Below are 112,076 nucleotides of genomic sequence, written 5' to 3' on the forward strand. Positions count from 1 at the left end.
GGGCGAGAGGCGGCGATTCTAGCCTATTTCGCGATCGGCGTCGCCGGTCGGGGCGGCCGAGGCATGCGCGTCGGCGCCGCTCATGCTGCCGTGTGCGACGAAAGTCGCCCGCTGGCGGAGGTGGCGTCTAGAGGCCCAGCAGCCGCCAGGCCAGCGGCAGGCACAGGGCGGTGAGGATGCCGGTCAGGCTCATCCCCAGCGAGGCGAAGGCACCGGCGGCGGGGCTCATCTCGAAGGCGCGCACGGTGCCGATGGCATGGCCGTTGACCCCCAGGGCGAAGCCGAGGATACGATGGTCGCGAATGCCCAGCGCCGGGGCCAGCAGGCTGACCGCCAGGGTCGCCATCACGCCGGTGAGCAGCAGCCCGCCCATCAGCAGCGGCACCGAGCCGCCGAGTTCCTCGACGATGCCGAGCGCGATCGGTGCGGTCACCGACTTGGGGGCCAGCGAGGCCAGCACCTCGGGGCTGGCGCCCAGCGCCCAGGCCAGCGCCAGCGAATAGCACGAGGCCAGGGCCGCCGCCGGCGGCAGACTCAGCGCCAGCGGTTTCCACAGCGTGCGGATGTGGGGCAGCTGCTGGTAGAGGGGCACCCCGAGCGCCACCGTGGCCGGGCCGAGCAGCAGCATCAGCCAGTCGGCGCCGCGCCGGTAGTCGGCGACGTCGATGGACAGCCCCCACAGTGTGGCGGCGACCAGCAACGCGGCCAGCAGCACCGCCGGGCACCAGCCGGGGCGCCCCAGGCGCTCGACGGCCCACAGGGCGGCGAGATAGGCGGCCAGCGTCAGGGCGATGGCCGACAGCGGAGTGGCCAGCAGCGCTTCGCGCACCGCCACCAGGGCGTCGCTCATGAGCGGGACTCCGGCGGCGCGTCCGCGTCGGGCTCGGCGGGCATGCAGCGGCGCATCAGCAGCAGGGTGGTCAGCACGCTGGCCAGGGTGCCGACCACCAGCGCCACCGCGACGGCCAGCCACTGGCCGGCGAAGTCGTCCGCGACGAAGAACACGCCCACCACGCCGGGCATGATCAGCATCGCCAGCAGGCCGATCAGCGGCTGGCCGGCGGCGGCGATGTCATCGAGCCGGCCGATGCGCAGCATCAGCAGGATAGTCATCAGCAGCATGCCCACCACCCCGGCCGAGACCGGCAGGTCGAGCAGCACCACCAGCGTCTCGCCGGCCAGCCACACCCCCGTGAGCCACAGAAACCCGCGCAGTACTGCGATCACCTCGTCCTCCCTGACGGATTGTTCCACTCAGGCGTCATCATGCCAGAGCGGCGGGGGGAAATCCGTTCGCCGTCGCTGGCCGCGCCCTGTGGGCGCCCGGAGACTGTCGCTGGCGGGAGGCGCCGACAAGTCGGGTTCGGGGGAGCGAAGACGACGCCGTTTTCGTCGCGTCGGTGGGCTGTCGACGGCCGGCGCTTGCTCTAGGCTAGGGGAACCGTCCGTCAATCATCAGGAGAGAGGGTGCGATGACCGATATAGCGCAGTTGCTCGGCAGCGAAACGGAAAGCTTGCTGACCCACCAGTGCCGGGGCATTCCGGCGGCGTCGATTCACGCGCCGGGCCCGGACTACGTCGACCGGGTGATGGCCCACAGCGACCGCCGGCCCCACGTGCTGCGCAACATGCAGGCGCTGTTCGATCACGGTCGGCTCGGCGGCACCGGCTACCTGAGTATCCTGCCGGTGGATCAGGGCATCGAGCACTCCGCCGGGGCGTCCTTCGCGCCCAATCCGCTCTACTTCGACCCGGCCAACATCGTCGAGCTGGCCATCGAAGGCGGCTGCAACGCCGTGGCCTCGACCCTGGGCGGGCTGTCCTCGGTGGCGCGGCAGTACGCGCACAAGATCCCGATGCTGCTCAAGCTCAACCACAACGAGACGCTGACCTATCCGGCGGTCTACGACCAGACGCTGTTCGCCCAGGTCGAGCAGGCCTTCGAGATGGGCTGTGCGGCGGTGGGGGCGACCATCTACTTCGGCTCGCCCGAGAGCCGCCGCCAGATCGGCGAGATCAGCCAGGCCTTCGAGCGCGCCCACGAGCTGGGCATGGTCACGGTGCTGTGGGCCTACCTGCGCAACCCGGCCTTCAAGCACGAGGGCCAGGACTACCACACCGCCGCCGACCTCACCGGCCAGGCGATCCACCTGGCGGCGACCCTCAAGGCCGATATCGTCAAGCAGAAGATGGCCGAGACCAACGCCGGCTATCGCGACATCGGCTTCGGCCACACCCACGCCAAGGTCTACGACGAGCTGACCTCCGAGCATCCCATCGACCTGGCCCGCTACCAGGTGGCCAGCAGTTACATGGGCCGCGCCGGGCTGATCAACTCCGGCGGTGCGGCGGGCGGCGAGAGCGACCTGGCCCAGGCGGTGCGCACCGCGGTGATCAACAAGCGCGCCGGGGGCATGGGGCTGATCTCCGGCCGCAAGGCCTTCCAGAAGTCGATGGCCGAGGGCGTCGAGCTGCTCCATGCCATCCAGGACGTCTACCTGGACGACGGCATCACCCTGGCTTGATCCGGGGCGCGAGAGGCACGACGAAAAAAAGGCACGGCATAAGCCGTGCCTTTTTCGTTGTCACCTCGCCGAGCGGGCGCCAGACATGCCTCAGGCGTCGATCAGCTTGCGCGCCTCGCGCAGGTTGGCAAGCGTCATGGCGCAGGAGTCGGCGGCCTCGCGGCCCTTGGTCACGAAGTGTTCGTGGTAGAAGGCCGTGTGGGTGGCGTGCTCGTGGAAGTGGTGGGGCGTGAGCACCACCGACAGCACCGGCACCTCGGTGTCCAGCTGGACGCGCATCATGCCGTCGATCACCGCGTGGGCGACGAAGTCGTGGCGGTAGATGCCGCCGTCGACCACGAAGCCGGCGCCGACGATGGCGCCATAGCGGCCGCTTTTCGCCAGCAGCTTGGCCTGCAGCGGGATCTCGTAGGCGCCGGCGACGCTGACGACGTCGATGCGGTCGGCCGCGATGCCGTGCTGCTCGGCGAGGGTGGCGGTGAAGGCCTCGCGGGCCTGGCCGACGATGTCGCTGTGCCAGCTGGCCTGGATGAAGGCGATGCGGGGGGCGTGTTCGAACTTCGACTGATTCATGGTCTTCCTCGAAAAAGCTACCAGAATCAGGGCATGCGGAACCGTCGACGGATAAACGGGGCGCGCGGCATCGACCGCGCGTCCGCGCCTTCCCGGCTGGGGTGCCGTTCTCTTCCATCCGGACTATGACCGTCGGCTTCGGGATCTCACCGAATCTGCTGACCCCGGCGGCCGTGTTGGCCGGCCGGGCGCTCGCGGGCTCGTGTCGCTGGCAGGCTCGTATCGAACGAGGCGCGCGGGACCATCACCGCCGGTGGGGACTTTCACCCCGCCCTGAGAACAGTGGCCATGGGACATGGCCGAGGCCTCATCATAGGGGCTCGCGCGGGGCGCGCCAAGGCGTGGCGTCCACAAAAAAGGCACGGCGTGAGCCGTGCCTTCTCGATGTCGCAGAGAGTGTTGCGATCAGTCGTCGTCGGCATCGTTCAGCAGCTGCTCGGCCTCGCCCACCACGTTTTCCACGGTGAAGCCGAAGTGCTTGAACAGGTCGCCGGCCGGGGCGGACTCGCCGAAGGTGCTCATGCCGACGATGCGGCCCTCGAGACCCACGTACTTGTACCAGAAGTCGCGATGACCGGCCTCGACGGCGATGCGGTTGCCCACTTCGGCCGGCAGCACGGCCTGGCGGTAGGCGGCGTCCTGGGCGTCGAAGACGTCGGTGGACGGCATCGACACCACGCGCACCGCGCGGCCCTGCTCGGCGAGCACGGCGGCGGCGTCCATGGCCAGGCCGACCTCGGAGCCGGTGGCGATCAGGATCAGCTCCGGGGTACCGTCGCAGTCCTTGAGCACGTAGCCGCCGCGCTGGATGTCGGCCAGCTGCTGGGTGTCGCGCTGCTGGTGCGGAAGGCCCTGGCGGGACAGCACCAGCGCGGTCGGGCCGGCCTGACGCTTGATGGCCGCGTTCCAGGCCGCGGCGGTCTCCACGGCGTCGCAGGGGCGCCAGGTGGAGAGATTCGGCGTGGTGCGCAGGCTGGTCAGCTGCTCGACCGGCTGGTGGGTCGGGCCGTCCTCGCCCAGGCCGATGGAGTCGTGGGTGAAGACATAGGCCGCGCGCTGGCCCATCAGCGCCGCCATGCGCACGGCATTGCGCATGTATTCCATGAAGATCAGGAAGGTGGCGCCGTAGGGCACGAAGCCGCCGTGCAGGGCCAGGCCGTTCATGATCGCGCCCATGCCGAACTCGCGCACGCCGTAGTGCAGGTAGTTGCCGCCCGGCACGTCGGTGGAGATCGCCTCGGCGCCCTTCCAGAAGGTCAGGTTGGACGGCGCCAGGTCGGCGCTGCCGCCGAGCAGTTCGGGCAGCTGCGGGCCGAGCTCGTTGAGGCAGGCCAGCGAGGCCTTGCGGCTGGCGACGGAGTCGCCCTTTTCCTGGGCCTGCTTGATCATCGCCTCGCTGGTCAGCTCGGCGGGCAGCTCGCCCTTCTGGCGGCGCAGGAACTCGCGGGCCAGCTCCGGGTGGGCCTCGGCGTAGCGGTCGAAGCGCGTCTGCCACTCGGCCTGGCGGGTGCTGCCGGCCTCGTTGGCGTCCCAGCCCTGGTAGATGTCTTCCGGCACGTGGAAGGGCGCGTGGGACCAGCCCAGCTGCTGACGGGCCGCGGCGACCTCGTCCTCGCCCAGGGCGGCGCCGTGGCACTCTTCCTTGCCCTGCTTGTTGGGCGCGCCGAAGCCGATGATGGTCTTGCAGACGATCAGGCTCGGTTTGTCGTCGTGCTGGCGGGCCAGCTCGATGGCGGCCTTGATCTCCTCGGGCTTGTGGCCATCGACGGCGGGCACCACGTGCCAGCCGTAGGCCTCGAAGCGCTTGGCGGTGTCGTCGGTGAACCAGCCCTCGACCTCGCCGTCGATGGAGATGCCGTTGTCGTCGTAGAAGGCGATCAGCTTGCCCAGCTGCTGGGTGCCGGCCAGCGAGCTGACCTCGTGGGAGACGCCTTCCATCAGGCAGCCGTCACCCAGGAAGCAGTAGGTGTAGTGGTCGACGATCTCGTGGCCCGGGCGGTTGAACTGGGCCGCCAGGGTGCGCTCGGCGAGCGCCATGCCCACGGCGTTGGCCAGGCCTTGGCCCAGCGGGCCGGTGGTGGTCTCGACGCCCGGCGCGTAGCCGTATTCCGGGTGGCCGGCGGTCTTGGCGTGCAGCTGGCGGAAGTTCTGCAGCTGTTCCAGGCCGAGCTCGTAGCCGGAGAGGTGCAGCAGGGAATAGAGCAGCATGGAGCCGTGGCCGTTGGACAGCACGAAGCGGTCGCGGTCCGGCCAGTGCGGGTCGGCCGGGTTGTGCTGGAGGTAGTCGTTCCACAGCACCTCGGCGATGTCGGCCATGCCCATGGGGGCGCCGGGGTGGCCGGAATTGGCCTTCTGGACGGCGTCCATGGACAGGGCGCGAATGGCATTGGCCAGTTCGAAACGGGACGGCATGGGGGTCAGCTCCTCGCCTGCGGCAGATAAGTAGCAATGACGCAGCCCGGTCGGGGGTGGCCGGGCATGGATCTCGGCTGGAATGTGCCGCGAAATGGGGCGGCACGCACGAATCAGGGCGAACATTGTCGCCGAATGGGCCGCGGCCTTCAAATCGCCGCGCCAGCGTGCGCGCCTGGCGGCCCCGGCGTCGGAGCGGCGCTAGGAAGCCCCGCGGCGAGCGTGTAAAATCCGCTCCCAGCCGGTCCGCCCGGGCCTCGGCGCCATGCCACCGCCCGAGCCTTGGGGCCAGATGCCTTCCTCCCATTTCCTGAGGGCCGAGGACGCCATGAGCGAATACTCCCTGTTTACCTCCGAATCCGTCTCCGAGGGGCACCCGGACAAGATCGCGGATCAGATCTCCGACGCGGTGCTCGACGCCATCATCGCCCGCGACCGCAACGCCCGCGTGGCTTGCGAGACCATGGTCAAGACCGGCGTGGCCATCGTCGCCGGCGAGATCACCACCTCGGCCTGGGTCGACCTGGAGGACCTGGTGCGCCGGGTGATCCTCGACATCGGCTATACCTCCTCCGACGTCGGCTTCGACGGCGAGACCTGCGGCGTGCTCAACCTGATCGGCAAGCAGAGCGTCGACATCGCACAGGGCGTCGACCGCAGCAAGCCCGAGGACCAGGGCGCCGGTGACCAGGGCCTGATGTTCGGCTACGCCACCGACGAGACCGACTCCTACATGCCGGCGCCGATCCACTACTCGCACCGTCTGGTGGAGCGCCAGGCCGAGCTGCGCCGCAACGGCATGCTGCCGTGGCTGCGTCCGGACGCCAAGAGCCAGCTGACCTTCCGCTACGACGAGCACGGCAAGCCCTGCGCCGTCGACGCCGTGGTGCTCTCCACCCAGCACGACCCGGAGATCGACCAGGACGACCTGCGCAAGATGGTCAAGCGCGAGATCATCGAGCAGGTGATCCCGGCCGAGTGGCTGACCGAGACCACCGAGTACCACATCAACCCGACCGGCAAGTTCGTGATCGGCGGCCCGGTGGGCGACTGCGGCCTGACCGGGCGCAAGATCATCGTCGACACCTACGGCGGCATGGCCCGCCACGGCGGCGGCGCCTTCTCCGGCAAGGATCCGTCCAAGGTCGACCGCAGCGCCGCCTACGCCGGCCGCTACGTGGCCAAGAACATCGTTGCCGCGGGCCTGGCCGAGCGCTGCGAGATCCAGGTCTCCTACGCCATCGGCGTGGCCGAGCCGACCTCGGTGTCGGTCAACACCTTCGGTACCGGCCGCATCAGCGACGAGCGCATCATCGAGCTGGTCCGCGAGCACTTCGACCTGCGGCCCAATGCCATCACCAGGATGCTCGACCTGCTGCACCCGATGTATCGCCTGACCGCGGCCTACGGCCACTTCGGTCGCGAGCCGTTCGAGACCTCCTACACCTGGACCGACACCCAGGGCGAGGAGCACACCGAGACCTTCACCGCCTTCCCCTGGGAGAAGACGGATCGCGCCCAGGCGCTGCGCGACGCCGCCGGCCTGTAAGCGACCTCGCCTCCGGGTGACTCGGGGCCCCGTCCGGCACATCGCCGGGCGGGGCCCTTTGCTAGGGTTGAGGCAGGCCCTCCGGAGTGCCCGCCATGCCGCGCCGTCTTTCCCTGCTTCTCCTCTGCCTGTGGTCGTTGCCGCTGCTCGCCGACTGTCCGAGCTGGTCGACGCCCCGGGCCGAGCGCGAGCTCAGCGCATTGCACGACCGCCTGAGCGCCTGGAACGCCGCCTATCGCCGCGACGGTAGCTCGCCGGTAAGCGACGCCGTCTATGATCAGGCCCGAGCGCGTCTCGACGCCTGGCGCCGCTGCTATCCCGAGCAGGCCCCCGATGCGCCGGCACCCGACACCGGCCCGGCTGGCGAGCTCGCCCATCCCGTCGCCCAGACCGGGCTTGCCAAGCTCGCGGATGAAGACGCCGTGCGCGCCTGGCTGGCGCGACGTGACGATGCCTGGCTGCAGCCCAAGGTGGATGGCGTGGCGGTGACGCTGGTCTACGAGGACGGCCGGCTGGCCCGAGCGATCAGCCGCGGCGACGGCGAAAGCGGCCAGGACTGGACGCGGCAAGTACGGCGCTTGCCCGCGGTGCCCGAGCGGCTGACGGGCACGCCGCCGGCCCGCGTGGTGCTGCAGGGCGAGCTCTACCGGCGCCTCGACGGCCACATTCAGGCGGAGACGGGAAGCGCGGGCGCGCGCAGCGAGGTGGCGGGCTGGCTGGCGAGGGAAGAGCTCGATGCGACCACGGCCGGCGAGATCGGCCTGTTCGTGTGGGCCTGGCCCGACGGGCCGGTGACCATGGGCGAGCGCCTCGAGGGCCTCGCCGCCATGGGCTTCCCCGAGACGGCGCGCTGGAGCCGCCCCGTGGCGGCGTTTGAGGAGGTGAAGCGCCTGCGCGATCGGCGCTATCGCGGTGCGCTGCCCTTCGCCACCGACGGCGTGGTGCTCAAGCAGGGCCGGCGGCCGGACGGCGAGCGCTGGCGAGCCGAGCCGCCGGACTGGGCTGCGGCCTGGAAATATCCGCCCCGGGAGGCGCTGGCCGAGGTGCGCGGCGTCGAGTTCCGCGTCGGCCGCACCGGGCGCATCACGCCACTTCTGCACCTGGTGCCGGTCACCCTAGACGGACGCCGCGTGAGCCGGGTGTCGGCGGGCTCGCTCGAACGCTGGGAGACACTCGATATTCGCCCCGGCGATCGCGTGGTCGTGGCCCTGGCCGGGCTGACGATCCCGCGGCTGGACGGCGTGGCCTGGCGGGCGGTCGAGCGGCCCGACCTCTCGCCGCCGTCCGCCGATGACCATGGCCCGCTTTCCTGCTGGCACCCGACGCCGGGCTGCGAGGGCCAGTTCCTCGAACGGCTGACCTGGCTCTCCGGCGGATCGGCGCTGGCCATCCCCGGGCTCGGGCCGGGCACCTGGCGCGCCCTGCTCGAGGCCGGCCTGGTGCGGGGTCTGCTCGACTGGCTGGCGCTATCGCCCGCCACCCTTGAGGGCGCCTCCGGCATCGGCGAGACCCGAGCCCGGCGGCTGGCCGAGCGCTTCGCGGCGACCCGGGCACGGACGTTCGCCGCCTGGCTCGAGGCCCTCGGGCCGCCGCCCGGCTGGGACGCGGGGGACACCACGGGCTGGACGACCCTGGCGTCTCGACGCGAACGTGACTGGCGAGGCCTGCCCGGCGTGGGACCGGTGCGGGCCGAGGCGCTCGCGGCCTTCTTCGCCGACCCACAGGTACGAACGCTGGCGGCCCGGCTCGAGGCGGCCGGCATCGATGGTTTCTCGGGCGCCGCGAGCGTCCTCCCCGCGCAGCGTTGATTGTCCGCCGCTCGGCGGGCTGCCTATAGTGAGGGTCACGCTTTTCGTCGAGAAGAGGTGACCCATGAACCAGCCCGTCGTATCCGCCCCGCCGACCACGGACCACAAGGTGGCCGACCTCGAACTGGCCGACTGGGGCCGGCGCGAGATCCGCATCGCCGAGACCGAGATGCCGGCGCTGATGGCGATCCGCGACAAGTACCGCGACCGCCAGCCCCTGGCCGGTGCGCGCATCGCCGGCTGCATCCACATGACCATCCAGACCGCGGTGTTGATCGAGACCCTGATCGACCTCGGTGCCACGGTGCGCTGGTCGTCGTGCAACATCTTCTCCACCCAGGATCACGCCGCCGCGGCCATCGTCGCCGCCGGCATCCCGGTGTTCGCCTGGAAGGGCGAGACGGAAGAGGAGTTCTGGTGGTGCATCGAGCAGACCGTGGAGGGCCCCGACGGCTGGGCGCCCAACCTGGTGCTCGACGACGGCGGCGATCTCACCGCGCTGCTGCACGACAAGCGCCCCGAGTTGCTCGACGCGGTCCACGGCATCAGCGAGGAGACCACCACCGGCGTGCACCGGCTGCTGGAGATGGCCCGGGACGGCTCGCTGCGGGTGCCGGCGATCAACGTCAACGACGCGGTGACCAAGTCCAAGAACGACAACAAGTACGGCTGCCGCCACTCGCTGAGCGATGCCATCAAGCGCGCCACCGACCACCTGCTGGCCGGCAAGCAGGCGCTGGTGGTCGGCTACGGCGACGTGGGCAAGGGCTCGGCGGCCTCGCTGCGCCAGGAAGGCATGATCGTGAAGGTCAGCGAGATCGACCCGCTGTGCGCCATGCAGGCCTGCATGGACGGCTTCGAGGTGGTCTCGCCCTACTCGGGCGGCGTCAACGAGGGCATGCCGAGCATCGACCGCGCGCTGCTGTCGCGCATCGACCTGGTGGTGACCGCCACCGGCAACATCGACGCCTGCGACGCGGCCATGCTCAAGACCCTCAAGCCCGGCGCGGTGGTGTGCAACATCGGCCACTTCGACAGCGAGATCGACACCGCCTACATGCGCCGCCAGTGGCACTGGGAGGAGGTCAAGCCGCAGGTCCACAAGGTCTACCGCGACAGCGATCCCGGCGAATACGACCCGGACAGCCGCGACTACCTGATCCTGCTCTCGGAGGGGCGGCTGGTGAACCTCGGCAACGCCACCGGCCACCCGTCGCGGGTGATGGACGGCTCCTTCGCCAACCAGGTGCTGGCGCAGATCCACCTCTATGAGGGGCGCTTCGCCGAGCGCGACGAGGCCGAGCGGCGCGCAGCACTCACCGTCTCGGTGCTGCCGCGCCACCTGGACGAGGAAGTCGCCCGCTACATGGTGGAAGGCTTCGGCGGCGTGGTCACCCGCCTGAGCGAGGCCCAGGCCGAGTACACCGGCGTCGCGCCCGAGGGTCCGTTCAAGCCCGATGGGTATCGCTACTAGGTCTGGCTTCGACCGGAGCTGGAAGAACGCCCGCTTCGCGGGCTTAAGCTGGAAGCTTGAAGAAGACTCTTGACCCCATGATGGCGGGTTCATGCTGTCTTCCAGCTTCCAGCGACATGGGATCGTCACCTCGTCGCCCGGGGACTGTCATGCGCGGCGGGCATCCTGACCGGGTCACGTCAGGAGAATGCCCATGTCGACGCCCCCACGCGCGCGAACCCTCTTCGTGTCCGACATCCATCTCGGTACCCGGGACTGCCAGGCCGAGCTGCTGGCCAGCCTGCTGCGCCGGGTGCGGCCGGAGCGGCTCTATCTGGTCGGCGACATCGTCGACCTGATCGCCATGCAGAAGCGGGCGGTGCTGCCGCCGGCCCAGCAGCGGCTGGTGGCCAGGCTGCTGCGGCTGGCCCGCGGCGGCTGCGAGATCATCTATATCCCCGGCAATCACGACGCCGCCCTGCGCCGGCTGTGTGGGCTGCGCGTCCATCGGGTGCAGATCGAGCGCCGGGCGATCCACGTCACCGCCGACGGCCGGCGGCTGTTGGTCAGCCACGGCGACGAGTTCGACACCCACGTGCGCATCGCGCCCTGGATGCTGGCGCTGGGCGACGGCATGCACCAGTTCGTGCTGGCGCTCAACCGCTGGTGCAACCGTGCCCGGGGCGTGCTGGGGCTGCCGTACTGGTCGCTGGCCAGCGCGCTGAAGCGCCGGGTCGGCGCGGCCCAGCGCTACGTCGCCCAGTTCGAGCAGGCCGCCCTGCATCAGGCGGCCCGGGAGGGGCTCGACGGCTACGTCGGCGGGCATATCCACAAGGCCGGCTTCCGCGCCCGGGACGGCGTGCTCTACTGCAACGACGGCGACTGGGTCGAGCATTGCACCGCGCTGCTCGAGACCCCGGACGGCGCCCTGAGGCTGATCGACTGGCGGGGCGAGCTGATCGAGCGCGAGCCGCTCGTCGACGCCCCGGCCGTGCCCGAGGACGCGGATCTGGTCGGCGCCGCCCGGGTGCCGTGAGGCGCGGCTGGCCCGAGCGCGATCAGCCGCTGATCAGCGGCAGCATCCAGCCGAGATAGAACGGGATCAGCAGCGGGGCGGCGAGGGTGGTGAGCAGCACGGCCAGGGCGCCCTTCTCCGGGGCCATGCCGAGCTCCATGGCGACCACCACCACGTTGGCGGCCATCGGCACCACGCCGATCAGCAGCAGCGCCGTGGCCAGTGCGGGCGACAGGCCGGTCGTGGCCTGCAGGGCCAGCACCGCGCCCAGCGCCAGCAGCGGCCAGAAGACGTAGCGCACCGCCACGCAGGCGCCGATGAAGCGCCAGTCGAACTGGCGTATCGAGACCCGCCTCAGCGTCATGCCGATGATCATCATGCCGAGCAGGGTATAGGCGGGCGGGAAGACCTCGAGCCCCTCCATCACCGCGTTCGGCACCTCGAGGTCGGCGCCCTCCACCAGCAGTGCCGCCAGGAAGGCGTAGATCAGCGGCAGGCGCAGGATCTTGGCCAGGCTGTCGCGCACCGAGAAGCGCCCCCGGGCGCTGAGATAGAAGCCCAGAGTGAACTCGTAGAGGGTCACGCCCAGCACGCCGAACAGGTACAGCGTCACGCCCTCCGGCGGCAGCAGCACCAGCGCCACCGGCAGGCCGAAGTAGCCGGTGTTGCCGGTGCCGGCGGAGAAGGCCAGCACCGCGCCTTCCTCGCCGGGCAGGGCGCGCCGGGCCACCGCGCTGACCAGCAGTGCCACCAGGCAGGCGGCGGCGAACAGCGAGGCGGTGATCAGCAGGTAGGCCGGGGTCGGCCCGCCGAGGATCAGCCCGCGGAAGAAGGTCAGCGGGGCGATCAGGTAGATCAGCAGGGTAGCGATGGGGCGGGGATCGACGGCCAGCCGCCGGGCCGCCAGCCAGCCCAGGCCGACGAAGGCCAGCAGCGTCCACAGCGGGCCCATTAGGGTATCGGGATCGAGGCTCATGTGTCGTCGTCTTCCTTGTCGAGCGGGGCCTCATGATGCCCGCTCGGGCCGGGCCTGTCAGGCGGCCGCGGCGGGTATCTGGAGTCTCAGTCATGAAGATCCTGGATGCTACATGAATGGAATCGATACAGGACCGACGAAACTTTCATTGGTCGGCGCGCCGCCGGCTGGCCACAATAGGCGCATTCATTTGCCGCCCGTCGCCGACGCGGCTCCTTCACCGCTCCATCAAGAGGACTGGATCGATGAGCGCACAAGAGCACCCGCTGGGTATCAGCTTCGAATTCTTCCCGCCCAACACCGAGGCCGGGCGCGACAAGCTGATGCAGACCCGGGATGCCCTGGCCACCCGCGGCCCGCGCTTCTTCTCCGTCACCTACGGCGCCGGCGGCTCGACCCAGCATCGCACCACCGACACCGTGCGCATGGTGCGCGAGTCCGGCTTCACCACCGCGCCGCACCTGTCCTGCATCGGCAGCGAGAAGGCGGCCCTGCGCGACCTGCTGGCCCAGTATCGCGAGGAAGGCATCGACAGCCTGGTGGCCCTGCGCGGCGACCTGCCCTCCGGCATGGGCGGCATCGGCGAGCTGCGCTATGCCAACGAACTGGTCGAGTTCATCCGCGAGGAGACCGGCGACCACTTCAACATCGCCGTGGCCGCCTATCCGGAGACCCATCCTCAGGCGCCGAACGCCGACCGCGACGTGGAGAACTTCGCGCGCAAGATGAAGGCCGGGGCGAACCTCGCCATCACCCAGTACTTCTTCAACGCCGACGCCTATTTCCGCTTCGTCGAACGGGCCCGCGCCCTGGGCGTCGAGGCGCCGATCGTGCCCGGTATCATGCCGATCACCAACTACACCAAGCTGGCACGCTTCTCCGATGCCTGCGGCGCCGAGATTCCGCGCTGGATCCGCAAGCAGCTCGAGGCCTACGGCGACGACAGCGAGTCCATCGCCGCCTTCGGCGAGGACGTGATCTCACGCCTGAGCCAGCGCCTGCTCGACGGCGGCGCGCCGGGGCTGCACTTCTACACGCTGAACCAGGCCGAGCCCTCGCTGCGGGTGGTGGACAACATCTGCGGCTGAGCCCAAGGGCAGCCCCGGCTGCACTTCCCTTTCTATCTCGGCCTGAACCAGGCCGAGCCCTCGCTGCGGGTGGTGGACAACATCTGCGGCTGAGCCCAAGGGCAGCCCCGGCTGCACTTCCCTTTCTATCTCGGCCTGAACCAGGCCGAGCCCACGCTGCGGGTGGCGGACAACATCTGCGGCTGAGCCCAAGGGCAGCCCCGGCTGCACTTCCCTTTCTATCTCGGCCTGAACCAGGCCGAGCCCTCGCTGCGGGTGGTGGACAACATCTGCGGCTGAGCCCAAAGGCAGCCCCGGCTGCACTTCCCTTTCTATCTCGGCCTGAACCAGGCCGAGCCCTCGCTGCGGGTGGTGGACAACATCTGCGGCTGAGCCCAAGGGCAGCCCCGGCTGCACTTCCCTTTCTATCTCGGCCTGAACCAGGCCGAGCCCACGCTGCGGGTAGCGGACAACATCTGCGGCTGAGCCGGCGCAGCGTGACGAATAAGAAGGGCCCTGCCAGCGATGGCAGGGCCTTTTGTTTTCCGGCTCGTGGGAAGCCGGCGCATCGACGGTCCGTCTCCCGAACACATCTGTCTCCTGAATAGGCCGCGAGCCGTATCGGCTGGAGCCCGTGCCCGGTGACGCGGACAACGCAAAAGGGCCCGCCAATGGCGGGCCCTTTCTGCATCCATGCTTCGGCGATGGCGATCGCGTCAGCTCGACGTCGCCGTGCGGGGCGTGCCGCCGCCGTGACGGCCTCGCTGCATCAGCAGCAGGGCCGCGCCGATGGCCAGTCCCGCCACGTCGGTGACGATGCCGCCGTAGATCATGCACAGCGCGCCGACCAGCATCACCAGCCGCTGCCACTGCTTCACCGGGCCGAAGAACCAGGACTGCACGGTGGCCGACAGCAGCACGATGCCGAGAGTGGCGGTCACGCCGACCCGCAGGATCTGCAGCCAGGAGCCTTCCATCAGCATCGCCGGGCTGTAGAAGAACATGAACGGCACGATGAAGGCGGCCAGGCCGATCTTGAACGAGGCCACCGAGGTGCCCATGGCGTTGTCCCCGGAGATGCCTGCCGCCGCGTAGGAGGCCAGCGCCACCGGTGGAGTGATCGCCGAGACCACCGCGAAGTAGAACACGAAGAAGTGCGCTACCAGCGGCTGGATGCCGATCTCGATCAGGCCGGGGGCGACCACCGAGGCGGCCACCGCGTAGGCGGCCGTGGTCGGCATGCCCATGCCCAGCAGGATCGAGATGCACATGGCGAAGAACAGTGCCAGCAGCTGGCTGACGCCGGCCAGGCCGAGCAGCAGCGAGGAGAAGCGTGCGCCGACGCCGGTCAGGGCGATGACGCCGACGATCAGGCCGGCGCAGGCGCACACGGCGATGATCTGGATGGCCATGGTGCCGGCCAGCTGCAGGGCCTTGAGGATGGCGCGGGGGCCCATCTTGTAGGGCGAGATCCAGCTCACCACGGCGGCCGAGGCGGTGGCCAGGGTGCCGGCGCGGATCACCGAGTAGCCCATGAACAGCGCGGCGATCAGGATGATGATCGGCGCGAACAGGTAGACCTGCTTGACCAGCTTCGAGAACAGCGGGATCTCGTCCTTGCGCATGCCGCGCATGCCCTTGCGGGCGGCCTCGAAGTCGACCATGCAGTAGATCGACAGGAAGTAGAGGATGGCCGGGATCAGCGCGGCCACGGCGATCTCGGTGTACGGGATGCCGGTGACCTCGGCCATGATGAAGGCGCCCGCGCCCATGATCGGCGGCATGATCTGCCCGCCGGTGGAGGCGGCGGCCTCGATGGCGCCGGCGCTGCGGCCGGGGTAGCCCACCTTCTTCATCAGCGGGATGGTCAGCGAGCCGGTGGAGACCACGTTGCCGGCGCTGGTGCCGTTGATCATGCCCATCAGGCCGGAGGCGAAGATCGACACCTTGGCCGGGCCGCCGCGGGCGCGGCCGGCGGCGGCGAAGGCGAAGTTGACGAAGTAGTCGCCGACCTTCGAGGCCTGCAGGAAGGCGGCGAAGATGATGAACAGGATGATGTAGGTCGAGGACACCGCGGTGGTCGGCCCGAGCACGCCGGCGTCGGTGTAGACCTGGCTGAAGAAGCGGCCCACCGAGAGGCCCGGATAGCCGAGGAAGCCCGGCAGGTAGGGGCCGGCGAACACGTAGATCAGGAAGATGGAGGCGATGATCACCAGCGCCAGGCCGGCCACGCGGCGGGTCAGCTCGAGGATCAGCGCCGCGCCGGCGATCGCCGCGTAGGAGATGCCCATGGGCGCGAAGGGCGTGCCGGTGGAGGCGCGCAGCGGGCTGTTGAACATCACCAGCAGGTAGCCGGCGCTGGCCACGGCGCAGACCATCAGCACCAGGTCGGCCGGCGACAGGCGGTTGCGATACTGGCGGAAGCTCCACGACAGCACGATGGCGGCGGCGGTGGCCAGCATCAGCGGGTAGCCGTAGTGGAAGGCCTCGACCTCGGGGGCGATGCGCATGGCGCCGTCGTTCATGGCGCTCTGCATCATGAACACCTGGAACAGCGCGTAGCCCGCGGGAATCAGCAGCGCATAGCTCAGCCAGCCCAGCCAGGCGGGCGAGCGGGCACGGCCTTCGTCGGCGAAGCGGGTGCCGGCATAGAGGCCGTAGCCGAGGATCAGCGCGCCGCAGATGTGCACGATGCGGAACGACCAGGTCTCCATCGGATAGAGGTTCAGCGAGATCAGATGGAAACTGGAGTAGGCGATGGCAATGGCGGCGAACAGCAGCCACTGCCAACCGGTGTAGAGGCGGCGGTTGGATTCCACCGCATCGTCGTCGACGCCCTCGGCGACGACGGGAGTGACCTCCTCGTCGTCACGCTCGGCGTGACGGGGATCGGGATGCTGGGACATGGGAGTCACCCTCGGGGAACAGGCGACCCCGCACCGGGGCGGCGCGGGGTCGCGGGACGGTCAATGGATCAGAGCTGCTGGTCTTCCGGGATCTCGTAGCCGTTCTCTTCGTACCAGCGCACGGCGCCCGGGTGGAACGGCAGCACGGTGTTGTACTGGATGTTCTCCGGCACGCTGAACTGGGCGCTGCGGTGGATGTCGCGCATGCGGTCGTTGTTTTCCAGGCTCAGCTTGGTGATCTCGTAGACGAAGTCCTCGGGCAGGTCACAGCCACCGATGGTGAAGTTCCACATGGAGACCGCCTGAGCGTCTTCCTCGAGGGTCTGGTAGGTGCTGGCCGGGATCTGGAACGGCGAGACCGGGAAGGCGTCGACGATCTGCTGCTGCTCTTCGTCGGTGAACTCGATGATGTTGACGTCGGTCTGCACCTCGAGCTGGCTGACCGCCGGCACCGGGATGCCCGCGGCGAAGGCGATGACGTCGATCAGGCCGTCCTGCAGCTGGCCGCCGAGGTCGTTCCAGCCGCCGTTGCGGCGCTCGAAGTCCACGCCCAGTTCCTCGAGGATCTTGGGGAAGTAGGTGTCGGACGTGGAGGCCGCCGGGCCGAAGCCGATGGTGGCGCCGTCGGGGATGTCGGAGATCGACTCGATGCCGCTGTCGGCCAGGGTGGTGATGGAGAACGGGGTCTCGTACATCGGGAACAGTGCGCAGACGTTGTCCATCGGCACGCCGGGAGCCAGCGGGCTCTGGCCGGCCTTCGCCTCGGCGGCCGGACCCATGGTGGTCAGGCCCAGGGCCAGGTCGCCGGTGTGCACCAGCGCCAGGTTCTGGTTGGGGCCGCCGGTCACTTCGCCGCCGCCGGAGAGACCCAGCTCGTCGGCGATCATGTTGGCCCAGCCGGAGCCGTAGACGAAGTAGGTGCCGCCCTGGCTGGCGGTGCCCACGGTGAAGCTCTCCGGCCATTCGCTGCGATCGGCCTGGGCGCTGCCGGCGACCAGCATGGCGCCGGCCAGGGTGCCGGTGAGGATCCGGGTGGTGGTGGACATGGCGTTTCTCCCGTCGGGATTGTTCATTGTGGTCGGTCCGAGCGGAGAGTGCTCGGGCCGGCTTGCGACGCCCATGCAGCAGCAAGGGCCGTTCCACAACGGGAAAAGTTTCTTTATTTCATAAAGTTAAAAAAGAGTGTTTCGACAAAGGTCGAAGTCGCCTGGATGGGGATGTTCCGGGAATCCGCACATGGGGTGGCTCGCCATGTGCGGAATTCCGCACAGGTTCAGTCGGCGGCGTCCGGCGGGCTCAGTGCCTCCAGCAGGCGGCTGGCCTGATGCAGGTCGTTCATCAGCGAGGAGGCCTGCCAGGCGTCGAGCCGCTGCCGGCGCAGTCGCTCGGCCAGCTCGTGCTGCCAGTGGCGGCGGGTCTCTTCCAGCCCGCTGCCGGCCTGGGCGCTGTCCGGGGCGTTGGCCAGGCGGTTGAGGCCCTCGGCCACCGCCATGCGCAGGTCGTCGTGGGCCTCGCGCAGCGGGCTGTCGGGGGCGGCGTGGCGCAGCAGGCTGCGCTGCAGCACTTCGCCGAAGCGCACCGCCTCGACCAGCCGCAGGCTGCGCTCGTAGAGGGCGTTCAGGCGTGCTTCCTGCGCCTCGGTGAGCGGTACGTCGATGCGGGCGTAGAAGTCGAGGATCTCCGCCAGCAGTGGCTTGATGCGGGCGTGGTAGCGGGCGTTGACCGAGGGCCAGTCGTCGGGATCGATGGCGGCCCGGGCCGCCTCGCGGTCCGGCGGGTGGCCGATGACCTCGGCGCTGGGCATCAGGATCGCCGCGCACAGCAGGTGATAGGCGCGCCGCTCCAGGCGCCGCGCTTCCTGTTCCATGGCCGCCACGGCGGTGTCGGCGTGCTCCAGGGCGGTGTCGTCCAGGTAGCGGGCCTGGGCCGGGTCCTGGCGCGCGGGATCCGGCATCCAGCGCTCCAGCCACCCGGCCAGGCGGGAAATCCAGGGCAGCATCAGCAGGATGCCGAGGCCGTTGAACAGGGTGTGGAAGAGTGCCAGCTTCAGCGTCCAGTCGTCCGCGGCGATGCCGAACAGGCCGGCCAGGGCGTCGACCAGCCAGGCCAGCGGCAGCAGCAGGGCCAGGGCCACGCAGGCGGTGATCAGGTTGAAGATCACATGGGCGCCGGCCAGCCGGCGCCCGGCGCTGCCCGCGCCCAGGGCGCCCATCAGGGCGGTCACGGTGGTGCCGACGTTGGCGCCGATGGCGATGGCCAGCGCCGGCAGGTAGGGCAGCTGCCCCGAGGCCAGCGCGGTGAGGATGATCAGCAGCGTGGCGTGGCTCGACTGCATCACCACGGTGGCGACCACGCCGAACAGCACGAACAGCGGCCAGTGCCAGATGTGCTCGCCGGCCAGGCCGTCCAGCGACAGGCCGTCCTGCCAGGCCTCGAAGCCCAGCTTCATGAAGTCGATGCCGAGAAACAGCAGCCCCACGCCGAGCAGCAGGGTGGCGATGCCGGCGCGGGCGCCCTGCAGCACCCGCCCGCCGATCAGCCCCAGCGCCAGCAGCGGCATGGCGTAGCTGGCCAGGTCGATCTTGAGGCCGAAGGCGGCGATCAGCCAGGCGCCGGTGGTGGTGCCGAGATTGGCGCCGAAGATCAGGGCGATGGCGCCGGGCAGGGCGACCAGCCCCGCGCCGACGAAGGACATCGCCAGCAGGGTGACCAGCGAGCTGGACTGGACCAGGGCGGTGGTCAGCGCGCCGACGCCGATGGCTCGCAGCGGGCCGCGGGTGGCGTCGTGCAGCCAGCGGTCGAGGGTGCCGCCAGAGAGGCGCTTGATGGCGTCCTCGAGATGGGTCATGCCCCACAGGAAGACGCCGAGGCCGGCGGCCAGGGTGGCCAGGTCGACGCGCGCCACCAGCAGGGCGGCGGCCGCGGCCAGGCCGAGCGCCTCGAGCACCCGGCGGGGCGGGATCAGCGGTCGGGCCGCGGCGAACACGGGTGGTTCAGCCCTTGGGGTCGAGGATCTTCACGGTCTGCAGGTCGTCGGCCTGTGGCTCGCTCGGCTCGCGGTTGACCCGGGTCTCGAGCTCGGGCATCGCCTGCTCCTCGATGGGCAGCTGCTCGAAGAAGTCGCAGCTCACGCACTCGCGGTAGCGGATACCGTGCTGCTCCCAGCTGCGGATGCGATCCATCTCGGCGCAGCGCGGGCAGATGGCGCCGGCGATAAAGCGTTTCTGGGTGGCCATGAGGCCTCCTGGGAATCGATGAGTGTGGCGTGTCACGGCACGTCGTGCCGTCATTCTAACCGACACGGCGCGCCGGGGTGGGCCGGCGCGCCGTGTCGATGACGTCGGTCAGGTGGCTGTCTCGGGTCGCTTGATCAGGCCGCCCGGATGCCGCTGTGACGCAGCAACGGCTCGACGCTGGGCTCGCGGCCGCGGAAGGCGCGGAACAGCGCCGCGGCGTCGCGGGAGCCGCCGCGTTCGAGGATCTCGGTGCGGAAGCGACGGCCGGTCTCGGGGTCGAAGATGCCGGCCTCCTCGAAGGCGCTCCAGGCGTCGGCAGACAGCACCTCGGCCCACTTGTAGCTGTAGTAGCCCGCCGCATAGCCGCCGGCGAAGATGTGGCCGAAGCCGTTCTGGAAGCGGTTGAAGGCCGAGCGCGGCACCACCGAGACGGCGTCGCGCACCTCGTCGAGCAGCGCCTGGATGTCGGCGGCGGAGGGCGCGGCGGCCTCGCGGTGCAGGCGGAAGTCGAACAGCGAGAACTCGAGCTGGCGCGCCATGCCCATCGCCGACTGGAAGTTCTTGGCCGCCAGCAGCTTGTCGAACAGTTCAGCCGGCAGCGGCTCGCCGGTGTCGACGTGGCCGGCGATCAGGTCGAGGCCCTCGCGCTCCCAGCAGTAGTTCTCCATGAACTGGCTGGGCAGCTCCACCGCGTCCCAGGCCACGCCGTTGATGCCGGAGATGTCGGCGACGGTCTGGCGGGTCAGCATGTGGTGCAGGCCGTGGCCGAACTCGTGGAACAGGGTGGTGACCTCGTCGTGGGTCAGCAGCGCCGGCTTGTCGCCCACCGGGCGGGTGAAGTTGCAGGTCAGGTAGGCCACCGGCAGCTGCAGCGCATCGCCTTCCAGGCGCCGCACCCGGCACTCGTCCATCCAGGCGCCGCCGCGCTTGCCCTCGCGGGCGTAGAGGTCGAGGTAGAAGCCCGCGATCGGCGCGCCGTCATCGAGGATGCGGAAGTAGCGCACGTCGGGATGGTAGCGCGGGGCGTCCTCGTCTTCCTCGAAGGTCACGCCGTAGAGCCGCTCGACCACCTGGAACAGGCCGTCGACCACTCGCGGCGCGGGGAAGTAGGGGCGCAGCTGCTCCTGGGAGATGGCGAAGCGCGCCTCGCGCAGCTTCTCGCTGGCGTAGCCCACGTCCCAGGGCTCGAGGGCGGCCAGGCCCAGCTCATCGCGGGCGAAGGCGGCCAGCTCGTCGAATTCCTCGCGGGCCTGGGGCACGGCGCGCTCGGCCAGGTCCTCGAGGAAGCCGATCACCTGCTCGGGCGACTCGGCCATCTTGGTGGCCAGCGAGTAGTCGGCATAGGTGGCGAAGCCCAGCAGCTCGGCCAGCTCGCGGCGCAGCGCCAGGGTCTCTTCCATCACCGGGGCGTTGTCGAACTCGCCGGCGTTGGGCCCCTCGTCGGAGGCGCGGGTGACGAAGGCGGTGTAGACCTCGCGACGCAGCTCGCGGTCGTCGGCGTGGGTCATCACCGGCAGGAAGCTGGGGAAGTCCAACGTGATGCGGTAGCCCTCGCGGCCCTTGGCCTCGGCGTTGGCCGCCAGCGTGGCCAGGGCGCTCTCGGGCAGGCCGGCCAGCCGGGTGGCGTCCGGCAGGTCCAGATGCCAGGCCTGGGTGGCGTCCAGCAGCTGGTTGGAGAAGGTGTTGGCGAGGCTCGACAGCCGCGACTGGATCTCGCCGTAGCGGCGCTTCTGTTCGGGCGGCAGGTCGACGCCGGCCAGGCGGAAGTCGCGCAGGGCGTTGTCCACGGTGCGGCGCTGGCCTTCGTCGAGCGCGGCCCAGGCCGGGCCGTCCTTGAGCGCCTGCCAGGCGCGGAACAGCCCCTCGTGCTGGCCGAGCCAGGTGCTGTAGTCGGAGAGCAGGCCAAGGCTGGTCTCGTAGGCCTGGCGCAGCGCCTCGTTGTTCATGGTGCCGTTGAGGTGCGAGACCGGCGACCAGGCCCGGGACAGGCGGTCGTTCAGCGCCTCCAGCGGCGCGGCCAGGGTCTCCCAGGTCGGCGTTTCCCGCTCGGCCCTGGCCACCAGGGCCTCGATGGCCTCGCGGTTCTCCGCCAGCAGCGTCTCGATGGCCGGCACCACGTGCTCGGGGCGGATCTCGGCGAAGGGCGGCAGGGTGTGGGCGTCGAGCAGGGGGGTCGTGGACATGCGCACCTCGGGATGCAAAGGAGTGACAGCGCTTAGATGCGGGCGGCCGGGCCGGGTTTCAATGTGCTAGGCTTGGCGCCTTTTGCAACTTCAGGCCGGAGACGAGGCGATGAACGAGACCCTGGAGCGCTGGAGCAGCCGCCGCGCCTTCATCCTGGCGGTGACCGGGGCCGCGGTGGGGCTGGGCAACATCTGGCGCTTTCCCTATATCACCGGGGAGAACGGCGGCGCCGCCTTCCTGCTGCTCTACGTGGCCTTCGTGCTGCTGTTGGGGCTGCCGGTGATGATGGCCGAGATCCTGATCGGCCGCGCCGGGCGTAGAAGCCCGATGCAGTCGCTCAGCCACCTGGCGACCCAGGCCGGACACAGCCGCCACTGGCGGTGGCTGGGGCTGTTCGGCGCCTTCACGGTGTTCTGCATTCTGTCCTTCTACTCGGTGGTTTCGGGCTGGTCCATCGAGTTCCTCGTCTCGTCGATCAACGGCGACTTCGTCGGCCAGGACGCCGCCAGCATCGGTGCCGGTTTCGATGCCTTCCTCGCCGATCCCGCCCGCATGACCTTCAACCACACCCTGTTTCTGGTGATGACCATGCTGGTGGTGGCCGCCGGGGTGACCAAGGGGCTGGAGCGGCTCAACAACATGCTGATGCCGCTGCTCTACCTGCTGCTGCTGGTGCTGGCCGGCCACGCTGCCACCACCAGCGGCTTCGGCCCGGCGCTGGCCTGGCTGTTCACGCCGGACCTGTCGGCGATGACGCCCATGGTGATGATCCATGCCATGGGCCATGCCTTCTTCACGCTGGCAGTGGGCGCCTGCGCGCTGATGGCCTACGGTGCCTACATGCCGGACCACCAGAGCCTGCCGCGGGCGGCGGCCGGGGTCGCGGTGCTGGACGTGACCGTCGCCCTGCTGGCCGGCATCGCCATCTTCTCGGTGGTGTTCGCCCAGGGCATGGACCCGGCCGAGGGCCCGGGGCTGATGTTCGTGACCCTGCCGGTGGCCTTCGCCGACCTGCCGTTCGGCGCCTTCTGGCTGTCGCTGTTCTTCCTGCTGCTGCTGCTGGCCACCTGGACCTCGTCGATCAACCTCGCCGAGCCGATGGTGGCCACGCTTCAGGGCTGGGGGCTCGGTCGCGGACAGGCCGCCGCCGCGGTGGGGGTGACGGTATGGCTGGTCGGCCTGCTGTCGGTGCTGTCGTTCTCGACGCTGGCCGACGTCCATGTGCTGTTCGGCATGAACGTCTTCGAGCTGGTGACCACGGTGCCGCCGGAGATCTTCCTGCCGGTCGGCGGCGCGCTGATCGCGGTGTTCGCCGCCTGGGTGCTGCCCGAGGTGGAAGCACTGCGGGCCCTGGACGCCGGGCCCACCGGCTTTCGCGTGTGGCGCACCACAGTGCGCTGGGTGTCGATTCCGCTGACGCTGGTAGTATTGATCTCCGGACTGATCTGACGACGGGAGGCGTGTGATGAGCGAAGCCAAGACCCTGAGGCCCTGGAAGGGCACGAGCCCGCAGCTGGGCGAACGCGTCTACATCGACCCGGCCTGCATGGTGCTGGGCGACGTGGTGCTGGGCGACGACTGCTCGGTGTGGCCGATGGCGGTGATCCGCGGCGACATGCACCGCATCCGCATCGGTCAGCGGGTGAGCATCCAGGACGGCAGCGTGCTGCACATCACCCATGCCAGCGACTTCAATCCCGACGGCTTCCCGCTGACCGTCGGCGACGATGTCACCGTCGGCCACAAGGCGATCCTGCACGGCTGCACCCTGGGCAATCGCATCCTGGTGGGCATGGGCGCCATTGTCATGGACGGCGTGGTGGTCGAGGACGAGGTGATCATCGCCGCCGGCGCCGTGGTGCCGCCGGGCAAACGCCTGGAGGGTGGCCACGTCTATGCCGGCAACCCGGCCAAGGCGCTGCGCCCGATCAAGGACAAGGAGCGCGCCTTCTTTCCCTATACCGCCGGCAATTACGTCAAATTGAAGGATGAGTATCTGGCGGCCGAAGAGTGATGGGCTGTGGCTCCGAGCGAGCGCTGGCTCGGGGCTCAGAGTCATCCGGCGAGGACACGCATGAATACGTCCCTGTAGCTCCCGGCGCCCTGCAGCGCTCTCGCATCCTGCTCCGCTTGCAGGACCGGTGCTGGCCATCCATGGCCAGCCCGTTTGGAGGAATCCTCCTCACCCATGGCGCAGGAGGTCCTCGTCGGATGACCCGTCGCCCCTTGTCCTGTCTGAGTACTGGACCTGGGGAGGCAGCGTGGCCTCAATGATGTGCAATAAAGGCGTAACCCGCCAACCGCTTGTTTTCTTTGGCCATGCCGAGCGCTAAACTGTTGTTTTATCCAGTCAGTGAGGCGCCGCGGGCATGGCCGACTTCCGAACCCACCTCGGCGTGGCCGCGACCCTGGGCGCGGTGGTCGCCCACGGCGGCTGGCAGGCCGGGCTGTGGGCGTTCTCCGAGGGGCTGCCCGTCCTCGCGCTGATCACCTTCGGCGGCATTCTCCCCGATATCGACGCCGACCGCTCCAAGGCAATTCGCCTGATCTTCAACCTGCTGGCGATCCCCGCCGTGGTCGCCGGGGCCCTGTGGCTGCAGGCCCGGCTGGACCCGGGGCCACTGATGGTGGCCTGTGGCGGCATCTACCTGGGCGTGCGCTACCTGGGCGGGGCGCTGTTCTGCCGTTTCACCGTGCATCGCGGCATCTGGCACTCGCTGCTGGCCGCGGCGCTGTGCGGGCTGACCGCCACGGCGCTCAGCCATCGGCTGTTCGCGCTGCCCGACCGGCTGGCCTGGATCTACGGGGCGGCGCTGGCGCTGGGTTTCGTGATCCACCTGCTGCTCGACGAGCTGTACAGTGTCGATCTCACCGGGGCACGCCTCAAGCGTTCCTTCGGCACCGCGCTCAAGCCCTTCGACTGGCGTCAGCCCGGCAACTCGCTGGCCATGCTGGCGGTCATCGTCAGCCTCTCCCCCTGGCTGCCGCCCTGGCAGCCGCTGGTCGACCTGGTGGCTCAGGGCTCGGCGTTCTGGCGGTAGTCCTCGGCCCTCAGGCCATGTTTCTTCAGCTTGTCGTAGAGCGTCTTGCGCGGCACGTCGAGGGCGTCGCAGACCTCGCTGACGCGGCCCTGATGGCGGGCCAGCGCCTGGCTGATCAGGCTCTTCTCGAACAGCTCCACCTGGCGCGGCAGCGGCAGCTCGCCACCCTCGCTCTCGCCGCCTTCCAGCAGCGTCTCCAACCGGTAGTCGCAGGTGATTCCCAGCAGCACGTAGCGCTCGGCGAGATTGCGCAGCTCGCGCACGTTGCCGGGCCAGTCGTGGGCCAGCAGCGCCGAGGTGCCGGCGGCGTCCAGTGGCGGCGCCTCCAGGCCGCTGCGGTTGGCGGCCACCACCGCGAAGTGCTGGAACAGCAGCGGAATGTCCTCGCGGCGCTCGCGCAGCGGTGGAATCGGCAGGGTCACCACGTTGAGGCGGTAGTAGAGGTCCTCACGGAAGTCGCCGGCCTCGGCAGCGGCCTTGAGGTCGACCTTGGTGGCGGCGATCACGCGGATGTCCAGCGGTACCGCCTGATTGGAGCCCAGCCGCTCGATGCTGCGCTCCTGCAGCACCCGTAGCAGCTTGACCTGCAGCGACAGCGGCATGGATTCGATCTCGTCGAGGAACACGGTGCCGCCCTGGGCGTGCTCGAACTTGCCGATGCGCCGCTCCACGGCGCCGGTGAAGGCGCCCTTCTCGTGGCCGAACAGCTCCGACTCGATGGTGCTCTCCGGCACCGCGCCGCAGTTGATGGCGACGAAGGGCCGGCCGCCGCGGGCGCTGCGCTCGTGGATGGCGCGGGCCACCAGGTCCTTGCCGGCGCCGGTTTCGCCGAACAGCAGCACGTCGGCCTCGACCTGGCTGATGCGCTGGACCATCGAGGCCAGCCGCTGGATCGCCGGGGTGCGGCCGACCAGGCGCGGGCCGGGGGCCGACTGCTGGGCCTCGAGTTCGGCCTTGAGGGTGCGGTTCTCGAGGCTCAGCCGACGCTTGTCGATGCCACGTCGGACGACTTCCACCAGGTGCTCGCCGGCGAAGGGTTTCTCGAGGAAGTCCCAGGCGCCGTCGCGCATCGCCGCCACCGCGGTGGAGACGTCGCCGTGGCCGGTGATCAGCACCACTGGCAGGTCCGGGTCGCGATCGCGGATCTCGCGCAGCAGCGCCATGCCGTCCATGCCAGGCATGCGGATGTCGCTGATCACCACGCCGGGGAAGTCCGGGGTCAGGGCCGCCAGGGCGTCTTCGGCGCGTTCGAAGGCCCGGGGCTCGTAGCCGGCCAGCTCCAGGGTCTGGCCGGCGGTGATGCGCAGGTGCGCCTCGTCGTCGATGATCATCACCGGGGTCGCCGGGGACTCATGCATGGGATTGCCGCTCCTCGCTGGATGCCGGGGTATCGGTGCCCGCGTCGCGTGGCAGGCTGATGGTGAAGCGGGCGCCGCCCTCGGCGCCGTTGGCGACCTCCAGGCGGCCGCCCAGGTCGTCGATGATACGCGCCGAGATCGACAGGCCCAGCCCCAGGCCGCTGCCGGCGGCCTTGGTGGTGTAGAAGGGCTCGAAGATGCGCGACAGCCGATCCTCGGCGATGCCGGGGCCGTTGTCGGCCACCGCCAGGCGCACCCGGTCGCCCTCGGCGGCGATCTCGAGCGTCAGCCGCGGCGATGGCGTCTCGGCCATGGCCTGCAGGGCGTTGCCGATCAGGTTGACCAGCACCTGCTCGAGGCGCACCGGGTCGGCGCGCACCCAGAGCTCGTCCTCGGGCCAGCGGCGCTCCACCGCCACGTCACCTTCGCCGAGCCGGGCCTGGAACAGCCGCAGGGCGTAGTCGAAGCAGGAGGGGGCCGAGACGGCGGTCAGGTTGTCGCCGCTCTTGCGCGAGAACTGGCGCAGCTGGGCGCTGATCTCGGCCATGCGTTCGGTGAGCTCGACGATCTGACCGAGATTGGCGTCGGCGGCCTCGCTGCGGCTGCGGGCGATGAAGGCGCGGGCGTTCTCGGCGTAGGCGCGGATCGCCGCCAGCGGCTGGTTGAGCTCGTGGTTGATGCCGGCGGCGAGCTGGCCGAGTACCGCCAGCTTGGCGGCCTGGACCAGCTCGTCGCGGGTCTCGCGCAGGCGCTGTTCGGCCAGGCGGCGCTCCTCGATCTCGTCGGAGAGGCGCCGATTGGTGGCGGTCAGGTCGCGGGTGCGTGCCTCCACGTGGCGCTCCAGCTCGTCGCGGGCCCTGGCCAGGGTGCGGCGTTCGCGCTCGGCGAAGCGCTCGCGCTCGCGGCGCAGCCGCAGCCGCTGCCAGCCGATGCCGCCACCCAGCACCACCAGCCCGTAGAGGCCGCCGGCCAGCGCCGCCGCCAGCCACTGGGCGTCGACCACCGGGGTGAGCGGCTTGAGGATGTGCATGTCCCAGCCGAAGCCGGGCACCGGCCGGGTCAGGCTCAGGTAACGCTCGCCGGCCAGCGGGCCATCGGAGAAGCCGACCAGCCGGGCGTTCTCGCCGCGCCGTTCGAGCTCGCGGATGCCGGCTGGCGGCAGCGGTTCATCGCCGTAGCGCCGCGAGGCATGCAGGGCCGCGAGCTCCGTCTCAGCGAGGGGCTCCAGGGCGGTGAGGCGCAGCGCTCGCCGGCTGGCCATGAACACCACGCCGTCGCCGTCGGTGACCAGCAGCTCGGCGTCCTGTTCCGCCCAGCTGTCCTCGACGGCGTGCAGCAGCACCTTGAGTACCATCACGCCGTCGGGCCGGGCGTTCGGCGCGGTGTCGTCGAGCCAGATCGGTGCCGAGAAGTAGTAGCCGCGCTCCTGGGAGCGCAGGCCGAGGCCGAAGAAGCGCCCCTTCTGGCCCTTCATGGCGTCCTGATAATAGCGTCGGAAGCGGTAGTTCTCGCCGATGAAGGTGCTCTCGCGGTGCCAGTTGCTGGCCGCCAGGGTGTCGCCGTGGCGGTCGAGCAGGTAGATGTCCGAGACGTCGGCGGTGGCGCGGAAGCGGTCGAGCAGGCGGTTGAGCGGCATCGGATCCTGCTGGGCAGGCGTCGCCAGGAAACGCTTCACGGCCTCGCGGGAGGCGAGCAGCTCGGGCAGGTAGTCGTGACGGGACAGGTGCCCGGTGAGCCCGGCCACCGACAGTCGCAGCTCGTTCTCGGCGTCGTCGCGCAGCACCTGAAGGGCCTGTTCACGGGCGACCTGGGCGGTCTGCCACAGGCACAGCGCCAGGCCGGCCAGGCCGATCAGGGCCAGCAGCAGGCGTAGACGACGCCGGCGAGGGGAGGGCGAGGCGGTCGTCATGCGTCGGGCGCGGGCATGGACTGGGCGCGGCGCAGCGAGCGCTGGGCGCGGGTCTCGGCGCGGGCCGCGGCCAGCAGGTTTTCCTCGACGTAGACCAGATGGTCGTGAGCGCAGGCGCGGGCCTCCTCGGCGCGGCCCTGGAGGATGGCATCGAGCAGTGCGCGGTGTTGGGTCATCAGCCGCTCGCGGGCGTCGGGCTTGGCGAACAGCGCCTCGAGGTTGTCGACGATGCTCTTCTCGAGCAGGTGAAAGATGCCGCGAATGGTGTGCAGCAGCATCACGTTGTGGGCGGCCTCGGCGATGGCCAGGTGGAAGGCGGCGTCGGCCTTGGCCTCTTCGGCCGGGTCCCGGGCCTCGAAGCGGGCCTCGAGCTCCTCGAAGCGCTGCAGCAGCACCGCCTTGTCGGTGGGCGTGGCGCGCAGCGCGGCATAGTAGGCGGAGAGTCCTTCCATGGCGTCGCGAAATTCGAGCAGGTCGAGGTGGAACTCGCCGTGGCGCGAGAGCATCTCCAGCAGCGGGTCGCTATAGCCGCTGTGCAGGTCCTCGGTGATGAAGGTGCCGCCGCCCTGACGGCTGTGCAGCAGGCCGCGGGCGGCGAGCTTCTGGATCGCTTCGCGCAGCGAGGGGCGCGAGACGCCGAAGCGTTCGGCCAGCTCGCGTTCCGGTGGCAGGCGCTGGCCGGGCTTGAGGCTGCCCTCGAGAATCAGTGCCTCGAGGCGTTCGGTGATCACGTCGGCGAGGCGCGGCTGGCGCAGGGTCTGGTAGGACATGGCGGCGTTCCTGGGCGCGAGGTCTTTCGGCGCATGGTAGCGTCATTCAATTGGTATTACCAATATGGCGCATTTTTTGTCGTATGCCGTTGTGCTGGTTTTTCAAGGTCTTGCGTGGCGCTTTTCATGGCTTAATACCAAGGTATAAGCGCCTTTTGCGGCGGGAATTTTGACACCCTCGCGGCCGGGCCATAGGGTGCGGTAACCAGTCGATGTCAATTGGTTTTACCAATTATGGCTTGCGAGGCGCCGAGCGTCTCGCGCTGTGCCGAAGCGCCGCCCGACTGGAGAGATTTCTTGCGCCCGCGTGCGCCCGCGCCGACGACCCTCGAGCCCTCGTCGCGGAGCCCGCGCCGGCCTTTATCGATCGCTCATCCATTGTACAGGGCCCGCCATGATCATCTCCGCCGCCACGGACTATCGCCAGGCCGCCAAGCGTCGCATCCCGCCCTTTCTCTTTCACTATGCCGACGGTGGCGCCTATGCCGAGCATACGCTCAGGCGCAACGTCGAGGACCTCGGCGAGATCGGTCTGCGCCAGCGCGTGCTGAAGGACATGTCCTCGCTGTCGCTCGAGACCGAGCTGTTCGGCGAGTCCATGGCCATGCCCGTCGCCCTGGCACCCGTGGGGTTGACCGGCATGTACGCCCGGCGAGGCGAGGTGCAGGCGGCCAGGGCTGCCGCGGGAAAGGGCATCCCGTTCACCTTGTCCACGGTGTCGGTCTGCCCCATCCATGAGGTCGCCTCGGCCGTGGATCGGCCCATCTGGTTCCAGCTCTACGTGCTGAAGGATCGGGGCTTCATGAAACATGTGCTGGAGCGGGCCAAGGCCGCAGGCGTGAAGACGCTCGTCTTCACCGTCGACATGCCGGTGCCCGGGGCGCGCTATCGCGATGCCCACTCCGGAATGAGCGGCAAGCATGGCGGCATCCGGCGCATGCTGCAGGCCGCGACCCGTCCGCGCTGGGCCTGGGACGTGGGCATTCACGGTCGCCCCCATGACCTGGGCAATGTCTCGGACTATCGCGGCCAGCCGACGGAGCTCGAGGATTATATCGCCTGGCTTGGCGACAACTTCGATCCCTCCATTTCGTGGAAGGACCTGGAGTGGATCCGCGAGTTCTGGGACGGCCCGATGATCATCAAGGGCATCCTCGATCCCGAGGACGCCCGCGATGCCGTGCGCTTCGGCGCCGATGGCATCGTGGTTTCCAACCACGGCGGGCGTCAGCTGGATGGCGTGCCTTCCTCCGCCCGCGCCCTGCCGGCCATCGCCGATGCCGTGAAGGGCGACCTGGCCATCCTGGCCGACTCCGGCATCCGCAGCGGGCTCGACGTGGTGCGGATGGTCGCGATGGGGGCCGACAGCGTGCTGCTGGGGCGTGCCTTCGTCTATGCGCTGGCCACCGCCGGCGAGGCGGGCGTGGCTCACCTGCTCGAGCTGGTCGACAAGGAGATGCGCGTGGCCATGACGCTCACCGGTGCGCGCACCATCGCCGACCTGGGGCCGGATTCGCTGGTCACCGAGTCGCGTCTGCGCGGCGGCGATGCCTGAGGCCCCTCTATAGCGCTGCGTTTTCCGCTATAGTGCGGCTGTCCCGCAGAGGCGGGGGCATCGTCACTACGTAGGGAGACATGACGTGGACATTCAAGGAACTCGGCGCTTCAGCGTCTCATCGGGTCGCCTGATGGCGGGCCTGGTCGGACTCACTCTGCTGGCAGGCTGCAGCGACGACGAGGCGCGCTTCGTCTCGGCGCCGGAGATGCAGGCCGGCGACAGCCTCGAGGGCGAGCTGACCTCGACCAGCCCGGTCAACCTCAACAACGGCACGCGCTATTCGGCGCACTGGATGTGCGGCAGTGGGGAGGCGGAGCGCTATCGTTACACGCTGGATGCGCCTTTCGCCGCGTCGCTGGCGGCCTTTGACGACGAGGGACACTGGATCGGCTTGGCCGAGAGTGGCCCCGAGGGCGAGCCGGCGATCCTGCTGAGCGCTGCCGAGGCACAGCGCTGCACCTTGGTCGTGATCAACGGGCAGGATGGCGCCGCCTTCGGTCCCTATACGCTGGCGGCCGAGGCAACCGGCGACGAGGACGGGCTGCAGGCCGACCGGCCGTTGGTCGGCCGGTTGGACGACGGCAGCGCCGAACACTCGCTCAGCCTGGACGCTCCCGCCCACCTCAATCTGGCGCTGTCCGGCGAGGAAGGGCTCGACATGCATCTCGTGGGAGAGGGGGTGAATCAGCGGGCCGAGTCCTGTGCGCCGGGCGAACTTCGTCTCGATGCCTATCTGGAGCCTGGCGACTACCGCGTTCAACTGGGGCAGGCGGCCAAGCCCAACGTGGCGATGACGAAGTGCGCCAGTCAGGTGCTGAGTGCAGGCGGTGCTTATCAGCTGGTCGCCGAACAGCGCGACCTCTCCGACGGTCGACGCAACGGCGGGCCGCTGCGAGATGGCGATCGCATCACCGGTACGCTCGAAGGTGAGTCGACCAATCACTACACCCTGCATCTCGATGAGCCCTCCGAGGTGATCCTGGATCTCGGTTCGACGGCCTTCGATACCGTGTTGCACCTCAGTGGCAATGACACCCAGATCAGCGACGACGATGGCGGCGGTGGCACCGATTCGCGCATCCAGACGGTGTTGATGGCCGGCGACTATCGCGTCGAGGTGGCCAGCTACGGTGGCAATCGCGGTGACTACGCGATCGAGCTGCGGCGCAGCGAATTCGACGGCGAGTTCCGTAACGACGGGCCGATTGCCAGCGGCGAGGAGGTGCGCGGGCAGTACGTCGGCGTCGCCGAGAACCGCTATCGCTTCACCGTCGAGGAGACGGCCGAGGTGAGTCTGGCGCTCGACTCGCAGGACTTCGATCCGATGCTGTATCTGCAGGGGGAGGGCGTCGAGCTGACCGACGACGACAGCGGCGGCGATCGCAACTCGCTGATCAACACCGTGCTGGAGCCCGGCGACTATACCCTGGAAGTCCAGAGCTACAGCGGCAGCGGTATCTATACCCTGCGAGCCGAGTCGTCGCCGTTCGAGGGGCGCATGAGCGACAGTGGCGAAGTCACCCCTGGGGAAGTGGTCTACGGTCGGATGACGGCCGGTAGCCGGCTCGCTTACCGGCTAGTGGTGGAGGAGCCTCGTGAAGTGGTGTTGGAAAGCACTTCCAGCGCCGTGGATACCGTCATGCGCCTGACCGGCAACGGCGTCAATGAGCACAACGACGATGCGCCCGGCCTGGGGCTCGGTTCACGCATCACCCGGCATCTGCAGCCTGGCCGTTACGAGGTGGAAGTGACGGCTTTCGGCAGCAACGCCGGCATGGTGCGGCTGTTCATCGGGGAATAAGAGCGGTGCCGGGGTGTCGCGTCGGCGACGCCCCGGTGGCTGATTCTGGTGCGATGAGAAAAGTCCTTGCACCATCCCGGTGAAGTCCGTAGAGTACGCATCCGCTGCCGGCGACGGGTAACGTTGCAGGCGGTGATGAGTGGCAAAAGCGCTTGTTTTTCTTGAGGTTTTTCGAATTTCTTCGGAATTACTCGATTGACAGGGTCAGCGGAATCGGTAAAATGCATGCCAATCGATCGGATGTCGCTTCACGCTGTTGTCGCGATGGTCGGTCACCCGCTTCGCTCTCTCGAGAGCTTGAAGATCACCGGTTGACACGACGCGCCGATCACGTAGAATACGCCTTCCTTGCGAGGCACTGGTCAAGCGGCCGGGAACGCAAGATGCTCTTCTCCTTATTGAGTCGAGCTGCTCTTTAACAATCGATCAGATAATTCATGTGGGCGCTTGTCGGGATGTCGGTGACCAGTCACTAGATATCAAGACAAGCGACTCGTCAAAGAGACGTTTGAATCTTGAACCAGGTTTGGTTCCACCTTAGGAACTATCAAGCTTTTAACTGAAGAGTTTGATCATGGCTCAGATTGAACGCTGGCGGCAGGCCTAACACATGCAAGTCGAGCGGAAACGATCCTAGCTTGCTAGGAGGCGTCGAGCGGCGGACGGGTGAGTAATGCATAGGAATCTGCCCGGTAGTGGGGGATAACTTGAGGAAACTCAAGCTAATANGGTCGGACGGGATAACCGCTGAAAGCATCTAAGCGGGAAGCCTCCTTCAAGATGAGATCTCCCCGAGGCCTCGAGCCTCCTGAAGGGCCCAGCGAGACGAGCTGGTTGATAGGTCGGGTGTGGAAGCGCTGCAAGGCGTTGAGCTAACCGATACTAATGGCCCGTGAGGCTTGACCATATAACACCCAAGTGGTCTGTGACTGACAACAGACGACGGCGGATACGCGAGAGACGATCTCGTCAGCATGATTCGCATTGCCTTTTTCGCCTGACGACCATAGCGTGCGGGAACCACCTGATCCCATGCCGAACTCAGCAGTGAAACCGCTCAGCGCCGATGGTAGTGTGGGAGTTCCCATGCGAGAGTAGGTCATCGTCAGGCACTTATACCGAGAAAACCCCGGCTCATCGAGTCGGGGTTTTTTTATGTCCGAACGTTTAATGTGATCTCCTCCAAAAAACGTCCCGTCCTCTTCAAGAGGGCGGGGCGTTTTTGGTTTGGCTGACACGGTGGATCAGTCCGTGACTTCGTATAGCTCGATCGGAGTGCCGTCGGGATCGGCCAGGAAGGTGAAACGCGCGCCGGTGAACTCGTCGACGCGGATCGGCTCGGGCGCCGCGCCGCGTGCCTCGAGCAGAGCGACACAGGCATCGAGGTCGGGCGTGGCGAGCGCCAGGTGGCGAAGCCCGCAGGCCTCGGGGTAGCTAGGACGCGGCGGCGGCGAGGGGAAGGAGAACAGCTCGAGCTGAATGCCGCCCGGCAGGCGCAGGTCGAGCTTGTGGCTGTCGCGTTCCTCGCGATAGGCCTCGTTGAGGATTTCGGCGTCCATCACCTCGAGGTAGAAACGTCTGGCGCGTGGGTAGTCGGCGGTGATCAGCGCCACGTGGTGCACGCGGCTCAGGGGCAGTCGTGAGTCGGCCATGGGGGCCTCGGTATCGGTCGGGAGAGTATCTGTCCGGCGGGGCGGGCGAGGGGCGTCGAGCGACGCCCCTGACGTTCAAGGTCGGCTCAGCGGCAGAGTTCTTCCAGCACCTCGACCAGGCTGTCCATCTCGTCCTCGGTACCGATGGAGATGCGCAGCCAGCCGTCCAGCGCCTCGGTGTTGAAGTGACGCACCAGCACGCCGCGCTCGCGCAGGCCGACGAACAGCTGGGCGGCATCCTGCTCGGGGTGGTGCACCAGCAGGAAGTTGCTCTGCGACGGCAGCACCTGGAAGCCGAGGCTCTCGAGGCGCGTGCGCGTGCGCTCGCGGGTGGTGATTACCGCCTCGCGGCAGGCGTCGAAGTGCTCGCGGTCCTCCAGCGCGGCGACGCCGATGGCGCTCGCCAGGCTGTCGATCGGGTAGGAGTTGAAGGAGTCCTTGACCCGCTCCAGCCCTTCGATCAGCTCCCGCGAGCCCACCGCGTAGCCGAGCCGCAGGCCGGCCAGACTGCGCGACTTGGAGAAGGTGCCGGTGACCAGCAGGTTGGGGAAGCGCTCGATCAGCGGGATGGCGCTCTCGCCGCCGAAGTCCACGTAGGCCTCGTCGACCAGCACCACCGACTCGGTGAGGCGCTCGAGCAGCGCGGCGATCGCCTCGCGGCCGTGGCCGTGGCCGGTCGGCGCGTTGGGATTGGCGAAGATGGCGCCGCCGGCGTCCGGCGAGAAGGCCTCGAGGTCGACGCGCCAGTCGGCGTCCAGCGGCAGGGTGCGGCGCTCCACGTCGTAGAGCCGGCAGTACACGGGATAGAAGCTGTAGGTGATGGCCGGCATCTCGAGCGGGCGGCCGTTGGCGAAGAAGGCCTGGAAGGCCAGGGCCAGCACCTCGTCGGAGCCGTTGCCGACGAACACCTGCTCGACCTCGACGCCGAACTCCCGGGCCAGCGCCTCGCGCAGGCCATGCGACTCGGGATCGGGATAGCGGCGCAGATGGTCGGCCGGAAACTCCCGCAGCACCGCCTCGACGCCCGGCGCCGGCGGATAGGGGTTCTCGTTGGTATTCAGCTTGATCAGGCGCTCGCGGGGCTGCTCGCCGGGAACGTAGGGCGTCAGCTCGCGGACCTTGGGGCTCCAGAACTTGCTCATCGTCACTTCTCGGATCGTGGGGCAATCCGTTCATGGTCGCCCGGGGGCGACGCCCGCGCAAGCCGGCCCGCGGATGATCGCCGGACGAGGGGCAAGCCGGTGCTGTTCGGGCTGTGCGCTGTTCCCACGAGAGGTTATGCTGTGGGGCAGGCTGCCGTGAAGGCGGCGTCATGCCCATTGGTTAGGAGGACGAATATGCAAATCAGGACGTTGCTGGCCGGTTCCGCGATGCTTGCCCTGCTGGCAGGCTGTGCGGGTGGCCCTGGCGGGCAGGGCACCGAGCCCGGAATGGAAGCGACCCAGAGCACCTACCAGGGCACGCTGCCCTGCCGTAACTGTGAAGGGATCGATCTGAACGTGACCATGATGGGCGATGCCCAGAGCCCTGCCGCGGATCGCACCTTCGATCTGCAGGCCTCCTACCGCGGCCACCCGCAGAATCCGCCGGACGAGAACTACGAAGGTCGCTGGCAGCTGCTCGACGGCACCGCGGACAACCCCGATGCCACCGTCTACGAGCTGACGCCCCAGGGCGAGGGCCAGACCTACTTCTTCCTGCGCCTCGACCCGCAGACCCTGGAACTGATCGACCCCCAGCGTCGCCGCTTCCAGAACAACGAGATGCTGCGCCTGAAGCGCCTGTAAGGCAGCGGAACGCGTAGCAGCGAGGGGCGGCCGGCGGGCCGCCCCTCGTCGTTGGGCCTTCGGGCCTGTTATTCCAGAGAAACCGTCGTCGGACATTCCATGGCCAAAGCGAAAAGCGCCTTCGTGTGCACCGAATGCGGTGCCGAGTACAGCAAGTGGCAGGGGCAGTGCACCAGCTGCCGCGAGTGGAACACCCTGAGCGAGATCCGGCTGTCGGCCGCCCGTCCCGGTGCGGGCAATGGCGGCGGGGGCGGCTCCGCGGGGCGGGGCGGCTATGCCGGGGCGGTCTCCCGCGAGGTGATCGACCTCGCCAACGTCGATCTCAGCGAGGTGCCGCGGCTCTCCTCGACCTTCGAGGAGTTCGACCGGGTGCTGGGCGGCGGCCTGGTGCCGGGCTCGGCGGTGCTGCTGGGCGGCCATCCCGGCGCCGGCAAGTCGACCCTGCTGCTGCAGACCGCCTGCAAGCTGGCCCAGCAGCGCAAGGTGCTCTACGTCACCGGCGAGGAATCGCTGTCCCAGGTGGCGATGCGCGCCCACCGCCTGCAGCTGCCTACCCAGGGCCTGCAGATGCTGGCCGAGACCAGCATCGAGACGATCCTCGGCGTGGCCGAGCGCGAGGGTCCCGATATCCTGATCATCGATTCCATCCAGACCACCCACCTCGAGGACATCTCCTCGGCGCCGGGCGGCGTGGCCCAGGTGCGCGAGTCCGCCGCGGCGCTGACCCGCTTCGCCAAGCAGTCCAGCACCGTGCTGCTGCTGGTCGGCCACGTGACCAAGGACGGCACCCTGGCCGGCCCCAAGGTGCTGGAGCACATGATCGACGCCTCGCTGCTGCTCGAGGGCGGCGCCGACTCGCGCTTCCGCACCTTGCGCGGGCAGAAGAACCGCTTCGGCGCGGTCAACGAGCTCGGCGTGTTCGCCATGCTCGAGCACGGCCTCAAGGAGGTGAAGAATCCCAGCGCCATCTTCCTGTCGCGCACCGAGGAGCAGGCGCCCGGCAGTCTGGTGATGGTGGTCTGGGAGGGCACCCGGCCGATCCTGATCGAGGTGCAGGCGCTGCTCGACGACTCGGCGCTGGGCAATCCGCGGCGGGTGGCGGTGGGCGTCGACCAGAACCGTCTGTCCATGCTGCTGGCGGTGCTGCATCGCCACGGCGGACTGTTCACCGGCGATCAGGACGTGTTCCTCAACGTGGTCGGCGGGGTCAAGGTGCTCGAGACCAGCGCCGACCTGGCGGTGCTGCTGGCGGTGGTGTCGAGCCTGCAGAGCCGCCCGCTGCCGCGTGAGCTGGTGGTGTTCGGCGAGGTCGGCTTGTCCGGCGAGATCCGCCCGGTGCCGAGCGGCCAGGAGCGCATCGTCGAGGCCGCCAAGCACGGCTTCCGGCGCGCCATCGTGCCGCGCGGCAACGCCCCCAAGCACTCGCCCGAGGGCATGGAAGTGGTGCCCGTGGACAAGCTGGCCGATGCGCTGGAAGCACTCTAGGCGCCCACCCCGCGAAGCGTGAAATCGCCGTCCAGCGACGGGGCGGGGGCGCGGTGTTGTAGAATGCCGGGAAACGACGCCAAGGAGACCGTGATGAGTGCCATCCGTCTGACGCAGTACAGCCACGGCGCCGGCTGTGGCTGCAAGATCGCCCCCGACGTCCTCGACGGCATCCTCGCCAAGGCCGGGCCGGGTGCCAGCCACTCGCGGCTGATCGTCGGCAACCAGGGCCGCGAGGACGCCGCCGTCTACGACCTGGGCGACGGCCGCGGCATGATCGCCACCACCGATTTCTTCATGCCGATCGTCGACGATCCCTTCGACTTCGGCCGCATCGCCGCCACCAATGCCATCAGTGACGTCTACGCCATGGGCGGCACGCCGATCATGGCGCTGGGCATCCTCGGCTGGCCGCTCGACAAGCTCGGCGCCGACATCGCCGGCGACGTGGTCGGCGGCGCCCAGGCGGTCTGCCGTGAGCTGGGCCTGGCGCTGGCCGGCGGCCACTCCATCGACGCCCCGGAGCCGATCTTCGGCCTGTCGGTCAATGGCCTGGTCGACCTCGAGCACCTCAAGCTCAACAAGGGCGCCCAGGTCGGCGACCTGCTGTATCTCACCAAGCCGCTGGGCGTTGGCCTGCTGACCACCGCCGAGAAGCAGGGCCTGATCCAGCCCGGCCACCAGGGCCTGGCGCGACGCACCATGCTCGCCTCCAACCGCATCGGCGCCGAGCTGGCGAAGATTCCCGGCGTGCACGCCATGACCGACGTCACCGGCTTTGGCCTGGCCGGTCATCTCAGCGAGGTCTGCGAGGCTAGCGGTGTGGCCGCGCGCATCGACTTCCGCCGCCTGCCGCGTCTCGCCGAGGCCGAGTCCTACCGCCGCCAGGGCGCGGTGCCCGGCGGCAGCGCCCGCAACCGCGAGGCCCTGGGCAAGGCCCTGCCGGCCATGGACGACGCCCACTGGCAGTGGCTGTGCGACCCGCAGACCTCCGGCGGCCTGCTGCTGTCGGTGCATCCGTCCTGGGAGGATGACGTCGAGCGCGTCGGCCGCCAGTACGGTCTCGAGCTCGAGCCGTTCGGCGATGTGATCGCCGAGCGCGGCGAGACGCGCATCGAGGTGAAGGGATGAATCTGCCGCTGGTCGAGCCGGACCTCGCGCTGCTGCGCGAGGGTCGGGCCCTGATCGACGTGCGCGCCCCGGTGGAGTTCGCCCAGGGCGCGCTGCCCGGGGCGGTCAACCTGCCGCTGATGGACGACGAGGAGCGTCATCTCGTCGGCATCGCTTACAAGCAGCAGGGCCAGCAGGCCGCCATCGAGCTGGGCGAGCGGCTGGTCAGCGGCGGCATCAAGGCCGCCCGGGTCGACGCCTGGCGGCGCGAGCTGGAGGTCCATCCCGACGCCATCGTCTACTGCTTCCGCGGCGGGATGCGCTCTCAGATCGCCCAGCAGTGGCTGGCCGAGGCCGGCATGACCCGGCCGCGCATCCGCGGCGGCTGGAAGGCCATGCGCCAGGCGCTGTGCGCGCACATCGACGCCGCCGCCGAGCGGCCGATGCTGGTGGTGGGCGGACTCACCGGCTGCGCCAAGACCTCGCTGATCACCGCCCTGGATCAGGGCCTGGACCTGGAGGGCTGCGCGCGCCACAAGGGCTCGGCCTTCGGCCGTCATCCGCTGCCGGCGCCGTCGCAGATCGACTTCGAGCACGCCATGGGGCTGCGGCTGCTGGAGCTGCCGGGGCCGCTGGTGCTGGAGGACGAGTCGCGCCACATCGGCTCGGCCAACGTGCCGCTGACCTTCTGGCGCGGCATGGAGGCCGCCCCGCGGATTCGCGTCGAGATGCCGCTGGACTGGCGGCTGGCGCAGATCCACAAGGACTACATCGACGATCTGTGGACGGTCTATCGCCAGCAGTTCGGCGACTGGCTGGGCTGGACGCTGATGCGCAAGCAGCTGTCCGGCGCGCTGGGTCGGCTCAGGAAGCGCCTCGGCGGCGCCCGGCTGGCGCGGCTGCAGCGCTTGCAGGAGCTGGCCTTCCGCGAGCACGAGCGCGGCAATCGCCAGGCCCACGAGGCCTGGCTGGCACCGCTGCTCACCGAATACTACGACCCCATGTATCGCTACCAGCTGGAGAAGCACGACGACCAGCGCTTCCTCCACGTGGGCGACTGGGACAGCTGCCTGGCCTTCGCCCGCGACTGGGTCGCCGAGGCCGAATCAGCGCGCCGGCCGAGCGCCACCGCCTCTGCCTGAGGGGTCAGCGCATCGTGGCGTGCCTGGCCCACTGGGTGAGCACCCGGTCGAGCAGCGGCGCCAGGCGGTCGAAGCGCCGTGAATCGTCGAGCATCGCCTCGCGCTCCTGGCGATAGGGGCTCTCGGCGTCGCCCTCCGGGCGCGGCAGGTGGTCGAGCATGGCGGTGACGCTCTCGGCGGTGGCCTCCAGATGGCACAGCAGGCCGATCACCCGGCCGGCGTCCCAGGCGAAGCCCTGCAGCGGGCTCGCCGCGGTGCCGCCCAGCGGCAGGGCATCCTCGGGCAGGGCGAAGATCTCGCGGTGCCAGGTGAAGGCCTCGAAGCGCTCGGGCAGGTCGAAGGGGCTGGCCTCGGCCAGGGTCACGGTCTGCCAGCCGGTCTCGGCCAGGGTGCCGCGGGACACCGGGGCGTCCAGCGCCTCGGCGATGTGGCGGGCGCCGTGACCGATGCCGAGCAGCGGCTTGCGACCGTCCAGGGTGCGCTCGATCAGCTTGCGCTCGCCGCGATCCCAGGCGGCGGGCGCCTGGCCCTCGGGGGCGTCGAGCACGATCAGCGCCTCGACGTCGCCGGGCCGCGGCGGCAACTCGCCCTCGTCGAGGTGGAACACGGTGTGGCTGTGCCCCATGCTGTCGAGCCAGTCGCCGATGCGGGCGGGCCCCAGATAGGGGCTGTGCTGAAGCAGGTGAACGTGCATGCGGGCGGCCTCGCCGATATCAGCAGAAAATCAGGGAAGGCAGGGTACATGAACGCAGCCCTCAAGGAACAGATACTGACCGTGCTGGCCGAGATTCCGCTGGGGCGGGTCACCACCTACGGGCGCATCGCCGCCATGACCGAGGGCGGCACGCCCCGGCTGGTGGCCCGGGCGCTGCGCGAGCTGCCGTCCGGCCACGGCCTGCCGTGGTTCCGGGTTATCACCGCCTCGCGCAAGCTGGCCGACCATCCCGGCGCCGACGAGCAGCGCCGCCGGCTGATCGTCGAGGGCGTGGCGTTCGATGCGCGGGGCAGAGTGGCCCCCGAACGGCTCTGGCCTTGAGTGAGCACAGGGACGATGTCGAGACAGCGATATTCCAAGGAGAATCCATGAGCGGTTTCTTTCAGCGCCTGCAGCGGCTCGAGCCGCGCCGTCAGCAGGCCTTCATGGCGGCGCTGTGCGAGCGGCTGCTGCCCAACTACGCCTTCTACGCCGAGGCCACCGGCCACGGCGATCCCAAGGCGCTGCGGGTCGTGCTCGATCTGGTGTGGGAGCGGCTGGCGGTCAAGGACGCGCGCATCGACTTCGATCGCCAGGCCGAGAAGCTGGCCGAGCTGGAGCCGCCGGCCGAGGATGACAGCTTCGGCGCCCGTCGCGCGCTGGAAGCGGTGGTGGCGATCTCGTCGCTGCTCGACACCCTGCGCGGCGACTCGCCGGAGGCGGTGCTGGAGGTGAGCCGGACCTCTCGCGGCGGCGTGCGCGCCTTCATCGAGCTGACCGAGGGCGAGGAGGACGGCGAACGCCTCGCCGCCATCGTGCGCGAGCATCCGCTGATGGGGGACGAGAACGGCTTCCAGGATGCGGTGCTCGAGGCGGTGGAAGGCGAGCTCGGCCGCGACGCCCTCAAGGCGCTGCGCCGGCTGGGCCGCAACGAGGGCGTCAGCAACCTGGGGCTGTCGATGGACTAGCGGCTAGAAGCGCGCACCGGCGGTCACCATCATGCCGGCGGTGCCGAACACGATCAGGTCGGACTCGAAGCGTCCCCATCGCGCGCCCACGCTGGGCAGCGCTACCGGCGCGGTCTCGAAGCGGTTGAAGGGGATCTTGTCGCGGTACTCGTCCTGGTAGCCGTGCAGCAGGCCGCCGGTGAGCTTGGCGCGTATAGTCAGCCGCTCGGTGGGCTGCCAGAAGGGGAACTCGCGCCCCGCATACCAGTACCAGGTGGGCTGGTCGAAGGAGTTCTTGAACCAGGCGGTGCCGGCGAGCCAGCGCTGCGGGTTATGCAGCTCCAGGCTGACAAGCTGCTGCCGGTTGTTGTGTTCCGGGTCGGCGCTGAAGTGTCGGGTGTAGAGGCTGGTCTGCACCAGCACATGGTCCAGCGTCGGCGCCGGGGGCCAGGCCGGCTCCGCCTCGGCGGCGGCCGGGCCGGCGAGCGCCAGCATTGCAGGCAGGGCCAGCCTGCCTGCCACCTTCCATGGTGATGTCATTCGTGTCCTTGTCTCCGGAGGCCTGTCAGAGGCGCATTTCGATGCCGCGTTCGGCCATGTAGCGCTTGGCCTCGGGGATGGTGTACTCGCCGAAGTGGAAGATGCTGGCCGCCAGCACCGCGTCGGCGCCGCCGTCCTTCACGCCCTCGACCAGGTGGTCGAGGTTGCCCACGCCGCCGGAGGCGATCACCGGCACGCTCACCGCTTCCGAGATGGCGTGGGTCACGCCGATGTCGAAGCCGATCCTGGTGCCGTCGCGGTCCATGCTGGTCAGCAGCAGCTCGCCGGCGCCCAGGTCGACCATCTTCCTGGCCCACTCCACGGCATCGAGCCCGGTGGGGCGGCGGCCGCCGTGGGTGAAGATCTCCCAGCGCGGTGCCTCGCCTTCCTCGGAGACCTTCTTGGCGTCGATGGCCACCACGATGCACTGGCTGCCGAAGCGCTCGGCGGCCTCGTGCACGAACTCGGGGTTGTGCACGGCGGCGGTGTTGATCGACACCTTGTCGGCGCCAGCGTTGAGCATGGTGCGGATGTCGTCGCAGGTGCGGATACCGCCGCCCACGGTCAGCGGGATGAAGACCTCGCCGGCGATGCGCTCGACCATCTCCACCGTGGTGCCGCGGTCCTCGTGGCTGGCGGTGATGTCGAGGAAGGTGATCTCGTCGGCGCCCTGCTGGTTGTAGCGCTGGGCGATCTCCACCGGGTCACCGGCGTCGCGGATGCCGATGAAGTTGACGCCCTTGACCACCCGGCCGGCATCGACGTCCAGGCAGGGGATGATGCGCTTGGCGAGTCCCATGGTGTCAGCTCCCGTCGCGTTGGCCGGTGAGGCGGTCGCACAGTGCCTGGGCCTCGGCCACGTCCAGGCTGCCTTCGTAGATGGCGCGACCGGTGATGGCGCCGAGGATGCCCGGCTCGCCGGCCGCGATCAGTTCGCGCAGGTCGTCGAGGTTGGTCACGCCGCCGGAGGCGATCACCGGCAGGCCACCCTCGCGGGCCAGCTCGGCGGTGGCCTCGACGTTGACGCCGCCCATCATGCCGTCGCGGGCGATGTCGGTGTAGACGATCGAGGACACGCCGTCGTCGGCGAAGCGCTTGGCCAGTTCGGTGGCCTTCAGGGTCGAGACCTCGGCCCAGCCGTCGGTGGCCACGAAGCCGTCGCGAGCGTCCAGGCCGACGATCACGTGGCCGGCGAAGGCCTGGCACATCTCGGTGACGAAGGCCGGTTCCTTGACCGCCTTGGTGCCGATGATGACCTGGGACACGCCGGCGTCCAGGTAGTGCTCGATGGTCTCGGCCGAGCGGATGCCGCCGCCGATCTGGATCGGCAGGTTGGGGTAGGCGCGGGCGATGGCGGTGACCGCCTCGCCGTTGACCGGCTCGCCCTCGAAGGCGCCGTTGAGGTCGACCAGGTGCAGGCGGCGGGCGCCGGCCTCGACCCAGCGCGCGGCCATGGCCACGGGATCGTCGCCGTAGGTGGTGGCATCGTCCATCCGCCCCTGCTTGAGGCGAACGCACTTGCCGTCCTTGAGATCGATGGCGGGGATTACCAGCATGTCCAGTCCTCTACGGGCGCTCAGCGGGCGCCCCTTTGATTGTCAGGCGCGGCAGCGGGCGCCCTGGAAATTGTCGTAGGCGCGGCAGCAGGCGCCCTGGAAATTGTCGTAGGCGCGGCAGCAGGCGCCCTGGAAATGGTAAGGGGCGCGGGGTCGGGCGCCCTTGAAACCGTTGTCATGGGCGCGGCAACGGGCGCCCTGGAAATGCTGCAGTGGCCGCTCAGGGCTCCCACTGCACGAAGTTTTCCAGCAGTCGAAGGCCGGCCCGGGAGCTCTTCTCCGGATGGAACTGCACGGCGAAGGTGGCATCGCGGCCGGTGGCCACGTGGGCGGTGACGCGACCGTAGTCGGTGGTGCCGAACACCTGGACGTCCTCGCCGGCCTCCACGTAGTAGCTGTGCACGAAGTAGAAGTGCTCCTGGTCGTCGATGCCCTTCCACAGTGGGTGGTCGTGGCGCTGGCGCACCAGGTTCCAGCCCATGTGCGGCACCTTCAGGCGATGGTCCATGTCGTCGCGCATGTCGACGGGGAAGCGGCGCACCTGGCCGGTCATGAAGCCCAGGCAGTCGATGCCGCCGTTCTCCTCGCTGCGCTGATGCAGCATCTGCTGGCCGACGCAGATGCCGAGCAGCGGCTTGGCCTGCTGGGCCAGCAGCTCCTCGACCAGGCCGCGCAGCTCGGTGCGCTCGAGTTCGCCCATGCAGTCGCGGATGGCGCCCTGGCCGGGCAGCACCAGGCGCGTGGCGCCCTGGATGCGGCGGGCGTCGCGGGTCACCACTACGTGCTCGTGGGTGACGTGCTCCAGTGCCTTGGCGACGGAATGCAGGTTGCCCATTCCGTAGTCGATGACGGCAATGGTCATGGGACGCTCCTCGTGTCGGTCGGCGGGATCACAGGCTGCCCTTGGTGGACGGCATCTGGCCGGCCATGCGCGGGTCTTCGGCGGCGGCCATGCGCAGCGCCCGGCCGAAGGCCTTGAAGATGGTTTCCGCCTGATGGTGGGCGTTGAAGCCCTTCAGGTTGTCGATGTGCAGGGTGACCTTGGCGTGGTTCACGAAGCCCTGGAAGAACTCCCAGAACAGCTGGGTATCCAGGCGGCCGATGCTGGCGCGGGTGAACTCGACGTCCATGAACAGGCCCGGGCGCCCGGAGAAGTCTACCACGACCCGCGACAGCGCCTCGTCGAGCGGCACGTAGGCGTGGCCGTAGCGGTAGATGCCGCGCTTGTCGCCGATCGCCTGGTCGAAGGCCTGGCCCAGGGTGATGCCGAGATCCTCGACGGTGTGGTGGTCGTCGATGTGCAGGTCGCCCACTGCCTTGATCTCGAGGTCGATCATGCCGTGGCGGGCGACCTGGTCGAGCATGTGGTCGAGGAAGGGGACGCCGGTCTCGCAGACCAGCTGGCCCTTGCCGTCGAGGTTCACGGTGACCGTGATCTGGGTTTCCTTGGTGTCGCGGGTGACCGTGGCGATACGCTCGGACATGTCGGGTCTCCAGCGCCTGGGCGCGTGTCGTGATGGGGGGGCCGCCGTCGGGGCGGAAAAGACGGGGCGGCCCCGCCGTTGCAAGGCTGCCATTATAGTGAAACGCTACCCCCATTCGCTACAATGCCCCAACCATGCGGCAGGCCCGGCCTGCCTCTTTCAGGGAGATACCTGCATGCCGGTCACGCTACAGCGCGTCGATCAAGCGACCTGGGAAGCGGACGCCCAGGTACGCCACGATCTGACACGCATCTACGCCGATGCCCCCGCCGAGCGCCTGCCGGCCCCGCCCGAGCGATTCGTCGACGACCATCTGGCCGCCGAGCGCTTCTTCTTCTGTGCCCGTTTCAATGATCGTCTGCTGGGGGCGCTGGCCGTGTCCCCGGATGACCAGGCCTGGTGGCTGTCGCACCTTTGCGTGCGCCAGACCACCCGCCGCCGCGGCGTCGGCTCGCGGCTGCTGGCCCTCACCGGCGAGGCCGCCCACGCCGACGGCCGCCGGCTGCGCGTGCTGGCCTCCCAGCTGCCCATGGCCGATCAGGTGCTGCTGAGCCGCATGGGCTACCGCCTGACCCAGGAAGGCGACTACTTCGAACTGGATCTCTCGCCCAAAGGAGCCGGGCAATGAAGCGAATCCTGCGTACTCTGCTGGCCGCCATCGGGGTCCTCGGCCTGGTGCTGGTCGGTGCCGTGGTGTTCATCACCACCTTCTTCGACCCCGAGGACCTCAAGCCACGACTGGTCGACGTCGTGCGCGAGCACAGCGGGTTGGAGCTGGAGCTGGACGGCCCGCTGAGCTGGTCCTTCTACCCGCGGCTGGGTGTCGGCGTGGAAAGCGCCGAGGCGCGACTGCCGGAACAGGTCGTCGACGACGCGCCCTTCGCCGCCTTCGACCACGCCGAGGTCAGCCTGGCGATGGCCCCGCTGCTGCGCGGCGAGATCGCCATCGACGGCCTGACCCTCGAGGGGGTCGACCTCAACCTCGAGCGCAACGCCGAGGGGCGTGGCAACTGGGAGGCGCTGATCGAGCGCCTGCGCAACCGCGGCGAGCAGGCCGAGGCGGTGCTGGCGCCGGCCAGCGCCGGCCCCAACCCTCGTGGCGATGCCAGCGCCCTGGACGTGGCGCTGAACATCGCCAGCGTGCAGGTGCGCGGCGGCCGCATCGACTATCGCGACGTCCAGGCCGGGCGAGAGATGACGCTCTCGGACGTCGACATCACCGGCAGCAACGTCAATCCCGATCATCCCTTCCCACTCAGCGCCAGCCTCGACGTCGCGCTGCGCGACGGGCTGGGTGCCGAGACGCCGCAGCTGGCCAGCGAGCTGAGCCTCGACACCCGGGTCAGCCTGGGGCTGGCCGAGGGGCGTCATGTGCTCCAGGGGCTGGCGCTGGACACCCATACCCGCCTCGACGGTGCCGACGAAGCCCAGCGGCTCGAGCTCGCCGCCGACGAGCTGGTGCTCGACCTCTCCGGCGACCGGGTGCGGGTGAATGGTGGCCAGCTGGAGGCCGGCCTGATGGGCCCGCGGCTGGGCGAGCAGCGCCTGCCGCTGTCGCTGGCCTTCGGTCTCGACGCCGACCTGGCCGCCCGAAGCGCTCGCCTGAGCGAGCTGGCGCTGAGCGGGCCCGACGGCCTCGACCTCCAGGGCAACCTGACGCTGACCGAGCTGGTCGAGGCGCCGGCCTACGAGGGCCAGTTGAGCCTCGCCGAGCTCTCGCTACGGCCCTGGCTGGAGCGCTTCGACGCTCTGCCGGACATGGCCGCCGACGCGGCCCTGAGCCAGGTGGCGCTGACCAGCCCCATCGAAGGCGACCTGGAGCGCGTCACCCTCGACGGCCTTAACCTCAAGCTCGACGGCAGCACCTTCAACGGTCGCCTGGGGGCGAACCTCGACGGCACCCGCCTGGAGGCCGACCTGCAGGGCGACCGTCTGAACATGGACGACTACCTGCCGGCCGCCGATCCTTCCGCCGAGACCGCCGGCGGCCCGAGCCTGCCGGGCGTGGGGCGTGCCCTGGCTCAGGACGCACGGCAGGCGCTGCTGCCCGCCGACTGGCTGGCCACGCTTTCCCTCGACGCCGAGCTGAGCCTCGGCGAACTGATCCTGATGGACCAGAGCTTCAGCGACGTCAGCCTCACGCTGGCCGGCGACGACGGCCGCCAGCGGCTGGTGAACTTTGCGTCCGGCCTCCACGAGGGGCGTCTCTCGGCCACCGGCGAGCTGGACGCCCGCGAGACGCCGCTGGGCTGGCAGCTGTCGCCGCGCGTCGAGAACCTGCGTCTGGGCTCGCTGCTGACTTCGCTGGGCGAGGAGCCGGCGCCGCTGGAAGGCAGGCTGAGCGCCGAGGGCGAGCTGACGACCCGCGGCAACAGCGTGCCCGAGCTCAAGCGTGCCCTGAACGGTCGGCTCGCCACGCGCCTGGCCGAGGGGCGCATTCCCGGCGTCAACGTCTCCCAGGAGCTGTGCACCACCACCGCGCGCCTGGAAGGCGAGAGCACCAGCCGCGACTGGGCCCCGGACACCCGCTTCCAGCGCGCCGAGGCCAGCTTCCGCATCCGCGATGGCGTGGCCGAGAGCGATGACCTGAATGTCGCCATCCCCGGCATCGGCCTGGGCGGCGAGGGCAGCTTCGACCTGACCAGCGAGCGCTTCGCCCTGCGCGCCAACGCCCGCTTCACCGGCGAGGACGTGGACGCCGCCTGCGAGGTCAATCGGCGGCTGGTCGACGTGCCCTTCCCGGTGCGCTGCGAGGGTCAGCTGGGCGGCGACAGCGGCGAGTGGTGTCGCTTCGACCGCGACGCCTTCCGCTCCACGCTGGGCGACCTGCTGCGCGAGGAAGTCTCTCAGCGCGCCAACGACAAGCTGCGCGAGAGCCTCGGCAACGCGGTGGAAAAACTCGACGAACGCATCGGCGATGATTCGCGTCGGGAACTTCGCGACGCCCTCGATGGTCTCTTCAATTGAGCAAGCAATAGCCAGTCCCTGCGCCGACTCTTATAGTCGGCGCTTTTTTTCGTGCCGAGACAATGCCCATGACGGAGACGCCCCCCGCCATCCTGCCTCCCGACACCTTCCAGCGACGCCTGCTCGAGTGGTTCGACGTCCACGGCCGCCACGACCTGCCCTGGCAGCACGAGCGCACGCCCTACCGGGTGTGGGTCTCGGAGATCATGCTGCAGCAGACCCAGGTCGCCACCGTGATTCCCTACTTCGAGCGCTTCATGGAGCGCTTCCCCGACGTGCGCTCGCTGGCGGCCGCCGAGCAGGACGAGGTGCTGCATCTATGGACCGGGCTCGGCTACTACGCCCGCGGGCGCAACCTGCACAAGGCCGCCCAGGTAGTCGTAGAAGAACACGACGGCGAGTTCCCGGTGCACAGCCTCGACGCCATGGCCGCGCTGCCCGGCATCGGCCGCTCCACCGCCGGCGCGGTGATCGCCCAGAGCACCGGCCGGCGGGCGGTGATCCTCGACGGCAACGTCAAGCGCGTGCTCACGCGGCTGCACGCCGTGGAAGGCTGGCCCGGCCGGCCCGCGGTGGAGCGTGAGCTGTGGGGCCTCGCCGAGCACTACACGCCCGAGCGCCGGGTGGTCGACTTCACCCAGGCGATGATGGATCTGGGCGCCACCCTGTGCCGTCGCGGCCAGCCCGACTGCGAGCGCTGCCCCTTCAATGACGTGTGCGTGGCCCGGGCACGCGGCGAGCAGAAGCGCTTTCCGGAGTCCAAGCCCAGGAAGGCCATTCCCACCCGCACCACCACCATGCTGCTGCTGCAGGACGAGGCCGGGCGGGTACTGCTCGAGCAGCGCCCCTCCAGCGGCCTGTGGGGCGGGCTGTGGAGCCTGCCGCAGTTCGATACCTCGCTGGAGCTGCGCGCCTGGCTCGACCACCACGCCCCCGGTGCCAGCCTGGAAGCGCCCTGGGAGGCCTTCACCCACGTGTTCAGCCATTTCCGCCTCGAGATCACCCCGCAGCCGGCGCGGGTGAGCCGGCTCGACGGCGTGGGCGAGGCGCGGCGCTGGTTCGACCCCGCCGAGCCGGACAGCATCGGCCTGGCCGCGCCGGTGAAAGGCTTGCTGGACGCGCTGCGCCCCTTCACCCTGAGCGTCCAGGACGCGCCCCATTCTTCCTCATCCCAGGAGCCATGACCGATGAGCCAGACCGTCTTCTGCCGCAAGTACCAGCAAGAACTCGAGGCCCTGCCGTTCCCGCCGCTGCCCGGCAAGAAGGGCCAGGAGATCCAGGCCACCGTTTCGAAGCAGGCCTGGGAGGAGTGGCAGGCCCTGCAGACCCGCCTGATCAACGAGAAGCACCTCAACATGCTCGAGCCCTCGGCGCGCGAGTACCTGATGGAGCAGCTGGAGCGTTTCCTCGATAACGAGCAGACCGATCAGGCGGAAGGCTTTGTGCCGCCCGAAAAGTAGGCGTGACGGGGCCTGCAGCCGTCTTCCAACTTTTTGAATCGAAAAGAGTTGACGACAGCGGTCCATTACGGTTTAATACGCACCGTTGGCGAGGGCCAGATAGCTCAGTCGGTAGAGCAGGGGATTGAAAATCCCCGTGTCGGCGGTTCGATTCCGTCTCTGGCCACCACGTTGGGGTATAGCCAAGCGGTAAGGCACCGGTTTTTGGTATCGGCATGCGCAGGTTCGAATCCTGCTACCCCAGCCACGCCAACATAAGTTTTCGAGAAGCCGTGAACGAAGGTTCACGGTTTTTCTCGCTCAGGGAGGATCTTTCCTCCTCACATGGGTTGCAGGCGCCGTTGCCGGCATAGCTCAGTTGGTAGAGCAACTGACTTGTAATCAGTAGGTCCCGGGTTCGACTCCTGGTGCCGGCACCATTAAAGTGCAATGCAATCAACGCGTTAGAGCGACATCTAAACCGCCCTCGAAGGCGGTTTTTTTGTGCATGTCAACAAAGTGTCAACGCCTCCCCTGCTCGAAGTAAAAAAAGCCCCTCGGGACATGAGAGGCTGAAAGCCGTACCAAGCGGGGGAATGCTTTGACGGCAAGAAAAAAAATAAATGAAATAAAGTTTCAAATAAAGCAAATTATTGTTAGTTAACAAATGCTTACCTTGGCTCCGTTTCCTCGTGAAGCTTGGCGATCGCTCGAGACGAGCGACAACCTCGAGGGGGCGGGAGCGAAGTGGCCGTAGCGCAGGGGGGGCATGGATATCGAGGGGGCCGGCGCTCTCCTTCCGGCAAAAAAAAGACCCGCCGGAGAGGGCGGGTCAGACGGCTTGCGAGCAGGGACATTCGTTAAGCCTGCTCATCATACCCAACGGAGGCATTCTCCATGCTGGAGTATGCGCCCTCATTCAGGGGGTGTTTGCACTCAAGTTGTTGATACGCCTGCCGAAGCAAAAAAAGCCCGCCAAACGGCGAGCCGGAATCTCGGAATTTCCCAAAGCCAGATCCATATCACGTGTCACCTCGTGATAGAGCCATCCTAACTTCGGATTCTTGCACTTGGATGACGTCGGACCTGGGGTGTCCGGCTTCGGACAAAAAAAGCCCGCCGGGGCTGGCGGGCAAAGGGACTTACAGGACAGGGAACTCGGTAAGTGTGCTAACTGTACCGCTCCGACTCCGCGGCGACCATCCAAGAATCTGCATGGCTCCGTTAGCGTGGGTCTATCGCCGCACCACCGCTCTGGCAAGCAGTGACTCGTTGGATGGCGAGCCAACGTGCCGGGGGAGCCCGGCGCCTAGACACGATTCCCGTGATGAGCCTCTCGAGGCAGGCGCGTGTCTTCATCCCGCGAGGACAGGGGCGCGTCTAGAGGCAGCTGATCCGGTCGCGGCCATTGCGCTTGGCGGTGTACAGGGCGGTGTCGGCACGCTTGAACAGCTGCGCATGGGTTTCCCCCCTGTGATGCTCGCTGACGCCGCCGCTGACGGTGACCTGGAGTGACTGACCGTCCTCCAGGGTGAGGCGGCCGGCGTCCACATGTTCGCGCACCCGCTCCAGGACGGCGACGGCCCCCGGGGTGCGGGTACCACGCAGTACCACCACGAATTCCTCGCCGCCGGTGCGTGCCACCAGGTCGTCCTCGCGCAGGCTCTCGGCGACCCGTCCGCTCAGCCACTGGAGCACGGTGTCGCCGGCGTCGTGGCCATGCAAGTCGTTGATCCGCTTGAAGTGGTCGATGTCGATCACGGCGAGGGAGAAAGGCTCGTCACGGGCCTCGTGGGCATCGATCAACGCTTCGACGTGCTGGTCCAGATAGGCGCGGTTGGGCAGGCCGGTCAGGTAGTCGCGCAGTGCCTTGTTGGCCATGCGGTCGAGCTCCTGGCGGACCTGCTCGATCTCCGCCTCGTCGGTGATCACGCGCTCCACCGCGTCGGCGATCAGCCGCACCAGCTCGATCTCCATCTGGTCGAAGGGTTCCTGGCGCGGCTGGGCGCTGGAGAAGTTGAGTGTGCCCCAGACCTGGCCGTTGAGGCGCAGCGGCGTACCGATGTAGGTCTCCAGCCCGAAGGTCTGGTAGCAGGGATGGCCACTGATGCGCGTGTCCTGGCCGGCCGCATTGGTGTGGAAGACGTCCTCGGTATCGAGCATCACGCGGCAGTAAGTATCGCCCAGGGCAAAGGTGTCGCCCGGCGAGAGGTCCGCCACGTCGGAGGCGGCCCACTTGAGGATGTACTGCTCGTCGATGATGCGGCTGACCAGGCCGATATCCAGAGACAGATAGGCGAGCGCGTCGCGCAGCAGTTGATCGACGATCTTGTCGGGGCCGATGTCGGTGCGGTTCGTGCTGCTGTGCACGTCGCGCAGCAGCTGGATCATGGCGCGGTACTCGGAGATGTCCTGGATGATCGCGTACAGGCCGACCACCTCGCCCTCCAGGAAATCGGGCGTGTAGTGCACCTTGAAGTAGCAGGTGCGGCCATCCGCGAGGGTCAGGCGATCCTCATAGGTGATCTCCTCGCCCGCCAGCGCTCGCTGCAGGCGCGGCTGGATGCGCTCGAAGGAGGCGGGCGTCATCACCGTGGCGACCGGCCTGCCGTACAGCGACTCGCGATCGATGCCGATGAAGTCCACATAGGCCTGGTTGTTGAAGCGGAAGCAGAACTCACGATCGACGTAGGCCACCATGATGGGCAGCTGATCGGCGAGCCGTCCGATGATGCCCTGGTCGACTTTCATGGTCGTGGTGAGCTTGATGACGAAGCTGCCATCGGCGAGGCCATAGTAGCTGCCGGCGCCGTCCTCGAACCCCCAGGTCTCGCCGTGGCGAATCTCCCGGCGCGCCAGGCTTTCGGCCACGGCGCCACCGAGCCGGGCGCGTATGTCCTTGAGCTCGGGCAGGGCCATGCCGATAAGCGCCGCCGGTTCCCGGTCCAGCAGCATCCGGGTATCGCCCAGGGCGTCGATGATGCGCTGGTCGCGCGAGACATGCAGGTAGGCGGATTGCGAGAGGCTGAGCACCTCCTCCCACCAGGCAGGTTGGTTGGCCACGCTGGATCACCCTTGTGGAGCTTTTGTCGACGATGTTCTTACTCTGCCTCTGTCGCACGCGCGGGTCTATGAGTGATTTTGCGAATATTGATCGTGGGCCGTCATCGAGTCTGTGGTGGTGCGACTCGTTGCTCGATGCCCCTATCCCGAGACGAAAAAAAGCCCGCCCCGGAGGGGCGGGCCAACCTCGCATCTGGTGTGATGCTCGCTCTGCCTGATCACGAGCACGCCTCGTGATGGTTCCATCCTGGCACCGTAGTCTTGCAATGAGATGACAGGGCTGGGCGGGCCCCGATGATATCGCGCACAAAAAAAGACCCGCCGGGACTGGGCGGGTCATGTAAGGCTTACCAAGCGGGGAACTCGAGTAAGCCAAGCCATCATCCCATGTTGCTTATATGACTAATGTTTAAAAATGCCAACATTCTTGCCCGCTTTTTATTACTCAAGCGTTCAGCGATGCCGCCGGCAGAGCGGATCGGTTTGATTCGGCCTCGGCAACGAGCCCTTGAAATGCCGCCAGGGCATCGCCAGTGTACGGCCCTGGGGCCGCCATGGCCCCGGCCGTGCGGCTGACCGCCGTCGGTAGCGAGATCGAATCTGAACCCCATTCCGACTGCAAAGGAGGTAGTGGATGTCAGTGCAGACATCGTCCGACCGACCGCATCATCAGACGACTCCGTTCGATATCGTCGATTCCCCGGATCCCCAGAGCCGGGTGCGCAGCGCCCCGCGCCCCGGCGAGGACCCGTATCCCACCCGGCTGTCCGAGCCCCTCGACCTGCCGTGGCTGAGTCGCCACGAGCCGGTGGTGAAGGGGCATGACGGCGAGGGCCCGCTCTCCGCGGCGCAGCTCGACGCGTTCGAGCGCCAGGGCTTCCTGTTCGAGCCCGATTTCCTCACGGGCGACGAGCTCGACGAGCTGCGTCGGGAGCTCAAGGTGCTGCTCGAGAACGACGCCTATCGCGGCCGCGATTTCAGCATCACCGAGCCCCGGGGCAATGAGATCCGCTCGCTGTTCGCCGTGCACTTCCTGTCGAAGGTCTTCGGCCGCCTGGCCCATGATCCGCGCCTGACCGGTCGCGCCCGGCAGATCCTCGGCGGCGAGCCCTACGTGCATCAGTCGCGCATCAACTACAAGCCGGGCTTCGAGGGGCAGGGCTTCAACTGGCACTCCGACTTCGAGACCTGGCACGCGGAGGACGGCATGCCGGCCATGAACGCGGTGAGCGCCTCCATCGTGCTGACCGACAATCACGCCTTCAACGGCCCGCTGATGCTGGTGCCGGGCTCCCACCGGGTGTTCGTGCCCTGCCTGGGCGAGACGCCGGAGGACCATCACAAGCAGTCGCTCAAGACCCAGGAGGTCGGGGTGCCGAGCCGCGAGGCGCTGCGCCGACTGATCGATCGGCACGGCATCGAGGCGCCCACCGGCGCCGCCGGCGGGCTGCTGCTGTTCGACTGCAACACCTTGCACGGCTCCAACGCCAACATGTCCCCGGATCCGCGCAGCAATGCCTTCTTCGTCTACAACCGCCGCGACAACCGCTGTGTCGAGCCCTTCGCCGCCGGCAAGCGCCGGCCGCGTTTCCTGGCGCATGCGCCCGACGAGGCCTGGACGCCGGAGGACTGACGCCGCGCCACCCCTGGGCGTAGACTGAACGGCAGTGTCGTTCCATTCGTCAGCCAGGAGTCGCATCGTCATGCGTTTCATTCCCCGTTTCACCGATGGCCGGGCCTGTCCCCAGCCGCTGGGCAAGATCGTCTGCGTCGGTCGCAACTACGCCGAGCATGCCCGGGAGCTCGACAATCCGGTGCCCAGCGAGCCGCTGCTGTTCATCAAGCCGGCCACCAGCGCGGTGAGCCTCGAGGAGGCGATCGATGCGCCCTTCGCCCGTGGCGAGGTGCACTTCGAGACCGAGCTGGCGCTGCTGGTGGGCGAGACGCTGAAGGACGTCGGCGCCGCCGAGGCGGAGCGGGCCATCGTCGGTATCGGCCTGGCGCTGGACCTGACCCTGCGCGACGTCCAGGGCAAGCTCAAGGAGAAGGGCCATCCCTGGGAGGTGGCCAAGGGCTTCGATGGTGCCTGTCCGATGTCCGCCTTCCTGCCGCTCGGCGAGGTGCCGAACTGGAGCGCCCTGGCCTTCACCCTGGCGGTGGACGGCGAGGAGCGCCAGCACGGCCACGGCGCGGACATGCTGTTTCCGGTGCCCGATCTGGTCGCCGAGATGAGTCGCCATTTCACCCTGGAACCGGGCGACGTGGTACTCACCGGCACGCCCGCCGGCGTCGGCGAGCTTCCCCGCGGCGCCGAGCTGCGCCTGTCGCTGACCGGCGGGCTGGAGGTCGTGACCCGCGTGGTCGATTGACGCGACGCGAGGGCTCGGAAACGCGAAGGCCCCCGCCGGCATTGCCGGCGGGGGCCTCGTCGTGAGAGGGCGCCTCGGGCGAGGTGCCCCTGGCCGTTACTGCTGGGGCAGCTTGTAGGCCATCACGTAGTCACCGATGGTGGTGCCGATGGAGCCATGCCCCCCCGCGACCTGGACGACCATCTGCTCGCCCTGGCTGTTGAGGTAGGTCATGGGCGTGGCCTGGCCGCCGGCCGGCAGGCGGGTTTCCCACAGCTGCTCGCCGGTCTCGAGGTCGTAGCCGCGCAGGTAGTCGTCCACGCTGGCGGCCAGGAACACCACGCCGCTGTCGGTGATCACCGGACCGCCGATACCGGGCACGCCCAGGCGGATCTTCAGCGGCAGCGCGGTCATGTCCTCGACGGTGCCGTTCTTGTGCTGCCAGGCGACCTCACCGGTACGCAGGTCGGTGCCGGCCACGTAGCCCCACGGGGGCTGCTGGCAGGGCACGCCGAACGGCGACAGGAAGGGCTTCATCTCGACGGCGTAGTCGGCGCCGGCGTTCTCGTTGAGGCCCTGCTCGCCCTGGTTGGTCTCGCCCAGGTCGGCGCCGTCCTTCGGCACCAGGGTGGAGGTGAAGGCTAGGTAGAGCGGCATGCCGAACATCACCTGACGCTTCGGATCCACTGCCAGGCTGCCCCAGTTGAAGACGCCGAAGTTGCCCGGGAACACGATGGTGCCCTGCTCGGAGGGCGGCGTGTACTGGCCTTCGTAGCGCAGCGACTTGAACTGGATGCGGCACATCAGCTGGTCGAAGGGCGTGGCGCCCCACATGTCCGCTTCGCGCAGGGTCGGCGGACGGAATGTCAGGTCGGAGATCGGTTGGGTCTCGGCGGCGTGGTCGCCCTCGATAGTGCCCTGGGGCGCCGGCCGCTCGGAGATCGGGAAGATCGGCTCGCCGGTCTCGCGGTTCAGAACATAGACGTCGCCCTGCTTGGTGGGAATCACCAGTGCCGGTTGGCGGCCCTCGTCGGTGTCGAGGTCCAGCAGGCTCGGCTGGGCCGGGGTGTCCATGTCCCACAGGTCGTGGTGCACGAACTGCTGGACCCACTCGACCTGGCCGGTCTCGAGGCTCAGCGCCACCACCGAGCTGGCATAGGTCTCCTCGGCTTCGCTGCGGTACATGCCCAGCTGGTCCGGGGTGCGGTTGCCCATCGGGAAGTAGACCATGCCCAGCTCCTCGTCGGCGCTGGCGATCGACCAGCTGTTCGGCGAGCTGGTGCTGTAGGTCTCGTCCTCGGCGATCGGGGCGGTGTCGTCCGGATGGGCCGGATCCCAGTTCCACACCAGCTCACCGGTCTTGGCGTCGTAGGCACGGATCACGCCTGACGGCGAGTTGACGGCGTAGTTGTCGTTGACCGCACCGGCGACCACGACCTTGCCATCGGCCACCACGGGGGGGGAGGTGGAGTAGTAGAAGCCGGCCTGCTTGTACGGCATGTTGTGCATCAGGTCCAGCTCGCCGTTGTCGGCGAAGTTGGCGCAGCGGGCACCGGTGTTCGGATCCACCGCCAGCAGGCGGGCGTCTGAGGTCGGCATGAACAGCTGGGCGTCGCACTGGATCGGAGCGCGATCCTCGGCCGGGGCGCTGGCAATCTGCACGTCGAGGCTGTCGGCGTCGCCCTCGGCCGGCGGCAGGTAGGACACGCCGCGGCAGGTCTGGTGCTGGCGCGAGCTTTCGTCCGGCACCTTGGCGTCATACACCCACTGTTCCTCGCCGGTGTCGGCGTCCAGCGCGATCAGCCAGTTGTGCGGAGTGCACAGGAACAGCGAGTTGTCGATCTTGAGCGGAGTGACCTCGTAGGTGGTCTCGGTGACGTCCTCCGGGCGCTTCACGTCGCCGGTCTGGTACTGCCAGGCCAGCTCCAGGTCGGCCACGTTCTCGGGCGTGATCTGGTCCAGCGGCGAGAAGCGCTGGCCCATGTTGCTGCGCCCGTAGTCGTGCCAGCTTTCCTCGGGGCTGTCGCCGAGGTCGGGGGTCTCGTTGACGACCTCTCGGTTCAGCTCGCCGTCGATGCGGTGCGGGTCCACGGCCATGCTGCCCAGCAGCCCCACGCCGACGATCGCCCAGACCGGTAGCAGCACGGCGGTGCCGAAGCGCGAGCCGCCCTTGGCCGGCCACAGCAGCGGGATGGCGAGCAGCAGGAAGATGCCCAGGCGCGGCGCCAGCGCCCACCAGTCATAGCCCGATTCCCACAGCGACCAGGCGGCGGTCGCCACCAGGAACAGCGCGTACAGCAGTTGGGCCTTGGGACGGCGCGAGCGCGTCATGGCGCCGACGGCGATCAGCACGATGCCGGACAGGGCGTAGTACCAGCTGCCGTCGAGGGTGACCAGCCACAGGCCGCCCCCGAGCAGGGCCAGCCCCGCCAGCCAGAAAATGAGGGAAAGTATGATCATGATCCCATGCTCCTTGCTCCTTGCGAATAACAATGCGATGCACCCTATGGTAAATCATTAGGGTGCAAATCAAAATGACATCGACAGTTCGTCGCCAGCTGTCGCCCCCGCCATCACGATGCCACCCCTTCACTATGGTCTAATGAAGGAGAGGCGTCAGGCGCGGTCGGTCAATGGCGAGTCATTCGAGGTAGGTATAGCCCTCGAGCCCCTCCGAGAGGTCGTCGAGGAAGCGCGCCTGCTCATCGGCCGTAAGGCCGCTGGCGGCGAGCTGGTCGGCGAGGCGCTGGCGCAGCACCTCGGCGTCGAAGTCCACGTAGCCGAGCACATCGGCCACCCGGTCGCCGCGGCGCCGATGGTCGAGGCGCCAGGCGCCGGTCGCGTCCAGCGACGCATCCACCGAGTCGGTGTCGCCGAACAGGTTGTGCAGGTCGCCGAGGATCTCCTGGTAGGCGCCGACCAGGAAGAAGCCAAGCAGGCGTTCCTCGTCGTCGCCCCACTCGGGCAGCGGCAGGGTGGCCTCGACGCCTTCGCCGTCCACGTAGCCGTCGATGCGGCCGTCGCTGTCGCAGGTGATGTCCTGCACGACCGCGCGCCGGGCGGGCGGACGGTCCAGGCCGGAAAGCGGCAGCACCGGGAAGATCTGATCGATCCCCCAGACATCGGGCACCGACTGGAACAGCGAGAAGTTGACGAACAGCTTGTCGGCCAGCTTCTCGGCCAGTTCGTCGTGGATCTCGCGATGGGCGCGGTTGCGCGGGTCGAGGCGCTCGCGCAGGCGGGCGCAGGCAGCGGTGTAGACGCCTTCGCCCTCGGCGCGGGCCTCGAGCCCGGCCAGCCCCATCACGAAGCGCTCCTGCAGCTCGCCGATGGCCTGGCCCAGGTCGTGCCAGGCCTCGACCAGCCCGCGTGGCGCGGGGGACTCGGCCAGGGCGTCGTGGACCCGCCACAGCTCGGCGACCTGCGGGTCGCCCTCGACCCGGGCGGCTGGTGCCCGGGTCTCGGCGCGCTCCTCGCCGATCACGTTGGTGATCAGCACCGCATGATGGGCGGTCAGGGCGCGGCCCGACTCGCTGATCAGGTGCGGATGAGGCAGCCCCTCGGCGTCGCATACCTGGGCGAAGGCCGCGACCACGTTGCGGGCGTACTCGCGCATCGAGTAGTTGATCGAGCAGAAGCTGCGCGAGCGGGTGCCCTCGTAGTCGATGCCGAGCCCGCCGCCCACGTCCACGGTATCCACCGGCGCGCCCAGCGCGATCAGGCTCTGGTAGAAGCGGGCGCACTCGCGCAGGCCGCGCTGGATGTCGCGGATGTTGGCGATCTGCGAGCCCAGGTGGAAGTGCACCAGCTGCAGGCTGGCCAGGGCGTCGGCCTCGCGCAGCCGCTCGACCACGGCCTGGATCTGCCCGGCGGTGAGGCCGAACTTGGACTTCTCGCCGCCGGTATTCTGCCACTTGCCCTTGCCCACCGAGGCCAGCCGGGCGCGCAGGCCGATGCGCGGCCGCACGCCGAGGCGGTCGGCTTCCTCGAGGATCAGCGGCAGCTCCGAGAGCTTCTCCACCACCAGATAGACGCGATGGCCGAGCTTCTCGCCCATCAGCGCCAGGCGGATGTACTCGCGGTCCTTGTAGCCGTTGCAGACGATCAGCGAGGGGCCGTCGCCGGACAGCGCCAGCACCGCCAGCAGCTCAGGCTTGCTGCCGGCCTCCAGGCCGACCCGGTCGTGGCCGCGTTCGCGGGTGGCGAGGATCTCCTCGACCACCCGGCGCTGCTGGTTGACCTTGATCGGGTAGACCGCGGTATAGCCGCCGCCGAAGCCTTCCTCCGCCATGACCCCGTCGAAGGCGGCACACAGCTGCTCGACGCGGTCATGGAGGATGTCGGTGAAGCGGACCAGCACCGGCAGCCGCAGGCCGGCCTCGCGCAGCTGCGCGATCAGCGGCGCGAGCGGCAGGGCGGGGCCCTCGTCCTCGCCGTGCGGGCGCACCAGGGCCCGGCCGTCGTCGGCCACGTCGAAGTAGCCGCTGCCCCACTGGTCGATGTTCCAGGTGTGCCGGGCGCGCTGCGCGGGTCCGGCCATGCTGCCCATGGTCAGGCTCATCGAGCGGCCTCGGGCAGCGGCAGGGCGCCTTCGGCGATACGCCGCTTGAGCACGCCGCGGAACACCTCCGGGTCATGAGGCGTGAGGTCATGGGCGGGCGGGTCGACATAGACCACCAGCAGCCGCGACAGCCAGTAGCGCAGCGCGGTCATGCGCAGCATCATCGGCCAGGCCTCGCGTTCGCTCTCCTCCAGCGGACGCCGCGCCTGATAGGCGCCGAGCAGCGCCTCGTAGCGCGCCGGGTCGAGCCGGCCGTCGGCCTCGGTGGCCCAGTCGTTGATCACGATGGCCAGGTCGAACAGCAGGTCGCCGGTGCAGCCGTTGTAGAAGTCGATCAGCCCGCCCAGCTCGTCGCCGTCGAACAGGGTGTTGTCGCGGAACAGGTCGCCGTGGATCGCGCCCTGGGGCAGCGTCGGCGCATCGCCGAAGAAGCCCTGGTAGATCTCCACCTCGTCCTTCATCAGCGCCTGGTCCTCAGGAGAGAGGTAGGCCAGCACCTTGTGGTGCATCGGCAGCAGCCAGTGCAGGTCGCGCGGGTTGGGCCGGTGCCCCGGGAAGCGCTGCGAGACCCGGTGCATGCGGCCCAGGGCGTCGCCCAGCGCCCGGCATTGGGCGAGGTTGGGCGCCTCGGGATGCTTGCCGGGCAGGCGCGGGAACAGCAGCGCCGGCTTGCCGGCCAGGCTGTGCAGGGCGATGCCGTCACGGTCGTGGAGCGGCCCGGGCACGGGCAGGCGATGCTCGTCCAGGTAGTCGAGCAGCTCGACGAAGAACGGCAGCTCTTCGTGCTCGCCCTGCTCGAACAACGTGAGCACCAGCTCGCGACGGTCGGTGGTGACGAAGAAGGTGCTGTTCTCGGTGCCGGCGGGCACGCCCTTGCAGGCGATGAGCGAGCCGGCATCGAACTGGCTCAGGAACGTCTCGACCTGGGAGTCGGTCAGCGGTGTGAATACGGCCATGGATGTCTCGCCCGGGTATGCGAAGCCGCCTATTGTAGCGGCTTGGCGGCGTGATGCACGAACCGGGTAGGAAGGGCGGCAACGTCACGGAGCATGGCTGATCCGGCGACAGGTCTGCGAGGGGCGCTATGAACCCATCCGTGGGCGCTACTTTGGCCATCCCTGGCCAAAAACCCCCTCTACGACCTGTCCCCGGCGCCGCCTGGTTGTCCCGGCCTCAGAAACGCTTGATGACCCACTCGGGCACGGCGATGCGCTGGCCGTTCTGGCGTTCGAAGTCGCCGTCGCCGTCGCGGTCGACGAGGTAGTAGGAGGGCCCGGTGGCGGGCTTGATCTCGATGGCGTAGAGCTCGCCGTTGACTCGGTACTCGCGGATGGTGCGGTCTTCTTCCTGGCGGATGGTGACGTCCGGCTCGACGTCGGTGCTGGACTGGGCCAGGGCCGGCAGGGCGGCGGTGACGAGGGCCAGGCCGGCCAGCGGCGCGAGCAGCGCGGAGCGCATGAGGTTCATGGTGTTCTCCTGACCATGGGGTTGCCCCCAGTGTATGCCCTTGGCGGTCGACAACGCATGCTTTGCCCGGCAAATCGGCTCGGCAATGCGTATCATGACTGACCAGGATCAGGGGCGGCGCTCGCGATGACCGCCGGCCCCTCGACACGCGATCATCTGCCCAGCCTGCAAGGGATGCCGATTCATGGCCGACACCCCCATCGTCCTCGTCGACGGTTCCTCCTATCTCTACCGCGCCTTTCACGCCCTGCCGCCGCTGACCACCTCCGAGGGTCTGCCCACCGGCGCCGTCAAGGGCGTGCTCAACATGCTCAAGCGGCTGATCAAGGACTACCCCGACAGCCCCATGGCGGTGGTGTTCGATGCCCCGGGCAAGACCTTCCGCGACGAGCTCTACGCCGAATACAAGGCCCAGCGCCCGCCGATGCCGGACGACCTGCGTGACCAGGTCCAGCCGCTGCACGACTGCGTGCGCGCCCTCGGCCTGCCGCTGCTGTGCATCCAGGGCGTGGAGGCCGACGACGTCATCGGCACCCTGGCGCGCCACGCCACCGAGGCCGGACGCGACGCCGTGATCTCCACCGGCGACAAGGACATGGCCCAGCTGGTCAATGCCCACATCACCCTGGTCAACACCATGAAGGACGAGACCCTCGACGTGGCCGGGGTGAAGGAGAAGTTCGGGCTGCCGCCGGAGCGGATCATCGACTTCCTGGCGCTGATGGGCGACAAGGTCGACAACATTCCCGGCGTGCCGGGGGTCGGCGAGAAGACCGCCCTGGGGCTGCTGCAGGGCATGGAGGGCGGCCTCGAGACCGTCTACGCCGACCTGGAACGGGTCAAGACGCTGGGCTTTCGCGGCGCCAAGACGCTGCCCAAGAAGCTCGAGGAGCACCGCGACCAGGCCTTCCTGTCCTACGAGCTCGCCACCATCAAGACCGACTGCGAGCTGCCGGTGGGCCTCGACGACCTGGACATCGCCCACCCTGACCGCGAGTCGCTGGCCGAGCTCTATCGCCGCCTGGAGTTCAAGGCCTGGCTGTCCGAGCTTCTGGAAGGCAAGGACAAGGGGGTCGATGACGCCTCGTCGGGCGAGGGCGCCGAAGGCGGCGAGAGCGGTGGAGAACGCGAGGGCGAGAGCGGCGGCGCCGAGCGCGAGGATGTGGTGATCCTCGAGCAGGCCGACCTCGACGCCTGGCTTGCGCGTTTGAAGGAGGCCGAGGCCTTCTGCTTCGATCTCGAGACCACCAGCCTCGACTACATGGAGGCCGAGATTGTCGGCGTCGGGCTGTCCCTCGAGCCCGGCGAGGCCGCCTACATCCCGCTGGCCCACGACTACCTGGATGCGCCGGCCCAGCTCGATCGCAAGGCCGTGCTCGAGGCGCTGACGCCGCTGTGGGCGGACGCCGGCAAGGCCAAGATCGGCCAGAACCTCAAGTACGACATCTCGGTGCTGGCGCGTCACGGCATCGAGGTGGCGGGAGCCCTCGAGGACACCATGCTCGAGTCCTACGTGCTGGATTCCACCGCCACCCGCCACGACATGGACTCGCTGGCGCTCAAGTACCTGGGCGAGAAGACGGTCAGCTTCGAGGACATCGCCGGCAAGGGCGTCAAGCAGCTGACCTTCAACCAGATCGCCCTGGAGCAGGCCGCGCCCTACGCCTGCGAGGACGTCGACATCACCCTGCGACTGCACCGCGAGCTGCGCCCGCGGGTCGAGGCCGAGGGGCGCCTGGCCGAGGTGCTCGACAGACTGGAGCGCCCGCTGATCCGGGTGCTGTCGCGCATGGAGCGCGGCGGCGTGGCGCTGGACGCCGAGCGCCTGCACGCCCAGAGCCAGGAGCTCGGCCAGCGCATCGGCGAGCTCGAGCAGCAGGCCTTCGAGCTGGCCGGGCGCGAGTTCAACCTGGGCTCGCCCAAGCAGCTCGGCCAGATCCTGTTCGAGGAACAGAAGATCCCGGTGATCAAGAAGACGCCCAAGGGCGCGCCGTCCACCGCCGAGGCCGTGCTCGAGGAGCTGGCGCTGGACTACCCGCTGCCCAAGGTGATCATGGAACACCGCGGCCTCTCCAAGCTGCGCTCCACCTACACCGACAAGCTGCCGAAGCTGGTCAACAAGGCCACCGGCCGGCTGCACACCAGCTACCACCAGGCGGTCACCGCCACCGGGCGGCTGTCGTCCTCCGATCCCAACCTGCAGAACATCCCGATCCGCACCGAGCAGGGGCGCAAGATCCGCCAGGCCTTCGTCGCGCGGCCCGGCTATCGCATCGTCGCCGCCGACTACTCGCAGATCGAGCTGCGCATCATGGCGCACCTGTCCGGCGACAAGGGGCTGCTCGAGGCCTTCGCCGCCGACCGCGACATCCACGCCGCCACCGCCGCCGAGGTGTTCGGCGTGGGGCTCGACAAGGTCTCCCCGGACCAGCGCCGCAGCGCCAAGGCGATCAACTTCGGGCTGATCTACGGCATGAGCGCCTGGGGCTTGGGCCGCCAGCTGCACATCGAGCAGAAGCAGGCCAAGACCTACATCGACCGCTACTTCGACCGCTATCCCGGCGTGGCCCGCTACATGGAGCGCATCCGCGCCCAGGCGGCCGAGGACGGTTTCGTCGAGACGGTGCTCGGCCGGCGCCTCTACCTGCCGGAGATCCACTCCCAGAACCGTGCCCGTCGCCAGGGCGCCGAGCGCACCGCCATCAACGCGCCCATGCAGGGCACCGCGGCGGACATCATCAAGCGCGCCATGATCGACGTCGACGCCTGGCTGGCCGAGGGCGAGGTCGACGCCATGATGGTCATGCAGGTCCACGACGAACTGGTGTTCGAGGTCGCCGAAGACGCCGTCGACACCTTCATTCCCGAGGTGAAGCGGCGCATGCAGGCCGCCGCCGAGCTCGATGTGGCGCTGATCGTCGAGGCCGAGAGCGGCGTTAACTGGGACGAGGCGCACTGACACGTTCATCGTGCCATGCTGTGTGAATGGCTGTGAGAACACCGGTGGGTCACGAGGGCCCGATCGAACAAGGAGGAGAGTGATGCGAAGGATCATGATGCCATGGTTGCTGGGCGCGGGCGTGGCCCTGCTGTCCGGTTGCGCGAGCCAGGCCACCGAGCAGACGGCGGCGGAGCGCTTCGACTGCACCGCCCTGAACCAGGCGATCACGAGTGCGGAGACGGGCTTCGAGGACATCAAGGGGCGCCTGGAGACCACCGATCTGACCCGCACCTGGCAGACCGACACCCAGGCGTTTCATGACGCCTGCGTGATCACCTCGGCCCGCCGGCCCGACCACTACCTGTGCTTCGGCCCGCTGGCGACCGACGACCCGCGCGGCGCGCTGGTGGCCGGTGGCGAGGCCCTCGGCCGGTGCCTGGGGGAAAGCTGGCAGTCCGAGCGCACCGCGCCGGACCGACTCGCGTTCACCCGCCAGGGCCGCGAGCCCGTGGTGGTGCTCGAGAGCTTCCTCAACGACCGCGGACGCCGCATGGGCACCCTGGGGGTGTACCAGAACGCCGCGGACGCCGCGCCCCGGCCGGGCGAGGAGTGAGCCTGACCGGCGCCTGAGCGCGTCTGCCAATGAAAAGGCCCGCGGCAATGCCGCGGGCCTTTTTCGTGATGGCCGATGGTCCCGGCCAGAACGCGCCGATGGGGGGCGACAGTGCAGCGATAAACCGTTGTTGCCTGGCTGAGCGAGGCGGTGTCTGAAAAGTCGGCGAGCGAAGGCTAGACAAGGCAAAAATCGGCAAGGATGCGCAGTTTACAAAGGGGTAAATGAGCATTTCGAGCTGATTTTTAACGCCGTATAGCCGAGCGCAGGCACTTTTCAGACATTGACTACCGCCAGCCGACGCGATCGAAGATACGCACCGCCTGCGGATTGTTCTCGCCCAGCACGCTGACGTTCAGGTCGTCGGTCTTGACGTCGCCCCAGGAGGCCAGCACCTCGTCGACCGGCTCGCCCTCGACCGCCGGGAACTCGTGGTTGCCGGTGGAGAAGATCGCCTGGGCGGTGTCGGAGGCCAGGAACTCCAGGAAGCGCACGGCGTTTTCCGGGTGCGGGGCATCCTTGACCATGCCGGCGCCGCCGACGTTGATGTGAGCGCCACGGTCGTCCTGGTTGGGGAACAGGATCTGGAGCTTCTCGGCGGCCTCGCGGGTGGCGTCGTCGTCGGAGGTCAGCATGCGCACGTAGTAGTAGTGGTTGGCCACCGCCACGTCGCACTCGCCGCTGGCCACGCCCAGCAGCTGGTCGGTGTCGCCGCCCTCGGGGTCGCGGGCCATGTTGTCGACCACGCCCTGGGCCCACTGCTCGGCGCCTTCCTCGCCGTGGTGGGCGATCATCGAAGCCAGCAGCGACTGGTTGTAGATGTTGTTCGAGGAGCGGATGCAGATCTCGCCCTCGAAGCGCGAATCGGCCAGGTCCTCGTAGCTCGAGAGCTCGTCGGCGCCGACGGCCTCCGGGTTGTAGAAGATGGCGCGCACGCGCTGGCTGAAGCCGAACCACTTGCCCTCGGGGTGGTGCATGTTGGCGGGCAGGCGCTCGTCGAGCAGTTCGGAGTCGACGCTGGCGAAGATGTCTTCCTGCTCGGCGCGCCACAGGCGGCCGGCGTCCACGGTCATCATCACGTCGGCGGGGCTGGCCTGGCCCTCGCGCTTGATGCGCTGGATCAGCTGGTCGGAGCCGCCCTCGAGCACGTTGACCTCGATGCCGGTCGCCTCGGTGAAGGCGTCGTAGAGGTCTTGGTCGGAATCGTAGTGGCGGGCCGAGTAGACGTTCACCTCGTCGGCGACGGCCGGGGCGGCGAAGGCCGCACCGGCCATCAGAGCGGCGAGGGGCATGACGAGACGACGGGACTGTGACATCGGAGACCTCATGGTCGGGGAAGTCGGTATCGACTTCGAATGATAATAGGTTGTATTAGTCTTGCCATTGAAGCGCCTGGTCACCGTGGCGTCAACCGGCATCGCGGCGCCGATAAATGGCGACGAAAAGACGAAGGTTTCGCGTTACCATGAAGGCCCTGTCACGTCAGCGCCCGGTGCTTGCCCATGACCAGCCACGCTCAGCTTTCCCCCGCCGCCGCGCCGGAACAGGCCCCGGCCCCGGTGCTCGCCATGCACAACATTCGCCACGCCTACGGCCACCACCTGGCGGTGGAGGACGTAGGCCTGGAGGTGCGTCCCGGCGAGGTGGTCTGTCTTCTGGGGCCCTCCGGCTGCGGCAAGACCACGCTGCTGCGCATCGTCGCCGGGCTCGAGGTGCTCCAGCAGGGGCGGGTCGACCTCGACGGCCGGCCGATCGGGCGCCCCGGCCAGGCCCACCTGCCGCCGGAGAAGCGCAACGTCGGCCTGGCGTTCCAGGATTCGGCGCTGTTCCCGCATCTCTCAGTGTTGCAGAACGTCGGCTTCGGCCTCGAGTCGCTGCCGGCCAAGGAGCGCCGCAAGCGTGCCCTTGAGCTGCTCGACCAGCTGGGCATGGGACGCTTCGCCGAGAGCTACCCGCACATGCTGTCCGGCGGCCAGCAGCAGCGCGTGGCCCTGGCCCGGGCGCTGGCGCCGGCGCCGCGACTGATGCTGCTCGACGAGCCGTTCTCGAGCCTGGACGCCCGTCTGCGTGACCGCATCCGCGACGACACCCTGCACGTGCTCAAGCGGGTCGGCGCCGGCGCCCTGCTGGTGACCCACGATCCGGAGGAGGCGATGTTCATGGCCGATCGCATCGCGCTGATGCGCGACGGCCACATCGTGCAGATGGGCACGCCCCGGGAGCTCTACTGCGCGCCGGTGGATCCGTTCGTGGTGACCTTCTTCGGCGAGGTCAACGAGCTCGAGGGCACGGTGCGCGACGGTCGCGTCGACACCCCGGTGGGCGAGGTAATGGCCCATGGCCTGGAGGAGGGCGCCCGGGCGCGGGTGATGATCCGACCCGAGGCGCTGCGCGTGGTGGCCCTGGAAGAGCCGCCGGCGGACCACCACAGCCACGTGATCATGGCCAAGCTGCTGGGCCGCACCAGCCTGCTGCACATCTGCGCCCACGGCGGCGGCAGCGAGTCGCATCTGCACGCCCGGGTCCCCGGGGTGTTCCTGCCCGAGGAGGGCCAGCCGGTCACGATCCGGCTGGATCCGTCACAGGTGTTCGTCTTTCCCGCCACTGCCCCCGCCGCTGCCGGGGCGTGAGCCGCGCATCGCCAGGCTGAGCAGGATCACCGGAATGATGCCCACCGCGACGATGGTCAGCGAGGCAGTGGAGGCCTCGGCCAGGCGCTCGTCGGCGGCCAGGTTGTGGGCCCGTACCGCCAGGGTGTCGAAGTCGAAGGGGCGCAGGATGATGGTCGCCGGCAGCTCCTTCATCACGTCGACGAACACCAGGATGCCGGCGGCCAGCAGGCTGCCGCGCATGATCGGCGTGTGCACGCGGCGCAGGGTGCCGCCGGCGGTCTGTCCCAGGGTGCGGGCGGCCGCGTCCATGCTCGGCGTGACCTTGCCGAGGCTCGCCTCCAGGGCGTTGAACGACACCGCCAGGAAGCGCACCACGTAGGCGTAGATCAGGATGAAGGCCGAACCGCTGAAGATCAGCCCGGCCATCACCCCGTAGTGCTCGCGCAGGAAGCCGTTCAGGGTGTCGTCCAGCCAGGCGAAGGGGATCAGGATGCCCACCGCCACCACCGAGCCGGGCACCGCATAGCCCATCGCCGCCACCCGGGTGGCGGTGCGCGTCAGCGGCCCCGGATTCAGCCGCGCGCCGTAGCTCAGCACCAGCGCCAGCCCCACCGCGACCAGCGCCGCCACGGCCGCCAGCAGCAGGCTGTTGCCGGCGAATTCCAGGAACCGGGCGCCGAACAGCGAGTCCCCGCCCTTGATCGACAGGTAGCCCAGCAGGCCGCTGGGAATCAGGAAGCCGACCAGCACCGGCGCCAGGCAGGCCAGGGTGGCGGCGGCGGCGCCCAGGCCGCCGAGCCGGAACTCCGGCAGCTGTTGGTAGCGGCCGGTGGTGTGGAAGTAGCGGCGCTTGCCCCGCGAGGCGCGCTCGAGCAGCACGAAGCAGATCACGAAGGCCAGCAGGCAGGCCGCCAGCTGGGCGGCGGCGACCTGCTCGCCCATGCCGAACCAGGTGCGGTAGATGCCGGTGGTGAAGGTATCGACGCCGAAGTACTGTACCGCGCCGAACTCGTTGAGGGTCTCCATCAGCGCCAGTGACACGCCGCCGACGATGGCCGGGCGCGCCAGCGGGATGGCGATGCTGGTGAACAGCCGCCAGGGGCCGCGGCCCAGGGTGCGGCCGACGTCGAGCACGCACACCGACTGCTCGAGGAAGCTGGCCCGGGCCAGCATGTAGACGTAGGGGTAGAGCACCAGGGTGATCAGGGTCGCCGCGCCGCCCAGCGAGCGGATGTCGGGGAACCAGTAGTCGCCGCGCTCCCAGCCGAAGGTCTCGCGCAGGGCGCTCTGCAGCGGCCCGGCGTACTGCAGGAAGTCGGTGTAGGCGTAGGCGATCACGTAGGTCGGCACCGCCAGCGGAAGCAGCAGGGCCCACTCGAACAGCTTGCGCCCGGGGAAGCGGCACATCACCACCAGCCAGGCGGTACCGGTGCCGATCACGAAGGTGCCGAGCCCCACCGTGACGACCAGGAAGAGCGTGTTGGCCAGGTAGCGGCCGAGCACGGTGCTGGCCAGGTGCTGCCACACGTCACCGGCGGGCATCACGATATGCGCCAGCACGGTGAGCACCGGCAGTGCCACCACGGCGGCGATGAGCAGGGTCAGAACGCTCCATGCATCGAGGCGCCATCTGGACCGCGGGGCAGCCGAGGCGGGTCGATGGCTGAGGGGGCTGGACAACGCAGGATCTCCTTCCGGTGGGCCGTCACCGGCCAGATGCGAGTGGCTGGCGGGTGAAAGATAGTATCAGCTGCTCGGCGGGGTCGCAGCCAGACGGACGGTCCCGCGACGCCCCCGGAGGGCCGGGCGTCGCGGGTGGGTCGGGCGAGGAGGGGGCGTCGGCTGCCGGGCTAGTAGCCCAGCCACAGCGAGGGCAGCCCGGTCACCAGGGCCGGGAAGACCGCCATCAGCACGCAGGCCAGCAGGATCAGCGCGCAGAACGGAATCACCGCCTTGTACAGGTCCAGGGTCTGGATCTCCGGCGGCGCCACGCCCTTGAGGTAGAACAGCGCATAGCCGAACGGCGGGGTGAGGAAGGAGGTCTGCAGCACCACCGCCACCATCACCACGAACCACAGGGTGTCGACGCCCATGGCCTCGATGATCGGCAGCATGATCGGGAAGCTCAGCAGCACGATGCCGGTCCAGTCGAGGAACATGCCCAGCACGAACACCAGCAGGAACATCAGGATCAGCGCGCCGGTGGTGCCGCCGGGCATCGCCAGCACCAGCTCGCTGATCACGTCCATGCCGCCGCCGATCGAGAACACCCCGGTGAAGGCGGTGGCGCCGACCAGCACGAACATCACCATGGTGGTGGTCTTGCCGGCCTCGATGAAGGTGCGATAGCAGGTCGAGACCTTGCGGTCGCCGAAGATCAGGAACAGCACGAAGGCCAGGGTCACGCCGATCGCCGAGGCCTCGGTGGCGGTGGCGATGCCGGTGAACAGCGCGCCCAGCACGCCGAGGATCAGGCTCATCGGCGGCAGCACGTACTTGCCGAGGCGCACCACCAGCTCGCCGGTGGAGAGATCGGCACGCTCCTCGGCGGCCACCGGCGGGCCATAGCTTGGCTTGATGAAGCACACCAGCAGCACGTAGCCGGCGTACAGGGTGCCCAGCAGCAGGCCCGGCACCAGGGCGCCGGCGAACAGCGCACCCACCGAGACCGGCGAGTAGCTGGCCATCAGGATCAGCATGATGCTCGGCGGAATCAGAATGCCCAGGCAGCCGCTGGCCATGATCACGCCGGCCGACAGGCCCTTGTGATAGCCGTACTTGAGCATCGGCGCCAGGGCGATCAGCCCCATCACCGCGATCGAGGCGCCGACGATGCCGGTGGTGGCGGCCAGCAGCACCGAGACGATGACCACGGTCAGCGCCAGCCCGCCGCGCACCCGGCCGAGCAGCAGGCGCATGCTCTCGAACATCCGCTCGGTGACGCCGGAGTCGTTGAGGAAGCGCGCCATGAGGATGAACAGCGGGATGGCCACCAGCACGTAATTGTCCATGGCCCGGCCGTAGATGTTGTTGATGATGATGCCGAGCACCTGGGGGCCGGGGCCGAACCAGGCGCCGAGCACCGCGGTGCCGCCCAGCACGAAGGCCAGCGGATGGCCCATGAACAGCCCTACCAGCAGGCCGCCGAACATGAACAGGGTGAGCATTTCCGGGCTCATGAGGCGTCCTCCGATGACGACGGGCCGGCGGTCAGCTCGCCGACGGCACGGATCACGATGGCGATGGCCTGCAGCAGCACCAGCACGCCGGCGATGACCAGCACCGCCTTCACCGGGTAGACCGGGATCGAGACGATGCCGTAGGTGGATTCACCGCGGCTCCAGGAGCGCTCGAAGAAGCGCCAGCTGTAGGTGATGAGCATCAGGATGAAGGGGGTGAAGAACAGCAGGTAGCCGAGCAGCTCGATCAGTGCCCGGCCGCGCCGCGAGAGCAGTCGCTTGAGCACGTCCACCTCGACGTGGGCGTGATGCTTGAGACCGTAGGCGGCCATCAGCATGAAGTGGCTGCCGAACAGCATGGTGGTGACATCGAAGGCCCAGTCGCTGGGCCGGCCGAAGAAGAAGCGCATGGCGATGTCGTAGACCACCACGATGGTAATGATCGCGATCAGCGGGGCGATCAGGCGACCGAAGCCCTCGTTGAGGGCGTCGATGGCCCGGGCGATGGCATGCATCCGGAGAGCCTCCTCGAATAACGTATAAAGCCGGCGGCCTCGAGAGTGCCGCCGGCCGGACAGGGGAATCGGGCCGTGAACCGCTTACGGGTTCATGCAGGCCTCGATGTCCTCGAGGGAGGGCAGGTTGTCGGTGACCCGGCTCATGTTGAAGGGCACCGAGACGTCCCGCCACTGGGCGTAGTCCTGCATGTAGCTGATCATCGAGTGGTAGACCTTGGCGTGCATCGGGTCCTCGCAGGCGCCCTGCACGATCACCTCGTTGGTGATGTCCTGGATCGTCGCCAGGTCTTCCTCGGAGAGCTGGTTGATGGTGGTGCCGTCCTCGAGGAACTGGGCGGTGCCCTCGGTGGACTGCTTTTCGGACCAGGCCAGCGACCAGGCCATGGTCGCCTCGGCGGCGATCTTCAGGGTCTCCTGGGTCTCCTCGGAGAGCGCGTCCCAGGCGTCCTGGTTGATCATCACGCCGAACACGCTGGCCGACTGGTGCCAGCCCGGGGTCATCCAGTAGTCGGCGACCTCGGAGAAACCGGCCTTGTAGTCCACGCCCGGGGTCGAGAACTCGGCGCCGTCGACCACGCCGCGCTCGATGGCCTGGTAGATCTCGCCGCCGGCCAGGGTGACCTGGGAGCCGCCGAGCTGCTCCAGCACCCGGCCCTGGTCGCGGCCCGAGAGGCGCAGACGCTTGCCTTCCAGGTCGGCGAGGCTCTCGATCGGCGTGCCGCCGCGGAAGCCGGACTCGTTGTTGGTGATGCCGTAGGGCAGATAGACCATGTTGTACTGGCCGTAGACCTCCTGATAGAGATCGAAGCCGCCCCACTGGTTGATCCAGTTCAGGTAGTCCACGCCGTTGAACAGGCTGGTGGTGGTGGCCAGGGGCGAGAAGGCCGGGCTGCGACCCGCCCAGTAGCCCGGCCAGTCGCCGGCGGCCTGGATGCTGCCGGTCTCGGTGGCATCGAACACCTCGGTGCCGGGCATCAGGGTGCCGCCGGCGTAGAACTCGATCTTCAGCTCGTCGCCGGCCAGGTGGTTGACCAGCTCTGCCCAGTGGCGGTCGATCTGGATCAGATCGAGGTTGTCCGGCCAGGTGGTGGTCATGGTCCAGGATTCCTGGGCCTGGGCGGTGCTGGTCAGGCCGGCCAGGGCGATGCCGGCAGCCAGGCCGGTCAGGGCGAAACGCGTCGGCTTCATGGCGATACTCTCCCGAAAGCTTGTTCTGGTTGTGGGGATGATGCGGTGCAAAAAACACGGTCGCCCGCCGGTGAGGGGCTCGGCGTGGCGACCCTGGAAACAAGCTAGCATGGGGCGCAGGGAGCGCGAGAAGGCCTCCAAACGTCGAAGTGGCGGCCGCGCGGGTCGGCAGTGTTGTCCTTCTGGTCAGGCAAAATCCTTGATTTTCAGGTGTATAAAACAAGGGTATGGCCGGTATGCTGCATCGCCGAAGGGGCGCCGGGCGTTGAAAGGGCGTCACCCGCTTAGACCAAAGTTCAGCGATTGAAGAGACTACTGATGGAAGCTTCCGTGCCCGCCGAGCTGCTGGCCTGTCAGCTCTGCCTGGGCGAACGCCGCTGGCGGGGCCTGGTGTGGCTGTCCGGTGAGGTCGAGGATGTGCGTGCCCGGGGACTGGCGCTCTGGCATGCCCTCGGCGTCAAAGCGCCACTGTGGGTCGGCCCCGAGCCGCCTGCCGGGCTCGAAGCCGCGGCCTGGCTGCCCGCCGCCAAGGCGCGGAACCGGCTCGGCGGCGAGCACGACCTGATCGTCTTCGACGCGTTGTCGCCCGGGGCCGGCTTCGACCCCGACGCCTTCGGCGCGCTCTCGGGCACCCTGCGCGCCGGTGGGCTGCTGGTGCTGCTGACCCCCGACGACTGGGGCGCGCGCCCCGACGCCGACTACGCCCGGCTCGCCGCCCACCCGCATGCGGCCGAGGCGCTCTCGGCGCACTATCTGGCGCGTCTCGCCCGCCTGCTGGAGGCGTCGCCGCGGACGATCCGCTGGCCCGCCGAGGGCCCGCCGATGCTGCCCGACTGGCCCGAGGCGCCGCCGTCTGGGCCGATATCCGAGGCGGCGCCCGACGATGGCGACTGCCTGACCGCCGATCAGGCCGAGGCGGTGGCGCGGCTGGTCCGGCTACGCCGGCGCCGGCCGCTGGTGCTCACCGCCGACCGTGGTCGCGGCAAGACGGCGGCGCTCGGCATCGCCTGCGCCCGGCTGCTGGCGAAGGCGCAGCAAGACGGCGCCGAGATCGAGATCCTCGTCACCGCGCCGCGCCCCGCGGCGGTGGCCGGGCTGTTCGAGCGTCTCGCCGCGCTGTGCCCCGAGGGCCGGCACCAGGGGAACCGCTTCGAGGATGCCGGCGGCCGCGTGACCTTCCTCGCGCCGGACGAGCTCAGCGCCCGCGTCGCGCGCGGCGAGGCCGGCGGCGCCGGCACCTGGCTGCTGGTCGACGAGGCCGCGGCGATGCCGGCCGGGCTGCTCGGGCAGTGGCTGTCGGCCTTCCCGCGCATCGCCTTCGCCACCACTGTGCACGGCTACGAAGGCGCCGGGCGCGGCTTCGCGCTGCGCTTCCGCGCGCGGCTGGAGCGCCTGACGCCGGAGTGGCGGGAGTATCACCTGTCCGCGCCGATCCGCTGGGCCGAGGACGACCCGCTGGAGGCGTTGACCTCGAGGCTGCTGATGCTCGACGCCGAGCCGGTCGCGCCCGATGACATCGGATCGAAGGCCACGGCCGCCTGGCGGGTCGAGTCGCCGGAGGCGCTGGCCCATGACGAGCCGCGCCTGCGGGCGCTGTTCGGGTTGCTGGTGCAGGCCCACTACCGCACCACGCCGAGCGATCTGCGCCACCTGCTGGACGGTCCGGACACCCGGGTCGTCACCCTGGGCGATGCCGCCGGCCCCGCGGCCGTGGCGGTGGTGGCCGACGAGGGCGGCTTCGACGCCGCCCTGGCCGAGCGGGTGGCGCGGGGCGAGCGCCGCCCGCGCGGGCACCTGATGGCCCAGTCGCTGGCCGCCCACGCCGGCTCGCGGGAGGCGTTGACCGGCCGCCTGCGCCGGGTGCAGCGCATCGCCGTGCATTCGGGCGCGCGTCGCCGCGGGCTGGGACGCGAACTGCTGGCGCGGGAGCGAGAGGCGGCCGGTGACGCGGGCGTCGCCCTGCTGGGGGCGAGCTTCGGCGCCGAGCCGGGGCTGCTCGCCTTCTGGCGCGCCCAGGGCTTTCGCACGGTGCGCCTCGGCCTGACCCGCGAGGCGGCCACCGGCGAGCACGCGGTGATGGTGGTCGCGCCGGCGGGCGAGGGCGGCGAGGCCCTGGCCGAGCGGCTGGCGAGCCATTTCCAGGCCCTGCTGCCGTCGCTGCTGGCCTTCGAGCTGAAGGCGCTCGACCCGGCGGTGGCGCTGGCGCTGCTGGCCGAGGGCGAGCCCCGGCCGCTCGACGACGCGGCGTGCCGCGACCTCGAGGACGTGGCCCACGGCCACCGCGAGCCGGCGCTGGTGCGTCCCGCGATCCAGGCGCTGATCCGCCGGGTCGCCGCCCGCGAAGGCACCGGCGAGGCGGACGCCGATCTCGCGGCGCTCGCCGCCTGGGCCTTCCAGGGCCGCGACACGGCCTGGCTGGCCGCGCGGCTGGGGCTCGCCGGCGGCAAGGCGGTGGACGCCTGGCGCCGCCAGCAGGTGGCGCGCCGGCTGGCCGGGCCGACGCTTTCCTCGGGCCGGGGCGAGGGGTAGAGTGCCCGGGTCAACGTCGATACAGAAGCACCATGAACGCACATCTCGAGCAGCTCTCGCCGCAGCCCCTGTGGCGCCACTTCCGCACCCTGTGCAACACGCCGCGCCCCTCCGGCCACGAGGCCGCGCTGGTGGCCCTCCTCGAGGCCTGGGCCGACCAGCGCGGCCTGGCCCACGACCGCGACGCCTACGGCAACCTGCGCCTGCGCAAGCCGGCCAGCCCCGGCCATGAAGGCGCGCCGGGCATCGTGCTGCAGGGCCATCTGGACATGGTCGCCCAGGCCAACGCCGATCATCCCCACGACTTCACCCGCGACCCCATCGATACCTTTGTGGAGGATGGCTGGCTGCACGCCCGACACACCACCCTGGGCGCCGACAACGGCCTCGGCGTGGCGGCGGCGCTGGCGGTCCTCGAGGATGACACCCTGACCCACGGCCCGCTGGAGGCGCTGTTCACCCTCGAGGAGGAGTCCTCCATGGGCGGCGCGCTGAACCTGGCCGAGGACTGGCTGGACGGCCGGCTGCTGCTCAACCTGGACTCCGAGGATCGCGGTCAGGTCTACATCGGCTGCGCCGGCGGGGCCGACGTGATGGTCGACGCCCAGCTGCCGACCTCGGCGCTGCGCGACGAGGAAGTCGCGGTGCGGTTGTCCCTCACCGGCCTGCGCGGCGGCCACTCCGGCATCGATATCGACAAGGGCCGCGGCAACGCCAACCGCCTGCTGATGCGGGTGCTGCGCGACCTGGAGTCGCTCGACGCGCGGCTGGTCGACTATCGCGGCGGTACCCTGCGCAACGCCCTGCCGAGGGAGGCCTTCGCCACCCTGGCGCTGCCCGTCGACGCGGTCGAGGCCGCCCGCGAGCGGCTGCCGACCCTGGAGGCCCGGCTGCGCGACGAGCTGGCCGGCGCCGACGACGGCCTGGCGCTGGCGCTCGAGCGCGTGTCGGCCCCCGAGGGCGAGGCGCTCACCCGCGATGCCAGCCGGCTGCTGGTGGCCGCGCTGCACGCCGCGCCCTGCGGCGTCGAGCGCATGAGCGTGGCCGTGCCCGGGGTGGTGGAGACCTCCAACAACCTGGGCGTGGTGTCGCTGGAGGCGGGTCGCTTCCATCTCTGCGCCCTGGTGCGTTCGCTGCGTGACAGCGCGGTCGAGGATCTGGCCGACCGCTTCCGCGCGCTGTTCGACCTGATCGGCGCCCGCACCCGGGTCGAGAACGCCTATCCGGGCTGGACGCCGGACCCCGATAGCCCGCTGCTGGCCCGCTTCCGCGCGCTGCATGCCGCGCGGCTGGACGTCGACCCCCAGGTCAAGGTGATCCACGCCGGCCTGGAGTGCGGCATCCTCGGCGCCAAGTACCCGGACATGTCGATGATCTCCTTCGGCCCGCTGATCCGCGGCGCCCACTCGCCGGACGAGCGGGTCGAGCTGGCCTCGGTGGAGGAGTTCTGGGGATTGCTGCGAGCGCTGATCGAGGACCTGGCCACGCCGGCGAGCTGAGCCGGCTCAGTGCCGGCCACGGGCCCTGTCGTGCTCAAGGAACCAGTGCGATTCGCCGACCCGGTCGCGATCGATGCGTCGGGGGCCGTGGGGGTGTCGTGGCCGGGGATCGTGCGGGCGCCAGCGGTCGTCGAGGTCGATCCGCGGCTCGACGATGATCAGCGGCGTCGCGCTATCGTGTCGCCGGGGCTCGGTCTCTCGCGGATGGGTGCGATAGCGGCCCGGCGTCTCCCGATCGTCCGGGCCGTTGCCGTAGTGGGCGGGCCCGTGCTGATGCGTCTCGCCGGTGCCGTAGACCACGGGCCCGTGGCGGATGTCGTCCGCCATGGCCGGCGATGGCAGCGCGAGCGGCAGCAGGAGCGAGGCGAGCAGGGCGGTCGTCGGGCGGCGCATCGAAGCCTCCTCGGCGGGTGAGCGGTGTTCCCAGTATAGTGACGGCGATATCGCCGCGCGGGAGCGTGCGGCGTTCGCGACGGGCGTGATCAGGGAGGGCAGCATGCTCGATGAGATGACGGGAACCGGCGGTGGCGTGATGATCGCCCTCGGCGCGCTGGCGCTGCTGGCCGTCGGCTGGGGGCTCGCCCAGCGGCGCCGGCTGGCCGAAACGTGCCGCGAGCGGGATGAGGCGCGCCGCGAGCTGTCCGAGACGCGCGACGAACTGGCCGAGCGCCGGAACGCCGCCGCCCGGCTGGAGCAGGAGCTGACCCAGAGCGACGCCCAGCTCGACGGCTGCCGCGAGCGGCTGGAGAGCCTCGAGGCAGAACTCGGCGAGGCCCGCGACCGGCTGGCCGAACAGCGCGAGCGCTCGGCTCGGCTGGAGGCGGAGCGCGAACAGACGGCGCTCCGCCATCGCGAGCAGCTGGCGCTGCTGGAGGAGGCCCGGGAGCGGCTCAAGGACGAGTTCCACCAGCTCGCCGGCAAGGTCTTCGAGGAGCGTCAGCAGGCCTACAGCGCCCAGAGTCGCGAGAGCCTGGAGGCCTTGCTCCAGCCGTTCCGCGAGCAGGTCGAGCAGTTCCGCCAGCGGGTCGAGACGCTGCACGGCCAGGAGCAGCGCGAGCGCGGCTCGCTCAAGGCCCAGCTCGACCAGCTGGCCGGGCTCAACGCCCGACTCGGTGACGAGGCGGCCACGCTTGCCCGGGCGCTCAAGGGCGATCAGAAGGCCCAGGGCAACTGGGGCGAGCTGATCCTCGAGACGGTGCTGGAGCGCAGCGGCCTGCGCCGCGACGTCGAATACCGTCGCGAGGTGTCGATCGACGGCGAGGCCGGCCGGCAGCGTCCAGATGCCGTCATCTACCTGCCCGAGTCGCGCCATCTGATCGTCGACGCCAAGGTCTCGCTGGTGGCCTGGAACCGGGTGGTCAACGCCGAGGGCGAGGCCGAGCGCGAGGCGGCCATGGGCGATCACCTGCGCTCGCTGCGCGCCCACGTGCGCGGGCTCGCCGCCAAGGACTATCCCGCCCTGCCGGGGCTGCACTCGCCGGACTTCGTGTTCCTGTTCGTGGCGGTGGAACCGGCCTTCGCGGCGGCCTTCGAGCGCGACCCGACGCTGTTCCAGGAGGCCTTCGACCGCCAGGTGGTGATGGTCACGCCGACCACGCTGCTGGCCAGCCTGCGCACCGTGGCCGGGCTGTGGAGCCTGGAGCGCCAGAACGAGAACGCGCGGCTGATCGGCGAGCGCGCCGAGCGGCTGCTGACCAAGTTCTCCGGCCTGGTGGAGAGCCTGCAGGAGGTGGGGCGCCATCTTGAGCGCGCCGGTGACAGCCATCGCCGCGCGGTCAACCGGCTCTCCGAGGGCCAGGGCAGCCTGGTGGCCCAGGCCCGCGAGCTGGAGCGGCTGGGCGTGCGCATGAAGAAGCCGCTGCCCGACGAGCTGGTGCGTGCCGCCGAGGGCGAAGCGTCGGGCGCCGCCGCGTCGGGCGACGAACCGTCCTGACTCTTTCCCGACCAACGCAAGACGCCGCCCCGAGGGGCGGCGTCATCTGGTGCTGGTGCGTTTTCAGGCTCAACCGAGATAGGCGTTGAGCATCCAGACGGTTTTCTCCTGCTCGCGGATGTAGTCGCCGACCTGGGCCGCGGTGCCCTCGTCGTCGGCATCGGAGGCCAGCGAGAGGATCTCGCGCTGCAGCTCGAGCATCTGCTGGTAGCCCTGAACCACGCCGCGCACGCAGGCCTGGCCGTCGTGAACGTTCTTGTCTTCCTCGATGCTGGCGATCTTGAAGTAGTCGCTGTAGGCGTGCACCGGGGTATGGCCCAGGGTCAGGATGCGCTCGGCGACTTCGTCGACCTTGGTCAGCAGGTCGGTGTAGAGCTCCTCGAACTTCTCGTGCAGCTGGAAGAACTGCTGGCCCTTCACGTTCCAGTGGTAGCCGCGCACGTTCATGTAGAAGATCTGATAGTTGGCCAGCAGGACGTTGAGTCGCTCGGCGAGCTGGCTGGCGCTGCCTTCGTGCAGGCCGATGCTGTTGGTGTCGCTCATGTAGATGCCTCCTTGATCTCTGTACTGCCGATGTAGGCGAGCAGTGTATGCGAGCAGAGCATGGGGGATAAGCTAATTGACTGCATCGCCATCATAGCCCTGTTCCATGACATCGAGGCGTCGTCGCCGTCTTTCAAGGGGGCGCGCTGCTAGACTCCAGGCAGATCTAGGAGAAATCGCGCATGTGGCGTCCATTGGGAATCATCCTGCTCGCGGGGCTGGCCGGCTGTCAGGCGCTGCCATCACAGCTGCCGGTGGCCGAGCCGCCGCCCGCCGAGGCGTGCCACTGGCCGCGCGGCGACGACGTGCCGCCGATCACCCTGGCCGGCGCGGTGGCGGCGCTGGAGGACGACGACTTCCTGATCCGCCACACCGAGACGACGCTGGGGCTGGTCAGCGCCGAGCGCTCCCGGCGTACCTTCTTCCACGGCGCCCCCGAGCCGGACATCTTCCTGCTGGGCGCGTCCCGCGGCGCCGTCGGCCACGGGGTGCTGATCGGCGGCGGCGTGGGCTTCGGCCTGCTCGACGACGAGGCCACCGAGATCGAGCGGGTCTCGGTGGCGATCGGCGAGCGGACGGTGCGGGTGAGCCGGGATATCCGCCTGTTCGACTGGCGGGGCGAGCTGCGCCGCTCGCGCACCGCCAGCGACGACGGCTTCTGCCGCGAGCTGCGCGAGGCGATGCGCCGTCGGTCGGAGGAGGCCTCATGAGACGTTCGGGCGTGACACGGGCGGCGCTGCTGGCGCTTGGGCTGATACTGGGACCAGGGCTGGGGCTGGGAGGATGCGCGACGCCGCCGTCGCCGGCCGTGCCCGCCACCCGCACGCTCGCGGTGGCGCCGGCCTCGGTGCTGGAGGCCTCGCTGTCGATGCTGATGGAGCGCGGCTATGTGATTCGCCACGCCGACGCCGAACTGGGGCGCCTGGAGGCGGTGATCGCCCGCTGGCCCGGCTATCGCGTGCAGCTCGATATCGAGGCGGCCGACGGCGTGAACGGCGAGGCGAACGTTGGCCGGAGCCGGCTGGCGATGACCGCCTGGCGCGGCGGCCGGCCGCTGCCGCCGTCGCTGGTCGAGCCGCTGCTGACCGAGCTGAGCGTTCGCCTCGACCGCTAGCCTCTCTGACTTACGACCCGCGCAGGGTGTCGATGCCGTCGACGATCGCCAGCAGCCGGTCGCGCATCGCCGCCAGGCCGTCCAGATCGTAGGGTTCGGCCTGGCCCTGGCCCCAGACCGGCCCCGGCCAGGCGTCGTCGCCTTCCCGGCGCAGCACCACGTGCAGATGTAGCTGCGGCACCAGGTTGCCGAGGGTGGCGATGTTGAGCTTGTCGCCGCCGAGGGTCTCCTTGATGGCGCGACCGAGCAGGCCGGCCTCGCGCCACAGCTGCTGCTGATCGTCCTCGCTCATGTCGAATACCTCGACCACGCCGGTCCGGCGCGGAATCAGCACCAGCCAGGGGTAGCGGGTGTCGTCCATCAGCCGCAGCTGGCACAGCGGCAGCTCGGTGAGCGGGTGGCTGTCCTCGATCAGGCGGGGATCCAGCGTGACGTCCGTCATGGGGGCTCCTGGTGGCATCCTGGGGGCGTGATGGCGCTATGATGGCACAGCGCGGCGCCCGGCGATGCCCCGGGCGCGTCACCGACCGGAAAGGATGCCATCATGACGCCACTCGAGCTCCTGGCCCTGTTCGCCATCGGCGGGCTGGCCGGCTTCATCAACGTGCTGTCGGCGGGGGGCTCGATGCTGACCCTGCCGCTGCTGATCTTCCTGGGGTTGCCGCCCCAGGCCGCCAACGGCACCAACCGGGTGTCGGTCGCCCTGCAGAGCGTGTCGGCGGTGGCCAACTTCTTCCGCGCCGGCGCCCATCACCTGGGCCTGAGCCTGCGCCTGGCGGTGCCGGCGATGCTCGGCGCCCTGCTCGGGGCTCGCCTGGCGCTGGACGTGAGCGACGCCCTGTTCGAGACCGTACTGGTGGTGGTCATGGCGCTGTCGGCGCTGCTGATGCTGCTGCCGCAGCCGAAGCTCGAGACCCGGCCGCTGACGCCGGAGCGGCTCACGCCGGCGATCTATCTGGCGATGTTCGCCATCGGCGTCTACGGCGGCTTCATCCAGGTCGGGGTGGGTATCCTGTTCATCGTGGTGCTCTACCGCTTGCTGAAGATCGACCTGGCCCAGGTGAACGTCTTCAAGGTGCTGATCGTGCTGGTCTACACCCTGCCAGCACTGGCCGTGTTCGTGTTCGAGGGCCAGGTGCGCTGGGGCTACGGCCTGGCGCTGGCCGCCGGCAGCATGACCGGCGCCTGGCTGGCGGTGAAGGTCAACATGAGCCCCCGGGGGGCGCTGTGGGTGAAGTGGCTGACCGTGGCGGTGATCGTGGCGATCATGCTGCGGCTGCTGTTGACCTGACGGGGCTGGCTCAACGCGCCGGGTTTGCTAGATTGAATCGGCACAGGCAGTTCTCATGAACCCATACTCAGGAGCTCATATGAAACGGACTCTTCTGCTGTCGATCGCCGCGCTCTTCACCCTGTCCCTGCTCGCCGGCTGCAACACCGTGCGCGGCGTGGGCCAGGACATCGAGCAGGGTGGCGAGGCGATCCAGGAAACCTCCTACTGATGCATCATCCGGCGCCGTGTTCGACCTGGGCACGGCGCTCCTCTTCCTCGGCCTGCTTGCGCCGTTGCTTGCGCATCTCGGCCTTCTCGAAACGCAGCCGCTGGGTATCGGTCTCGAGGGCCAGCTCCGGTACCCGGGCCGGCTTGCCGTGCTCGTCCACCGCCACCATGGTCAGGTAACAGCTGTTGGTGTGGCGGATCAGCTTGTTCTGGATGTCCTCGGCGACCACCTTGATGCCGATCTCCATGGAGGAGCGGCCCACGTGATTGACGCTGGCGAGGAAGGTCACTAGCTCGCCGACGTGGATCGGCTGCTTGAACAGCACCTGGTCCACCGACAGGGTCACCACGTAGTGCCCGGAGAAGCGGCTGGCGCAGGCGTAGGCCACCTCGTCGAGCTTCTTGAGGATGGCGCCGCCGTGCACCTTGCCGCTGAAGTTGGCCATGTCGGGGGTCATCAGCACGGTCATGGTCAGTTCGTGCTGGCCGGAAAGGGCGTGTTCGTCCATCGAGAGGGGATCCTTGGGTCTATTTTCCCCACAGCATAACGCCTTGCCCCCGCAATGGGGACAAGGCGTTCCTGGTTGCCATTGTTTAAAAGAGAGCGCTGGTTACAACCAGGTCAGGCCGACGGCGATGATGATGCCGGTCAGCAGCAGCTGGACCAGGCAGAAGCCCATGATGTCCTTGGCCTTGAGGCCGGCGATGCCGAGCACCGGCAGGGCCCAGAACGGCTGCAGCAGGTTGGTCCAGGCGTCGCCCCAGGCCACGGCCATGGCGACCCGCGGCACGTCGACGCCCAGCGCCTCGGCGGCCGGCAGCATCACCGGCGCCTGCACGGCCCACTGGCCGCCGCCGGAGGGCACGAAGATGTTGACGATGCCGGCGCTGATGAAGGTCCAGAACGGCAATGTGGTCTCGGTGGCCAGCGAGACCAGCGCCTGGGACAGCGTCTCGGCCAGCCCCGACTGCACCATGATCGCCATGATGCCGGCGTAGAAGGGGAACTGGATGACGATGCCGGCGCCACCCTTGATCGCCTCCTGCAGGCTCTCGAGCAGGCTGCGCGGGGTGCGGTGCAGCACGATGGCCAGGAACAGGAACAGGAAGTTGACCACGTTGAGGTTGAGCCCGCCGCCCTGCAGCACGAAGTGGTCGACCAGGAACAGGAGCCCGGGGATGCCGACCAGCCAGGCCAGGGTCATGCTGTTCTCGAGGCGTTCCGCCGGGCGGGTGATGCGCACGCGCCGCTCCTCGTCGTCCTCGAGCAGGCTCGGGTCGATGAACACGCTGTCCTTCTCGTCGGGCAGCATCAGGCGGTTGAACAGCGGTACGGCGACGAACAGCGCCACCACGATGGCCAGGTTGAACAGCGAGAAGATGGTTTCGGAGGTACCGATCACGCCGATCTGCTCGACGCTGAAGTGGCCCTCGGTGGCGATGGTCAGCGGCACCGAGCCGGCCAGGCCGCCGTGCCAGACGATGAAGCCCGAGTAGGCGCTGGCCACCAGCAGCCGGTAGTCGACGCGGATCTGCTTGGCGAGCTCCTTGGCGAACAGCGCGCCGACCACCAGGCCGAAGCCCCAGTTGATCCAGCTCGCCGCCAGCGACACCAGGGTGACCAGTACGATCGCCGCGCCGGCGTTGTTGGCCAGGCCGGCGAGGCGCCGCAGCAGGCGTTTCACGGGCGGCGAGCTGGCCAGCATGTAGCCGGTGACCAGCACCAGCAGCATCTGCATCGAGAAGGTCAGCAGGTTCCAGAAGCCGTCGCCCCAGAAGCGCAGCACCGCCAGCGGCGTCTGGCGTTCCACGGCGATGGCCGCCGCCGCGGCGATCACGGTCAGCAGCAGCACGAAGATATAAGGGTCGGGCAGGTAGCGTTCGACCAGCTTCACGGCCGGACGCGAGATTACCTTCAGCATGGAGACATCCCTTTTCGCTGGTGAAGAGCCGCCGGAGCGGCTGGGAGAGCAAGCCTCGGGTCAATTGACGCCAACGTAAAGGTAAAATGTAGTCAAAGCCGACGAATGTCTAAGTTTTTCCGCCCGACGCGGTTTAAACGTCGGTGCCTGACCAGCGCGTGCGGCGGTAGTGAAGGTAATAGGCGATCAGCACCCCCGAGCGCACCGCGGTGAACAGGGTGAAGGCCAGCCATAGCCCGTGGTTGCCGAGGCCGCGACTCAGCCACCAGACGGGCAGATAGACCGCCAGGGCGATGAAGATGCTGTTGCGCATCTCGCGCGTGGACGTGGTGCCGATGAAGACGCCGTCGAGCAGGTAGCTCCACACCGCGATCAGCGGCATGGCGACCATCCACGGCAGGTACTCGCCGGCGGTGTCGCGCACTTCCGGCAGCCCGGTGAGCAGGGCGATCAGCCAGGGGCCGCCGATGGCGAAGGCCAGGGAAGCGAGGCCGGCGGTGAGCAGCGAGAAACGCGCCGCGGCGCGCACCGAGGCGGCGAACTCCTCCCAGCGACCGCGGCCCACTGCTCGGCCGGTCAGCGCCTCGGCGGCGTGGGCGAAGCCGTCCAGGCCGTAGGAGGTCAGCATGATGAACTGCAGCAGCACGGCGTTGGCCGCCAGCACGGTGTCGCCCTGGGCGGCGCCGCGGGAGGTGAAGAAGGCCATGGCAAACAGCAGCCCCAGGGTGCGCACGAACAGCTGGGCGTTGACCGCGAACAGCTCACGGTAGGCCGAGAGCCGCAGCAGCCGCGCGCGGCGAAAGCGTCCGCCGAGGCCCGCCAGCTGGTGCCACACCCGCCACAGGCCGAAGGCCAGCGCCGTGTAGTCGGCGATCACCGTGGCCCAGGCCACGCCGTCGCTGGTCATGCCCAGGCCGACCACGAACACCAGGTCCAGGACGATGTTGACGCCGTTGGTCAGCACCAGCAGCGCCAGGGTCACCCGTGAGTTCTGCTGGCCGAGGAACCAGCCGAGGATGGCGTAGTTGGCCAGCACCGCCGGCGCCGAAAGCAGCCGGATGCCGGCGTATTCCGCGGCCAGCCGGGTGGCCTCGGGGCTGCCGTCGAGCAGCCGGAGGCCGAGCGCGATCAGGGGGTCGCCGGCCAGGATCAGCACGACGCCGATCGCCGCCGCCAGCAGCAGCGACTGGCCCAGCAGGGTCTTCACCGATTCGTCGTCCTCCCGGCCCGCCGCCTGGGAGGTCAGCCCGGTGGTGCCCATGCGCAGGAAGCCGAAGCCCCAGTAGAGGAAGCCGAACAGGGTGGCGCCGAGCGTCACCGCGGCCAGGTAGCGGGAATCCGGCAGATGGCCGACCACGGCGGTATCGACCAGGCCGAGCAGCGGCACGGTGATGTTGGAGAGGATGATCGGCCAGGCCAGAGCCCAGATGCGCTGTGAGGAACGGGCGGTCGAGGCGGTCGCGGTCACGGTGGCTCCGGTCGGTGGCTGGAGGCGGGGAGCATGGCCGCTGGCATCGGGCAGTGCAAGCGGCCCGGCGTCGCCAGTCCGTCTACGCTGGAGAGAAAGCCGGGGAGGCGTCCCCGAATGTCACCATCGCAGGAGGGACGAGCCATGACACGAGTGAACGGTGGGAGCCTGGGGCTGGCGTTGCTACTGGCGCTGCTGATGAGCGCACCGTCGGCGCTGGCCACGGACGATGAAGCGCGTCCCAGCGGCGGCGCCATGGCGGTGGATGCCCTGTTCGCCCGGCCGCTGCTGGCCGCGGCCACGGTGGGTGGCACGGCGGTGTTTCTGGTCTCGCTGCCGTTCAGCGCCTTGGGCGGTAACGTCGAGGAGGCCGCGGAGACGCTGATCAAGACGCCCGCCGAGGCGACGTTCCGGCGCTGTCTGGGCTGTGAGGTGAGTCGTCGCGCCGACGAGATGTAAACGCGACCTGCAAACACGACGCCCCGCGCAAGGCGGGACGTCGTGGTGTCTGTCGTCGCGGCGTCTGTAGTGGCGAGACGGTCAGGCGGCGGTGATGCGCTCGTACTTCGCCATCAGCTGCTCCTGGCTCTCCTTGCGCTCGGGGTCGAGCGGGATGCAGTCCACCGGGCAGACCTGCTGGCACTGGGGCTCGTCATAGTGGCCGACGCACTCGGTGCACAGGCCGGGGTCGATGACGTAGATCTCTTCCCCCGGCGAGATGGCGCCGTTGGGGCATTCGGGTTCGCAGACGTCGCAGTTGATGCACTCGTCGGTGATCATCAGGGCCATGGAGTACCTCACGAAAATCGCGGCCGGCGGGCTCGGGCATCATGCCCGAGTGCCATGGTCAGGTATTGTAATGCCGCTTCAGCGTTTCGGCGACCTCGGGGTGCACGTGCTTCGAGACGTCGCCGCCGAGCCGGGCGATCTCGCGCACCAGGCTCGAGGAGATGTAGGAGTTCTCCACCTCCGGTGTCAGGAACACCGTCTCGAGCTCGGGCATCTGGGCGCGGTTCATGTTGGCCAGCTGCAGCTCGTACTCGAAGTCCGAGACCGCGCGCAGCCCGCGCAGCAGCACCCGGGCCTGCTGCTGCTTCATGAATTCGGTCATCAGCCCCGAGAAACCCGTCACCTCGACGTTGTCGAGGCCCTCGACCACCCGGCGCGCCAGGGCGGTCCGGGTATCGAGGTCCAGCGTCGGCCCCTTGCCGGGGCTGGTGGCGATGGCCACCACCACCTTGTCGAACAGCCGCGAGGCGCGCTCGATCAGGTCGAAGTGACCGTTGGTAATGGGGTCGAAGGTGCCGGGGTAGACGGCGACGTTCATCACGCTTCTCCGTCGTCGAGGCGTCCGAAGGGATTGTCCACGGCCAGCGAGACCGGCTTGGCGTAGCCCGGGATGCGGATGCTGTCCGCGCCGACCTCGAGCTCGGGGCCCTCCAGCACGCCCTCGCCGAAGCGATAGCGGGGCTGGAAGCGGCCGCGGTCGGCCTCGCGATGATAGGCGGCGGCGGCCTGGCGGGTGGCCTCGCGGCGGCTGCGCCATTCGTCCATCGCGGCGTCGCCGTGGCGGGCGGTCATCAGCCGCTCGGTGACGGCCGGCGACAGCACCACGCCGGTGGCGTTGTTGCCGCCGAAGCCCTTGGCGTTGACGAAGGCGGCGTCGGCGGCGAAGCGCAGCGGCTCGCGGAACAGTCGCAGGCGTTCGGCGTGCAGGTCTTCGGGCTGGCTGTCATCCAGGGTCGGGATGCCCGGCAGCAGGTCGTGGGCGAAGCTGCCCAGGGCGCTGGCCAGCTGGTCGCCGGCGGCGCTGCCCTGGGAATGGCCGACGAAGGCCTTGACCGCCACCACCGGCCAGTCCTCGATGCCGTGGGCCTGGGCGACCATGTCGAAGACGTGGGACTCGGTCTCGCGGTTCTTCGGCGTGCTGGTGCCGTGGGCGTGCAGGAAGGTGCGTTCGCGCAGGGCGGTCTCGCCGAGCATCTCGCGCACCAGCGAGGCGGCCTTGCCGAGGGTGATGTAGTTGCCGATGCCGGGCGCCGAGATCGAGCGCTTCCAGCCGTCGGCGTTGACGAACACGTCCGGCACGCTGCCCAGCACCTCGGCGCCGACCTCCAGCGCCAGGGCGTCGTCCATCAGCATCACGAACTGACTGGACTCGCCCATGGTGAAGCCGCAGTTGCGGGCGAACGGGCGGCAGGCGCGCTGGTAGTCCAGGTCGGTGAGCAGCTCGAGGGCGTCCAGCGCCTTGAGACTCTCGTCGTCGGCCAGGGCGCCCATGGTGCGGAAGCCCTCGATGATCTCGGGGGTGATCGGCGCGTCGGCGGTGCCGACCATCACCACCCGGCGGCGGCCGGCGCGGATGTCGTCGACGCCCAGGCGCAGGTTGTAGAGGAAGCTGGCGCAGGCGCCGAGTGCCGCGCCGGTGCTGCCGACGCTGCCGAGGACATAGGCGTTGAGGAAGTCGGCCGGCATCTGGCCGTAGCCCAGCGGCATCTGCTTGGAGGTGGCGCGCTTGCCGGTGGCGAAGCTCTTGAGCAGCCCGCCCCAGCCGTCGTCGTCGAGCTGGCCGATGGAGTTGCCGGCGTAGACGGCGACCTGGTCGGGGTCGAGTCGGTCATGCAGGTCTTCCCAGGCCAGGCCGCTGTCGCCCAGGCAGTCGCTGGCGGCGAAGATCGCCATGGACAGGCCGCGCGGATGGTGCACGCTGCGGTACAGCTGACCGGGCTCGAAGCCGGAGGGCAGCTGGCCGGCGGCGCGCACCTGGGCCGGGCGAGTCTCGGGCAGCATGACGTCCATCTCGCCGGCCGGCACCGTCACTTCCAGATGCTTGCGGTCGATCTCGCGGACCTGCCAGGTGGGCGGCAGGCTGTCCGGCAGCTGACGACGGCGTACCCGGAAGGTCATCGGCGCCTCGAGATCGAGGCTGGCGCGACGGTTGGCGGGCAGGCCCTCGGCGTTGAAACGGGGGTCTTCGTTGCGACGGATCAGGGTATGGTCGAGCACGCGCTGGCGGGTCTGCTCGACGATGGCCGCGGCGTCGAGGGGGTTGCCGTCGGCGTCGTGCCAGGCATCGTCGGCCTGGGCGCTGGCCAGGCGCATCATGGCCGCCAGGCCGAGCAGGGTCTGGGCTTGGACGTCGTCGGGCAAGGCGTCGAGCACGGTGCGGCGAAACGCCTGATGTCCCGAGGCTCGGCCGGCGGGATTCACGCCACCCATGCCCACGATCACCGGTAAATGTGACAAGCCGGGTTCCTCGTAGTGCGGTTGATATATGGGCTGCTATTGTCCTTTTGGCCAAGGATCATAGCACCCGGCCCGGTGCGCCGTCATGCGGGGCATGGAGGGGTTTTCCACAACCCGGCCGGCCGGGCAGGCGAGAGGCCCTCGGGCCGGCCCATGGCTGGTAGAATGCATGCCTTCCCAAGCCCCCGACCGATCACCGCCATGTCCGAGCGTTCCCGCATCATCACGTCCAACCAGCCCGGCCCCCATCACGATCTGGCACGCCGGGTCGAACGGGCCCTGACCCATCCGCTGCGCAAGCCGCTGGCCGATCATACCCGCGAGGCCTTCGCCGCGGCCGAGGCGTGGCGGGCGTCGTACGGCGAGGCGCCGCTGATCCTCGACGCCTGCTGTGGCGTGGGGCTGTCGACGCGGCGGCTGGCCGAGGCCCATCCCGACTGCGTGGTGATCGGCGTGGACCGCAGCGCCGACCGGCTGTCCCGGGAGCACGGCGCGCCGCCCGACAATGCCCTGCTGGTGCGTGCCGACCTGGTGGACTTCTGGCGGCTGGCGCTGGCCGCCGGCTGGCGCCCGGTACGCCACTACCTGCTGTACCCGAACCCCTACCCCAAGTCGACGCACCTCAAGATGCGCTGGCAGGGGCATCCGGTGTTCCCCGCCATCCTGGCGCTGGGCGGGCGGCTGGAGCTGCGTTCCAACTGGCGGCTCTACGTCGAGGAGTTCTCGCTGGCGGTCGAGCAGGCGACCGGCGTCGCCGCGCCGGTGGAAGCCCACGATCCGGCGGGGGATTTCCTGACCCACTTCGAGCGCAAGTACCACCTCAGCGGTCAGCCGCTGTGGAGGATGGTCGCCGAGCTGCCGCATCGCCCGGGGCTGCTGCCGGTCGAGTGAGGCGGCTCAGCGGCTGCGGCGGTCGCGAAATCGTTCACCCAGCGTCCGCCGCAGCCAGCGGGCGATCGGCCCCTGGGCCGCGTCCCGGCGCGAGACCGTCTCCACGTCGAGGATCGGCAGGGTGCCCAGGGTGTCGTCCGACAGCGTGACCAGGTGCTCGCGGAACGGTGGATAGCGGGCGATGTGCTCGGGGACCAGGGCCCAACCGAGGCCGCGAACGGCCAGCTCACCCATCGAGTAGAAGCTGTTGAGGCGCCAGAACTGGGCGCTGAGCGGCGTTTCGGCGTCGTCCCCCGAACGCGAGGCGATCAGCAGCTGGCGGTGATGGGCCAGATCACTGAGGGAAGGCGGCCCCTGATCGGCCAACGGGTGGTCGCGGCCGACCACCAGCGACTGGCGCAGATGGGCGATCGGCATGCCCTCGAGCAGCGGGCCGCGGCCGAGCCGGCCGAGCAGGATGCCCAGATCGGCGGTGCGATCCTCGACCCAGCCGGCGATATCGCCCTGGGCGCCGTAGAGCAGGGTCAGCTGCAGGGCGGGATAGTGGTGGGCCAGGGCCTCAAGGGTCTCGTCCACCGGCGGCATCTCGACCAGCGCCTCGTCGATGGCCAGCACCAGCCGGGCCTCCTCGCCCTCGGCGATGGCCCTGGCGCGGGAGTCCAGCCGCTGGCACTGGCGCAGCACCGCGCGGGCCTCGTGGAGCAGGGCCTCGCCGGCCTCGGTCAGGCGCGGCAGGCGGCCGTCGCGGTCGAAGAGCGTGCAGGCCAGGTCGGCCTCCAGGTGAGCGACGGCGGTGCTCACCGCCGACTGGGCGCGGCCCAGGTGCCGGGCCGCGGCGGAGAAGGAGCCGCACTCGGCGCAGGCGATGAGCACTTCCAGCTGATCGAGGGTCCAGCGCATGGGTGACCTATCGGATTTGTAGATGGAATCTAACTCGTATCCATCGCCATGGTGGCGAGAATAGTCCGTCAGGTCGAGGCCAGATGGTCTCGTGACGATATCTTGGGAGGTGACGATGCGCTCCTGGAAGGAACGTCTGACGCATACCACGCTGTTCGAGGCCGGCGGCCTGTTGATGGTGACGCCACTGGCCAGCTGGCTGACCGGCCATGACATGGGCGAGATCGGCGTGCTGGCCGCAGGGCTGGCCACCGCCGCCATGCTCTGGAACCTGGTCTGGAATCGCGTCTTCGATGCGCTGGTGCCGACTCGTCGCCGCAGCCTGAGACAGCGCTTCGCCCAGTCCTTCGGTTTCGAGCTCGGTCTGCTGGTGATGACCCTGCCGGCGGTCGCCTGGTGGATGGGCATCGGCCTCGTGGAGGCCTTCTGGCTGGACCTCGGCTTCATGCTGTTCTTCCTGGCCTATGCCATGGTCTTCAATACGCTGTTCGATCTCGTGATGCGCCGTCGGCTGGCGCGGGGAGGTGCCTGATGGCCTATCTGTACCTGGCACTGGCGATCGTCGCCGAGGTGGTGGCGACCAGCTCGCTGAAGGCCTCTCAGGAGTTCACCCGGCTGTGGCCGAGCGTGACCGTGGTGGTCGGTTACGTGCTGGCCTTCTACCTGCTGACGCTGGCGCTGCGCACCCTGCCGGTGGGCATCGCCTATGCCTTCTGGGCCGGGCTCGGCATCGTGCTGGTGACCCTGATCGGCGTCCTGGTCTACGGCGAGCGCCTGGATGCGCCGGCGGCGCTGGGCCTTGCCATGATCATCGGCGGGGTGGTGGTCATCCAGGCCTTTTCCCGGGTGTCTGCCCACTGAGGTGGCGCACGGTCGAATCGCGCCTGGGGCACGGGTAGACTGCGGCTCTGCCGCGCTTTCTCCTGTGCCCTTCGACCTCACGGATGATGCCCATGCTGTCTCGCTGTCTCTCGCTCTGCCTGCTGTCGCTGCTGCCCCTGACCGCCCTGGGGCACGGGTTCTCCCACCTCGAGGAACTGGCCGATGACGGCTTCCTGATCGGTGCCGAGGCGCGCCTGCTGGGCAACGGCGAGCCGGGCGAGACCCTGGGCAGCCTCTCGCCGGAGCGCCAGCTGTCGCCGGCCTCGGTGTCCAAGATATATACCGCGGCGGCGGCACTCGAGCGCTTCGGCCCCCAGCATCGTTTCACCACGCAGCTGCTCGGCAGCGCCGAGCCCGACGCCGAGGGCGTGCTGCAGGGCGACCTGATCCTCGATGGTGGCGGCGATCCGGCACTGACCACCGAGGACCTGTGGCGACTGGTGCAGCGGCTGCATCAGGCCGGGGTGCGCGAAGTCGCTGGCCGGCTGGTGGTCAGCCAGTGGCGCTTCGGCCCGGTGGCCTGCCTGACCACCGATCGCTGCGAGGGCCAGCGTCGCGTCGACAACGCCTACAGCGCGCTGCTCTCCTCGGCGGCGGTCAACTACGGCAATTGGTGCGTGACCGTGGCGCCGGCGCGTACCGCCGGCGCGCCGGCCCAGGTCACGCCCTGCGACGGCCAGGCCGATCTGGTGCGCATCGACAACCGCATCGAGACCCGGCCGCCCGACAGTGGCACCCAGCTGGCGGCGGAGCGGGTCACCGACGGCGACGGTGACGTGATGCGGGTGTCCGGGCAGATTTCCACCAATGCTCGTCCGCGCGAGCTCTATCGCACCAGCTCCGACCCCGCCGAGCAGGCGGGCCGCACCTTGATGGCAATGCTCGAGCAGGCCGGCATCGCGGTGGCCGGCGGGCACGTCACCACCACGCTGGAGCCGCCGGCCAGCGCCTCGCGCCTGGCCGCGGTGGACGGCAAGCCGCTGCAGGAGCTGCTGCTGCGCACGCTCAACTATTCCAACAATTTCATGGCCGACACCCTGACGCTGGATCTGGCCAAGACGCCGCGCCCGTCGCTGAGCCAGGGTGGCGATGCCATCGAGGCCTTCGCCGGCGGCCTGGCGGGCCACGGCCCGCTGCGCCTGGACAGCGGCAGCGGCCTGACGCCGGAGAACCGCACCAGCGCCGCCGGGGTGAACGTGCTGCTCGAGCACATGTTCCGTCAGCCCTCGCTGTTCCCGAGCTTCGTCGCCGCCCTGCAGTCGCCGAGCAACGGCGTGATGCGCTTCATTCGCCGCGGCCCGGCGACTTTCCAGGACCACGTCATGCTCAAGACCGGCACCCTCAACCAGCCGGTGTCGGTGCGCGCCGCGGCCGGCTACTTCCGCACCCGCACCGGGCGCTGGGGCGTGTTCAGCGTGCTGGTCAACGGCACCGGCTCGACGCCCTACCTGAGCTGGTCCCAGGTGCTGGACCGGCTGTCGGTGGACCTCTCGGCGATGATCGAGGCGCACTGAGTCACGTTGGCCGGCGCGTCATAATTGCCCCATTCGGCTCTGCTACCATCGGCGTTCCCACGCCGAAGCTGATGGATGAAATCGATGAAACCCGGATACACCGGCTGGCGCCATCTGGTGCACTCCACTCGCTACTCCCTCAAGGGCCTCGGGGCGGCCTATCGCCACGAGGCCGCCTTTCGCCAGGAGCTCGGCCTGTGCCTGGTGATGGCACCGCTGGCCGTGTGGCTGGGCCGCGAGCCGGTGGAGTGGATCCTGCTGATCGGCAGCTGCCTGCTGGTGCTGATCGTCGAGCTGCTCAACAGCGCCATCGAGAACGTGGTCGATCGCATCGGCCCGGAGCGCCACAAGCTCTCCGGCCGCGCCAAGGACATTGGCTCGGCGGCGGTAATGATGGCGCTGCTGACCGTCGGTCTGACCTGGGGGCTGATCGCCTGGGACCGGTTCCTGGGCTGAGGCGGGCGGCCGCCGGCTAGTGCGCGGCGCCCCGGCTTGGGTATGCTGAGGGCATCGATCAACCGGATGCGAGACGCCCATGGCCCTGCCCGACGACTTCCTGCCGCTGGACGCCATTCCCGAGCCGCTGGCGGCCCCGCTGCAACACGCCCGGGAACGCCTGGCCACGGCCCTCGAGCAGGCCGACAACCTGGCCGACATGCGCCAGCAGGAAGGCCCCGGCGAGAGCTGGGCGGCGCTGGCACCGCATCGCCGCGCGCAGCTGGCGCGGGTGCTGGCGGTGTCGGAGTTCGTCGCCGAGACGCTGATTCGCCACCCCGACTGGCTGCCGCAGCTCGATGCCCTGGGCGAGCTGGACGCCGCGCCGGACGCCGACACCCTGAGCGAGACCCTGGCCGAGCGCCTGGAGGCCGCCGAGGACGAGGCGGCCATGCACGCCGCGGTGCGCCGCTTCCGCCAGGCGCGCATGCTGGGCATCGTGTGGCGCGACCTGACCCGTCCGCCGGGCATCGACATGTGGGCCACCGCGGCCGCCGTCACCCGGCTCGCCGAGACCTGCCTGGAGCAGGCGCTGGCCTGGCTCGAGCGCCACTTCGAGGCGCGCTGGGGCCGCCCCGGGCCGCGCGCCGACGGCGGCGAGCAGCGCCTGGTGGTGCTCGGCATGGGCAAGCTCGGCGCCGGCGAGCTCAACCTCTCCTCCGACATCGACCTGATCTTCGCCTTCCCCGAGAAGGGCGAGACGGTGGGCGGGCGCAAGGCGCTCGAGCACCAGGAATACTTCACCAAGATCGGCCAGAAGCTGATCGGCGCGCTGGACGCGGTGACCGCCGACGGCTTCGCCTTCCGCGTCGACATGCGCCTGCGCCCGCTGGGCGACGGCGGTCCGCTGGTCGGCAACTTCGCCTCGCTGGCCAGCTACTACCAGGACCAGGGCCGCGAGTGGGAGCGCTACGCCATGCTCAAGGCGCGCCCGGTGGCCGGCGATCTCGAGGCCGGTGCCGAGCTGCTGGCGAGCATCCGACCCTTCGTCTATCGCCGCTACCTGGACTTCGGCGCCATCGAGTCGCTGCGCGAGCTCAAGGCGATGATCAACCGCGAGGTGCGCCGTCGCGGCATGCAGGACAACATCAAGCTCGGCCCCGGCGGCATCCGCGAGGTGGAGTTCGTGGTCCAGGCCTTCCAGCTGATCCGCGGCGGGCGCGACACCGAGCTGCAGGTCACCTCGCTGAAGACGGCGCTGTCGCGCCTGCCGGACCTGGGCCTGCTGCCCGCCGCGGTGGTCGACGAGCTGATCCCCGACTACGTTTTCCTGCGCGACCTCGAGCACGCCATCCAGGCGCTGGAGGATCGCCAGACCCAGACCCTGCCGGCCGAAGAGGTCGCCCGTGAGCGGGTGGCCCTGGCGCTGGACATGGAGGACTGGCCGGCGCTGATGGCGCGGCTCGACGAGGTGCGCGATCGGGTCCGCCGCCACTTCGACGCGGTGATCGCCGATCCCGAGGACGCCGATGAGGATGCCCCCGCCCCGGCGGGCGGCCGCGAGCGCGAGGAATGGCGGGCGCTGTGGCGCGGCGAGCCGGCCGAGGAGGAGGCCGAGGCGCGTTTCCGGGAGGCGGGTTTCCATGATCCGGCCGCCGCCTGGCGGCGGCTGCGCGCGCTGCGCGATTCGCGCCAGGTGCAGGCCATGCAGCGCATCGGCTACGAGCGCCTGGAGGCGCTGATGCCGCTGCTGCTCGACGCCGCCGCGGACAGCGAGGCGCCGGACGTGGCCCTGGAACGGGTGCTGCCGCTGGTCGAGGCGGTGCTGCGACGCACCGCCTATCTGGCGCTGCTGCGCGAGAATCCCGAGGCGCTGGAGCATCTGATGCACCTGTGCAGCGCCAGCCCCTGGATCGCCGAGCAGCTGGCTCGCTATCCGATCCTGCTCGACGAGCTGCTGACCCCGGACACCCTCTACACGCCGGCCGACAAGGCGCGGCTGGCCGACGAGTTGCGCCAGGCCCTGGGGCGGATTCCCGAGGGCGACGAAGAGGCCGAGCTCGAGGCGCTGCGCGTGTTCAAGCACGCCCAGGTGCTGCACGTGGCGGCCTCCGATATCGCCGGCACCCGCCACCTGATGAAGGTCAGCGACTACCTCACCTACATCGCCGAGGTGGTGCTGGAAACCGTGCTGGGCATGGCCTGGAAGCACCTGACCCGCAAGCACGGCTTCCCGCTGCGCCGCGACGGCGAGCGCTGTGGTCAGGCCCCGGAATTCCTGATCATAGGCTACGGCAAGCTCGGCGGCATCGAGCTCGGCTACGGCTCCGACCTGGACCTGGTGTTCCTCCATGATGGCGCCACCCGTGGCAGCACCGACGGCGACCGGCCGATCGACAATGCGGTGTTCTTCACCCGCCTCGGCCAGCGCGTCATCCACCTGCTCACCGCGGTGACCCCCGCCGGCAGTCTCTACGAGGTGGACATGCGCCTGCGGCCCTCGGGCAATGCCGGGCTGCTGGTGTCGAGCCTCGACGCCTTCGCCGACTACCAGCGCCGCGAGGCCTGGACCTGGGAGCATCAGGCGCTGGTGCGCGCCCGGGTGGTGGCCGGCCACGACACCCTGGCCGAGGGCTTCGATGCCGTGCGCGGCGAGATCCTCGGCCGCGAGCGCGACGTCGAGGCGCTGCGCGAGGAGGTGGTGGCGATGCGCCACAAGATGCGCAAGCACCTGGCGAGCCAGGGCGAGGGCGACGACTTCGACCTCAAGCAGGACCCCGGCGGCATGGTCGACATCGAGTTCCTGTGCCAGTACGCGGTGCTGGCGATGGCCCACGACAGCCCGGCACTGCTCGAGTGGAGCGACAACATGCGCATCCTCGAGACCCTGGAGCAGTGCGAGCGGCTGCCCGCCGAGGACGGCGAACGCCTGCGCGAGGCCTATCTGGCCTGCCGCACCGCGGCCCACCGCGCGGCGCTGACCGGCGATCCCGCCCGCGGCGACAACGCCGACTTCGCCGCGCATCGCCAGGCGGTCATCGCGGTCTGGCGGCGGCTGCTCGAGCCGGCGGCCTGACATCGCGGTTGTCCGCCATTCAATGTTCAAGAACGTGACCACAAGGAAGCCATCACGATGCACAAGGTTCTGGTCCTGCACGGCCCCAACCTCAACCTGCTGGGCACCCGTCAGCCCGAGATCTACGGTCGCGAGACCCTCGCCGACATCGACGATGCCATGCGCCGCCGGGCCGAGGGCGAGGGCTGGGAGATCGCCTGCCGGCAGAGCAATCACGAGGGCGAACTGATCGATGCCATCCATGCCGCACGGCTCGACGGCACCGCGGCGATCATCATCAATCCCGCCGCTTATACTCACACCTCGGTGGCCATCCTCGATGCCCTCAACGCCTTCGAGGGGCGAGTGATCGAGGTGCACCTCTCGAACGTGCACAAGCGGGAAAGTTTCCGCCACCACTCCTACGTCTCGCTGCGTGCCGACGGCGTGATCGCCGGCCTCGGCAGTCAGGGCTATCATGCCGCCCTGGATGCGGTGATGGGGGCCGTCTGACCGAGCGTCGGCGAGGGCTCAGCTCGTGCCGAGGAAAGCCACGTGGCGGATCAGCCACAGCATCAGACTGATGGTCACGAAGGAGGTCAGGGTGCTGACCATCAGGGTGGCGGCGGCGATGTCGTCGAGGCCGAAGCGCCGGCCGAGCAGCGGGTAGACGCTGATCGGCCTGTGGGGCGAGGGAGCGGGCGTGCGGGGCGACAAGCGGGCGTCGGGGGCGTAAGGTGCGAAGGCTCGTGCCACGGACGCTGACCGACCCGCCATGAACGATCGTCTTACGCCCTTTCAGCTGCTGATCCTGATCCTGTCCTTCTACGTGCTCGGCGCCCTGGCCGTGGACGTGCTCTTCGACCTGCGGCCCGAGGTCTCGCGGCTGCTGCACTATCTCGACCTGGTGGCCTGTCTGTTCTTCTTCGCCGACTTCTGCGTGCGCTTCCGGGCCGCGACGGACAAGTGGCGCTTCATGCGCTGGGGCTGGATCGATCTGGTGGCGAGCATTCCGGCCGGGCTGCTGTTCGCCGGCCGTCTGGTGCGGGTGGTGCAGGTGATCCGTCTGCTGCGGGCGATCAAGTCGCTGCACATGATCTGGCGGCTGCTGTTCCGCAATCGTGCCGAGGGCATCTTCGTCTCGGCTGCCACCGCGACCCTGCTGCTGGTGGCTTTCGGCTCGGTGACCATCCTGCTGGTCGAGGGGCCCAATCCCGAAAGTACCATCGACACCGCCGAGGAGGCGCTGTGGTGGGCCTTCGTGACCGTGACCACGGTGGGCTACGGGGACTTCTTCCCGGTCACCACCCTGGGGCGGATGGTGGCGGTGGCGCTGATGGTCGCCGGCGTGGGGCTGTTCGGCAGTTTCGCGGCTTACGTCGGCTCGCTGTTCGTCGATGACCAGGAGAGCGAGCAGTCACGCCTGCACCGGGCCAATCGCGACCTGATCCGTGACCTGCACGGCGAGGTGCGCGCCCTGCGCGAGGAGGTGGGCGCGCTGCGCGGCGAGCTGGCTCGCCGGGATGGTGAGGAGATCGGCGACGCGCGCCGTCGCGACTAGACACCCAAGGCGTTGCTGAATCGTCGCCGGAGCCCTAGCGCTCGTCGTCCTTGACCACGTAATCGCCTTCCAGGGTGTCATGCCGGACGCTGCGGCCCTGGCGCGCCTCGCGCTCCCGTGACGGGGCCTCGCGATGGGCGCCGCCGCCGACGTCCTCGGCCTGCTCGGCGCGCATCTGCTCCATGCGCTTCTTCATGCGGTGGCGCAGGAACGGCAGCATCAGCCAGCCGACCAGCAGGAGCACCAGGCCGAGCAGGGTGCCGACGATCATCATGGCGCCGAACAGCAGCCAGGTGAGCACCAGCCGGGGGCCGCTCATGGCCCCGGTCGGGCGTGCCTGGCGCGCCCGTTCCCGCCACTGCCGGGCCGCCATCCAGGCGGCGTTGTGGTCTTGCCCTTGGCGTCTATCCGTCATCTTCCGCTCCCGTGACCTTGAGGTCGTGATCGAGTGTGAGTTCGAGCTCGCGGTCGCCGCCATCGAGGCCCACGATCTCGACATCGTCGCACCATCGACATCGCGAGTGGAGAATCGTTGCAGTCGGGGCGCCTCAGGTATCGGCCTGCCACAGGTCGGCGACGATCTCGTAGCTGCGAAGCCGATCCTCGAGGCTGTAGACGTCGGTGTGCAGCATCAGCTCGTCGGCGCCGGTGGCCTCGAGGAAGGCCTCGAGGCCCTCGCGCACGGTGTCCGGGCCGCCGATCACCGCCGCGCCCAGGAACTGCTCGACCTGGGACTGCTCCAGCGGCGACCAGTCCAGGTGCTCCGTCGGCGGCTGGGCCAGGATGCGCTGGCCGCGCACCAGGCCGAGGAACTTCTGACGCGCGGTGCTGGCCAGGTACTCGGCCTGCAGGTCGCTGTCGGCGGCGATCACCGGCAGGCCGACCATGGCGTAGGGTGCATCGAGCAGCGCCGAGGGCTGGAAGTTGTCGCGATAGACCCTGAGCGCCTCGTGCAGGCGGGCCGGGGCGAACTGGGCGGCGAAGGCGAAGGGCAGGCCCTCGCGGCCGGCCAGCCGTGCGCTGTAGTCGCTGGAGCCCAGCAGCCACAGCGGCACCCGGGTGCCCTGGCCGGGCACCGCGCGTACCCGTTGGCCGGGGCGCTCGTCGTCGAGATAGCCCTTGAGTTCCTCGAGGCGCTGGGGGAAGTCGTCGACGCCGGCGAAGGCGTCGCGGCGCAGGGCGGCCATGGTCGCGGCGTCGGCGCCCGGGGCGCGGCCCAGGCCCAGGTCGATGCGCCCGGGATAGAGCGTTTCCAGGGTGCCGAACTGCTCGGCGATCACCAGCGGTGGGTGGTTGGGCAGCATGATGCCGCCGCTGCCGACGCGGATGCGCGAGGTCTGGCCGGCGACGTGGCCGATCAGCACCGAGGTGGCGGCGCTGGCGATGCCGTCGATGCTGTGGTGCTCGGCCAGCCAGAAGCGCTCGAAGCCGCGGCGCTCGGCCAGCCGGGCCAGGGCCACGCTGTCGTCGAAGGTCTCGGCGGCGCTACCGCCCTGGCGGATCGGGGCGAGGTCGAGCACCGAGAGCGGAATCTCGTTGAGGCGGGGCATGAGGGCTCCAGTCATTAGCTTGCTCAATGTTATATGGGGACGACCGCGGCGCGACTCAATGGCCGTGGTCGAATGGACGCGCCCGCTGGCTTCGTTACGGCGCCCCCCTTAAGCTCAGAAGACAGGATGCACAAGGAAGCTTGCTCATGTCGCCCAGGTCCCCGGGCTCCCCGTCGCGACGACGCGGGGCCACTCCGCATCGCCGCTCACACCGCCTCGACTGGACGCTCCTCGATCGCTGGCTGGATCGGCTGGTCATCCTGGCCGTGGTCACCGCCCTGCTGGTGGGTGGGGCGGCGCTGATCGTCAGCCTGGTGCTGTGAGCCTGCCCCCGTCAGGACGGGGGCAGGGGCGGGGTCAGGGGCGGGGCTGCTGCTGGGTGATGCAGTGGATATTGCCGCCGCCGAGCAGAATCTCCCGGGCCGGCACACCGATCACCCGCCGGGTCGGAAACAGGCGCTGAACGATGGCGCGCGCCTCGTCGTCATGCGCCGGGTCGAGCAGCGGCATCACCACCACCGAGTTGCCGATGTAGAAGTTGACGTAGGAGCCGGCCATGCGATCGCCGGGGCGCCGCGGGTGCGAGTGGCTGAGGCGGTCGATGCCGCTGGCCTCGTCCTCGGCAATGTGCAACGGGCCGGGCTGGGGCAGTCGGTGTACCGTCAGGGGGCGCCCGCGGGCGTCGGTGGCGCTTTCCAGCACCGCCAGCGCCTCCCGGGAGATGGCGTGCTGGGGGTCGGACTCGTCGTCGGTCCAGGTCAGGGCCACTTCGCCGGGGGCCACGAAGCAGGCCAGGTTGTCGACGTGGCCGTCTGTCTCGTCGAGGTGGCAGCCGCGAGGCAGCCAGATCACCTTCTCCACGCCGAGGGTATCGCACAGGATGCGTTCCATCTCGGCCCTGGACAGGTCCGGATTGCGGTTCTCGTTGAGCAGGCACTCCTCGGTGGTCAGCAGGGTGCCTTCGCCGTCCACGTGGATGGCTCCGCCTTCCAGCACCACGGGCGCCACGAAGCGTTCGATACCGAGCATCTCGGCGATCTTGGTGCGGATGCGGCGATCCTTGTCCCAGGGGAAGTAGAGCCCGCCCTTCAGGCCGCCCCAGGCGTTGAATTCCCAGTCGACCATCGCCATCCGGCCGTCGGGGTGGGTGAGGAAGGTCGGGCCCACATCGCGCATCCAGGCATCGTTGCTGGAGATCTCGACTACCCGCACGTGTTCCGGCAGCTGGATGCGGGCATTCTCGTACTGCTCGTCGTTGACGCCGACGAACACCGTCTCGCTCTCGGCGATGGCGGTGGCCACCTCGACGAAGGCCTGCTGGGCCGGTTTGGCGCCATAGCGCCAGGTGTCGGGGCGCTGGGGCCAGAGCATCCAGCAGGCATCATGGGGGGCGAACTCCGCGGGCATGGCGAAGCCCCGGGCGGCCGGGCTCTGAGGAGCGGCGCCCGACCGGGCGCCTTGGGTTGATGTCATCGTCATGTCGGGTCTCACAGGTGACCGACCACCAGGAATACACCGGTGGCGATGGTGGCGGCAATCAGCACGTAGGGAAGCTGGGTCAGGGCATGGGCCATCGGCGTGCAGCCACTACCCTGGGCGGAGAGCACGGTGGAGTCGCCGTAGAAGCAGGCGTGGCTGCCGAAGGCGCTGGCCGAGATCAGGGCGCCCACCACCAGCGGCATGCTGGCGTCGACGCTTCCTGCCAGCGGCAGCACGATGGGCATGGCCACGGCGAACAGCCCCCAGAAGGAGCCGGTAGCGAACGCCAGGAAGGCCATGGTGACGAAGACCACCGCCGGCAGCATGCCGGGGGTCATCAGCGGTTCGACGGTGGTGATCACGAAGTCGGTCAGCCCCAGGACGTCGTTGACCTCCTTGAGGGTGAAGCCGGCCACCAGGGTGCCGAGCGGCATGATCATCGCCTTGAACCCGTCCAGGGCGGTGTCGAAGGTCTCGTGGAAGCTCAGCAGGCGCTGGGCGCCGATCAGCACCAGCAGCACGGCCAGCGACACGATGACGCCGCGCAGGATGTCGATCTCGAAGTACCAGGTGAAGAAGATCAGGGTGGCGATGGGCAGCAGGAAGTTGAGCAGATGCGGGCGCGGCTTGTCCTCGTCCACCTCCAGGGCGGCGTCGTCGACACCCTCGGGCATCGGCTGGCCGCCGGCGGCGCGGGCTTCGGCGGTCTTCATCGGGCCGATGTCGGGCATCCAGCCGAGCGCCACCAGCGGCACGATGGCGGCCGCGATCCAGGCATAGAACATATAGGGGATGGCCTCGATGTACAGGCCCATGCCGTTGCCGGTCACGTTGTTCTCCTCCAGCAGGCCGGCGAAGAACACCGCCCAGGTGGAGAAGGGCACCAGAATGCACACCGGCGCCGCCGTAGAGTCGACGATATAGGCCAGCTTCTCCCGGGATATGCCGAAGCGGTCGGTGATCTTCTTCATCGAGGCGCTGATGGTCAGCGCATTCAGGTAGTCGTCGACGAAGATGATCAGCCCCAGGAACCAGGTGGTCAGCAGGCTGTGATTCTTGCGGTGGATTCGCCGGGTCATCACGTCGCCGAAGCTCAGCACGCCGCCGGTCTTGACCAGCAGGGCGATCAGGCTGCCGAACAGGCCGCAGACCAGGATGATCCAGGTCACGGTGTCGTTGCCCAGCACCCCGAGCAGGATGTCGGAGCCCTGGGTGACCACGGTGGTCGGGTCGATCATCAGTAGGCCGACCACGGTGCCGGCCAGCAGGGACTCGATGGTGCGTCGGGTGATCAGAGCCATGCCCAGCACCACCAGGGTGGGGATCAGGCTCCAGGCGCCATAAGTATCCATGGGGAAAGTCTCTATTGTCGTTGTCTTGCGTCGTCATGGGCGCGCGGCGCCCGAGTGGGCGCCGCGCTGGCAGTTACAGGTAGCCGTCGGCCTTGAGGGACTCCGTGGCCGCCGTCAGCGCCTCGTCGAGGATCGCCACCGCGGTGTCGACGGTCTCGCGGCTCCAGATCAGCGTCGGCGAGATCACGTTCAGGTGGCCCACCGGGCGGATGATCAGGCCACGCTGCTGGGCCTCGAAGGCGATGCGGTCGCCGACCCGGGCCTCAACCGGCAGCAGCTCCTTGGTGTCCTTGTCGGCCACGTTCTCGAGACACATCATGAAGTGGCTCCCCCGGACATCCCCGACCGTTTCATGGTGCGAAAGGGTCTTGAGCCGCTGCTCGAGATAGGGGCCCACCTCGCGGACATTCTCGCAGATTGCCTCGCGCTCGATGATCTCGATGCTCTTCAGCGCCGCCGCACAGCTCACCGGATGACCGGAGTAGGTGAAGCCGGTGCTCAGCACGCCGCCCTTGCCCTGCGGGGTGCCCAATACCTCGTAGAGCTCGTCGGAGATCAGGGTGGCGCCCAACGGCGCGTAGCCGGAAGACAGCCCCTTGGCGCAGTTGATGATGTCCGGCCGGGTCTCGAACACCGCCTCGGAGGCGAAGAAGTGCCCCAGGCGGCCGAAGCCGGTGACCACCTCGTCGGCGATGAACAGGATCTCGTTGGCGCGGCACACCGCCTGCATGCGCTTGTGGTAGCCCTCGGGGGCCACCAGCACGCCGCCTGCCCCCATGATCGGTTCGGCGATAAAGGCGGCGATGTTGTCGGCGCCGATCTCGGCGACGGTCTCCTCGAACTCCTTCACCAGGTGATCGCAGTACTCGGCCTCGCTCATGCCCTCGGGGCGACGATAGCAATTGGCCTCGCTGAGATGGGTGACCAGGTGGTCGAGGGTGTCGAAGTCCCAGTTGTTGCTCTCGATGCCGGTCAGGGTGGCGGCCAGATAGGTGGTGCCGTGGTAGGCATTGTTGCGCGAGATGATGCGCTTCTTGTTCGGCTTGCCCAGGCGATTGAAGTAGTAGTGCACCAGGCGCATGGTGGCGTCGTTGGCCGTCGAGCCGCCGCAGCTGTAGAAGACGTGGTTGAGGTGCGCGGGGGCCAGCTCGGCCAGCTTGGCGGAGAGCTCGGCGGCCGGGGCGTTGGACAGGTTGTTGAAGGTCGAGAAGTAGGCCATGCGGGTGGCCTGGTCGGCCATGGCCTGGCCGATCTCGGCGCGGCCGTGCCCGACGTTGACGCACCACAGCCCGGCGATGCCGTCGATAAAGCAATTTCCGTGTGCGTCTTCTACATAGATACCGTCACTATCGGTGATCAGGTCGCAGCCTTCCTGGTGGAAGGTGCTGAAGTCGGTGAAGGGGTGGATGAAGTGATCCTTGTCCTTCTGCCACAGGGTCTCGGCATCGAGGACGGGGCGGTCGGTCGACTGACGGGTGCTTGTTGTGGTCATGGCAATACCTCCTCTGAGTAGGCGCCAGCCTAGCCAGCCTCGGGGAGGAGGCGACATATCCTGATTGGGGTATATGGCGACGGAGGCCTGGCGGATGTCGAGGCCAGGAGCGCCCAACGAGACCGGCCCCGTGCCTATGGGCACGGGGGGGGGCGGTACCGGGGAGGGGGCGCCGATGGTCGGCGCCCTGGGGTCACGGCAGGTTCGGCCGTCGGCCGGCGGCGACGGGCGTCGGCAGCACGCCTTCCAGGTCACCGGCGATGCGGAAGGCGGTGGCGTCGTCGTAGGACGGCGCGACGATCTGCATGCCGATGGGCACGCCGTTGGCGCCGACCCCCACCGGTACCGAGAGCACCGGGAAGCGGTTGAGGATATTGAAGGGGTAGGTCAGGCACAGGCCGGTAATGCCGTCGATCGGCCGGTCGTCCACTGTCAGGACATCGCGGGTCTGGTCGTAGTCGGCGGGGATCCGGGTGGTGGCCATGGTGGGGCAGATCAGGGCGTCGAAGCCGGCCTGGAAGACCTTGTCCTGCAGCTCGCGAAGCATGGCATCGGCGATTCGCCAGCCGGCCTTCTCGTCGTCGAAACCGACCCCGCCCCGACCCTCGACGATCTCGCGGGCATAGGAGGTGAGCTTGTCCATGGGAATGTCCTCGCCCAGTTGCTCGTGGAAGACGCTGCCGGCCTGGAACATCAGGTGCTGCATGATCACCCGGCCGGCCTCGCTGGGCCAGTCGAGGTCGACGACCTCCACCTCGGCGCCCAGGTCGCGCAGCGCCTCGGCGGCGCCCTCCAGGGCCTGGCGCACCTCCGGGTCCACGGCGAAATAGCCCAGGTCGGGGCACAGGGCGATGCGCAGGCCGGCGATGGGGGCCTGCCGCTCGGGCAAGGTGTAGGCGGGCAGCGAACAGAGGTCGTAGGGGTGGGGGCCGGCGATCACGTTCTGCATCAGGATCATGTCGCCGACCGAGCGCGCCAGGCCGCCGCTCTGGGCGAAGGGCTCGCGGTTCCAGGGGTACATCTCGGGGACCCGGCCCCAGGGCGCCTTGAAGCCGACGTTCCCGGTGAGAGAAGCGGGGATGCGGATCGAGCCGGCGATATCGCTGCCGCTGGCCAGGATGGTGGTGCCGGCGGCCAGGGCCGCCGCCGCGCCGCCGGAGGAGCCGCCGGGGGTGCAGTCGGGATTCCAGGGGTTGCGGGTCACGCCCCACAGCGTCGACCAGGTGGCCAGCGACATGGAGAATTCCGGGGTGGTGGTACGGGCATGGATGATGGCGCCGGCCTCCTGCAGCCGCTGTGGCAGGGGGTCGGTGTAGTCGGCCACATGACCTTCCAGCAGCAGGGAGCCGTTGGTGGTGGGGCGCCCCTCGATCATCGGCTCGTCCTTGACCGCCACTGGGATGCCTTCCAGGGGGCGGGCGGTGCCGTCGCGCCAGGCGCGCTCGGCCCGTTTCGCCTGCTCGCGGGCCTCCTCGTAGTAGGTGAAGGAGAAGGCGTTGATGCGCGGTTCCATGGTTTCGGCGCGCTCGATCAGCGCATCCAGCAGTTCCACGGGGGAGAGGCTGCCGCGGCGGAAGCGATTCAGGCACTCCCGGGCGCTCAGGTAACAAAGGTCCAGGTTCATGGGGTGATCTCCTCGGTGGGGGTGGCGGAGGCATCGGTGAGTCGGGTCACCGGCAAGGCGGTGGCCAGGCAGGCGACGAAGCAGCCCAGGATCAGCAGCAGGCCCAGGGGGCTGCCGCCGGCATCGATGCCCAGGCCGACCAGCCAGGGCCCCAGGGACAGGCTGCACATCATCACGAAGCAGCCAATGGCGGTGAGCTCGCCGTGGCGATCCAGCTGCGCCAGGGCGCCCTGGAGGTAGGGCAGGGTGAAGGCCCAGCAGATGCTCAGTACCATCACCGCCGCGGCGTAGGGCGCGAGGCCCCGGTCCAGCAGCAGGGCGGCGGTGGCGGCCAGCGACAGCAGCAGCCCCGCGGCGAGGGGGCGAGTGCGTCCCCGGCGCTCGCCAAGCCGCATCACCGCCAGGGCGCCGACGCCGCCGATACCGCCGGCGATCACGGTGACGCCATGGATCTGCGCCTCGGGCAGCGCCAGCGCCTGGCCGAAGGCCTGGAGGAAGGCCCAGGCGCCGGCGTTGGCGACCTCGAACAGGGCGATGGCCAGCAGCAGGCCCCACAGCCGCCAGTCCCGCCAGATGGCGCTGGTGCCGCGGCGGGCACTGCCCAGGGGCGCGGCGGCGTCGGGGGCCGTGCGGCCCATGGCGGGGATGCACAGCAGCGCCAGGAGGGCGCAGCCGGCGAAGGTCAGGTAGAGGGCGGACAGGCCGAAGCGGGCCACCGGGGCCTCGAGCAGGAACAGCAGCAGGCCGGCACCGAGAAACTGCAGCAACAGCAGCATGGCGTAGCCGCGCTCGGGGTGGTGGCGCCGGGCGGCCCAGGCATAGGCGGCGCCGGCCAGCAGGCCACCGCCGAGCCCGGAGACCAGGCGCACCGACACCAGCGGCGCCAGGGCGGTGACGGTCAGGGAGGCCAGTTCGCAGGCCAGGATCAGGCCGGCGCCACCCGCCGCCAGGGCCTTGAGGCCGGTGCGGCGCAGCAGCCCGGCGACGCCGAGCATGCCCAGGGCGTTGCCGAAGAGGTTGGCGGAGACCACCATCCCGGCCTGAGCCTCGCCATGGTCGAGTTCCACCACCAGGCGAGAGACCAGCAGGGGCAGTACCGCCAGCACCACCAGGCCGCCGAAACCGGCCAGGGAGACCAGGAAGGTGGCGAGATAGCCGTCGGGATCGAGGCGTCGAGGAAAGGGGCCGCGGACGGCCGGAGCACGGGAGTCGGGAGTCATGGATGGCCCTTGGTTGTGATTATGGATGGCGACATCCACAAGCTATCAGGGCCGGGGGTGGCGATGTTTTGCGGCGAGCCGGAAAACTATTGCGACGAGACGGAGCTTCGCCGTGGCGGGATCAGTGGGCGAGCCGCTGGCGCTGGTGCTTGCGATAGTCCCGCGGGGTCAGGCCGAGCTCGCGCTTGAAGGCGGTGGTGAAGTTGGCCGGATGCTCGTAGCCCAGGGCCTCGGCGACCCGGGCGATGGGCAGGCGCTCGTCGCCCAGCAGTCGCTCGGCCTCGCGCAGGCGCGCCTGGCGCAGGCAGTCGGAGAGCGACTGGCCGTGGTACTCCCGGAAGCGCTGCTTGAGCTTGCTCTCGCTCATGCCGATGGCGCGACTCAGCTCGGCGAGGTGCGGCGGCCGGGCCAGGTCGACGAGCAGTCGGCGGCGCGCCGCCTCCAGGGCCTCGCGATCCCTGGGTTCGCCCCCCGGGGCCGGGGAGGCCTGCGCGGGGGCGCTCAGCAGCAGGCAGAGGAATTCGCTGATCTTGGCCTGCAGGTAGAGCGGCAGGCGGCGTGGTTCCACCGGCGGCGCGGCCATGTCCCTCAGGCAGCGATGCAACGCGGCATCCAGGGGCAGGCGGCGATTGCCGTCGATTCCCGGCGCGAAGTGGGCGACATCGCTGGCGGTGAGGCCGAAGGGAGGCCGGCGCAGGCGTTCGGGGTCGAGGATCAGCAACACCATCAGGTAGCGCCCCGGCTCCGGGCAACGGTCCAGAAAGGCCGTGCCCTGGCGCCGATGGCTGCACAGCAAGCGACCGTCTCCCAGCTCGAAGGCCTCCCCCTCCGGGGTCTCCAGGGCGGTGGCGCCGTCCAGCATGCCGGCCAGGGTCAGGTGGCCGCCGGGGATCCAGGCGGGCAGGCAGCCCGAGGCCTGCTCCAGGTCGAGGGTGCGCAGCCAGAGCCCGGGGGCCAGGCGATAGCAGGCCTCCCAGCCACGCCCCGCGGGCTGGTCCCAGCGCAGTCGGAAGGCGTCGTGCTGCGCGCTCAGGGCGAACCAGTCGGTGCTGCTGTGGCAATCGTATTGTCGGGAGGCGGCCGGCATGGTGGTCATGGTGCAGGGTCCTCCGGAGGTGGCATCTGGGGACGGTGCGAGTGCAGCCCGCCGAACAAGGTAGGGCGGGATACCACGCCGTCAATATACCCCGAACGAGGGAAGCCGGCACACCGGCCGAGGCGGGCCGGCGGCCGACCGGGAATCCGCTCCCGCCCCGGGCGCTGTCGTCAACATATCCTGATTGGGGTATATCGGGGACTCGCGTTGCCCTCGTAAGGTCGCTGCCATGACGAACAACGACCGGAGAGGCGCACCATGACGATTTCCATCGACGGCCAGCGGCTGTGGGACACGCTGATGGCCATGGCCGAGATCGGCCCCACCGCCAACGGCGGCAGCTGCCGCCTGGCGCTGACCCCCGAGGACGCCGCCGGCCGCCGCCTGCTGCTCGACTGGTGCGAGGCGATCGGCTGCACCTGGCGGGTCGACCGGGTCGGCAACCTGTTCATTCGCCGCGCCGGCAAGCGCGATGACCTCGAGCCGGTGGCCACCGGCAGCCACCTGGACACCCAGCCCAAGGGCGGCCGCTTCGACGGCATCCTCGGCGTGCTGGCCGGGCTCGAGGTGTTCCGGACCCTGCACGACCAGGGCATCGTCACCGAGCGCCCCCTCGAGCTGGTGGTGTGGACCAACGAGGAGGGCAGCCGCTTCGCCCCGGCGATGGTCGCCTCCGGCACCTATGCCGGCGAATTTTCCGTCGAGGACACCCTGAGCCGCCGCGACGCCGATGGCGTGACCCTCGGCGAGGCCCTGGAGGCCTGTGGCTTCGCCGGCGACCTGCCGGCGGGCGAGCCGCGGCTGGACGGCTTCTTCGAGCTGCACATCGAGCAGGGCCCGGTGCTCGAGGACGCCGGGGAATCCGTCGGCGTGGTCACCGGCGTGCAGGGCATGCGCTGGTTCGACGTCACCTTCGCCGGCCAGTCGGCCCATGCCGGCCCCACCCCGATGCGGCTGCGCCACGACGCCCTGGCGGCGGCAGCGCGGCTGATCGACCGCCTGCAGGCCCACGCCCTGGCCGACGCCAGCGGCGACACCAAGGTCACCTGCGGCTGCCTGGACATCGAGGCGGCCTCGCGCAACGTCATCCCCGGCGAGGTGCGCCTCACCGTCGACCTGCGCCACGTGGTGGAAGCCGAGCTGGACGCCCTCCAGGCGCTGTTCGAGCGCGAGCTGGCCGCCGCCGGCGAGACCTTCGGCGTGGCCGTCTCCCAGCAGCGGATCTGGGCCTCGCCGGTGGTGGCGTTCGCCCCCGAGTGCATCGCCGCGGTGGAAGCCGCGACCCGGGCCCAGGTGGTGCCCTGGCGGCGCATGATGAGCGGCGCCGGACACGACGCCGTCTACGTGTCCCGCGTCGCCCCCACCTCGATGATCTTCATCCCCTGCCGCGACGGCATCAGCCACAACGAGGCCGAGTACGCCACCCCGGAGCACTGCAGCCTGGGCGCCCAGGTACTGTGCGACGCCATGGTCGCCCGCGCCAACCGTCCGGCCTGATCACGGGAGCCCCCTATGACCGAACATCGCCGCATTCCCCAGACCCGCGACGACTGGCAGGCACTGGCCGCCTCGCTGGTCGAGCAAGGCTTCGAGACCCGCGCCTACGTCGACGACACCTTCGTCGACGCCGCCGACGGCGCGACCCTGACCACCACCAATCCGGCCACCGGCGAGCGGCTGGCCGAGGTGGCGAGCTGTGACGCCGCCGACGCCGAGGCGGCGGTATCGGTGGCCCGACGCGCCTTCGACGGCGGCGCGTGGTCGCGGCGCTCCCCGGCCGGCCGCAAGGCCGTGCTGCTTCGCCTGGCCGAGCTGATGGAGGCTAACAAGCACGAGCTGGCGCTGCTCGACACCCTGGACATGGGCAAGCCGGTGACGAGTTCGCTGGGCGACATGGCCGGCGCCATCGGCTGCCTGCGCCATCATGCCGAGTCGATCGACAAGCTCTACGGCGAGGTCGCGCCCACCGGCAACGACTCGCTGGGCCTGGTGCTGCGCGAGCCGCTGGGGGTGGTAGCCTCCATCGTGCCGTGGAACTTCCCGCTGATGATGACCGCCTGGAAGATCGGCCCGGCGCTGGCCGCCGGCAACAGCGTCATCCTCAAGCCCTCGGAGAAGTCGCCGCTGTCGGCGCTGCGCCTGGCCAACCTGGCCCGCGAGGCCGGCCTGCCGCGCGGCGTGTTCCAGGTGCTGCCGGGCTTCGGCCATACCGTGGGCAAGGCCCTGGCGCTGTCGATGGACGTCGACTGCCTGGCCTTCACCGGCTCCACCGGGGTCGGCAAGCAGCTGATGCAGTACGCCGGCCAGTCCAATCTCAAGAAGGTGTTCCTGGAGTGCGGCGGCAAGAGCCCGAACCTGGTGTTCGCCGACTGCAAGGATCTCGACAGGGTCGCCGAGCACGCCGCCGGGGCGATCTTCCACAACCAGGGCGAGGTGTGCATCGCCGGCTCGCGGCTGCTGGTCGAGAACTCGATCCGCGAGGCCTTCGTCGACAAGGTGCTGGCCGCCGCCGAGCGCATGCAGCCCGGCGACCCGCTGGACCCGGACAGCTTCATGGGCGCGATGGTCGACCAGGCCCAGTACGAGCGGGTGCTCGACTATATCCGCCGCGGCGTGGCGGAGGGCGCGACCCTGCGTTCAGGTGGTCAGTCGCTGGACGGTCCCGGGCTGTTTATCCCGCCGACGGTGTTCGACGGCGTCACCGAGACCATGGCCATCGGCCGCGAGGAGATCTTCGGCCCGGTGCTGGCGGTGTTCGGCTTCGATGACGAGGACGAGGCGGTACGGCTGGCCAACGACAGCGACTACGGCCTGGCGGCCGGGCTGTGGAGCCAGGACATCGATCGCATCATGCGCGTCACGCGCCGGCTGCGCTCGGGCCAGGTGTTCGTCAACAACTGGGCGGACATGGACCAGACGGTGCCCTTCGGCGGGGTCAAGCAGTCGGGCAACGGGCGCGACAAGTCGCATCACTCGCTGGAAGAGTACTCCGATCTCAAGAGCGTGTGGATGACGCTGGCGCCCTGAGGGGCGGAGCCTGGAGCACTGATGGGGGAGGGGAACCCTCGACTTGCCGGCCGCGGTTCGCCGCGGCCGGCCTTTTCGCGTCAGCCGCCCTGCTGGCGCGAGACCAGCGCCACGTGGTCGAGGAACAGCCGGAAAAGTTGCGACTGGCTGGAGACGTCCAGGCGCTGGTAGATGTGCTTGCGGTGGACCTTGACGGTGCCGTCGCTGATGTCGAGCTCGCGGGCCGCCGACTTGGTGGAGTGCCCCGCCAGCAGCAGTCTCACGATCTCCCGTTCGCGCTGGGTCAGGGCCTCCTGGCCGAAGCTGTCGAAGGCCGCCTCCACCGGCTCGCGCTCCTCCAGTCGGGCCTGGAAGCCGTGCCCCTGCCACTTCCAGTATTCGCCGAGCAGGGCGGCCACCACCGGAGCGATATGGCGAAGCGCCAGCATGGCGCGCCGCGTCACCCGAGGGCCGTCGCCGCGGAAGCCCAGCGACACCACCATCACCACGTCGGCGTCGACCCGGGCGAACAGCCCGATCTCGTCGGATAGCCCCAGGGCGCGATAGTAGTGGTGGTAGTAGTCGCTCGCCTCGAAGCGGTCCGGCGCCAGCTCGCGCAGCCGGCAGGCGCCGTGGTCGAGCCCGTCGTGGACGGCCTGGAAGAAGGGATCGAGCAGGTAGGCCTGGCTCAGGTAGCGCTCGATGCCCTGCTGCCGCCGATCCGGCGGATAGTTGTCGTGGATCAGCAGCGGCCGGTGACGCCCCTTGTAGGTGTTGATCAGGATGGTGTCGAACCCGACCAGCTCGTGCAGCGTCTGCTCCAGCAGGGTCGGCAGGCCGGCATGACCGGCGCTGCGGATCAGTTGGGCCAGGCGCTGGTGCCAGGCCTGGCTGGCGGCGGTGGCGAGGGAGTCGGCGGAGATCACGTGGGGCGGGTCCTGACGGCAGATCATGTTCCTCGGCGCAGCGAGCATATCACGGCGCGGGCCCGCTTCTTGCATCGCGTTCTCTGAATTAGCGAATGACGAAACCTGACGCAGGGCACCGCCCCATACGATAACAAGGAGTCTGCTCGTGCAAGAGAATCGTATCCTCGACCTGGCCTACGGCATGTCCGACGTGACCCGCGAGAAGATCGGACGGATCGAGAGCATCACCCGCCAGACCGAGATCCTGGCCCTCAACGCCCGCATCGAGGCAGCCCGCGCCGGGTCGGCGGGCGCCGCCTTCGGCGTGGTCGCCGAACAGATGGGCGAGGTGTCCAGCGACATCCAGCGCATCGCCCGCAGCTTTCGCGACGAGGTCGCCCGCCAGACCGCCGAGCTGCAAGAGGCGGGCACGTCCATGGTCGACGACTTCCGCGGCCAGCGCCTCACCGATCTGGCCCTGAACGCGGTGGAGATCATCGACCGCAACCTCTTCGAGCGCTCCTGCGACGTGCGCTGGTGGGCCACCGACAGCGCCGTGGTGGAGGCGGCCTCGGCGCCCTACGACGCGGCGCGCCAGGCCCACGCCAGTGACCGGCTGGCCACCATCCTGCGCTCCTACACCGTCTATCTGGACCTGTGGGTCGCCGACCGGGACGGCCGGGTGATCGCCACCGGCCGTCCCGACCGTTATCCCGAAGCCATCGGCGCCGACGTCTCGAGCGACGACTGGTTCCAGCGGGCGCTGCGCACCGCCTCCGGGGACGACTTCATCGTCGCCGATATCGAGCGCAATCCCTCTCTGGAAGACGCCGCAGTGGCCACCTACGCCACCGCGATTCGCGAGGGCGGCCGCGAGGACGGCGCGGTGACCGGCGTGCTGGGCATCTTCTTCGACTGGGCGCCCCAGTCCCGCGACGTGGTGCAGGGCGTGGGTCTGTCCGAGGAGGAGCGCGAGCGCTGCCGGGTGATGCTGGTCGACGCCCGCCACGGCATCATCGCCGACTCCCTCGGCGAGGCGGCCCTGGGCGAGACCTTCCCGCTGTCGCCCGAGGGCCGCGAGCGCGGCTTCGACCGCGACGAGCGGCGCCTGGTTGCCTTCGCCGAGACGCCGGGCTACGAGACCTACGAGGGCCTGGGCTGGTATGGCGTGATCGAGTATCGGCGCGATGCGGCCCCGCAGGCCGAGCCGACGCGCGAGCCGGCCCTCGCCGCACCTTGAGAGTGAATCGGTCGTCATCAGCCGCACATTATTGGTGCGTGTCGTCGGTCGGGGTGGCGGGATGGCCGTGCTGGCCTCATCATGAGACCGTCACCATCGAGACCGGCCGACGGGAGGCCACGACGACGCCATGCTGGGATTCCTTCAGGGAGCCGCCTACGGCCTGTTTCTGACCTGCCTGCCCTGGTGCCTGGCCGGGCTGGCCAGCCCGCGGCTGGCGCTGGCCAGCGAGCACCCCACCCGCTGGCAGGTGGTGGTGCGCTACGCCTTCCTGGTGCCCTTCCTCAGCCTGCTGATGTGGCTGACCTCGCTGTGGGGCGGCTTCGACCCCAGCCTCGGCGGCTGGCTGGCGGGGCTGGTCGGCATCGCCGTGGAGCTGCCGCTGGAGCGTCGCTGGCGACGCTTCCGGGCGCGGCGCCACAAGCGCCGGCTCGAGGAGATGCTGCGCGCCGAGGCCACCCGCCGCCGTCACGAGTCGACCCGCGAGGCCGGCGTCAGCGAGCTCGACCCCGACCACCCGCCGTCGGAGGCCGACGAGGTGGTGCAGGCGCTGTGCCGGGCCAAGCAGGCGCTGCTGGAGGTCGACCGTGCCGATCACGCCGCCCAGGTCGATCGCCTCTATAGCCGCTACGGCAACGTGCTGGAGGTCATGGCCTCGCGCTTCACGGCCGGCGAGCTGGCC

The 112,076-nt window shown here is 69.3% G+C and carries 98 protein-coding genes, 3 tRNA genes, 1 rRNA gene, 1 riboswitch and 1 other annotated feature (1 of these 104 cut by a window edge); of the genes, 51 read left to right on the forward strand and 51 right to left on the reverse strand.

Annotation, left to right across the window (positions count from 1 at the left end; genetic code table 11):
• Positions 1–127: 127 nt before the first annotated feature.
• Positions 128–850, reverse strand: coding sequence for an LrgB family protein (locus tag UN84_RS00260; protein WP_046078475.1), 723 nt, complete (start codon positions 848–850; stop codon positions 128–130).
• The gene (locus UN84_RS00265) at positions 847–1,224 is read right to left on the reverse strand and encodes a CidA/LrgA family protein (protein ID WP_046078513.1); all 378 of its coding nucleotides are present in this window, start codon (positions 1,222–1,224) and stop codon (positions 847–849) included. Before UN84_RS00265 ends, UN84_RS00260 begins: the two co-directional genes overlap by 4 nt.
• 248 nt (positions 1,225–1,472) lie before the next feature.
• Here UN84_RS00265 and UN84_RS00270 point away from each other — a divergent pair, with 248 nt between their 5' ends.
• The gene (locus UN84_RS00270; protein ID WP_035597176.1) at positions 1,473–2,525 is read left to right on the forward strand and encodes a class I fructose-bisphosphate aldolase; all 1,053 of its coding nucleotides are present in this window, start codon (positions 1,473–1,475) and stop codon (positions 2,523–2,525) included.
• Between the two features lie 90 nt (positions 2,526–2,615).
• Here UN84_RS00270 and UN84_RS00275 read toward each other — a convergent pair whose 3' ends face one another.
• Both UN84_RS00275 and tkt read right to left on the reverse strand, forming a co-directional pair.
• On the reverse strand, positions 2,616–3,098 hold the full coding sequence (locus UN84_RS00275; RefSeq protein ID WP_046078474.1) for a 6,7-dimethyl-8-ribityllumazine synthase: 483 nt from the start codon (positions 3,096–3,098) through the stop codon (positions 2,616–2,618).
• Positions 3,099–3,200: 102 nt separating this feature from the next.
• Positions 3,201–3,383, reverse strand: a riboswitch (FMN riboswitch).
• A gap of 120 nt (positions 3,384–3,503) precedes the next feature.
• Positions 3,504–5,510 (reverse strand): transketolase, encoded by a 2,007-nt coding sequence (gene tkt / locus UN84_RS00280; RefSeq protein WP_046078473.1) that lies wholly within the window; start codon positions 5,508–5,510, stop codon positions 3,504–3,506.
• Between the two features lie 328 nt (positions 5,511–5,838).
• Between tkt and metK the strand changes: the two genes are divergently transcribed.
• From metK to UN84_RS00300, 4 genes are all read left to right on the forward strand, one after another.
• Positions 5,839–7,059, forward strand: a complete 1,221-nt coding sequence (metK, locus tag UN84_RS00285) for a methionine adenosyltransferase (protein WP_046078472.1) — start codon at positions 5,839–5,841, stop codon at positions 7,057–7,059.
• Between the two features lie 95 nt (positions 7,060–7,154).
• Positions 7,155–8,867, forward strand: a complete 1,713-nt coding sequence (ligB, locus tag UN84_RS00290) for an NAD-dependent DNA ligase LigB (RefSeq protein ID WP_046078471.1) — start codon at positions 7,155–7,157, stop codon at positions 8,865–8,867.
• A 64-nt stretch (positions 8,868–8,931) separates the two neighbouring features.
• Complete coding sequence (gene ahcY / locus UN84_RS00295) at positions 8,932–10,341, forward strand: adenosylhomocysteinase (protein WP_046078470.1); 1,410 nt, start codon at positions 8,932–8,934, stop codon at positions 10,339–10,341.
• Positions 10,342–10,534: 193 nt separating this feature from the next.
• Positions 10,535–11,356 carry a UDP-2,3-diacylglucosamine diphosphatase gene (locus UN84_RS00300; RefSeq protein ID WP_046078469.1) on the forward strand — a complete coding sequence of 274 codons (822 nt, stop codon included), beginning with the start codon at positions 10,535–10,537 and terminating at the stop codon, positions 11,354–11,356.
• 22 nt (positions 11,357–11,378) lie between these two features.
• Here UN84_RS00300 and UN84_RS00305 read toward each other — a convergent pair whose 3' ends face one another.
• Entirely contained in the window at positions 11,379–12,311 is a 933-nt protein-coding gene (locus UN84_RS00305; protein WP_046078468.1) for an AEC family transporter, read from the reverse strand.
• 245 nt (positions 12,312–12,556) lie between these two features.
• Between UN84_RS00305 and metF the strand changes: the two genes are divergently transcribed.
• Positions 12,557–13,399, forward strand: coding sequence for a methylenetetrahydrofolate reductase [NAD(P)H] (metF, locus tag UN84_RS00310; protein WP_046078467.1), 843 nt, complete (start codon positions 12,557–12,559; stop codon positions 13,397–13,399).
• A 695-nt stretch (positions 13,400–14,094) separates the two neighbouring features.
• On the opposite strand, the gene UN84_RS00315 is transcribed toward metF, so the two are convergent.
• The 5 genes from UN84_RS00315 to prlC form a co-directional block, all read right to left on the reverse strand.
• Positions 14,095–16,284: a TRAP transporter permease gene (locus UN84_RS00315; protein WP_046078466.1), complete on the reverse strand. Its 2,190-nt coding sequence runs from the start codon at positions 16,282–16,284 to the stop codon at positions 14,095–14,097.
• Positions 16,285–16,352: 68 nt separating this feature from the next.
• Positions 16,353–17,330: a TAXI family TRAP transporter solute-binding subunit gene (locus tag UN84_RS00320; RefSeq protein WP_152662835.1), complete on the reverse strand. Its 978-nt coding sequence runs from the start codon at positions 17,328–17,330 to the stop codon at positions 16,353–16,355.
• Positions 17,331–17,557: 227 nt separating this feature from the next.
• Positions 17,558–19,270, reverse strand: coding sequence for a Na/Pi cotransporter family protein (locus UN84_RS00325; RefSeq protein ID WP_052719305.1), 1,713 nt, complete (start codon positions 19,268–19,270; stop codon positions 17,558–17,560).
• Positions 19,271–19,277: 7 nt separating this feature from the next.
• Positions 19,278–19,520 (reverse strand): YheV family putative zinc ribbon protein, encoded by a 243-nt coding sequence (locus tag UN84_RS00330; protein ID WP_035597144.1) that lies wholly within the window; start codon positions 19,518–19,520, stop codon positions 19,278–19,280.
• Positions 19,521–19,654: 134 nt separating this feature from the next.
• Positions 19,655–21,703 (reverse strand): oligopeptidase A, encoded by a 2,049-nt coding sequence (gene prlC, locus UN84_RS00335; RefSeq protein ID WP_046078464.1) that lies wholly within the window; start codon positions 21,701–21,703, stop codon positions 19,655–19,657.
• Positions 21,704–21,812: 109 nt separating this feature from the next.
• On the opposite strand from prlC, the gene UN84_RS00340 reads away from it, so the two are divergent.
• From UN84_RS00340 to UN84_RS00350, 3 genes are all read left to right on the forward strand, one after another.
• Positions 21,813–23,153 (forward strand): sodium-dependent transporter, encoded by a 1,341-nt coding sequence (locus UN84_RS00340; protein WP_046078463.1) that lies wholly within the window; start codon positions 21,813–21,815, stop codon positions 23,151–23,153.
• Positions 23,154–23,169: 16 nt separating this feature from the next.
• Complete coding sequence (locus UN84_RS00345) at positions 23,170–23,718, forward strand: gamma carbonic anhydrase family protein (RefSeq protein WP_046078462.1); 549 nt, start codon at positions 23,170–23,172, stop codon at positions 23,716–23,718.
• Positions 23,719–24,073: 355 nt separating this feature from the next.
• Positions 24,074–24,745 (forward strand): metal-dependent hydrolase, encoded by a 672-nt coding sequence (locus UN84_RS00350; protein ID WP_046078461.1) that lies wholly within the window; start codon positions 24,074–24,076, stop codon positions 24,743–24,745.
• On the opposite strand, the gene UN84_RS00355 is transcribed toward UN84_RS00350, so the two are convergent.
• The 3 genes from UN84_RS00355 to UN84_RS00365 are packed head-to-tail and all read right to left on the reverse strand — an operon-like array spanning position 24,721 to position 28,782.
• Positions 24,721–26,103 (reverse strand): sigma-54-dependent transcriptional regulator, encoded by a 1,383-nt coding sequence (locus UN84_RS00355; RefSeq protein WP_046078460.1) that lies wholly within the window; start codon positions 26,101–26,103, stop codon positions 24,721–24,723. The two genes, UN84_RS00350 and UN84_RS00355, sit on opposite strands and share 25 nt — an antisense overlap.
• A complete protein-coding gene (locus tag UN84_RS00360; RefSeq protein ID WP_046078459.1) occupies positions 26,096–28,012 on the reverse strand; it encodes a sensor histidine kinase in 1,917 nt (638 codons plus the stop codon). Before UN84_RS00360 ends, UN84_RS00355 begins: the two co-directional genes overlap by 8 nt.
• The gene (locus tag UN84_RS00365; RefSeq protein WP_046078458.1) at positions 28,009–28,782 is read right to left on the reverse strand and encodes a GntR family transcriptional regulator; all 774 of its coding nucleotides are present in this window, start codon (positions 28,780–28,782) and stop codon (positions 28,009–28,011) included. Before UN84_RS00365 ends, UN84_RS00360 begins: the two co-directional genes overlap by 4 nt.
• A gap of 394 nt (positions 28,783–29,176) precedes the next feature.
• On the opposite strand from UN84_RS00365, the gene lldD reads away from it, so the two are divergent.
• The 3 genes from lldD to rrf all read left to right on the forward strand — a co-directional run bounded on the left by lldD (position 29,177) and on the right by rrf (position 33,252).
• Positions 29,177–30,337, forward strand: a complete 1,161-nt coding sequence (lldD, locus tag UN84_RS00370) for an FMN-dependent L-lactate dehydrogenase LldD (RefSeq protein ID WP_046078457.1) — start codon at positions 29,177–29,179, stop codon at positions 30,335–30,337.
• 85 nt (positions 30,338–30,422) lie between these two features.
• Positions 30,423–32,141, forward strand: coding sequence for a PPC domain-containing protein (locus tag UN84_RS00375; protein ID WP_152662834.1), 1,719 nt, complete (start codon positions 30,423–30,425; stop codon positions 32,139–32,141).
• Positions 32,142–32,841: 700 nt separating this feature from the next.
• Positions 32,842–33,035 (forward strand) — a sequence feature (23S ribosomal RNA rRNA prediction is too short).
• Positions 33,036–33,137: 102 nt separating this feature from the next.
• Positions 33,138–33,252: ribosomal RNA gene (gene rrf / locus UN84_RS00380) — 5S ribosomal RNA — on the forward strand.
• Between the two features lie 133 nt (positions 33,253–33,385).
• Here the strand turns inward: rrf and gloA2 are convergent.
• Together gloA2 and hisC are read right to left on the reverse strand one after the other, a co-directional pair.
• Positions 33,386–33,793, reverse strand: a complete 408-nt coding sequence (gene gloA2, locus UN84_RS00385) for an SMU1112c/YaeR family gloxylase I-like metalloprotein (protein ID WP_035594697.1) — start codon at positions 33,791–33,793, stop codon at positions 33,386–33,388.
• An 86-nt stretch (positions 33,794–33,879) separates the two neighbouring features.
• Positions 33,880–34,935 carry a histidinol-phosphate transaminase gene (gene hisC / locus UN84_RS00390; protein WP_046078134.1) on the reverse strand — a complete coding sequence of 352 codons (1,056 nt, stop codon included), beginning with the start codon at positions 34,933–34,935 and terminating at the stop codon, positions 33,880–33,882.
• A gap of 195 nt (positions 34,936–35,130) precedes the next feature.
• Here hisC and UN84_RS00395 point away from each other — a divergent pair, with 195 nt between their 5' ends.
• The 4 genes from UN84_RS00395 (at position 35,131) to mnmH (ending at position 39,317) form a co-directional block, all read left to right on the forward strand.
• Positions 35,131–35,580: a copper resistance protein NlpE N-terminal domain-containing protein gene (locus UN84_RS00395; RefSeq protein ID WP_035594702.1), complete on the forward strand. Its 450-nt coding sequence runs from the start codon at positions 35,131–35,133 to the stop codon at positions 35,578–35,580.
• Positions 35,581–35,679: 99 nt separating this feature from the next.
• Positions 35,680–37,065 carry a DNA repair protein RadA gene (gene radA / locus UN84_RS00400; protein WP_046078133.1) on the forward strand — a complete coding sequence of 462 codons (1,386 nt, stop codon included), beginning with the start codon at positions 35,680–35,682 and terminating at the stop codon, positions 37,063–37,065.
• 90 nt (positions 37,066–37,155) lie between these two features.
• Entirely contained in the window at positions 37,156–38,196 is a 1,041-nt protein-coding gene (selD, locus tag UN84_RS00405; RefSeq protein WP_442908409.1) for a selenide, water dikinase SelD, read from the forward strand.
• The gene (gene mnmH / locus UN84_RS00410) at positions 38,193–39,317 is read left to right on the forward strand and encodes a tRNA 2-selenouridine(34) synthase MnmH (protein WP_046078131.1); all 1,125 of its coding nucleotides are present in this window, start codon (positions 38,193–38,195) and stop codon (positions 39,315–39,317) included. The genes selD and mnmH overlap by 4 nt, the downstream gene beginning before the upstream one ends.
• A 4-nt stretch (positions 39,318–39,321) precedes the next feature.
• Here the strand turns inward: mnmH and UN84_RS00415 are convergent, their stop codons facing one another.
• Complete coding sequence (locus UN84_RS00415; protein WP_046078130.1) at positions 39,322–40,011, reverse strand: type 1 glutamine amidotransferase; 690 nt, start codon at positions 40,009–40,011, stop codon at positions 39,322–39,324.
• 48 nt (positions 40,012–40,059) lie between these two features.
• Between UN84_RS00415 and UN84_RS00420 the strand changes: the two genes are divergently transcribed.
• Both UN84_RS00420 and UN84_RS00425 read left to right on the forward strand, forming a co-directional pair.
• The gene (locus UN84_RS00420) at positions 40,060–40,353 is read left to right on the forward strand and encodes an MGMT family protein (protein WP_046078129.1); all 294 of its coding nucleotides are present in this window, start codon (positions 40,060–40,062) and stop codon (positions 40,351–40,353) included.
• A 47-nt stretch (positions 40,354–40,400) separates the two neighbouring features.
• The gene (locus tag UN84_RS00425) at positions 40,401–40,979 is read left to right on the forward strand and encodes a YjaG family protein (protein WP_046078128.1); all 579 of its coding nucleotides are present in this window, start codon (positions 40,401–40,403) and stop codon (positions 40,977–40,979) included.
• A gap of 3 nt (positions 40,980–40,982) precedes the next feature.
• Here UN84_RS00425 and UN84_RS00430 read toward each other — a convergent pair whose 3' ends face one another.
• The 5 genes from UN84_RS00430 to hisB all read right to left on the reverse strand — a co-directional run bounded on the left by UN84_RS00430 (position 40,983) and on the right by hisB (position 44,538).
• Positions 40,983–41,498, reverse strand: coding sequence for a hypothetical protein (locus tag UN84_RS00430; RefSeq protein WP_052719276.1), 516 nt, complete (start codon positions 41,496–41,498; stop codon positions 40,983–40,985).
• A gap of 25 nt (positions 41,499–41,523) precedes the next feature.
• Positions 41,524–42,297 (reverse strand): imidazole glycerol phosphate synthase subunit HisF, encoded by a 774-nt coding sequence (gene hisF, locus UN84_RS00435; protein WP_046078126.1) that lies wholly within the window; start codon positions 42,295–42,297, stop codon positions 41,524–41,526.
• Positions 42,298–42,301: 4 nt separating this feature from the next.
• Positions 42,302–43,054, reverse strand: coding sequence for a 1-(5-phosphoribosyl)-5-[(5-phosphoribosylamino)methylideneamino]imidazole-4-carboxamide isomerase (hisA, locus tag UN84_RS00440; protein ID WP_035594723.1), 753 nt, complete (start codon positions 43,052–43,054; stop codon positions 42,302–42,304).
• A 220-nt stretch (positions 43,055–43,274) separates the two neighbouring features.
• Positions 43,275–43,916 (reverse strand): imidazole glycerol phosphate synthase subunit HisH, encoded by a 642-nt coding sequence (hisH, locus tag UN84_RS00445; protein WP_046078125.1) that lies wholly within the window; start codon positions 43,914–43,916, stop codon positions 43,275–43,277.
• A 28-nt stretch (positions 43,917–43,944) separates the two neighbouring features.
• Positions 43,945–44,538, reverse strand: coding sequence for an imidazoleglycerol-phosphate dehydratase HisB (gene hisB / locus UN84_RS00450; protein ID WP_035594728.1), 594 nt, complete (start codon positions 44,536–44,538; stop codon positions 43,945–43,947).
• Between the two features lie 175 nt (positions 44,539–44,713).
• Between hisB and UN84_RS00455 the strand changes: the two genes are divergently transcribed.
• From UN84_RS00455 to UN84_RS00485, 7 genes are all read left to right on the forward strand, one after another.
• Positions 44,714–45,166, forward strand: a complete 453-nt coding sequence (locus UN84_RS00455; RefSeq protein WP_035594730.1) for an acetyl-CoA sensor PanZ family protein — start codon at positions 44,714–44,716, stop codon at positions 45,164–45,166.
• A complete protein-coding gene (locus UN84_RS00460) occupies positions 45,163–47,505 on the forward strand; it encodes an AsmA family protein (RefSeq protein WP_046078124.1) in 2,343 nt (780 codons plus the stop codon). The genes UN84_RS00455 and UN84_RS00460 overlap by 4 nt, the downstream gene beginning before the upstream one ends.
• 68 nt (positions 47,506–47,573) lie before the next feature.
• Positions 47,574–48,689 (forward strand): A/G-specific adenine glycosylase, encoded by a 1,116-nt coding sequence (gene mutY, locus UN84_RS00465; RefSeq protein ID WP_046078123.1) that lies wholly within the window; start codon positions 47,574–47,576, stop codon positions 48,687–48,689.
• A gap of 3 nt (positions 48,690–48,692) precedes the next feature.
• A complete protein-coding gene (locus tag UN84_RS00470) occupies positions 48,693–48,965 on the forward strand; it encodes an oxidative damage protection protein (protein ID WP_035594738.1) in 273 nt (90 codons plus the stop codon).
• Between the two features lie 93 nt (positions 48,966–49,058).
• A tRNA-Phe gene (locus tag UN84_RS00475) sits at positions 49,059–49,134 on the forward strand.
• A 3-nt stretch (positions 49,135–49,137) separates the two neighbouring features.
• Positions 49,138–49,212 (forward strand) — tRNA-Gln (locus UN84_RS00480).
• Positions 49,213–49,308: 96 nt separating this feature from the next.
• Positions 49,309–49,384: transfer RNA gene (locus tag UN84_RS00485), tRNA-Thr, on the forward strand.
• Between the two features lie 940 nt (positions 49,385–50,324).
• Here the strand turns inward: UN84_RS00485 and UN84_RS00490 are convergent.
• Positions 50,325–52,007 carry a sensor domain-containing diguanylate cyclase gene (locus tag UN84_RS00490; RefSeq protein WP_082090814.1) on the reverse strand — a complete coding sequence of 561 codons (1,683 nt, stop codon included), beginning with the start codon at positions 52,005–52,007 and terminating at the stop codon, positions 50,325–50,327.
• Positions 52,008–52,641: 634 nt separating this feature from the next.
• Between UN84_RS00490 and thpD the strand changes: the two genes are divergently transcribed.
• Complete coding sequence (thpD, locus tag UN84_RS00495; RefSeq protein ID WP_046078122.1) at positions 52,642–53,640, forward strand: ectoine hydroxylase; 999 nt, start codon at positions 52,642–52,644, stop codon at positions 53,638–53,640.
• Between the two features lie 70 nt (positions 53,641–53,710).
• On the forward strand, positions 53,711–54,376 hold the full coding sequence (locus tag UN84_RS00500; protein WP_035594743.1) for a fumarylacetoacetate hydrolase family protein: 666 nt from the start codon (positions 53,711–53,713) through the stop codon (positions 54,374–54,376).
• A 96-nt stretch (positions 54,377–54,472) separates the two neighbouring features.
• Here UN84_RS00500 and UN84_RS00505 read toward each other — a convergent pair whose 3' ends face one another.
• The 4 genes from UN84_RS00505 to UN84_RS00520 all read right to left on the reverse strand — a co-directional run bounded on the left by UN84_RS00505 (position 54,473) and on the right by UN84_RS00520 (position 60,383).
• On the reverse strand, positions 54,473–56,815 hold the full coding sequence (locus UN84_RS00505) for a glucose/quinate/shikimate family membrane-bound PQQ-dependent dehydrogenase (RefSeq protein WP_046078121.1): 2,343 nt from the start codon (positions 56,813–56,815) through the stop codon (positions 54,473–54,475).
• A 181-nt stretch (positions 56,816–56,996) separates the two neighbouring features.
• Positions 56,997–58,916: a biosynthetic arginine decarboxylase gene (speA, locus tag UN84_RS00510; protein WP_046078120.1), complete on the reverse strand. Its 1,920-nt coding sequence runs from the start codon at positions 58,914–58,916 to the stop codon at positions 56,997–56,999.
• The gene (locus UN84_RS00515) at positions 58,913–59,872 is read right to left on the reverse strand and encodes a homoserine kinase (RefSeq protein ID WP_046078119.1); all 960 of its coding nucleotides are present in this window, start codon (positions 59,870–59,872) and stop codon (positions 58,913–58,915) included. Before UN84_RS00515 ends, speA begins: the two co-directional genes overlap by 4 nt.
• A 217-nt stretch (positions 59,873–60,089) precedes the next feature.
• Entirely contained in the window at positions 60,090–60,383 is a 294-nt protein-coding gene (locus tag UN84_RS00520; protein WP_046078118.1) for a DUF2782 domain-containing protein, read from the reverse strand.
• A gap of 184 nt (positions 60,384–60,567) precedes the next feature.
• Between UN84_RS00520 and polA the strand changes: the two genes are divergently transcribed.
• A complete protein-coding gene (gene polA, locus UN84_RS00525; RefSeq protein ID WP_046078117.1) occupies positions 60,568–63,342 on the forward strand; it encodes a DNA polymerase I in 2,775 nt (924 codons plus the stop codon).
• A gap of 94 nt (positions 63,343–63,436) precedes the next feature.
• A complete protein-coding gene (locus UN84_RS00530) occupies positions 63,437–63,937 on the forward strand; it encodes a hypothetical protein (protein WP_152662828.1) in 501 nt (166 codons plus the stop codon).
• Between the two features lie 287 nt (positions 63,938–64,224).
• Here UN84_RS00530 and UN84_RS00535 read toward each other — a convergent pair whose 3' ends face one another.
• The gene (locus UN84_RS00535; protein ID WP_046078115.1) at positions 64,225–65,253 is read right to left on the reverse strand and encodes a Fe(3+) ABC transporter substrate-binding protein; all 1,029 of its coding nucleotides are present in this window, start codon (positions 65,251–65,253) and stop codon (positions 64,225–64,227) included.
• Between the two features lie 186 nt (positions 65,254–65,439).
• Between UN84_RS00535 and UN84_RS00540 the strand changes: the two genes are divergently transcribed.
• Positions 65,440–66,567 carry an ABC transporter ATP-binding protein gene (locus tag UN84_RS00540; RefSeq protein ID WP_046078114.1) on the forward strand — a complete coding sequence of 376 codons (1,128 nt, stop codon included), beginning with the start codon at positions 65,440–65,442 and terminating at the stop codon, positions 66,565–66,567.
• Here UN84_RS00540 and UN84_RS00545 read toward each other — a convergent pair.
• The 4 genes from UN84_RS00545 to dctP form a co-directional block, all read right to left on the reverse strand.
• Complete coding sequence (locus UN84_RS00545) at positions 66,517–68,229, reverse strand: ABC transporter permease (protein ID WP_046078113.1); 1,713 nt, start codon at positions 68,227–68,229, stop codon at positions 66,517–66,519. The genes UN84_RS00540 and UN84_RS00545 overlap by 51 nt on opposite strands.
• 170 nt (positions 68,230–68,399) lie before the next feature.
• On the reverse strand, positions 68,400–69,728 hold the full coding sequence (locus UN84_RS00550) for a TRAP transporter large permease (protein ID WP_035594767.1): 1,329 nt from the start codon (positions 69,726–69,728) through the stop codon (positions 68,400–68,402).
• The gene (locus UN84_RS00555) at positions 69,725–70,243 is read right to left on the reverse strand and encodes a TRAP transporter small permease subunit (protein ID WP_035594771.1); all 519 of its coding nucleotides are present in this window, start codon (positions 70,241–70,243) and stop codon (positions 69,725–69,727) included. The genes UN84_RS00550 and UN84_RS00555 overlap by 4 nt, the downstream gene beginning before the upstream one ends.
• An 84-nt stretch (positions 70,244–70,327) precedes the next feature.
• Positions 70,328–71,434, reverse strand: coding sequence for a TRAP transporter substrate-binding protein DctP (gene dctP / locus UN84_RS00560; RefSeq protein WP_046078112.1), 1,107 nt, complete (start codon positions 71,432–71,434; stop codon positions 70,328–70,330).
• 318 nt (positions 71,435–71,752) lie between these two features.
• Here dctP and UN84_RS00565 point away from each other — a divergent pair, with 318 nt between their 5' ends.
• Positions 71,753–73,963 (forward strand): tRNA(Met) cytidine acetyltransferase TmcA, encoded by a 2,211-nt coding sequence (locus UN84_RS00565; protein ID WP_173834933.1) that lies wholly within the window; start codon positions 71,753–71,755, stop codon positions 73,961–73,963.
• Positions 73,964–73,995: 32 nt separating this feature from the next.
• Positions 73,996–75,462: an aminoacyl-histidine dipeptidase gene (locus UN84_RS00570; RefSeq protein ID WP_173834934.1), complete on the forward strand. Its 1,467-nt coding sequence runs from the start codon at positions 73,996–73,998 to the stop codon at positions 75,460–75,462.
• A 6-nt stretch (positions 75,463–75,468) separates the two neighbouring features.
• Here the strand turns inward: UN84_RS00570 and UN84_RS00575 are convergent, their stop codons facing one another.
• The gene (locus tag UN84_RS00575) at positions 75,469–75,855 is read right to left on the reverse strand and encodes a hypothetical protein (RefSeq protein WP_046078109.1); all 387 of its coding nucleotides are present in this window, start codon (positions 75,853–75,855) and stop codon (positions 75,469–75,471) included.
• A gap of 103 nt (positions 75,856–75,958) precedes the next feature.
• Here UN84_RS00575 and rmuC point away from each other — a divergent pair, with 103 nt between their 5' ends.
• Positions 75,959–77,395 carry a DNA recombination protein RmuC gene (rmuC, locus tag UN84_RS00580; protein ID WP_046078108.1) on the forward strand — a complete coding sequence of 479 codons (1,437 nt, stop codon included), beginning with the start codon at positions 75,959–75,961 and terminating at the stop codon, positions 77,393–77,395.
• A 69-nt stretch (positions 77,396–77,464) separates the two neighbouring features.
• On the opposite strand, the gene UN84_RS00585 is transcribed toward rmuC, so the two are convergent.
• Positions 77,465–77,938, reverse strand: a complete 474-nt coding sequence (locus UN84_RS00585) for a Dps family protein (RefSeq protein ID WP_035599316.1) — start codon at positions 77,936–77,938, stop codon at positions 77,465–77,467.
• A gap of 182 nt (positions 77,939–78,120) precedes the next feature.
• Here UN84_RS00585 and UN84_RS00590 point away from each other — a divergent pair, with 182 nt between their 5' ends.
• Together UN84_RS00590 and UN84_RS00595 are read left to right on the forward strand one after the other, a co-directional pair.
• Entirely contained in the window at positions 78,121–78,648 is a 528-nt protein-coding gene (locus tag UN84_RS00590) for a hypothetical protein (protein ID WP_046078107.1), read from the forward strand.
• Positions 78,645–79,052 (forward strand): hypothetical protein, encoded by a 408-nt coding sequence (locus tag UN84_RS00595; RefSeq protein ID WP_052719270.1) that lies wholly within the window; start codon positions 78,645–78,647, stop codon positions 79,050–79,052. Before UN84_RS00590 ends, UN84_RS00595 begins: the two co-directional genes overlap by 4 nt.
• Before the next feature lie 10 nt (positions 79,053–79,062).
• Here the strand turns inward: UN84_RS00595 and UN84_RS00600 are convergent, their stop codons facing one another.
• Positions 79,063–79,494 carry an HIT domain-containing protein gene (locus UN84_RS00600; protein ID WP_046078106.1) on the reverse strand — a complete coding sequence of 144 codons (432 nt, stop codon included), beginning with the start codon at positions 79,492–79,494 and terminating at the stop codon, positions 79,063–79,065.
• Positions 79,495–79,596: 102 nt separating this feature from the next.
• On the opposite strand from UN84_RS00600, the gene UN84_RS00605 reads away from it, so the two are divergent.
• Both UN84_RS00605 and UN84_RS00610 read left to right on the forward strand, forming a co-directional pair.
• Positions 79,597–80,343 carry a sulfite exporter TauE/SafE family protein gene (locus UN84_RS00605; RefSeq protein ID WP_046078105.1) on the forward strand — a complete coding sequence of 249 codons (747 nt, stop codon included), beginning with the start codon at positions 79,597–79,599 and terminating at the stop codon, positions 80,341–80,343.
• Positions 80,344–80,422: 79 nt separating this feature from the next.
• Positions 80,423–80,554 carry an entericidin A/B family lipoprotein gene (locus tag UN84_RS00610; protein ID WP_035599326.1) on the forward strand — a complete coding sequence of 44 codons (132 nt, stop codon included), beginning with the start codon at positions 80,423–80,425 and terminating at the stop codon, positions 80,552–80,554.
• A gap of 4 nt (positions 80,555–80,558) precedes the next feature.
• Here UN84_RS00610 and UN84_RS00615 read toward each other — a convergent pair whose 3' ends face one another.
• From UN84_RS00615 to UN84_RS00625, 3 genes are all read right to left on the reverse strand, one after another.
• Positions 80,559–81,062, reverse strand: a complete 504-nt coding sequence (locus UN84_RS00615; RefSeq protein WP_046078104.1) for an acyl-CoA thioesterase — start codon at positions 81,060–81,062, stop codon at positions 80,559–80,561.
• A 102-nt stretch (positions 81,063–81,164) separates the two neighbouring features.
• Positions 81,165–82,475: a short-chain fatty acid transporter gene (locus tag UN84_RS00620; RefSeq protein WP_046078103.1), complete on the reverse strand. Its 1,311-nt coding sequence runs from the start codon at positions 82,473–82,475 to the stop codon at positions 81,165–81,167.
• 133 nt (positions 82,476–82,608) lie between these two features.
• Entirely contained in the window at positions 82,609–83,943 is a 1,335-nt protein-coding gene (locus UN84_RS00625; protein ID WP_046078102.1) for an MATE family efflux transporter, read from the reverse strand.
• Between the two features lie 144 nt (positions 83,944–84,087).
• On the opposite strand from UN84_RS00625, the gene UN84_RS00630 reads away from it, so the two are divergent.
• Positions 84,088–84,402: a hypothetical protein gene (locus tag UN84_RS00630; RefSeq protein WP_082090813.1), complete on the forward strand. Its 315-nt coding sequence runs from the start codon at positions 84,088–84,090 to the stop codon at positions 84,400–84,402.
• Between the two features lie 81 nt (positions 84,403–84,483).
• On the opposite strand, the gene UN84_RS00635 is transcribed toward UN84_RS00630, so the two are convergent.
• Genes UN84_RS00635 through UN84_RS00645 form a run of 3 tightly spaced genes read right to left on the reverse strand, consistent with a single transcriptional unit; the run spans position 84,484 to position 87,162 of the window.
• Positions 84,484–84,732, reverse strand: a complete 249-nt coding sequence (locus UN84_RS00635; RefSeq protein ID WP_046078101.1) for a YfhL family 4Fe-4S dicluster ferredoxin — start codon at positions 84,730–84,732, stop codon at positions 84,484–84,486.
• Between the two features lie 58 nt (positions 84,733–84,790).
• On the reverse strand, positions 84,791–85,270 hold the full coding sequence (gene coaD, locus UN84_RS00640; RefSeq protein ID WP_035599346.1) for a pantetheine-phosphate adenylyltransferase: 480 nt from the start codon (positions 85,268–85,270) through the stop codon (positions 84,791–84,793).
• The gene (locus UN84_RS00645; RefSeq protein ID WP_046078100.1) at positions 85,270–87,162 is read right to left on the reverse strand and encodes a beta-ketoacyl synthase; all 1,893 of its coding nucleotides are present in this window, start codon (positions 87,160–87,162) and stop codon (positions 85,270–85,272) included. The genes coaD and UN84_RS00645 overlap by 1 nt, the downstream gene beginning before the upstream one ends.
• A 228-nt stretch (positions 87,163–87,390) precedes the next feature.
• Between UN84_RS00645 and trmB the strand changes: the two genes are divergently transcribed.
• The gene (gene trmB, locus UN84_RS00650) at positions 87,391–88,080 is read left to right on the forward strand and encodes a tRNA (guanine(46)-N(7))-methyltransferase TrmB (RefSeq protein ID WP_046078099.1); all 690 of its coding nucleotides are present in this window, start codon (positions 87,391–87,393) and stop codon (positions 88,078–88,080) included.
• A 6-nt stretch (positions 88,081–88,086) separates the two neighbouring features.
• Here the strand turns inward: trmB and UN84_RS00655 are convergent, their stop codons facing one another.
• Entirely contained in the window at positions 88,087–88,980 is an 894-nt protein-coding gene (locus UN84_RS00655) for a LysR family transcriptional regulator (RefSeq protein WP_046078098.1), read from the reverse strand.
• Positions 88,981–89,095: 115 nt separating this feature from the next.
• Between UN84_RS00655 and UN84_RS00660 the strand changes: the two genes are divergently transcribed.
• The 6 genes from UN84_RS00660 to aroQ all read left to right on the forward strand — a co-directional run bounded on the left by UN84_RS00660 (position 89,096) and on the right by aroQ (position 95,379).
• The gene (locus UN84_RS00660) at positions 89,096–89,512 is read left to right on the forward strand and encodes a PACE efflux transporter (protein ID WP_052719266.1); all 417 of its coding nucleotides are present in this window, start codon (positions 89,096–89,098) and stop codon (positions 89,510–89,512) included.
• The gene (locus tag UN84_RS00665) at positions 89,509–89,841 is read left to right on the forward strand and encodes a DMT family transporter (protein ID WP_173835036.1); all 333 of its coding nucleotides are present in this window, start codon (positions 89,509–89,511) and stop codon (positions 89,839–89,841) included. Before UN84_RS00660 ends, UN84_RS00665 begins: the two co-directional genes overlap by 4 nt.
• A gap of 92 nt (positions 89,842–89,933) precedes the next feature.
• Positions 89,934–91,376 (forward strand): D-alanyl-D-alanine carboxypeptidase/D-alanyl-D-alanine endopeptidase, encoded by a 1,443-nt coding sequence (dacB, locus tag UN84_RS00670; RefSeq protein ID WP_046078095.1) that lies wholly within the window; start codon positions 89,934–89,936, stop codon positions 91,374–91,376.
• A gap of 84 nt (positions 91,377–91,460) precedes the next feature.
• Entirely contained in the window at positions 91,461–91,832 is a 372-nt protein-coding gene (locus UN84_RS00675; RefSeq protein WP_035599364.1) for a diacylglycerol kinase, read from the forward strand.
• 79 nt (positions 91,833–91,911) lie between these two features.
• On the forward strand, positions 91,912–94,887 hold the full coding sequence (glnE, locus tag UN84_RS00680; protein WP_046078094.1) for a bifunctional [glutamate--ammonia ligase]-adenylyl-L-tyrosine phosphorylase/[glutamate--ammonia-ligase] adenylyltransferase: 2,976 nt from the start codon (positions 91,912–91,914) through the stop codon (positions 94,885–94,887).
• Between the two features lie 57 nt (positions 94,888–94,944).
• Positions 94,945–95,379, forward strand: a complete 435-nt coding sequence (aroQ, locus tag UN84_RS00685) for a type II 3-dehydroquinate dehydratase (protein ID WP_173834935.1) — start codon at positions 94,945–94,947, stop codon at positions 95,377–95,379.
• Between the two features lie 18 nt (positions 95,380–95,397).
• On the opposite strand, the gene UN84_RS00690 is transcribed toward aroQ, so the two are convergent.
• Complete coding sequence (locus UN84_RS00690; RefSeq protein WP_152662827.1) at positions 95,398–95,622, reverse strand: hypothetical protein; 225 nt, start codon at positions 95,620–95,622, stop codon at positions 95,398–95,400.
• A gap of 19 nt (positions 95,623–95,641) precedes the next feature.
• Between UN84_RS00690 and UN84_RS00695 the strand changes: the two genes are divergently transcribed.
• A complete protein-coding gene (locus UN84_RS00695) occupies positions 95,642–96,427 on the forward strand; it encodes an ion transporter (protein WP_035599373.1) in 786 nt (261 codons plus the stop codon).
• A gap of 34 nt (positions 96,428–96,461) precedes the next feature.
• On the opposite strand, the gene UN84_RS00700 is transcribed toward UN84_RS00695, so the two are convergent.
• Positions 96,462–96,842 carry a hypothetical protein gene (locus UN84_RS00700; RefSeq protein ID WP_046078091.1) on the reverse strand — a complete coding sequence of 127 codons (381 nt, stop codon included), beginning with the start codon at positions 96,840–96,842 and terminating at the stop codon, positions 96,462–96,464.
• A 133-nt stretch (positions 96,843–96,975) separates the two neighbouring features.
• Positions 96,976–97,977: an LLM class flavin-dependent oxidoreductase gene (locus UN84_RS00705; protein WP_046078090.1), complete on the reverse strand. Its 1,002-nt coding sequence runs from the start codon at positions 97,975–97,977 to the stop codon at positions 96,976–96,978.
• Between the two features lie 146 nt (positions 97,978–98,123).
• Between UN84_RS00705 and UN84_RS00710 the strand changes: the two genes are divergently transcribed.
• The gene (locus UN84_RS00710) at positions 98,124–98,300 is read left to right on the forward strand and encodes a hypothetical protein (RefSeq protein ID WP_173834936.1); all 177 of its coding nucleotides are present in this window, start codon (positions 98,124–98,126) and stop codon (positions 98,298–98,300) included.
• A 34-nt stretch (positions 98,301–98,334) separates the two neighbouring features.
• Here the strand turns inward: UN84_RS00710 and aguA are convergent, their stop codons facing one another.
• The 6 genes from aguA to UN84_RS00740 all read right to left on the reverse strand — a co-directional run bounded on the left by aguA (position 98,335) and on the right by UN84_RS00740 (position 106,240).
• On the reverse strand, positions 98,335–99,450 hold the full coding sequence (gene aguA, locus UN84_RS00715) for an agmatine deiminase (protein ID WP_046078135.1): 1,116 nt from the start codon (positions 99,448–99,450) through the stop codon (positions 98,335–98,337).
• A gap of 14 nt (positions 99,451–99,464) precedes the next feature.
• Positions 99,465–100,808: a Na+/H+ antiporter NhaC family protein gene (locus UN84_RS00720; RefSeq protein ID WP_046078089.1), complete on the reverse strand. Its 1,344-nt coding sequence runs from the start codon at positions 100,806–100,808 to the stop codon at positions 99,465–99,467.
• 73 nt (positions 100,809–100,881) lie between these two features.
• Entirely contained in the window at positions 100,882–102,300 is a 1,419-nt protein-coding gene (locus UN84_RS00725) for an aminotransferase (RefSeq protein WP_046078088.1), read from the reverse strand.
• Positions 102,301–102,493: 193 nt separating this feature from the next.
• The gene (locus UN84_RS00730) at positions 102,494–103,924 is read right to left on the reverse strand and encodes an amidase (protein ID WP_046079795.1); all 1,431 of its coding nucleotides are present in this window, start codon (positions 103,922–103,924) and stop codon (positions 102,494–102,496) included.
• Complete coding sequence (locus tag UN84_RS00735) at positions 103,921–105,144, reverse strand: MFS transporter (protein ID WP_046079794.1); 1,224 nt, start codon at positions 105,142–105,144, stop codon at positions 103,921–103,923. The genes UN84_RS00730 and UN84_RS00735 overlap by 4 nt, the downstream gene beginning before the upstream one ends.
• Positions 105,145–105,265: 121 nt before the next feature.
• Positions 105,266–106,240 (reverse strand): helix-turn-helix domain-containing protein, encoded by a 975-nt coding sequence (locus UN84_RS00740; protein WP_052719381.1) that lies wholly within the window; start codon positions 106,238–106,240, stop codon positions 105,266–105,268.
• A 258-nt stretch (positions 106,241–106,498) separates the two neighbouring features.
• Between UN84_RS00740 and UN84_RS00745 the strand changes: the two genes are divergently transcribed.
• Both UN84_RS00745 and UN84_RS00750 read left to right on the forward strand, forming a co-directional pair.
• A complete protein-coding gene (locus tag UN84_RS00745; RefSeq protein WP_046079793.1) occupies positions 106,499–107,737 on the forward strand; it encodes a M20 family metallo-hydrolase in 1,239 nt (412 codons plus the stop codon).
• Between the two features lie 15 nt (positions 107,738–107,752).
• On the forward strand, positions 107,753–109,267 hold the full coding sequence (locus tag UN84_RS00750; protein ID WP_173834937.1) for an aldehyde dehydrogenase: 1,515 nt from the start codon (positions 107,753–107,755) through the stop codon (positions 109,265–109,267).
• A gap of 80 nt (positions 109,268–109,347) precedes the next feature.
• Here the strand turns inward: UN84_RS00750 and UN84_RS00755 are convergent, their stop codons facing one another.
• A complete protein-coding gene (locus tag UN84_RS00755) occupies positions 109,348–110,199 on the reverse strand; it encodes a helix-turn-helix transcriptional regulator (RefSeq protein WP_046079584.1) in 852 nt (283 codons plus the stop codon).
• A gap of 121 nt (positions 110,200–110,320) precedes the next feature.
• Between UN84_RS00755 and UN84_RS00760 the strand changes: the two genes are divergently transcribed.
• Positions 110,321–111,394: a methyl-accepting chemotaxis protein gene (locus UN84_RS00760; RefSeq protein WP_272899147.1), complete on the forward strand. Its 1,074-nt coding sequence runs from the start codon at positions 110,321–110,323 to the stop codon at positions 111,392–111,394.
• 130 nt (positions 111,395–111,524) lie between these two features.
• Positions 111,525–112,076, forward strand: partial view of a cobyrinic acid a,c-diamide synthase gene (locus UN84_RS00765; RefSeq protein ID WP_173834938.1) — the 5' portion only. 381 nt of this gene lie beyond the right edge of the window; 552 of the gene's 933 nt are visible here — the first part of the coding sequence; its start codon is at positions 111,525–111,527; the stop codon falls past the right edge of the window.

Origin of the sequence: Halomonas sp. HG01, assembly GCF_000968715.2 — a bacterium.
GTDB classification, from domain to species: Bacteria; Pseudomonadota; Gammaproteobacteria; order Pseudomonadales; family Halomonadaceae; genus Halomonas; species Halomonas halophila.

Excerpts from the sequence above, each read along its gene's own strand:
- UN84_RS00260 (WP_046078475.1), bottom strand. The coding sequence starts at position 850 with ATGAGCGACGCCCTGGTGGCGGTGCGCGAAGCGCTGCTGGCCACTCCG.
- UN84_RS00270 (WP_035597176.1), top strand. The coding sequence starts at position 1,473 with ATGACCGATATAGCGCAGTTGCTCGGCAGCGAAACGGAAAGCTTGCTG.
- UN84_RS00275 (WP_046078474.1), bottom strand. The coding sequence starts at position 3,098 with ATGAATCAGTCGAAGTTCGAACACGCCCCCCGCATCGCCTTCATCCAG.
- tkt (WP_046078473.1), bottom strand. The coding sequence starts at position 5,510 with ATGCCGTCCCGTTTCGAACTGGCCAATGCCATTCGCGCCCTGTCCATG.
- metK (WP_046078472.1), top strand. The coding sequence starts at position 5,839 with ATGAGCGAATACTCCCTGTTTACCTCCGAATCCGTCTCCGAGGGGCAC.
- ligB (WP_046078471.1), top strand. The coding sequence starts at position 7,155 with ATGCCGCGCCGTCTTTCCCTGCTTCTCCTCTGCCTGTGGTCGTTGCCG.
- ahcY (WP_046078470.1), top strand. The coding sequence starts at position 8,932 with ATGAACCAGCCCGTCGTATCCGCCCCGCCGACCACGGACCACAAGGTG.
- UN84_RS00300 (WP_046078469.1), top strand. The coding sequence starts at position 10,535 with ATGTCGACGCCCCCACGCGCGCGAACCCTCTTCGTGTCCGACATCCAT.
- UN84_RS00305 (WP_046078468.1), bottom strand. The coding sequence starts at position 12,311 with ATGAGCCTCGATCCCGATACCCTAATGGGCCCGCTGTGGACGCTGCTG.
- metF (WP_046078467.1), top strand. The coding sequence starts at position 12,557 with ATGAGCGCACAAGAGCACCCGCTGGGTATCAGCTTCGAATTCTTCCCG.
- UN84_RS00315 (WP_046078466.1), bottom strand. The coding sequence starts at position 16,284 with ATGTCCCAGCATCCCGATCCCCGTCACGCCGAGCGTGACGACGAGGAG.
- UN84_RS00320 (WP_152662835.1), bottom strand. The coding sequence starts at position 17,330 with ATGTCCACCACCACCCGGATCCTCACCGGCACCCTGGCCGGCGCCATG.
- UN84_RS00330 (WP_035597144.1), bottom strand. The coding sequence starts at position 19,520 with ATGGCCACCCAGAAACGCTTTATCGCCGGCGCCATCTGCCCGCGCTGC.
- prlC (WP_046078464.1), bottom strand. The coding sequence starts at position 21,703 with ATGTCCACGACCCCCCTGCTCGACGCCCACACCCTGCCGCCCTTCGCC.
- UN84_RS00340 (WP_046078463.1), top strand. The coding sequence starts at position 21,813 with ATGAACGAGACCCTGGAGCGCTGGAGCAGCCGCCGCGCCTTCATCCTG.
- UN84_RS00345 (WP_046078462.1), top strand. The coding sequence starts at position 23,170 with ATGAGCGAAGCCAAGACCCTGAGGCCCTGGAAGGGCACGAGCCCGCAG.
- UN84_RS00350 (WP_046078461.1), top strand. The coding sequence starts at position 24,074 with ATGGCCGACTTCCGAACCCACCTCGGCGTGGCCGCGACCCTGGGCGCG.
- UN84_RS00355 (WP_046078460.1), bottom strand. The coding sequence starts at position 26,103 with ATGCATGAGTCCCCGGCGACCCCGGTGATGATCATCGACGACGAGGCG.
- UN84_RS00360 (WP_046078459.1), bottom strand. The coding sequence starts at position 28,012 with ATGACGACCGCCTCGCCCTCCCCTCGCCGGCGTCGTCTACGCCTGCTG.
- UN84_RS00365 (WP_046078458.1), bottom strand. The coding sequence starts at position 28,782 with ATGTCCTACCAGACCCTGCGCCAGCCGCGCCTCGCCGACGTGATCACC.
- lldD (WP_046078457.1), top strand. The coding sequence starts at position 29,177 with ATGATCATCTCCGCCGCCACGGACTATCGCCAGGCCGCCAAGCGTCGC.
- gloA2 (WP_035594697.1), bottom strand. The coding sequence starts at position 33,793 with ATGGCCGACTCACGACTGCCCCTGAGCCGCGTGCACCACGTGGCGCTG.
- hisC (WP_046078134.1), bottom strand. The coding sequence starts at position 34,935 with ATGAGCAAGTTCTGGAGCCCCAAGGTCCGCGAGCTGACGCCCTACGTT.
- UN84_RS00395 (WP_035594702.1), top strand. The coding sequence starts at position 35,131 with ATGCAAATCAGGACGTTGCTGGCCGGTTCCGCGATGCTTGCCCTGCTG.
- radA (WP_046078133.1), top strand. The coding sequence starts at position 35,680 with ATGGCCAAAGCGAAAAGCGCCTTCGTGTGCACCGAATGCGGTGCCGAG.
- mnmH (WP_046078131.1), top strand. The coding sequence starts at position 38,193 with ATGAATCTGCCGCTGGTCGAGCCGGACCTCGCGCTGCTGCGCGAGGGT.
- UN84_RS00415 (WP_046078130.1), bottom strand. The coding sequence starts at position 40,011 with ATGCACGTTCACCTGCTTCAGCACAGCCCCTATCTGGGGCCCGCCCGC.
- UN84_RS00420 (WP_046078129.1), top strand. The coding sequence starts at position 40,060 with ATGAACGCAGCCCTCAAGGAACAGATACTGACCGTGCTGGCCGAGATT.
- UN84_RS00425 (WP_046078128.1), top strand. The coding sequence starts at position 40,401 with ATGAGCGGTTTCTTTCAGCGCCTGCAGCGGCTCGAGCCGCGCCGTCAG.
- UN84_RS00430 (WP_052719276.1), bottom strand. The coding sequence starts at position 41,498 with ATGACATCACCATGGAAGGTGGCAGGCAGGCTGGCCCTGCCTGCAATG.
- hisF (WP_046078126.1), bottom strand. The coding sequence starts at position 42,297 with ATGGGACTCGCCAAGCGCATCATCCCCTGCCTGGACGTCGATGCCGGC.
- hisA (WP_035594723.1), bottom strand. The coding sequence starts at position 43,054 with ATGCTGGTAATCCCCGCCATCGATCTCAAGGACGGCAAGTGCGTTCGC.
- hisH (WP_046078125.1), bottom strand. The coding sequence starts at position 43,916 with ATGACCATTGCCGTCATCGACTACGGAATGGGCAACCTGCATTCCGTC.
- hisB (WP_035594728.1), bottom strand. The coding sequence starts at position 44,538 with ATGTCCGAGCGTATCGCCACGGTCACCCGCGACACCAAGGAAACCCAG.
- UN84_RS00455 (WP_035594730.1), top strand. The coding sequence starts at position 44,714 with ATGCCGGTCACGCTACAGCGCGTCGATCAAGCGACCTGGGAAGCGGAC.
- UN84_RS00460 (WP_046078124.1), top strand. The coding sequence starts at position 45,163 with ATGAAGCGAATCCTGCGTACTCTGCTGGCCGCCATCGGGGTCCTCGGC.
- mutY (WP_046078123.1), top strand. The coding sequence starts at position 47,574 with ATGACGGAGACGCCCCCCGCCATCCTGCCTCCCGACACCTTCCAGCGA.
- UN84_RS00470 (WP_035594738.1), top strand. The coding sequence starts at position 48,693 with ATGAGCCAGACCGTCTTCTGCCGCAAGTACCAGCAAGAACTCGAGGCC.
- thpD (WP_046078122.1), top strand. The coding sequence starts at position 52,642 with ATGTCAGTGCAGACATCGTCCGACCGACCGCATCATCAGACGACTCCG.
- UN84_RS00500 (WP_035594743.1), top strand. The coding sequence starts at position 53,711 with ATGCGTTTCATTCCCCGTTTCACCGATGGCCGGGCCTGTCCCCAGCCG.
- UN84_RS00505 (WP_046078121.1), bottom strand. The coding sequence starts at position 56,815 with ATGATCATACTTTCCCTCATTTTCTGGCTGGCGGGGCTGGCCCTGCTC.
- speA (WP_046078120.1), bottom strand. The coding sequence starts at position 58,916 with ATGAGCCTGACCATGGGCAGCATGGCCGGACCCGCGCAGCGCGCCCGG.
- UN84_RS00515 (WP_046078119.1), bottom strand. The coding sequence starts at position 59,872 with ATGGCCGTATTCACACCGCTGACCGACTCCCAGGTCGAGACGTTCCTG.
- UN84_RS00520 (WP_046078118.1), bottom strand. The coding sequence starts at position 60,383 with ATGAACCTCATGCGCTCCGCGCTGCTCGCGCCGCTGGCCGGCCTGGCC.
- polA (WP_046078117.1), top strand. The coding sequence starts at position 60,568 with ATGGCCGACACCCCCATCGTCCTCGTCGACGGTTCCTCCTATCTCTAC.
- UN84_RS00530 (WP_152662828.1), top strand. The coding sequence starts at position 63,437 with ATGATGCCATGGTTGCTGGGCGCGGGCGTGGCCCTGCTGTCCGGTTGC.
- UN84_RS00535 (WP_046078115.1), bottom strand. The coding sequence starts at position 65,253 with ATGTCACAGTCCCGTCGTCTCGTCATGCCCCTCGCCGCTCTGATGGCC.
- UN84_RS00540 (WP_046078114.1), top strand. The coding sequence starts at position 65,440 with ATGACCAGCCACGCTCAGCTTTCCCCCGCCGCCGCGCCGGAACAGGCC.
- UN84_RS00550 (WP_035594767.1), bottom strand. The coding sequence starts at position 69,728 with ATGAGCCCGGAAATGCTCACCCTGTTCATGTTCGGCGGCCTGCTGGTA.
- UN84_RS00555 (WP_035594771.1), bottom strand. The coding sequence starts at position 70,243 with ATGCATGCCATCGCCCGGGCCATCGACGCCCTCAACGAGGGCTTCGGT.
- dctP (WP_046078112.1), bottom strand. The coding sequence starts at position 71,434 with ATGAAGCCGACGCGTTTCGCCCTGACCGGCCTGGCTGCCGGCATCGCC.
- UN84_RS00565 (WP_173834933.1), top strand. The coding sequence starts at position 71,753 with ATGGAAGCTTCCGTGCCCGCCGAGCTGCTGGCCTGTCAGCTCTGCCTG.
- UN84_RS00570 (WP_173834934.1), top strand. The coding sequence starts at position 73,996 with ATGAACGCACATCTCGAGCAGCTCTCGCCGCAGCCCCTGTGGCGCCAC.
- UN84_RS00575 (WP_046078109.1), bottom strand. The coding sequence starts at position 75,855 with ATGCGCCGCCCGACGACCGCCCTGCTCGCCTCGCTCCTGCTGCCGCTC.
- rmuC (WP_046078108.1), top strand. The coding sequence starts at position 75,959 with ATGCTCGATGAGATGACGGGAACCGGCGGTGGCGTGATGATCGCCCTC.
- UN84_RS00585 (WP_035599316.1), bottom strand. The coding sequence starts at position 77,938 with ATGAGCGACACCAACAGCATCGGCCTGCACGAAGGCAGCGCCAGCCAG.
- UN84_RS00590 (WP_046078107.1), top strand. The coding sequence starts at position 78,121 with ATGTGGCGTCCATTGGGAATCATCCTGCTCGCGGGGCTGGCCGGCTGT.
- UN84_RS00595 (WP_052719270.1), top strand. The coding sequence starts at position 78,645 with ATGAGACGTTCGGGCGTGACACGGGCGGCGCTGCTGGCGCTTGGGCTG.
- UN84_RS00600 (WP_046078106.1), bottom strand. The coding sequence starts at position 79,494 with ATGACGGACGTCACGCTGGATCCCCGCCTGATCGAGGACAGCCACCCG.
- UN84_RS00605 (WP_046078105.1), top strand. The coding sequence starts at position 79,597 with ATGACGCCACTCGAGCTCCTGGCCCTGTTCGCCATCGGCGGGCTGGCC.
- UN84_RS00610 (WP_035599326.1), top strand. The coding sequence starts at position 80,423 with ATGAAACGGACTCTTCTGCTGTCGATCGCCGCGCTCTTCACCCTGTCC.
- UN84_RS00615 (WP_046078104.1), bottom strand. The coding sequence starts at position 81,062 with ATGGACGAACACGCCCTTTCCGGCCAGCACGAACTGACCATGACCGTG.
- UN84_RS00620 (WP_046078103.1), bottom strand. The coding sequence starts at position 82,475 with ATGCTGAAGGTAATCTCGCGTCCGGCCGTGAAGCTGGTCGAACGCTAC.
- UN84_RS00630 (WP_082090813.1), top strand. The coding sequence starts at position 84,088 with ATGACACGAGTGAACGGTGGGAGCCTGGGGCTGGCGTTGCTACTGGCG.
- UN84_RS00635 (WP_046078101.1), bottom strand. The coding sequence starts at position 84,732 with ATGGCCCTGATGATCACCGACGAGTGCATCAACTGCGACGTCTGCGAA.
- coaD (WP_035599346.1), bottom strand. The coding sequence starts at position 85,270 with ATGAACGTCGCCGTCTACCCCGGCACCTTCGACCCCATTACCAACGGT.
- UN84_RS00645 (WP_046078100.1), bottom strand. The coding sequence starts at position 87,162 with ATGGGTGGCGTGAATCCCGCCGGCCGAGCCTCGGGACATCAGGCGTTT.
- trmB (WP_046078099.1), top strand. The coding sequence starts at position 87,391 with ATGTCCGAGCGTTCCCGCATCATCACGTCCAACCAGCCCGGCCCCCAT.
- UN84_RS00655 (WP_046078098.1), bottom strand. The coding sequence starts at position 88,980 with ATGCGCTGGACCCTCGATCAGCTGGAAGTGCTCATCGCCTGCGCCGAG.
- UN84_RS00660 (WP_052719266.1), top strand. The coding sequence starts at position 89,096 with ATGCGCTCCTGGAAGGAACGTCTGACGCATACCACGCTGTTCGAGGCC.
- dacB (WP_046078095.1), top strand. The coding sequence starts at position 89,934 with ATGCTGTCTCGCTGTCTCTCGCTCTGCCTGCTGTCGCTGCTGCCCCTG.
- UN84_RS00675 (WP_035599364.1), top strand. The coding sequence starts at position 91,461 with ATGAAACCCGGATACACCGGCTGGCGCCATCTGGTGCACTCCACTCGC.
- glnE (WP_046078094.1), top strand. The coding sequence starts at position 91,912 with ATGGCCCTGCCCGACGACTTCCTGCCGCTGGACGCCATTCCCGAGCCG.
- aroQ (WP_173834935.1), top strand. The coding sequence starts at position 94,945 with ATGCACAAGGTTCTGGTCCTGCACGGCCCCAACCTCAACCTGCTGGGC.
- UN84_RS00695 (WP_035599373.1), top strand. The coding sequence starts at position 95,642 with ATGAACGATCGTCTTACGCCCTTTCAGCTGCTGATCCTGATCCTGTCC.
- UN84_RS00700 (WP_046078091.1), bottom strand. The coding sequence starts at position 96,842 with ATGACGGATAGACGCCAAGGGCAAGACCACAACGCCGCCTGGATGGCG.
- UN84_RS00705 (WP_046078090.1), bottom strand. The coding sequence starts at position 97,977 with ATGCCCCGCCTCAACGAGATTCCGCTCTCGGTGCTCGACCTCGCCCCG.
- UN84_RS00710 (WP_173834936.1), top strand. The coding sequence starts at position 98,124 with ATGTCGCCCAGGTCCCCGGGCTCCCCGTCGCGACGACGCGGGGCCACT.
- aguA (WP_046078135.1), bottom strand. The coding sequence starts at position 99,450 with ATGACATCAACCCAAGGCGCCCGGTCGGGCGCCGCTCCTCAGAGCCCG.
- UN84_RS00720 (WP_046078089.1), bottom strand. The coding sequence starts at position 100,808 with ATGGATACTTATGGCGCCTGGAGCCTGATCCCCACCCTGGTGGTGCTG.
- UN84_RS00725 (WP_046078088.1), bottom strand. The coding sequence starts at position 102,300 with ATGACCACAACAAGCACCCGTCAGTCGACCGACCGCCCCGTCCTCGAT.
- UN84_RS00730 (WP_046079795.1), bottom strand. The coding sequence starts at position 103,924 with ATGAACCTGGACCTTTGTTACCTGAGCGCCCGGGAGTGCCTGAATCGC.
- UN84_RS00735 (WP_046079794.1), bottom strand. The coding sequence starts at position 105,144 with ATGACTCCCGACTCCCGTGCTCCGGCCGTCCGCGGCCCCTTTCCTCGA.
- UN84_RS00740 (WP_052719381.1), bottom strand. The coding sequence starts at position 106,240 with ATGACCACCATGCCGGCCGCCTCCCGACAATACGATTGCCACAGCAGC.
- UN84_RS00745 (WP_046079793.1), top strand. The coding sequence starts at position 106,499 with ATGACGATTTCCATCGACGGCCAGCGGCTGTGGGACACGCTGATGGCC.
- UN84_RS00750 (WP_173834937.1), top strand. The coding sequence starts at position 107,753 with ATGACCGAACATCGCCGCATTCCCCAGACCCGCGACGACTGGCAGGCA.
- UN84_RS00755 (WP_046079584.1), bottom strand. The coding sequence starts at position 110,199 with ATGATCTGCCGTCAGGACCCGCCCCACGTGATCTCCGCCGACTCCCTC.